The sequence below is a fragment of the Pantoea sp. CFCC18177 genome (genome assembly GCF_059412425.1).
This window is the reverse complement of record NZ_JBNBPL010000007.1, coordinates 1-114,219: the sequence shown is the minus strand read 5'-3', so window position 1 is coordinate 114,219 and position 114,219 is coordinate 1. Positions and strand designations below refer to the sequence as shown.

The following is a 114,219-nucleotide window of genomic DNA, read 5'->3' as shown; positions in this document are numbered from 1 at the left end:
CGTTCAGCTCTTCGCGCAGCTTCTCAGCGCCTTTCAACGTCATCGGAATCTGATTCATTTTGGCTCCTCGTCATCTGTCCTGGTTAACGGCGTCATCCTGACCGGTGACAGCAGAAAACAGCTTCTGCGGCGCGTTACCTCTTTTCACAAGCAAAAGAAGCCTGACCCGGAAAGCTTTCCGGGTCAGGTTCGGTTTTGCATTTTGATACGTATTTTACCCCAGAGTTCCCTGTGGGTCATCGTTTACTTTGCACCGCCTCGGGACGTAGTATTGACGCCTTCACCCGCTAGTTACCGCGAGATTATGCGATTTTCACGACTTGTTACCGGATTAACCTGTGCGTTTATGCTGCAGGCACAAGCAGCCCCCGTTGAAGAATACATGCAGTATTTGCCAGACGGCGCAAACCTGGCGCTGATGGTACAAAAAGTGGGCGCATCAACCCCGATAATCGACTATCACGGCAAACAGATGGCACTGCCAGCCAGTACCATGAAGGTGATTACCGCGCTGGCCGCATTGCTGGAACTGGGACCGGACTTCCGTTTCCAGACCACCATGGAAACCAAAGGCGCGGTCAGTGATGGCACGCTTAATGGCGATTTAGTCGCGCGTTTTGGCGGCGATCCGACGCTCAGTCGACAGGATCTGCGCAACATGGTCGCTGCGCTGAAAAAACAGGGCATTAACCATATTAAAGGCAATCTGGTCATCGATACGTCGGTGTTTGCCAGCCACGATATGGCACCTGGTTGGCCGTGGAATGACCTGACGCAGTGCTTCAGTGCCCCGCCAGGCGCCGCGATTGTCGATAAAAACTGCTTCTCGGTCTCGCTCTACAGCGCCAATACGCCGGGCGAAAATGCCTTTGTACGTATCGCTTCTTATTACCCGGCACACATGTTTAGCCAGGTGCGCACCATCGGCCGTAACAGCGGTGATGGGCAGTACTGTGAGCTGGACGTGGTGCCTGGCGAGCTTAATCGCTATACCCTGACAGGTTGTATGCGTCAGCGTGCCGAGCCACTGCCGTTGGCCTTCGCCGTGCAGGATGGAGCCGCATGGGCAGGAGAAATCCTCAAGGCTGAGCTGCGTGCCGCGGATATCGATTACAGCGGCCATTTAGTTCGACAGCCGTTGGTCACCGCACCCGGTACCGTGCTGGCGTCAACGCAATCTGCACCGCTGCACAATCTGTTGCACACCATGCTGAAGAAATCAGACAACATGATTGCCGATACCGTGTTCCGCACTATTGGGCATCACTATTTCAACGTTCCTGGCACCTTCCGCGCCGGTTCTGATGCGGTACGCCGTATCCTGCGCGAAAAAGCCGGCGTTGATCTGGGCAACAGTATTCAGGTCGATGGTTCGGGTTTATCGCGTCACGATTTGATCGCGCCCGACACCATGATGCAGGTGTTGCAGTACATCGCGAAAAACGATTCGACGCTGAACTATATTTCGATGCTGCCACTGGCAGGCTACGACGGCACCCTGCAGTATCGCGGTGGTTTGCATGAAGCGGGGCTGGATGGCAAAGTCTCAGCCAAAACCGGTTCGCTACAGGGCGTCTATAATCTGGCTGGATTTATTACCACCTCCAGCGGTGCACGCGTGGCCTTTGTGCAGTATCTTTCTGGCTATGCCGTGCCGCCGGAAGATCAGAAAACGCGGCGCATTCCTCTGGTACGCTTTGAAAGCCGCCTCTACTCGGATATCAACAAAAACAACTAATGAAACTGCTGATTGTTGAAGATGACGCGCTGTTGCAATCGGGCCTGGCTCAGGCCCTTAGCGCACAAGGATACGCCGTTGACTGCGCCAGTACGGCGGCAGAAAGCAACGCGTTTCTCCGCAGTGGCCAGTACAGCCTGATCGTGTTGGATCTGGGTTTGCCGGATCGCGATGGTGCCACACTGCTGCGGCAATGGCGGCGCGAAGGCATCAATGTACCGGTGCTGATCCTCACCGCCCGCGACGCGCTAGAAGATCGGGTTGATGGCCTGGATGCCGGTGCCGATGATTACCTGGTGAAACCTTTTGCCCTGGTGGAGTTGCAGGCGCGCGTACGTGCGCTGATTCGTCGCTTCCAGGGGCACAGTGACAACCTGCTGCAACAGGGGGATCTCACTCTGAACCTCAGTTCACAACAAGTGCTGCTGGAAGAACGTCCTCTGGAGATCACGCCAAAAGAGTTCGCGCTGCTGACCCGTTTATTGATGCGCGTGGGTCAAAACGTGCATCGTGAAACACTGCAACAGGATCTTTACAGCTGGAATGACGATCCCGGATCCAACACTCTGGAAGTTCACATTCACAATTTACGTCGCAAACTCGGGAAAGATCGTATTAAAACCGTACGCGGCGTGGGTTACCGTCTGGAAGTGCGCGAATGAATAGCATGCGTCAGCGGTTACTGATTATGCTGGCGCTGATTCTCCTCACCTGCCAGGTGATGAGCGCCATCTGGTTGTGGCATGAGAGCCGTGAACAAATCAGCTTCCTGGTGAATGAAACCCTCTCAGCGCAGGCGCGTAACGACCGCGTCGAGAACGAAATCCGCGAAGCCATTGCCTCGCTGCTGTTGCCCTCGCTGGTGATGATTGCGCTGACGCTGCTGCTCTCGTTCTGGGCCATCAACTGGATTATTCGCCCGCTGCGTTTGCTGCAGGACAGTCTCGCCCATCGATCTGCCGATAATCTCACGCCGCTGCCCATCTATTCCGAGATGGATGAGATCGTTGCGGTGACCTCATCGATCAATCAGCTGTTCTCACGGCTGGATCACACGCTCCAGCAGGAGCGGCTGTTTACCGCCGATGCCGCACATGAACTGCGCACGCCCCTGGCGGGTTTACGCCTCCATCTGGAGTTGTTGCATCAGCAGAAGGTGCCACAAAGTGACATGCTGATTGAGCGCATCGACCAACTGATGCACACCGTTGAACAGTTGCTGATGCTGTCACGCGCCGGACAGGCGCTGGCCAGTGGCCACTATCAGCAGTTGCAGTGGCAAAAAGACATTATGCAGCCGCTGCAACCCGAAATGGCCGAGCTGTATGAGCAGCGTCAGCAAACTCTGCTCTGGCCGCAAGGCAAAGATATTCCGCAGCAGGGAGAAGCCGTGTTGCTGCGCCTGATGTTGCGTAATTTGCTGGAAAACGCTTCGCGCTACAGCCCGGAGGGCAGCGAGGTTAAGGTGAAAATGCAGCAAGACAAGCAGCAGGTGATTATCGAAGTCTGGGATCAGGGGCCGGGTATTGATGCCGATGCGGCGGAAGAGTTGACGCAGGCATTTCGTCGTCGCGACCAGCGCTATGGCGGCAGCGGCCTGGGCCTGAATATCGTGTTGCGTATCGTGCAGATGCACCGTGGCAGACTGGAGTTGGTGAATCGTCAAGACAGCAGCGGGCTGATTGCCCGCTGCTATTTACCGCATCAACTGCTTTAGAAGTGGGTATTCAGGCCGACGTAATAGGTACGGCCTGATTCGTTGTAGGTATTGGCACCCGCACCGTACAGGTAAGCGCCTGTGGTGGCGTTACCGGTGGTTTGCGCATTACCTTCGCGGAAGTGACGCTTATCAAACAGGTTGTCGATACCCAAGGTTACGCTGGCGTACTTGTTGATATCGTAAGTGCCGCTCAAGCCGATGATCGAGTAAGGCGCGACTTTATCGGTTGCACTGCCCGTCACCGGTTGACCTTTGTAGTCATACTGCTTCGGCGTCTGCGTACCGTACCAGGTCAGGGTGGTTTGCAGCGACAGATCCTGCGTGGCTTGCCAGCTCAGCGTCGAGTTCAGGGTGTATTCCGGGATCACCGACAGACGATCGCCGGTTTCCTTGTTTTTACTCTGTAGCATGTAGGTGAAGTTGTTATTCCACATCACGCTATCAGAGAACGGCACGTTAACGGTACCTTCCAGCCCTTCGACCACCGCTTTCGGCACGTTTTCCCATTTGTAGATATCCGTGGTGCCGTTCGAGGCTTTACCCACTGGCGCGTAACCCGCTTCAATCTTGTTGCGGTAATCGTTACGGAACCAGGTCAGACCGGCTTGATAACCTTCGTGTTTCCACTCCAGCCCAATTTCTTTGTTGAAACTGTTTTCGGCTTTCAGGTCTGGGTTACCCTGCAAATAACAGGCACCGGTACTGGCTGCACAACCCTGACCGTTGCTGTATAGCAGGTAGTTCGGGTTGGTCTGGTACAAGCTTGGCGCTTTGTACGCCAGGCCAGCACCCATCTTCAGCGTGAAGTCATCACCTAAACCTTGCGACAGGTTCAGAGACGGGCTCCAGTTATTGCCGACGATCGAGTGATGATCGAAGCGCAGGCTTGGCGTCAGCATAGTGCTGTCGGTCAGCTCCATGTTGTCTTCTGCAAACAGCGAGAAGATTTCCGCCTGCGAATATGGGCTACGGCCGGTATTCGACACGCCCGGCACGGAGCCATAGCTCGCCGCCTGGGTAGTGGAAGAAGGATCTTTCATGCTTTGCTGGTTCCATTCGGTACCCAGCGTGGCAGTCTGATTAATCAACCACTCGAATGGAATGCTGACTTCACTGTGCAGCAAGATGTCGTCTAACTGAATGGTATTGAAACCATCGTTAGAGAAGATGCCCTCGGTGCCGCCCGCCAGACCTTCGTTAATGCGGGTGTTACGGGTTTTCTCGTAACGCGCATAGGTATTGGTGCTGACACCGTTATCCCACGCACCCGTCCATTTCAACGAGATATTCTGACGATACAGGCGGTTGGTTTCATCGCCGTACAGGCTCTTCACCAGCGCGCTGGTGTTGGTGTTTTGGGTATCGCCCGCGTACAGGTTGCCCTGACGGCTATAACCCGCTTGCAGCTCCAGGGTTTGCATCGGAGCAAACGTCCAGCTCAGCAAGGCGTTGATATCTTTGTTCACCGACCCTTCACGGCCCGATGGATAGCTACCCGCATACGAACCGGTACGATCGGCAGCGTGGCCTTCGTTGATGTCGTAGGCATCGGCCTGAGTTTTGGCTAAGCCACCGTACAGACGGAAGTTAACATCGTCACCCAGCGGCCCTTCAAGGCTGAAGTTAGTGCGCTTGGTTGACCCTTCCGATTTATGTTCCGGCGCATTGAGGTAGGTATTCCAGGAACCGTGCCACTGCTGGTCGTTATTTTTTTTGGTGATGATATTCACCACGCCACCCGCAGCGCCGTTACCGTAGCGCACCGCAGCCGGACCGCGAATCACGTCAATGTGGTCGATCATCTCCGGTGGCACCCAGTTGGTGTCACCGCGCGTATCACGCTCGCCACGCCAGCCTAAACGCACCGAGTTGCGGCTGGTGATCGGCATGCCATCCACCATAATCAGGGTGTTTTCCGGGCCCATGCCGCGAATATCAATCTGACGATTGTTACCGCGCTGGCCGCTGGTGGAGTTACCGGTGAGGTTCACGCCTGGCATGGTACGAATGATTTCTGAAACATCACGCGCCGGGGGATGCTTTTTAATTTCATCGGCGGTGATGGTCGACACGCCGGGTGCCTGCAGGTTTTGCTGCTGGGCCGTCACCATTAAGGTGCCGCCGTTCATGGATTCGGCGTCGGCGGTAGATTGGCTGCTGGTCGTCTTGCTGGAAGTGTCTGCTGCCCAGGCGCTGCCGGAGAGCAGTGAGGCGCTGAGCCCCAGTTCAATCAAAATAGCTAATGATAGTTTTGAGTAACGCGTCATTTTTTTCATTCCTGGATGGCCAGTAGCAACATCGTTGGATGCTTGGCTGGCGAGCCGGTGAGAATATCCCTGTCCTAATCGCGCCGAGTTCCAGTCCTGGCAGTGCTATCCGTGGCATAACCTTCCAGGAAGGAAAGAGCCAGGCGGAACGCGCGTGCTCTTTTTGAGCGGAAACACCCTATTGCAAATGCAAATAGTTATCAATAGTATTAATTATTAATCTTATGTAAATCTTCCCCTACACAGTAACTGGCAGCCCCTATGACCTGGCGAAATGATGTAACCGGTAGCGAAGCCTGGTGGCAGGAGCAACAATCTCAAGGTATTCCACGTATCGAGCCACAACCGGATGGCACCTGTCTGGTGACCTTCTTCTGGCGCGACCCGCAAGGCAGTGAAAAAGCATCGGGGACCCAGCGCGTGTGGATCAACATCACCGGCGTGACCGATCATCACCAAAAGCGACCACCGCAATCACTGGTACGCGTGACAGACACGGATGTGTGGTACTGGCAAACCACCCTTCCAGCAAACTGGCGCGGCAGCTACTGCCTGATGCCCGATGAGCATGCCACGGATTTCTCCGGCGAAGCCGACATGTACAACCTGCGCAACTGGTGGCGGGAAAAATTCCCCACGGCGAAGGCCGATCCGCTGAATAAACTGCGTGGCTGGGCGGGTGGACGCGGAATGGGCGTTTCTCCGCTGCACTTGCCGCAGGCACCCAATCAGCAAATCTGGCAATCGGTGGACGATGGCAGCGCGCCTGAGATATCTCTGCAGCAATATCAGTGGGATAGCGCACTGTTAGGCAACAGCCGTAAGGTCTGGATTTACACAACCGGCGCGTCAGAGCCCGCACAACGCCCGCTGGCGATCCTGCTGGATGGGCAATTCTGGGCCAACCAAATGCCGATTGCTGGCCCGCTGCAGCAGCTCACAGACAGCGGCAAATTGCCCGCCGCGGTCTATCTGTTTATCGACATCATTGACCGCGAACACCGCAGCCGGGAATTGCCCTGCAACCCGCAATTCTGGCAGGCCATGCAGCAGGAGTTACTGCCACAGGTCGCGGCATGGGCGCCGTATCGCCAGCAGGCAGACAGCACGCTGGTGGCCGGACAAAGCTTCGGTGGGCTGGCATCGGTTTTCGCCGCCCTGCATTTCCCGGAGACTTTCGGCAACGCGCTGAGCCTCTCCGGGTCGTTCTGGTGGCCGGAACGTGGCAATCCGCACGGCTGGCTGTTACAGGCATTAGATGGCGGCTTAGCGCCTCAATACCCGCTGCGTTTCTGGCTGGAAGCCGGCAAACGAGAAGGCCTGATTCTGCAAGCCAATCAACAATTAGAACAACAACTTACTGCTGCCGGTTACCAGGTGAATTACCAACCGGTTGAGGGTGGTCACGACGCGCTATGTTGGCGCGGTGGGCTGCTCGACGGTCTGCAAGCTCTGTGGCGCAATCCGACTTAAATTTCCTCACTTAGGACGCAAACCGGAGCAACGATGTCTGAATCTCTGATGAACAAAACCATGACTGACCAACACACTCTGCCGCTGGTGGCGGCACAGCCCGGCATCTGGATTGCCGATCAGCTGACCCAACACCACAACGCCTATGCCGTGGCGCACTTTGTTGAATTACAGGGTGCGATTAACAGCGCCTTGTTAGCACAAGCCATCGTGGCAGGCATGCAGGAAGCCGATACGCTCAACATGGCGTTTGGTGAAGTCGAGGGGGAAGCACTGCAATGGGCACAGCCGCAAACGTTCAGCGCACCGCAGATTGTGGATTTGCGCGATGAAGCCGATGCTGCCGCCAAAGCCCGCGCATTAATGCGTGAAGATATGAACGGTGATTTACGCGTGTTGAGCGGGGCTAAACTGTGGCATCACTGCCTTTATCGCATTGGCGATCAGCACTGGTTCTGGTATCAGCGCTACCATCATTTGGTGGTGGATGGTTTCAGCTTTACCGCCATCACGCGCCGCATTGCCAACCTCTACAGCGCCGCCGTTCAGCAACAGGATGCCGAACCCACCCCGTTTATTCCGTTTAGCGAAGTGGTGGAAGAGTATCAGCGCTATCAGGAATCCTCATCCTTCACGCGTGACCGCGATTTCTGGCGGGAAAAAGGGGCCGCACTGCCCTCACCCGCTTCCCTGTCGCCGTTACCACTGGCCGGGCAAAGCGCCACCACCGATATCCTGCGTCATAGCGTCACGCTCGATCGCGCCACGTTTCAGACCTTGATCAACCAGCATCCGCAATCCAGCGCCGCTGATTTAGCCTTTGCCCTGGTTGCGCTGTGGCTCGCGCGACTCAGTGGTCAGAACGACTTCGCCGCCGGCTTCATCTTTATGCGACGCATTGGTTCTGCCGCACTGTGCGCTACGGGCCCGGTGATCAATGTGCTGCCGATGGCGGTGCACTACGATCCCACTCAACCGATCTCTGCGCTGGCAGCGCAGCTGGCGGGTGAAGTGAAGAAAATGCGCCGCCACCAGCGCTATGATGCCGAACAGGTACAGCGTGACCTCGGCCGATTGGGCGATGGCGATCCGCTGTACGGCCCAGTGATCAACCTCAAGATGTTTGATTACCAACTCGATTTTGCCGGCGTTGAGGGGATAACGCATCAGTTGGCCTCTGGCCCGGTACGCGATCTGGAGATCGCTATCTATATCAGTGAACAGGGTGAACTGACGCTGGAGCTGCTGGCCAATGCGCAACGTTACAGCGAATCCACGCTGCACCGTCATACCAGCCGCTTTGACCTGCTGCTGAAGCAGCTTGCCGAGCAACCGCAGCGCCCGTTGGGTGAACTTGATCTGCTGACCGTCGAAGAACATGCGCAAATTGCTGGCATCAACCAGACGGCACATCCTGTCCCCGCAGAAACCCTGGCTTCGTTGCTGGCACAACAGGTTGAGCGCACGCCGGATGCACCGGCGTTGGCGGATGCCGTGCATCAACTTAGCTACCGCGAAATGCAGCAGCAACTGTTCGCGCTGGCAGACGATCTGCGTGCCGCCGGTGTACAGCGCGGCGATATCGTGGCGGTGGCACTGCCGCGTTCGGTGCAGCTTTCATTGGCGCTTCAGGCAATTGTTTCGCTGGGTGCGGCCTATCTGCCACTTGATACCGGCTATCCTGACGAACGTTTACAGCTGATGCTGGAAGACGCCGCACCGAAAACCTTGATCACCTCAGCGGAACTCAGCGCACGTTTCCAGGCCATCGCCACGGTTAACCAGCTGCATTTTGATGCGCTCTACGCCCACACGGATGCTCCGCAACCTGCCAGTGCGCCGACACCGCAGGATGGGGCTTACATCATCTACACCTCCGGTTCAACGGGCCGTCCAAAAGGCGTACTGGTGGGGCATGAGGCCATCGTCAATCGCCTGTTGTGGATGCAGGATTGCTACCCGCTGCAAGCCGACGACGTAGTGCTACAGAAAACGCCGAGTAGCTTTGATGTCTCCGTATGGGAGTTCTTCTGGCCGCTGCTGGTCGGCGCGCAGTTGGTGATGGCTCCGCCGGAGGCGCACCGCGATCCTGAAGCGCTGCAGCAACTGTTTGCCCGCTACAAAGTCACCACCACGCATTTCGTACCCTCGATGCTGACGGCCTTTGTCGCGGCCCTGGATACACCGGCCGCCATCGCCTGCTGCACCAGCTTGCGTAATGTTTTCTGCAGTGGTGAAGCCCTGCCGACCGATCTGTCACGCGAGTGGGAAAAGCTGACGCATGTACCGCTGCACAACCTGTATGGCCCAACCGAAGCAGCGGTGGATGTCAGCTGGTATCCGGCCTTTGGTGAGGCGCTGGCGGCAGTAGAAGGTGCCAGCGTGCCAATTGGTTTCCCGGTGTGGAATACCGGATTGCGTATTCTCGACGCACGCATGCAGCCAGTGCCACCGGGTGTCGCCGGTGATCTTTACCTCACTGGCGTGCAGTTAGCGCATGGCTATCTCGGCCGTCCAGACCTGACAGCCAGCCGCTTTATCGCCGATCCTTTTGCCACAGGTGAGCGTATGTACCTCACTGGCGATGTTGCTCGCTGGCTGGATAACGGCGCGGTGGAATACCTCGGCCGCAGCGATGATCAGCTGAAGATTCGCGGTCAGCGCATCGAACTTAATGAAATCGACTATGTGTTGAGTGCTCAGCCCGGCATTGAGCAGGCGGTGACGCATGCCGTGGTGTTGGGCGGCAGCGCGGCGCAAGGCGGTGATGCGCGTCAGTTGGTGGGGTATGTGATTGCGGCGCAGCCTGTTGATGGTGAAGCACTGCGTGAGGCGTTGGCGCAACGTCTGCCCGCCCATATGGTGCCGGTGGCGATTGTGCAGCTGGATGCCTTCCCGCTCAGCAGCAACGGAAAACTGGATCGCAAAGCGCTGCCGTTACCGCAAAATGCGGCAGAGAGCGTGGGACGCGAACCGCATGCCGGATTAGAAACCCAGTTGGCGCAAGCCTTCTGCCAGCTGCTGGCACGCGATAGCGTCAGCGCGCAGGATGATTTCTTTGCCCTGGGCGGACACTCATTGCTGGCCATGCGCCTGGCCGCACAGCTGCGCCGTGAACTGCAACAGCCGGTATCGGTGGGGCAGATTATGGTGGCCTCAACCGTAGAGAAACTGGCGCGTTTGCTCAGCGATGCGCATTCGCATCAGCAGGCGGGTTTTGAAGCCGTGCTGCCACTGCGTCAGAGCAACGGACCAACGCTGTTCTGTTTCCATCCGGCATCCGGCTTTGCCTGGCAGTTTAGTATTCTGCAACGCTATCTTGATCAGCGCTGGTCGCTGGTGGGGATTCAGTCACCGGATACCGAAAGCCCGTTGAACCAGAGCGCGCATCTCGACGACGTATGTGAAGCCCACCTGCGCACGCTTCGTGAGGTGCAACCGCACGGACCTTACTATTTCCTGGGCTATTCTCTGGGCGGAACCCTGGCACAAGGCATCGCTGCACGTCTTGAAGCAGCGGGCGAAGAGGTGGCCTTCCTCGGCCTGCTCGACACCTGGCCGCCGGAAACGCAGAACTGGGATGAAAAACGCGGCGAAAATGTGCTTGATCCGGCCGTGCTGGACGAGGTGAATCGCGAGCGTGAGCAGTTTATTGCGGCACAGCGCCATCAGGCTGGGGAAGAGATGCGCGCGATGTTCGATACCATCGAAGCCAACTACGCCAGTTCAGTTCGCCTGCTGGCGACTGCGCGCAGTGCCCGTTTCAACGGTCGTGCCACGCTGTTCCTGGCTGAAAAAACGCAGCAGCCAGGCCAGGATGCACGTCGCGCCTGGGCACCGTATGTGGGTGAACTCGACGTATGGCCAATGGATTGTGCGCATGTGGAGATTATTTCGCCGCAGATGTTTGAGCAGATCGGGCCATTGTTACAGCGGATTTTGGCGTAATTGGCACCAGGTGCGCATCAATGCGCACCCTACATCGTAGGGGCGGCATTGATGCCGCCCTGATTACCTGCCCCGCCCCAGCGGCACAATCATCGGCGTATGCGCCACCGGATCGTCCACAATCACGCAGCGCAAACCATACACCTGCTCAATCAATGCGGGTGTGACAATCTCCGCTGGCTTACCTTCGGCGATAATCTTGCCGTGGCGCATGGCGATCAAATGCGTGGCATAACGACAGGCGTGGTTCAGGTCGTGTAACACCACCACCAGCGTACGACCATGCTGCTGATTCAACTCCTGCATCAACTCCAGCAGCTCGATCTGATGGGTGATATCCAGCCAGGTGGTCGGCTCATCGAGCAGCAGCAGTGGCGTCTGCTGTGCCAGCACCATGGCAATCCACACACGCTGGCGCTGCCCACCGGATAAGGTATCCACCGGCTGCAGCGCCAGATCGGCGACGCCGGTGGCGCGCATCGCCTGCTGTACCGCCTCTTCATCTTCAGTCCGCCAGCGACCAAACAGCGGTTGGTGCGGATAGCGTCCACGCGCCACCAACTCCGTCACACTGATGCCCGCAGGCGCATTGGAACTCTGCGGCAGCAGCCCCAGCCGACGAGCCACCTCTTTGGTGGGGTAGCGCGCAATCGCCTCACCGTCTAAATACACTTCGCCTTTTAGCGGAGCATTGAGACGGCTTAACGTACGTAATAACGTCGATTTACCACAGGCATTGGGGCCGATAATCACCGTCAGCTCCCCTTCCGGGATCGCCACCGACAAATTTTCCGCCACCACTTTTTTGTCATAACCGAGCGTCAGGCCTTCGCCATACAGACGTGAAGGAATATCAATCATTGGCGTCGCGCCTCCCGCACCAGTAACGCAATCAGATAGAGTCCACCCAGGCTGACGGTGATCACGCCAACCGGTAATTGATAAGGCAGGAACAGATGCTGTGCGGCAAAATCTGCGGCAATCAGCAGCAATGCCCCACACAGTGATGCCAGCAGCAAAGCCCCTTTCTCACCGCCGCCCAGTCGGCGCGCAATCTGCGGAGCCAGTAACGCGACGAAGGAGATCGGCCCCACCAGCGCCGTTGACGCTGCCGTCAACACCACGCCAATCAGCATCAACCACATGCGGCTGCGCTCTACGGGCACGCCGAGGGCGCTGGCCGTGTCATCGCCCATTTCTAGCAGGCGCATCCGCCGCGTCAGCAACGCCATCAACAACAGAGACAACAACAGCACCGCAATCACCGGCGGGGTTTTTGCCCAGGTGATGCCGTTCAGCGATCCTGCGCTCCATAAACCGGCACTCAGCGCCGATTCCAGTGAGGCACTGATAATAAGCCAGGCATTGAGCGCCATCAGTAACGCGCGCACGCTAATGCCAACAATAATCAGGCGGAAGGTTTCAACACCGTTGCGCCAGGCAAACAGGTACACCAGCGCCGCGGTTCCAACCCCGCCCACCAGCGCGGCGCCGGTCATGGCCGCGATGCCCTGATTGAACAGCACCAATGCCACCAATACGCCGCTGTAGGCACCCGTGTTAAAGCCAAGAATATCCGGGCTACCAAGGGGATTGCGCAGTAAAGACTGGAAAATGGCGCCGCTCACGCCGAGGGCCGCGCCAATCAGCAACGCCATCATTACGCGCGGCAGACGCCACTCCAGCACAATCAGCTTAACGTTGCTGGCTCCCTCGCCCAGCAGCACCTGCCAGAACTGTTCTGCGCCAATCGGTAATGCGCCACGCGTCATCGCCAGATAAGCCAGCAGCAAGCAGGTCAACGTCAGCCACGTGGTGTGCAGCAGAACACGGCGTGTCATAAGCCACCTCGCCCGAGTTGACGACGCACCAGCACAATCAGGACGGGAGCGCCCAGCATCGCGGTGACAATTGAGACACGCAGTTCACCTGCAACCAGCAGGCGGCCCAGAATATCCGCCGCCAGCAGCAGAATCGGGGTGATGATCGCGGTGGCCGGCAGCATCCAGCGGTGATCGTTACCCACCAGCCAGCGTGCAAAATGCGGTGTCATCAGACCGATAAAAGCAATCGGGCCCACCGCTGCCGTTGCCGCTCCACACAGGAGGGCGATCGCCAGCAACCCCAGCAGCTGCGTACGTGCCACGCGCGTTCCGAGCGCCGTTGCCATATCGCCGCCCATGCTCAAACTGTTCAGCGCCTGCGACAGGCAAAACGCTATCACGCTTCCGATGAGCACCGCCGGAAACAAGGTGCGCAGCACCTCAAAGTTGCGAATATCCAGTGAGCCGCTGTGCCAGAAACGCAGATGGTCATAAATATCAGGATTGAGGAGCGACAGGCCCGATGTCAGGCCATCCAGCACCGCGCCCAGCGCCACGCCGGCTAACGTCAGGCGCACTGGGTTGACGCGGCCACCGCCAATCGCACCGGTCATCGCCACCAGCAGCGAGGCCAGTAACGCGCCGGCAAACGCAAATCCGAGCCAGTCGAGCGGCGAATCGGCGCCAAACAGCGCAATGCCAATCACCACGGCAAATCCGGCACCGGCATTCACCCCAAGAATGCCGGGATCGGCCAATGGATTACGCGTCAGACTTTGCATTAAAGCCCCCGCCAACCCCAGCGCTACCCCAGCGAGTAGCCCGGCCAGCGTTCGCGGCAAGCGCGCGTCGCGCACAATCACACACTCTGCGCTGTTACAGCTGGAGGTCAGCGAATGATAGACATCGGCAAGCGGTATTGATTTGGCACCCAGCATTAAGCTGAGCGCGATGAGGAGCATGAGCAGAATCCCTGAGCCTGCTAATGCATGGAACTGGCGCATCGTTCTAAACCTTCACTGTTCAACGTCGTCGCATGCGCAACGCAATTTGATAATGGTTATCGTTATTACTCGCGTTCGCCTATGTTACCATGACTCGCCTCGCGGACGATGAGGAAAATTGGTGCAAAAAGGCGAACATATGAACAAATCCTCCCACTTTATCGATCTCTCCTTGCTGAAAACCCATGCGGCATTTCGCGCGGTGTTTATCGCTCGATTTATCTCGATTGTTGCATTGGGGATGCTGGCCGTCGCAGTGCCGGTGCAAATTCAGCACATGACGCAATCACCGTTGCTGGTGGGATTAGCGGTGACGCTGGCCGCCTCGGGCATGTTTATCGGTCTGTTAACCGGTGGCGTGCTCGCCGATCGTTACGAACGTAAAAAGCTGATACTGATTGCCCGTTCAACCTGCGGTTTAGGTTTCATCGCACTGGCGATAAATGCCGCGCTGCCGCAGCCGTCGCTGATGGCGGTTTATCTGCTGGGATTCTGGGATGGCTTCTTCGGCGCCATTGGCGTCACCGCCCTGCTGGCAGCGACGCCCGCGCTGGTGGGTCGCGAAAACATTATGCAGGCTGGGGCGACCACCATGTTGACGGTCCGCTTTGGTTCGATTCTCTCGCCTGCGATTGCTGGACTGGTGATCGCGCACGGTGGCGTGGTGTGGAACTACGGCTTGGCCGCGTTCGGCACACTGTTAACCGTGCTGACGCTGCTAAAGCTGCCGCAGTTAGCGCCACCGCCACAGCCGCGTGAACATCCGTTGAAATCACTCGCCGCAGGCATACAGTTCCTGTTTGCCAGCCCGATAGTCGGCATGGTGGCATTGATTGGTGCGCTGGTGACCCTCGCCAGCGCAATACGCGTGCTCTATCCAGCATTGGCTCCACACTGGTCAGTAAGCGCCAACCAACTTGGTATGCTCTATGCCGCCGTGCCCCTCGGAGCCGCGATTGGCGCGTTGACCAGTGGCAAACTCAAGCATGCCGCCCGACCGGGACAGCTGGTGCTGGGGAGTGCAGTGGCGGCGTTTATTGCCCTGGGATTATTCAGCCTGATGCCCAACTTACTGCTGGCGCTGCTGTGTCTGGTGGCCTTTGGCTATTTCAGTGCCATCAATAGTCTGGTGCAGTACGCGATGATCCAGGTGCTGACGCCAGACCACTTACTGGGCCGTATTAACGGACTGTGGACGGCGCAAAACGTCACCGGTGATGCGATTGGCGCGGCAATGATTGGTGCGATGGGATCATGGTTACTGCCACCCCAGGCTGCCGCAGTGTTTGGTTTTGCGGCAGCACTGCTGGGCATCATGATGTGGTGGGTGATGGGGCGTCTGCGCCGTTACCACGCGCCAGCCCCGGAGCTGGCGCAACCCTCATCATGATTTAACGAACAGTTTTTCCAGACGCGCCAGCAGATTGCTGGCGCTGTAGTAATCCAGACGGAACGAATCGACACCCAGCGGGAAGACCTGTTTCTGCGTCACCGCTGAATTTTGCGCCAGGAACGGATTACTCAGCACTGACTGCGTGGTTTTCTCGTCAGCGGCGAACAGCAGGAACGTCTTGCCCGTCAGACCGCTGCCCACGTTTTCGCCCGACAACTGAATGATGTCTTTACGCTGGCCCATGCTGTGGCCCTGTTGAACGGAGGCAGGCGGTTCGGCGAGGGTGAAACCCAGCTGCTCTAACAACTTGCCCTGCGCCGATTCTGCGGTCCATACGTTGACGGCACGACCATCGCCGTTCCACACCATCGCAGAGACCGGTTGCGGCGGCAACGTGATGGCTTTCTTTAAGGCCGCTTCACGGTCGTCAAACGCCTTAACACGCTGTGCGGCCTGAGCTTCATGACCGGTCGCCTGGCCAAGCAGCGTCACCACATCCTGCCAACTTTTGTCGTCGTAATTGACCACCAGGGTTGGCGCGATAGCGGAAAGCTGGCTGGCAAGTTTGATCGCCGAGTCGTTGCCGGTCGCGCTGACCAGAATCAGATCCGGCGCTTCAGCCGCCACGGCTTCGGCACTGGGTTCACCAATATAGAGACGTTTAAGATGGCGCTGTTTCGCCACATCGCCCCACTGGCGGAAAAAGCCCTGATCGTCAGCAAGACGGCTGTTGGGAGCGGTCGCGCCGGAAGCAATAACCGGTGCATCAATCGCCAGCAATGAACCCGTCAAAGTGACGCTGGTGGACACAATGCGCTGCGGTGCTTTGCTGATGGTCACGGGACCATTCGCTCCCTGAAGGGTACGCGGCCAGCCCTGCTCGGCCTGTGCCAATCCGCTAAACGCCTGGAAAACAAAAATCAGGGCCGAGAGGCCCCATAAACCGCATTTATTCATAAGTTTTGGTCCACTTTTTAGCATATTGCCCTGGGTGACGTTAGCGTCCGATTACGCCGAAACACGCTGGAAATCCCGCGAATGGATTGACTCTTTTGCCCAATCGACGTAGGTTACAGGCCCATAATAAAAATGATAATCATTCTTAATAATCTTATCATTTATAGGTGAAAATTATGGTGGAATCATCCATGTTTGAAAATGCCTTATTGAAGGATTTTTCCGCGTTATGCCGTGGGTTCCTTTTTACCTCGCCCTGGCGCAGCCTCGCAACGCAGGGGTGTTATACCACCATCACTGCATCCGTTGCTGATGCGGCGCTGTTGCAGGGGGATTTTCAACAACAGTTGCGGCAGCATTTCGCGGCGGCTAAAAAACAGGGGATTAACAATCCGATTTTGGTCGGCGCGATCCCGTTTGATGTCAGCCAACCCGCTGCGCTGTTTATCCCTGAGTCTTACCAGACGTTTAACCGCGCCGATCTGCAAAATGCCTTACCCTCAGCCGTGAGTGAACTGCCACAGGTGCGTCGCCGTATGGCAGTACCCGACCACGATGTCTTCACCCAAATGGTGGCGGATGCCGTGTCGGCAACTCAGCGTGGTGACCTTGATAAAGTGGTGCTGTCGCGTTTGATGGATATCGTCACCGAACAACCGGTCGATACTGCCGCACTGATGCAGCGCGTGATTGCCCAGAACCCCAACAGCTATCACTTCCATCTGCCGCTGCCGCAAGGCGGAGCACTGGTGGGCGCCAGCCCAGAACTGATGCTGCGTAAACAGGGGCGTGATTTTAGCTCATGTCCACTGGCGGGTTCTGCTCGCCGTCATCATGACGATAGCCAGCAAGATCGTGCGGCGGGCAATACGCTGATGGACTCTGGCAAAGATCGTCACGAACACAAGCTGGTCACAGATGCGATGCGTGACACACTGCAGCCGCGTAGCCGACTGCTATCGGTGCCGACCGTGCCCTCCCTGATCACCACCGCGACCTTGTGGCACCTCGCAACGCAAATCGACGGCGAAGTGCAGGATGAGCATGAAAACGCCCTGTCGCTAGCCTGCTTGTTGCACCCAACACCAGCATTGAGCGGCTTCCCACACCAACGTGCCCAACAGCTGATTCAGCAGTTGGAACCTTTCGATCGCCAACTGTTTGGCGGCATCGTCGGCTGGTGTGACAGTGAAGGCAATGGCGAGTGGGTGGTGACAATTCGCTGCGGCACGGTGCACGGTGCGCGGGTACGCCTGTTTGCCGGAGCCGGCATCGTGGCCGACTCCCAACCTGAATCAGAATGGCGCGAAACCGGCGTGAAGCTGGACACCATGTTGCGCGCATTTGGACTGCAATAAAGGAAAGATGATGAGCATTCCCTATACCCGTTGGCCAGACGACTTAGCCGCACGCTACCGTGAAAAAGGCTATTGGCTCGATGTCCCCATGACCGACATTTTGGCGCGTCACAAAGACAACGATGCGATTGCGGTCATCGACGGTGACCGTCAGATCAGCTATCGCCAACTGGATGCGTTGAGCGACAACCTCGCGGCGGCCTTACAGCGCCGTGGTTTGCAACGGGGCGACACCGCATTAGTCCAGCTGGGCAACGTTGCGGAGTTCTATGTCACGGTCTTCGCCTTGTTTAAGCTCGGCGTGGCGTCTGTGTTCGCGCTGTATAGCCATCAGCGCACTGAACTGACTGCCTACGCATCACAGATTCAACCCAAGCTGCTGATTGCCGATCGCAGCCATGCACTGTTTGCCGACGATAATTTTATCGGCGCGCTCTGTGCTGCGCAGCCTTCACTGCAGCAGGTGATCCTGCGTAACGATAATCAGCCAGAAAATACCCTTGAAGCGTTGATGGCCGAAGCGGCGGGCGATTATCAGGCCACGCCAACCGCAGCCGATGAAGTGGCATTTTTCCAGCTCTCGGGCGGCAGCACTGGCACGCCGAAGTTGATTCCGCGCACGCATAACGATTACTACTACAGTATTCGTGCCAGCGACGATATCTGCGAAGTCACGGCTGATACGCGCTATTTGATTGCCCTGCCTGCACCACACAACTTTGCGATGAGTTCGCCGGGTTCACTCGGCGTGTTCTATGCGGGGGGTCAGGTGATCCTCGCCGCCGATCCCAGCGCGACACTCTGTTTCCCGCTGATTGAGCAGCACCAGGTGACCGATACCGGTTTAGTGCCGCCTGCCGTCAGCCTGTGGTTGCAAGCCATTCAGGAATGGGGAAGCAACAAGCAGCTGGCATCACTGCAACGTATTCAGGTGGGTGGGGCTAAATTAGGTGAGACTCTGGCGCGTCGCATTCAGACCGAAATTGGCTGCCGGTTACAGCAGGTGTTTGGCATGGCAGAGGGCCTGGTGAACTACACCCGCTTTGGCGATGACGAACAAACCATTCTGACCACGCAGGGCCGCCCTATTTCTGAAGACGATGAAGTCTGGGTAGCCGATGAACAGGGTAATCCACTGCCCACGGGCAGTATCGGCCGTCTGATGACGCGAGGCCCTTATACCTTCCGCGGCTACTACAACAGCCCGGAGCATAACGCCGCCAGCTTTGATGCCAACGGGTTTTACTGCTCCGGCGATCTCATCGAGATCAATGCTCAAGGCTACATCACCGTGCAGGGCCGCGAGAAAGATCAGATCAACCGTGGTGGCGAAAAGATCGCGGCTGAAGAGATCGAGAACCTGCTGCAACGTCATCCTGATGTGATCCACGCTGCGCTGGTGTCGATGAATGATGAACTGATGGGCGAAAAGAGCTGCGCCTTTATTGTCGCCAGCCAGCCGATCAAAGCGGTGGCACTACGCCGCCATTTGCGTGAACTTGGCGTGGCCGAGTTTAAGTTACCCGATCGTATTACTTGCGTAGATGCCCTGCCGCTGACCCCCGTCGGCAAGGTGGATAAAAAACGTTTACGCCAACAGCTTGCTGACCAACAAGCGCAAGCCTGACCTGTTCCGGAGATTGTAATGGCTATTCCAAAACTGAACTCTTACGCGCTGCCAGCGGCAGCTGAACTGCCAACCAACAAGGTGAAATGGACCGTTGAGCCGCAGCGTGCTGCTTTACTCATTCATGATATGCAGGCTTACTTCCTGAACTTTTGGGGTGAGAACAGCCCGCTGATCGATCAAGTAGTCGAGAATATCGCTCGCCTGCGCGCCTACTGCAAAGCGCAGGGCATTCCTGTGTTTTACACCGCACAGCCGAATGAACAGAGCGATGCCGATCGCGCGCTGCTCAACGACATGTGGGGACCGGGCCTGAATAAACACCCGGAGCAGCAAAAGATCGTGGATGCACTGGCACCGGATCAGGACGATCAGGTTCTGACAAAATGGCGCTACAGCGCCTTTGTGCGCTCACCGCTGGAGTCGATCCTGCAAGAGATGGGCCGCGATCAGCTGATCATTACCGGCGTCTATGCCCATATCGGCTGCCTGACGACCGCAACAGATGCCTTCATGCGTAACATCCAGCCGTTTATGGTGGCGGATGCGCTGGCCGACTTCAGCCGCGAAGAGCATATGATGGCGCTGACTTACACCGCAGGACGCAGCGGTAAAGTGGTGATGACCGCCGATCTGATGCCGCTTCCGTTGAGCAAAGATGACCTGCGCGCACTGATTCTGCCGCTGCTGGAGGATGACGATGTGCCGGAAGATGACGAGAACCTTATCGACTACGGTCTTGATTCCGTGCGTGTGATGGCGCTGGCGGCGCGCTGGCGCCAGGTCCATAACGATATCGATTTCGTCAGTCTGGCAAAAAATCCGAGCATCGATGGTTGGTGGGCGCTGCTGTCACGGGTGCCAAACAAATGAGTGCTTCCTTCGATTTCAGCGGAAAGATCGTCTGGGTAACCGGCGCGGGTAAAGGGATTGGCTACCACACTGCGCTGGCATTCCATCAGGCTGGTGCAAAGGTAATCGGCTTCGATCTGCGTTTCGATCAAGCGGAGTATCCGTTTACCACTCAAGTGATGGATGTCGCGAATGCAGCGGAAGTGAAAGCTGTGTGCCAGCGCCTGCTGGCCGATCAACCCCATCTTGACGTGTTAGTGAACGGTGCGGGGATTCTGCGCATCGGTAGCACCGAAGAGTTGGCGTTTGAAGACTGGCAAGCCTGCCTGGCCGTCAATGCCGGTGGTGCCTTCAATATGTTCCAGCAGACGCTGCCGGTATTCCGTCAGCAACGCGCGGGCGCCATCGTGACCATTGCCTCTAACGCGGCGCATGCGCCTCGCCTTGGCATGTCGGCGTATGGTGCTTCTAAAGCGGCGCTGCGCAGCCTGTGCCTCACTGTCGGCCTGGAAATGGCACCGCTGGGCGTCCGTTGCAACATTGTTTCGCCAGGTTCCACTGACACCGATATGCAGCGCAGCTTGTGGCATACGCCGGAAGCCGAGCAAGAGATGATCAATGGCTTCCAGGATCAGTACAAGCTAGGGATCCCACTGCGTAAGATCGCCAAACCCCAAGAGATCGTGAACAACATCCTGTTCCTGGCCTCGGATCTTGCCAGCCATGTGGTGCTGCAGGATATTGTGGTCGACGGTGGTGCAACGCTGGGATCCTGACATGGCAATCTGGAAAAAAACGATCGATCTGTCCACGCTAAATACCCTGGGCGATAACTCGCTGGTGGCGCACGTCGGTATTGTGTTCACGGTGATCGGCGACGATTACCTCGAAGCCACCATGCCGGTGGATGCCCGCACACAGCAGCCATTTGGCCTGCTACACGGCGGCGCTTCGGTGGTGCTGGCAGAGTCGATGGGATCGATTGCGGGTTATCTGAGCGTGGAAGAAGGTAAAAGCGTGGTGGGGATCGAGGTCAGTGCCAGTCATCATCGCGCGGTGAGCAGCGGTGAAGTGCGTGGCATTTGCCGCCCTCTGCATTTGGGCGCACGCAATCAGAGCTGGGAGATAGAGATCCGGAATGGTCGCGACCAGCTGTGCTGTACGTCACGCCTGACGGTGGCGGTGTTGGGGTAGTGCTGTGTGGTCGGATGCCCTCACCCTAAACCTCTCCCACAGGGAGAGGGGATAGATCGAGCGTAGTATCCGATGATTGCACACACAGCCCCCACCATAAAAAAAGCGGCCATCTGGCCGCTTTTTTACTGTGCGATTAACGCTGGTAAATGATTTCGACGCCTTCGTCGTCCTCTTCGTCCCAGTCGTCATCCCAGTCTTCGTCTTCTTCCACTTCCTGAGCGTTTTCCATGGCTTCGCGGTGATAGTCATCCCACATGAAGGCCACTTTCTCCGGCTCTTTCGCTTCTTCTTCGGCTTCTTTCGGGTTCTCAATGATGAAGGTCATCACGTCCCAGCAAAGATCTTTCACGCCATCATGGCTGGCCGCAGAAATCAGATAGTATTTATCTTCCCAGCCTAATGCTTCCACAACCGCTTTAGCGCGGGTTTCCGCTTCTTCAGGGCTCAGCAGGTCACATTTGTTAAACACCAGCCAGCGAGGCTTCTGGAACAGCTTAGCGCTGTATTTCTCCAGCTCACCCAGTATGATGCGAGCGTTTTCCACCGGATCGGACTCGTCGATTGGCGCGAGGTCGATCAGGTGCAGCAATACGCGGCAGCGCTCGAGGTGCTTCAGGAAGCGAATGCCGAGACCTGCACCATCCGCTGCGCCTTCAATCAGGCCTGGGATATCCGCAACAACGAAGCTCTTTTCGCTGTCCATACGCACAACGCCAAGGCTTGGGACCAGCGTGGTAAACGGATAATCAGCCACTTTAGGTTTAGCCGCCGATACCGAACGAATAAACGTTGATTTGCCGGCATTCGGCAGACCCAGCATACCTACGTCGGCCAGAAGCATCAGCTCCAGCTGCAGGTCACGCTTCTCACCCGGCGTACCCATGGTCTTCTGACGCGGGCTACGGTTAACCGAAGATTTGAAACGGGTATTACCCAGACCGTGCCAGCCGCCTTTGGCAACCATCAGCTTCTGCTCGTGGCGCGTCATATCGCCCAGCGTTTCGCCGGTACCTTGGTCAATGACACGTGTGCCGACCGGGACTTTAACGATGATATCTTTACCGCGTTTACCGGTGCAGTCACGGCTCTGGCCATTCTGGCCACGTTCGGCGCGGAAAGATTTCTCGAAGCGATAATCGATCAGGGTGTTAAGGTTTTCATCGGCGAGCAGATAAACGTCACCGCCGTCACCGCCGTCGCCGCCATCCGGGCCGCCACGAGGAATGTATTTTTCGCGGCGGAAGCTGACGCAACCATTACCGCCGTCACCTGCCACCGCAAGGATCGTCGCTTCATCAACAAACTTCATTTTCTTTCTCCGTCACGCTGTCGTTCGCAGCAGTTAAAGCGCTACAAACGGGTCCGCCAGGGTCTTCTGCGCTGACCGGCGGCGGATAATACAAGATAGGCAAAACCATGTGTACAGTAATTGTACAGCAAACTGCGCGGTAAGGTCAGAGGGAATCCCGCAACCTGCGGCAGAATGTAAAAAGCCCCGCAAAGCTGCGGGGCCTTCCATTCGTGTGTTCAGACGTTAACCGTCTGCGGCACAACAACCTTATTCAGCAACGATGCTGATGTACTTACGGTTGTTTGGACCTTTAACTTCGAATTGTACTTTGCCGTCTGCGGTAGCAAACAGGGTGTGGTCACGACCACAACCTACATTGGTACCAGCGTGGAATTTGGTGCCACGCTGACGAACGATGATGCTACCTGCCAGAACAGATTCACCACCGAAACGCTTAACACCCAGACGTTTTGCATTGGAGTCGCGACCGTTACGAGTCGAGCCACCAGCCTTTTTATGTGCCATTTGTCAGATCTCCTCTTACGCGCCGATCACAGTGATTTTCACATCAGTGAACCACTGACGGTGACCAGCTTGCTTACGGTAGTGTTTACGACGACGAAACTTAACGATCTTAATTTTCTCGCCACGACCGTGAGCAACAACTTCTGCCTTGATCACACCGCCTGATACCAGTGGCGCGCCGATTTTCACGTCTTCGCCATTTGCAATCATCAGAACCTGGTCGAACTCAATAGTTTCGCCGGTTGCGATGTCCAGCTTTTCCAAGCGAACGGTCTGACCTTCGCTTACTCGGTGTTGTTTACCACCACTTTGGAAAACCGCGTACATATAAAACTCCGCTTCTGCGCATGCCTTTCTATTCATCAGGCGGCGCGATAAATATTCACAATAGGGCGCGAATTCTACGCAAATCTCCAGGAGAAGACAAGAGCACTTTGCACTCTCTTGCAGAAAAAAAGCGCAGAACGAATGCAAATGTTTCTAAGCCCGATTTTTCAAGTACAATCAGTAACAGATTACCTGAACTCACGCTGTGTAAAAGCGCTTACCATGCAAAAAACGAGTCAAAGCTGAACAGACGAATGAACTTAGAACAGATTAATGAATTAACCGCCCAGGACATGGCGGCCGTCAACCAGACCATCCTCGACCAGCTGAATTCGGAAGTCTCACTGATCAATCAGTTGGGCTATTACATCATCAGCGGGGGTGGCAAACGCATCCGTCCGATGATCGCTGTGCTATCTGCACGCGCGCTGAATTATCAAGGATCGCTGCATATCACCAACGCGGCGCTGATCGAATTTATCCACACCGCCACGTTGCTACATGACGATGTGGTGGATGAATCCGATATGCGCCGTGGCAAAGCCACCGCTAACGCCGCGTTCGGTAACGCTGCCAGCGTGCTGGTCGGCGATTTTATTTACACCCGCGCTTTCCAGATGATGACCAGCATGGGATCGTTAAAGATCCTCGCGCTGATGTCTGAAGCGGTTAACGTGATCGCGGAAGGCGAAGTGCTGCAGTTAATGAACTGCAACGATCCTGATATCACCGAAGAGAGCTATATGCGTGTGATATACAGTAAAACCGCGCGCCTGTTTGAAGCGGCATCACAAGCCTCAGCGATTCTGGCAGAAGCCACGCCACAGCAAGAAAAAGCGCTTCAGGATTATGGACGCTATCTGGGCACCGCTTTCCAGTTAATCGACGATTTACTCGATTACAGTGCCGACGGTGAAACCTTGGGTAAAAACACAGGTGATGACCTGAGCGAAGGCAAACCCACGCTGCCGCTGTTACATGCAATGCATAACGGCACGCCTGAGCAGGCACAGATGATCCGTAAGGCGATTGAAGAAGGCAATGGCCGTCACTTGCTGGAGCCCGTACTGGTTGCCATGCAGCAGACCGGTTCGCTGGAATGGACGCGCAGACGTGCAGAAGAGGAAGCGGACAAAGCTATCGCTGCCCTGCAAGCGCTGCCAGAAACACCTTGGCGCAGCGCGCTTGAGGCATTAGCGCACATGTCGGTACAGCGCGATTTCTGATGATCCAGGCGGGGTGTCATCGCCCCGTTTATCTTCTCCCCCTTCCCTGTTATTTCCTCCCTATCCCTTACATTTGTTGCAGTGCATTTGCGAAACAATGCGCAGTTTCATGTTATTCCATGACAATTACTGGAAACTTACGGAAATTATTTGCTATAAACACTCTGTTTTTTCCAAATATCTCTGAAATGGAAGCGTAAATGCGGCAGAGATAAGTCATAACATGGACAAGGAGCAGAGGTTATGAAAGCAAGGAAACAGGACTGGCACCCGGCAGATATCATTGCGGCATTGCGTAAGAAAGGCACCTCAATGGCCGAATTGTCGCGCAATTCAGGGCTTAACTCTTCGACGCTGTCGAACGCGTTATCACGGCCCTGGCCCAAGGGAGAATGGCTGATCGCCAATGAGATCGGCGTTCATCCTGCAGAGATCTGGCCCAGCCGCTACTATGATCCCGTGACGTCACGCCTGTTGGATCGCAAGAAGCGCATACGATCCAACAAGGATCCTCACGATATTTGAGATCCCTAAAACAAAAAAACCAGCCACGTGACCGTGACTGGTTTCTACTCAAGCCGTTGGCTTACATCATTCGCCGCTGACGCGCTCGATATTTGCACCCATGGCTTTCAGCTTATCTTCGATATGCTCATAACCACGGTCGATGTGATAAATACGATCAACCAGCGTAGAACCCTCGGCGATACAACCTGCCAGCACCAGACTTGCTGAAGCGCGCAAATCGGTCGCCATAACCTGTGCGCCCGACAGGGTTTCAACCCCATGGCAAATCGCGGTATTGCTCTCGATTTCTGCGTGCCCGCCCATGCGAATCAGCTCAGGAATATGCATGAAACGGTTTTCAAAGATGGTTTCCGTGATCACACCGGTTCCTTCCGCCAACATATTCAGCAAGGTGAACTGGGCCTGCATATCCGTTGGGAAGCCCGGATGTGGCGCAGTGCGAATGTTAACCGCTTTCGGGCGCTTGCCGTGCATGTCGAGGCTGATCCAGTCTTCACCGGTTTCGATTTCCGCACCGGCATCACGCAGTTTAGCCAGCACCGCATCCAGGGTGTCAGGTTGTGCTTTATGGCACACCACCTTGCCACGTGAAATCGCCGCTGCCACCAGGAAAGTACCGGTTTCGATACGGTCTGGCAGTACGCGGTACACACCGCCACCCAAGCGCTCAACGCCCTCGATGGTGATTTTATCGGTGCCCGCACCACTGATTTTTGCGCCCAGCGTGTTGAGGAAGTTTGCCGTATCGACAATCTCTGGCTCGCGCGCGGCATTCTCAATGATGGTGATGCCCGTTGCCAACGTGGCTGCACTCATAATGGTCACAGTCGCGCCTACGCTGACTTTATCCATCACAATGTGCGCGCCCTTCAGACGGCCATTAACGGAAGCTTTGACGTAACCTTCTTCCAGTTTAATTTCCGCACCCAGTTGCTCAAGGCCAGTAATATGCAGATCAACTGGACGTGCGCCAATCGCACAGCCGCCAGGCAGTGAAACCTGCCCCTGACCAAAACGCGCAACCAGTGGACCCAGCGCCCAAATCGACGCGCGCATGGTTTTCACCAGGTCATAAGGCGCGCTGAAGACATTAACTTCGCGAGCATCAACATGAACCGAACCATTACGTTCCACGCGTGCGCCCAGCAGGCTCAGCAGCTTCATGGTGGTATCGATATCACGCAGCTTCGGCACGTTCTGAATCTCTACCGGCTCTTCTGCCAGCAGCGCAGCAAACAGAATCGGCAGCGCAGCATTCTTCGCCCCGGAAATGGTCACTTCACCACTTAAACGGGTGGGGCCTTGCACACGAAATTTGTCCATTAACGGCTCTCAATTATCTATCAACAAAACAGCCCGTGCGACGCTTAGAAACCGTTGAGTTTACGGTCACGCGCCCACTCAGCTGGGGTATAAGTTTTAATGGAAACCGCATGAATACGGTTATCCGCAATGTATTCCATCAGCGGCGCATACACAGCCTGCTGTTTCTTCACACGGCTCAATTCACCGAACATCTCACCGACCGCGATCACCTGAAAATGGCTGCCATCGTTGCTGAGTACGTGTACTTCATCTAATGCTAATGCCTGCATCAGCACGGCCTGAACTTCACTATTTTCCATCGCTCATTGCTTCACTTAATAATAATAAGGCGGATATCTTAGAGGAAAGCGCCAGACTCTTAAATACGCAAAAGCCCCCGAAAATACCAGGGGCTTTAACGTTTTAAGTCAATATCAGGCGATTTTTTCCGCAGAAACAATAATCTGCTGCAGGTTATACAGCGTGATTAAAGACTGGAGTTTGTCGTTGATACCGGTGAAAACCGGTGCACTGCCTTGCGCTCGCGCAATTTCACGCAAATGAACCAACAGCGCTAAACCTGCTGAATCGACACGTTGCAACCCGGCAACATCAATGGTGGCGATATCGACCATCGCGGTGTCACGCGCCTGCCATAGTGCCAGTAACGTGTCACGATCCAGTTTGCCGCTTAAGGCCAGCGTGCTGGCAGAACGCTGCCAGCGTAACGGTTCGCTCATTATTGCTGTTTATCCAGAGTAATGGGTTGAGCAGCATAGGTTTTCAACTGCGCGGTCAAACCGTCGATGCCTTTGGTGCGCAGTAAATCACTCCACTCATTTTGCTTGGTGGTGATCATACTGATGCCTTCAGCCACCATGTCATAAGCCTGCCAGTTACCGGTTTGGCTATTTTTACGCCACTGGAAATCCAGGCGCACTGGTGGGCGTCCGTTAGGATCAAGGATGGTAACGCGAATCGCCACAATGTTGGCATCGCCAATCGGCTGCGGTTGCTGAATCTGGTAGGTCTGCCCATGATAGAGCGCCAGCGCCTGACCGTATGCCTGCGCCAGATAGTCACCGAAAGCGGTGAAATAGGCCTCACGTTGTGCTGGGGTCGCTTCACGGTAATAACGGCCCAGCACTAAAGCACCGGCATATTTGATTTGTACATACGGCAGTAACTCCTGACGCACCACTTCGCGCAGATAGTTCGGGTCCTGCTTGATCTTAGGCTGTTCGTTTTTCAGGCGGGTAAAGGTTTTCGCCGCCGCGTCATTCATTTGCTTGTAAGGATCGCTCTGATCCGCCGCATTCGCCGCCAAGGGCACAATGGCCAGCATGGCAATCATCAGAAATCGTTTAAACATCGTGTTTACCCTCTCTTATTCCGTGGTAGCAGGTGCTGCTGAAGCAGGGGCACTCTCCGTGTCCTGCTTTTGGTTATCGTTTTTATTGTCGCCGCTCTTATAGAGGAACTGACCTATCAGATCTTCCAGCACCAGTGCAGATTTGGTATCGCGCAGGGTACCGCCATCTTTGAGCATGGATGAACCGAGTTCAGGATCGTCAAAACCTAAATTTAGCGCAAGGAACTGCTCACCGAGCAAGCCTTGTGTGCGGATCGCCAGCGAACTGGTATCAGGAATTTTATCGGCATAGGCATCGCTGATATCCATAGTGACACGCGGCGATAAGGTTTTATCATCCAGCGAAATATCCGTGACGCGGCCAATCACCACGCCGCCTATTTTCACCGGCGAGCTGACTTTCAGGCCGCCGATATTGTCGAAGGTCGCGTAGAGCTTCCAGGTCGGTTCGGTGCCGAGTGACTTAAGATCGGCTACGCGCAGACTCAGGAACAGCAGCGCAATCAGTGCCGCCAGTATAAAGACGCCTACCCAGATTTCGTTTTTCTTGCTTTGCATTGCATCAATTCCCAAACATCAGTGCTGTCAGCACAAAATCCAAACCGAGTACCGCTAATGAAGCATGCACTACGGTGCGCGTTGTCGCCCGACTGATCCCTTCCGAGGTCGGGATGGCGTCATAGCCATTGAACAGCGCAATCCAGGTTACCGTAACGGCAAAGACCGCGCTTTTGATAATGCAGTTGATGACATCGCTGCGGAAATCTACCGCATTCTGCATCGCGGACCAGAAGAAGCCCGGATCGATTCCCTTCCAGCTCACGCCCACCAGCGCCCCGCCAGCGATGCCCACCGCCGTGAAAATGAGCGTGAGCAGCGGCATGCTGATAAAGCCGGCCCAGAAACGCGGTGACACCACACGGCGCAGCGGATCAACCGCCATCATTTCCATACTGGAGAGCTGTTCAGTGGCTTTCATCAGACCAATTTCAGCCGTTAACGCTGAACCCGCCCGTCCGGCAAACAGCAAGGCCGTCACCACCGGGCCAAGTTCACGTAACAACGAAAGCGAAACCAGCATGCCCAGACTGGTCTCGGCACTGTAGGTGGTGAGTACCAGGTAGCCTTGCAAACCTAGCACCATGCCAATAAACAAGCCGGAAACCACAATGATCAGCAGTGAGAGCACGCCGACGCTGTACAATTGTTTCACCAGTAATGGCGCGTGCCGACGAAAAGCCGGTTTCCCCACTAGCGCATGAAACAGCATCAAGCCTGCACGGCCAAACGCCGCACAAGTGTTAATTCCCTGTCGTCCGAGTGACGCCAGCGCCTTTAGCAACATCAGTTTAGGTTCTCCCTGCGCGGGTCAGATCGCTGAGGTAATCCCCGGCAGCGAAGCGGAATGGCACGGGACCATCCGCATGACCCTCAATAAACTGGCGCACGCGCGGATCGGCATTTTCCCGAAGTTCCGGCGCACTGCCCTGGGCAATAATTTTTTGCCCGGCAACAATATAGGCATGATCGGCAATGCTCAAGACCTCTGGCACGTCGTGTGAAACCACAATGCAGGTCACGCCTAACGCATGATTCAACTCATCGATCAGTTTAACCAGTACGCCCATGGTGATCGGATCCTGACCCACAAAGGGCTCATCGAACATGATGAGATCCGGTTCCAGTGCGATGGATCGCGCTAACGCCGCACGCCGTGCCATACCGCCTGACAGCTCAGCGGGCATTAATTTGGCTGCGCCACGCAGGCCCACCGCCTCAAGCTTCATCATTACCGTACTGTGCAGTAATTCAGGAGGTAACTGCGTGTGCTCACGCAGCGGCCAGGCGACGTTATCAAAGACGTTGAGATCGGTGAAAAGTGCCCCCGACTGAAACAACATGCTCATCTTTTTACGCACTTCATACAATTTCGTGCGGGAAAGCGTCGGGATGTTCTGATCGCGGAACCAGATCTCACCTTTGTCCGGCTGCAACTGCCCGCCAATCAGACGCAACAGCGTGGTTTTACCAATGCCGGACGGACCCATAATCGCAGTCACTTTACCTGCGGGTACCGTGAGCGAGATGTCGTCGAAGATGACACGATCGCCGCGCGTAAAGCTGACGCCACGAACCTCAACCAGATTCGTTTGCTGCTGGACCATCATTACCTCTTTATGCGGATCGGGCGTTATCAAAGTCGTGGATGGTAGCCTGGTAGGCCACAATGCACGATAGTTTTACAGAAACTTACCCGTTAGGTGTGGCGAAAACGGCCTTAAAATTTACTTTTGCCTCTCAGACAGTCAAAATCAGCGCCTGTTTCCGCGCGCGCAATGTTTTTACCTGTCGGACAAGGTTTGCCGACACACATATCCATCAAGGATTTTTCATGTTCGTAGCCACTGCCCTGCTGTTTATTGGATTGATTTTACTGGCTTACGGCGCTGACCGTCTGGTATTCAGTGCCGCGATCCTGTGTCGATCCTTCGGCATCCCACCGTTAATCATCGGCATGACGGTAGTGAGCATTGGCACATCGTTACCCGAATTGATCGTCTCCTTCTCGGCGGCACAACACGGTCAGATGGACTTAGCGGTGGGCACTGCCCTCGGCTCGAATATCACCAATATCCTGTTAATACTCGGCGGTGCGGCGCTTTTGCATCCTTTGACAGTGCATTCCAATCTGATTCGCCGCGAACTCCCCTTGATGCTACTGGTCTCACTGCTAAGCGGCATTATGTTGTTTGATAATCATCTTAGTCGACTGGATGGGGCAGCACTGCTGCTGATCGCGCTGGGCTATTTGGTGATTGCGATTCGCATCGCCCGCCGCGCGGAGCGTGATAACAATGATACGTTAACGCGTGAGCAACTGGCCGAACTGCCGCGCGATGAAGTCGGCAACACCGTGGCCTTTCTGTGGTTGGCGGTGGCGCTGATAATTTTACCGATGTCGACCCGTATGGTGATCGACAATGCCACCGTGTTTGCCGACTACTTTGGTGTCAGTGAACTGGTGATGGGTCTGACGCTGATTGCGGTGGGCACCAGCTTGCCAGAGCTCGCCACCGTCGTGGCAGGCGCACTGAAAGGTGAAGACGATATCGCCATCGGTAACCTGATTGGCGCGAATATTTTTAATCTGGCGATCGTACTGGGCCTGCCTGCACTGATTCATCCCGGCAGCATTGATGCGCATGCCTTCGCGCGTGATTACTGGGTCATGCTGGGCGTGAGCGTATTGTTTGCCCTGCTCTGCCTGCTGCGCAAGCGCCGTATTGGTCGCGTAGCGGGCACATTACTGTTAGGTGGATTTATCGCGTGGGTACTGTGGCTGTGGCTCAGCCCTGCGCTTATCTCAAGTTATTAAGGACGGACTGACCATGTCACATCAGCAACCGGATTTTGATTACCAGCAGGCGGGCAAAGCGGTACTGCGCATCGAACGTGAAGGACTTGAGCAACTCGATCAGTATATTAACGCCGACTTCAGCCGCGCCTGCGAGATGATTATTGCCTGCCGCGGTAAAGTGGTGGTGATGGGAATGGGTAAATCCGGGCATATTGGTGCGAAAATGGCGGCAACCTTCGCCAGTACCGGCACCTCGTCGTTCTTTGTTCACCCAGGTGAGGCCAGCCATGGTGACCTCGGGATGGTCACACCAAATGATGTGGTGATTGCTATCTCGAATAGCGGCGAGTCGAATGAGATCCTCGCCCTGATTCCAGTGCTGAAGCGCCAGAAAGTGCCACTCATCTGCCTCACCAGCCGCCCAGAAAGCGCGATGGGGCGTGCCGCAGATGTGCATTTGTGCGTGAAAGTGCCACAGGAAGCCTGTCCGCTGGGATTAGCGCCGACTTCCAGCACGACCGCAACGCTGGTGATGGGGGATGCACTCGCCGTAGCACTGCTGGAAGCGCGCGGTTTTACTCAGGAAGATTTTGCATTGTCACATCCCGGCGGTGCCCTCGGCCGCAAGCTTCTGCTGCATGTCAGCGACATCATGCACAGCGGTGATGAGATCCCTCACGTGAGCCGTGATGCCTCGCTGCGTGATGCGTTGCTGGAGATCACGCGTAAAAATCTTGGCCTGACGGTGATCGTTGATGACCTGATGAAAATTGAAGGCATCTTCACCGATGGTGACTTGCGCCGCATCTTCGATATGGGCATCGATTTTCAGTCCGCCAGTATTCAGGATGTGATGACGCGCGGTGGGATTCGTGTGCGCCCCAATATGCTGGCGGTGGATGCGCTTAACTTAATGCAAAACAAAAACATCACTGCAGTGCTGGTCGCCGATGACGATCGTCTTCTTGGTGTGGTACATATGCATGACATGCTGCGCGCTGGCGTAGTTTGAACAGGAACAAATAATGAGTGTTGAATCCACAATGGTTGATACCTGCTACGGTCCGGTCAGTGCCGATGTTATGGCGCGCGCGGCTAAGATTCGCCTGCTAATTTGTGATGTTGATGGCGTGATGTCAGATGGTGTCATTTACATGGGCAACAGCGGTGAAGAGTTGAAGGCGTTTAACGTGCGCGATGGCTACGGCATCCGCTGCCTGCTGACCTCAGACGTCGAAGTGGCTATTATAACCGGCCGTAAAGCGAAACTGCTGGAAGACCGCTGCCAGACGTTGGGCATTACGCATCTTTACCAGGGACAATCTGATAAGCTTTTGGCGTGGCGCGAACTCCTGGATAAACTGTCTTTATCTGCCGATCAGGTTGCCTATATTGGCGACGATTTAATCGACTGGCCCGTGATGGCGCAAGCTGGCTTAAGTGTAGCCGTGGCCGATGCCCATCCGGTTTTACTGCCACGTGCAAACTACGTGACTCGTATCGCTGGCGGTCGGGGTGCGGTGCGTGAACTGTGCGATTTGATCTTGATGGCGCAGAACAAATTTGAGGATGCCAAAGGGCAATCAGTATGAGTAAGAGCAGGCGTTGGATAACGCTGATTCTGGCCTTGATCGCCGTGGTGCTGATCGGCTGGAATCTCACCAACCAGGATGACAGCAAAGCGCCGGTGGCAACCAATACCCAAGAGCCAACGTACACCAGCGAAAAATCTCACTCTGTGGTTTATAACCCCACGGGGGCGTTAGCCTATAAACTGATCTCGGATAAAGTCACCTACTTTGCGGCCGATGAAGTTAGCTGGTTCGAAAATCCTGTGGCGACCACTTATGATGAAAACAAAGTGCCGACCTGGACCATTCGCGCTGATAAGGCAAAGCTGACCAAAGATCGTATGCTTTACCTTTACGGCCACGTTGAAGTGAATACGCTGACCCAGGATTCACAGCTTGAGCGCATCATCACCGATACCGCTCAGGTTAATCTGGTCACCCAGGATGTGACATCTGACGATCAGGTCACCCTATTTGGCCGCAGTTTTAATTCCACTGGCATGAAGATGCGCGGCAATTTACGAACAAAAAATGCCCAGCTGCTTGAAAAGGTCAAAACTTCCTATGAAATCCAAAATGAAAAAAAATAGCCTCAAGTTGTTGCTGGTAAGTGCACTGCTGGCCACCAGCCTGCCTGCGCTGGCCTTGACGGGTGATTCAGACAAACCCGTCAATATCGATTCCGTTAACCAGTCGCTTGATCTACAAGGCAACGTGGCGACCTTCACCGGCAATGTCATCGTTACCCAGGGTTCAATCAAGATCACCGCAGACAAAGTGGTGGTCACGCGTCCAGGCGGCGACAGCAAAAAAACCATCGTCGATGCTTACGGAACTCCCGCGACCTTCTATCAGATGCAAGACAACGGCAAACCGGTTCAGGGGCACGCTTCAAAGCTGCACTATGAGCTGGCGAACGATTTTGTTGAGCTGACGGGCAACGCCTTCATTCAGCAGCTGGACAGCAATATCAAAGGCGATCGCATCACCTATCTGGTCAAAGAACAGAAAATGCAGGCTTTCAGCCAGGGTGACAGCAAACGCGTGACCACCGTGCTGGTGCCGTCGCAGCTGCAAGACAAAAACGGCTCAACTGCGAGCCCAAAAAAGAGTAACTGATCGCTATGGCCACATTAGTCGCTGAAAATTTGGCGAAAGCCTATAAAGGCCGCCGCGTGGTAGAAGACGTCAGCCTGCAGGTAAAATCAGGTGAAATTGTTGGCCTGCTCGGCCCGAACGGTGCTGGCAAAACCACCACGTTTTATATGGTCGTGGGCATTGTCCCGCGCGATGCTGGCCGTATTGTCATTGATGATGAAGATATCAGTATCCTGCCACTGCATGCACGCGCGCGTCGCGGTATCGGCTATCTGCCTCAGGAAGCTTCGATCTTCCGCCGCCTGAGCGTGTATGACAACTTAATGGCCGTACTGCAGATTCGCGATGATTTAACGGAAGAACAGCGTCAGGATCGTGCAAACGAGCTGATGGAAGAGTTCCATATCGAACACCTGCGCGACAGCATGGGTCAGGCGCTCTCCGGAGGCGAACGACGTCGTGTGGAAATCGCACGGGCGCTGGCGGCCAACCCGAAATTTATCCTGCTGGATGAACCTTTTGCCGGTGTTGACCCCATCTCCGTTATTGATATCAAGAAAATCATCGAACATCTGCGTGACAGCGGCCTTGGCGTGCTGATTACCGACCACAACGTGCGTGAAACCCTCGCCGTGTGTGAACGCGCTTACATCGTCAGCCAGGGGCATCTGATTGCACATGGTACCCCTGATGAAATTCTTGCAGATGAGCAGGTTAAGCGTGTTTATTTGGGCGAAGAGTTCAGACTCTGATAAGGTGTCGGAATACCCGACATTTGCTTAGGAAATTCTGGCCGGATTATGAAGCAAGGTTTGCAACTCAGGTTCAGCCAACAGCTGGCAATGACCCCACAGTTGCAGCAGGCCATTCGTCTGCTGCAACTCTCGACGCTTGAACTCCAGCAGGAACTGCAACTGGCGCTGGAAAGCAATCCGCTGCTTGAGCAAACTGAACTGCATGAAGAAGTCGATGCGCGTGAACATCAGGAAAGTGATGCGTTAGATACACGCGAAGCGCTCGAACAGAAAGAGATGCCGGAAGAGCTTCCGCTCGACGCCACCTGGGATGAGATCTACACCGCAGGCACGCCTTCTGGTACCGGTACGGATTATCAGGATGATGAGTTGCCGGTCTATCAGGGCGAAACCACCCAGTCACTGCAGGATTACCTGATGTGGCAAGTGGAGTTAACGCCGTTCACCGATACCGATCGCGCCATTGCCACCTCGATTGTTGATGCCATCGACGAAACCGGCTACCTCACAGTCAGCGTTCAGGACATTTGCGACAGTATTGGCGATGAAGAGCTGACGCTGGAAGAAGTCGAAGCCGTGCTCAAGCGCGTCCAGCGTTTCGATCCCGTAGGTGTTGGCGCACGTGACTTGCGTGATTGCCTGCTGGTGCAGCTCTCGCAGTATGCTGCAGACACGCCGATGCTGGCCGAAGCGCGCCTGATCGTCAGTGAACATCTTGATCTGCTGGCCAACCACGATTTCCGCAGCCTGATGCGCGTCACACGTCTGAAAGAAGAGGTGTTAAAAGACGCGATGTTGCTGATTCAGTCACTTGATCCACGCCCCGGGCAGTCAGTGAACACCAGCGAACCTGAATACGTCATCCCGGACGTTCTGGTACGCAAGAACGGTGCGCGCTGGACGGTAGATCTCAACGCTGACAGCCTGCCACGTCTGAAGATTAATCAGCACTATGCCGCGATGGGCGGTTCGACGCGCAATGACAGCGATAGCCAGTTCATCCGCAGTAATCTACAAGAAGCCAAGTGGCTGATTAAAAGCCTCGAGAGCCGCAACGATACCTTGCTCAAAGTCACTCGCTGTATCGTTGAGCAACAGCAGGCGTTCTTTGAACAGGGTGAAGAGTACATGCGCCCGATGGTGTTGGCGGATATCGCACAGGCCGTCGATATGCATGAATCCACGATTTCTCGCGTGACCACGCAAAAGTACTTACATAGCCCGCGTGGCATTTTCGAACTGAAATATTTTTTCTCCAGCCACGTCAACACCGAGGGCGGTGGCGAAGCCTCCTCCACGGCGATTCGTGCGCTGGTGAAAAAATTGATTGCCGCGGAAAATCCCGCAAAACCCTTGAGCGACAGCAAACTCACCTCCATGTTATCCGATCAGGGCATCATGGTGGCGCGACGTACGGTTGCTAAATATCGCGAGTCTTTGTCTATACCGCCATCAAACCAGCGTAAACAGCTGGTTTGACCGAATGAGGAAGGAAGACCTATGCAGCTAAACCTAACCGGACTGAATGTTGAGATAACCGAGCCACTGCGTGAATTTGTAAACAGCAAATTTGCCAAACTAGAACACTACTTTGATCGTATCAATCAGGTTTATATTGTTCTGAAAGTGGAGAAGGTGACGCAGATTGCGGATGCAACACTGCACGTCAACGGCGGGGAGCTGCACGCCACAGCGGAAGCGGAAGACATGTACGCGGCCATCGACGGGTTAATCGATAAGCTTTCCCGTCAGCTGACCAAACATAAAGACAAACTGAAAAAACACTAACCTTCATGCTTGCAGAGTGCCGATCGGTTTGGCACTCAGAGCACAAATGGGGCGGGATGACCGCCCCGTTTTGTCATCTGCGCAAGCGCCAACGGGGAACTCGCCATTGCGGTATGAATGGCGTTACCCTTATGGCTATGTGAACTCGCAAGTGAAACGATGATGAACAACGATCTGACACTGGAATTGAGCTCGGTCCTCACACTGGACTGTACCCGAAGCGGCGTACACTGCCAGAGTAAAAAACGCGCGCTGGAAATTATCAGCGAGTTGGCAGCAAAGCAGCTCAATCTGCCGCACCAGACGCTTTTTGAAGCCATTTTGACCCGTGAGCGCATGGGCAGTACCGGCATTGGTAACGGCATCGCTATTCCACATGGCAAGCTGGAGGAGGATACGCTGCGTGCTGTTGGCGTGTTTATCAGCCTCGATCAGCCGATTGCCTTCGATGCCGTCGATAACCAGCCGGTTGACCTGCTGTTTGCCCTGCTGGTGCCTGCAGACCAGTGTAAAACCCATCTGCATACGCTGTCGCTGGTCGCGAAACGCCTGGCGGACAAAACCGTCTGCCGCCGTTTACGCGCCGCACAGAGTGATGAAGAGCTCTATGCGATTATCACAGAAGCTCAGGAAGAACACTCTTAAGCGACAGACACTTTTACCGGCGTTATCGCCGGTTTAAAACGGGAGAATTGTGATGGTGCTGATGATCGTTAGCGGTCGGTCAGGCTCAGGAAAGTCGGTTGCACTACGCGCCCTTGAGGACATGGGGTTCTACTGTGTTGATAACCTGCCGGTGGTATTGCTGCCGGAGCTGGCGAACACCTTAACGGAGCGCAACATTTCGGCTGCAGTCAGCATTGATGTGCGCAACATGCCTGAATCACCCGAAGTATTCGAAACGGCTCTCAACAATCTGCCTGAGTCGTTCTCTCCGCAGCTGCTGTTCCTGGATGCCGATCGCAATACCTTAATCCGCCGTTACAGCGATACGCGCCGCCTGCATCCCCTCTCCAGCAAAAATCTGTCGCTGGAAAGTGCCATCGATGAAGAGAGCGATCTGCTGGAGCCATTGCGATCGCGTGCTGATTTGATCATCGACACTTCCGAGATGTCGGTACACGAGCTGGCAGAGATGCTGCGAACACGCCTGCTGGGCAAGCGCGAGCGTGAATTGACCATGGTGTTTGAATCCTTTGGATTTAAACACGGCATTCCGATTGATGCAGATTACGTGTTCGATGTGCGTTTCTTACCGAACCCGCACTGGGATCCTAAACTGCGTCCGATGACGGGTCTTGATCGCCCGGTCGCCGCCTTCCTGGATCGTCATACCGAAGTGCACAACTTCATCTACCAAACGCGCAGCTATCTGGAACTGTGGCTGCCGATGCTGGAAACCAACAACCGCAGCTACCTGACCGTAGCCATTGGCTGTACGGGTGGTAAACACCGTTCAGTGTATATCGCTGAGCAGCTGGCGGATTACTTCCGTTCACGCGGTAAAAATGTGCAGTCTCGTCATCGCACTCTGGAAAAACGCAAATCATGACCGTGAAGCAAACCGTTGAGATTCGAAATAAGCTGGGTATGCACGCTCGTCCGGCCATGAAGCTGTTCGAGTTGGTACAGAGTTTTGATGCTGAGGTGCTGCTGCGTAACGAGGCGGGAACGGAAGCCGAGGCCAGCAGTGTGATTGCATTGCTGATGCTGGACTCGGCAAAAGGCGGCCATATTGAGATTGAGGCCAGCGGCCCGGAGGAAGTCCAGGCGCTGGCAGCCGTCATTGAGCTGTTTGAAGCGGGCTTTGACGAGGACTAGAAGCGATTAATGCAGCTTGTAGCGTTCAAGGAAGCCTTCGCCCCCAAGCTGTCGCATCTGTCGCATGATCCACTGCTGACGCATACGGACATACCCTGAAGGCGCATCCGCGCGGAAGCGAATAGGATTAGGTAACACCGCCGCCAGCAGCGCGGCTTCAGAGATCGTCAGGCGACTGGCGGGTTTATGAAAGTAGCGCTGCGAAGCTTCTTCCACACCAAACACACCGTTGCCAAACTCTGCGATATTCAGGTACACCGTCAAAATTCGGCGTTTAGTCCAGACGGTTTCAATGCCCACCGTCAGCCCGGCTTCCAGGCCTTTACGCACCCAACTGCGACCATCCCATAAAAACAGGTTTTTAGCCGTCTGCTGAGACAAGGTTGAGGCACCGCGCATCCGCTCGCCACCTTCGTTATCCAATACTTGTTGAATCGCGTCGACATCAAATCCCCAGTGTTCCGGAAATTTCTGATCTTCAGAGGCAATCACCGCCAGTGCCATCCACGGGGAAATATCATCCATCCCCACCCAATCGGAATGGGCGACATAATCAAAGCGGCCACTCATCCAGGCCCCAAGCTGACGCTCTACCATCACCGCTGAAAACGGTACAGGCAGGAAGGCAAAGATCACAATTCCTGCGAGCCAAACCCCAAGCCAAGCCAGTAGCACTTTTACTACCAGCACTTTAATGCGTTGTCCCAGTTTCCCTTTACTCTTACTCATGCAATTTTCTCTTACCTGTTCCCTGAGTTAATCAATCACTCAAGTCACGATTTCATATATCTGCGATTCAAGCCTAACCTTTATCCCTCATTGCCAGTCACTTAGAAGGAAAGTTATTACCTGCGCAACCATCGTTCCTCTATTAGAGCCAATTACATCAAGCACTTCCGCCAACAAGGAATCGGTTCCATGGTGAAAAAACCATCAGAATCTTTACCGTCAAACACTTAAACCGATGTGATTAAGATCACAATTAAACTTTCACAATACTTAACATTAAACTTTCAAAGCATTTGAATATGTTCATTGATAAGCGAGACCATTCTGAAAAACGTGGCGAAAATAGCATCGCCGACTCAGCCAACTCCCTGTTTTGAGGTAAAGCACCTCCCCCTCATTTTGGTTTACATTACGGCGTTAAACCCTAAACTGGAACTTTCTAAAGAGGGTTTCCAAAACGTTTTGGATAACCCGCCAAAAACCTCATATTTCTTGTCTAATATCAGTATGTTAAGCTTATTTAACTGCGATTTTTTAGCGGAATAAGATTTTCAACGCTGCCGACAGGCTTTTCCTGCTTCTGGCTGAAGGAAATCCAGGCAAAAAGCAGAACATTTGGTCAAAAATAGTGCAATACGGCAAAGAAATTAATTCCTTACTTGACTGTGTCAGCAAATTAATGTTTTCTGTATTTAAACGCTGCTCAACATCACACAATTTAATGAATCTTGTCACAAGCGTTGGCGAATTTGTTAAGGTGATTTTGAAGCGTCATCCAATACCAAACTGTTGCTGATTCAATCGACCACTAACGATAGCAGCAGTACCCATTTCCCTGGTGTTGGCGCAGTATTCGCGCACCCCAGTTTCGACTGGGGTCATTTTTTTCTGGCGTACTACGATTTTTCCCGCTCTGCTACCCATTCGCGTAACACGTTAACTTCATGTTGCCACTCATGTTTTAATTCGTCGATCCACTCCTGCACGTTATCCCACCAAGCTGGCAATTCCGGGGACTGAATCTGCTTCGCGAGCTTTTGCAAGTGCAACAGACCCACCGAACCTGCCGCACCTTTGATCTTATGCCCCTCTTCCGCAATCCCTTTCTGGTCACGCGCCATCATGTTGGAATCCAGCACTTCAAGATAACCCGGCATCATTTGCTCAAACATCGTCAGGCTTTGCTTAATCAAACCCGGGCCGACCAGTTCAATGTATTGCTCCAGCATCTCGACATCGAGTAGCGTGCGGGAATGCTCGTCTGATGAGCTCATAACAGCCTCTGACGCGTCTCCCTGGTAATCCCAGAACTTTTTGATTATCGCGGTCAGAGCTGGCACGGCCAGCGGCTTACTCAACACATCATCCATACCCGCATCGAGGTACTCTTTTTTATCTTTGAGGACATTGGCAGTGAGCGCCACTAACGGCGGTAACGAGATGCCGGCGTGCTGCTGATGTATGGCACGCGAGACATCCAGCCCGGTCATATCGGGCAGCTGGATATCGAGCAACACCAGATCAAACTCCTGCGGATCGAACATCGCCAGCGCGTCACTGCCGGTCATCGCCACTTCCACGCTGCATCCCAGTTTTTCCAATACCGAACGGGCGACAATCACGTTCAATTCGATATCTTCCACCAGCAGCACGTGCAGCGCCGGCAACGGCATGCTGTCGTCTACGTTCTCATCTTCTACTTCATCCGCCACGCGCGGTGCTTTGATATCGACCCTGAAGCATGAACCCTGACCCGGCGCGCTGCGGACGCTGATATCGCCGCCCATGGCCTGTGCCAGGCGGCGTGAAACGGCCAGGCCAATCCCGGTTCCCGTTGCGGGCTTACCGCCCTGCTGATCTTTCACCTGGTAATACATGGCGAAGATTTTATCCTGCTCGTCCTGCGGAATCCCCATGCCGGAATCCTGTACTTCGAAGTGCAGCGTTTCGTCCGGGTGATAAGCCACACGCACCACGATTTCACCCTGCTGGGTGAATTTCACCGCATTGCCAATCAGGTTCCACAAAATCTGACGCAGGCGCGTCCCATCCGCCGAAATTTTATGCGGCAGCGGGAGTTCCGGGGCCATGACAAACTTCAGCCCTTTCGGCTGCGCCAGCAAGCCAGAGAGGTTTTCAAGATCCGCCAGGAAGCCAGTGAAATCGAGCGGCTGATTATCCAGTTGCACTTTGCGGCGCTCAATTTTGTCCACTTCAATCACATCATTGAAGATGTTGCCGAGGGTGATGGCGGAGACATGGATGGTTTTCAGGTACTTAAGCTGTTCCTGATTGAGATCGGTATCCAACAGAATGCGGCTCAGCCCCACAATGCCATTCAACGGCGTACGCAGCTCGTGGCTGATGGTGGATATAAAGGTGGTTTTCTCACGGCTGGCGTTCTCCAGCGCGTCCTGATAGCGCTTGCGCTCAGTAATATCGCGTCCGAAGCCCATCAAGCCACTGCGTTTCCCCACGCGGTCATAGTAGGGCACTTTACGAATTTCAAAGCAGGCCTTGCGCCCGTCAGGATATTGCAGCCACTGTTCGTAAGTCAGAGAGACATTATGACGGAACACTTTCTCATCAGTTTCCAGTACCTTGGAGGCGGCATCTTCGTCGTAGATATCGCGCGGTGTCAGCCCAATTAACTGTTTCTCGCTCATCCCCGTCAGCAGCTCCATCGCGCGGTTACAGCCAGAGAACTGTTTGTCGATGTTGCGATAGAACACCAAATCCGGTGAGGCATCGAGGAAAGAGCGTAAGAAGGAAGATTGCTGCTCCAGCTCAATCTGCGCCTGTTCGCGACGTGCCATCTCTTCGCGCAACTTATCCATCACCTGTTCGCGCGCTTGCTCAGCTTTGATACGGTCATTAATTTCCTGATTAAGCTGAGCAATGGTTTCTTTCATCTGCTGATTGAGTTCGAGGTCGCGCGTGCGCATCTCCTCCAGCTTGTCCACCAGCCTGGTGAGCCGCTGGCGTGACTCTTCCAGTTGATCGACCACCACCGACAGGAAATAAACCGCCCAGGGGGTAATTAACAGACCGAAGAATATCGAACGTACCACGTCAATGCTTTCTACATGGCCACGCAGCACCATGGTGACCGCCATCTGCACCACCATGGCCAGCACCACCAGCGCCGAAGCCAGCAGCAGTGAGAAGCGCACTAGCCCCAGCTTGACCATCAAATCAACGTAGTACTGCGCTAAAAGACGAATCTGTTTCATGTCGAACTCCCTGAACGAAATCTGGCCCATAATAGCGTAATTATCGCCGCACTGCGCCGCTTCCCCTTACCTGACGACACAGACTTCGCCCCATTCTGGTGCATCGCAATGCCATTTCGCCGACGTTCGGCTCTTTATGCGCAAATCGCTTGACTAATTCTGCCAACTGAATAATCTGGAGGGCCGCACTTTTGCGGCCCTTTCATTACATCCCGTGCTATTCAGCATGTCAGCAGCCATTGCGCCTGGTGGTTGCGTTTCTTTATTGCATATCCATTCAACTTAAGTGCTGTTTTAATCACGTCACGCATGATTAATTTTACTAATGGCAGCCCGATTTTGATTCAAATATGACGCCATAAGAAAAACAGATACATGAAGTGTCCGAAACCGCACCAACAGAATTTTATGCTGACAGGTGCGGGTTATTCAGCATTGTTTGGATATCTGAGGCGTTCATCACAGTGAGACGGCTCACACTTCATAGGGGAATCAGAATCCTCAGATTGACATATATTTACGTAATAAATCCTTCATAATCATTAAGTTAAATCACAAAAAAGCCAATTAACCGCAATAAAGCTGGCTATTTGACCTGAGTTCGCTTTCCCGATAAGTTGGAATTCCGCTGGATGCTTTCCAGTCGGGACTGTGTCTCGGCATATCTATGCAGCAAGAAACTCCCTCTGGATGCAAGTTATCTCCTGTAAGAGACCGGAAGTAAGAGCAGCTCATCAAGGACGTGAAACTCTTCTCTTGAGAGCCTTTGCTCAGTATTGCGACGTCCGCGTTTAAGCGCGGCGAAAACGAATTGATACAGCACGCAGCGGTGCTCTGTGCTCGAAATAATGCAGGTAATGTCAAAAGCAGTTTAAGGAGACCCTCAATGTCCACTCAAAAACCTCATCCATATGGTTTGTATGATCCCTCAGCAGGCAGTGATAGCTGTGGTGTCGGGTTTATTACCCGTAAGGACGGCGAGCAGACCCATGAGATCCTGCAGATGGCGCATAGCGCACTGTGCACGGTGCCACACCGTGGCGGTATGTCTGCTGAAGGCGTGGGCGATGGCGCGGGTGTCAACGTCGATCTTTCTCTGAATTTCTTCCGTAAAGTGACGGGCCAGCCGCTGGAAGCCGGTCGCTTTGGTGTGGGTAACTTCTTCGTCCCTAAAGATGCCGAACTGCGTGCAAACGCCGAGCGTCTGGTTGAAGAAACTCTGGCCGCACATAACTTTGCCGTGCTGGTGAAACGCGATATGCCGCTGGACGGCAGCGTGACGCGCCCTGCTGCGCTGCAATTCCAGTTACCGATTGTGCAGTGGGTCTTCGCCGCGCCACAAGAAGTGACTGAACAGATTGAATTTGAGCGCCATATCTATCGCGCGCTGCTGGATATTGAAGCGCGTGCCTTTACGGAAAGCGAATTCGGCGGACTCTATCCGCTGTCGCTCTCTTCGCGCACCCAGGTGTTTAAAGCACGCCTGAACTCCAACGAAGTGATTCCTTACTTCAAAGATTTGACCGATGCGGATCACCAGGTGCGCGGGCTGTTCTTCCATACCCGCTTCTCAACCAACACCGATCCGCACACCACTATGGCTCAGCCATTCCGTTTGATGGCGCACAACGGTGAGCTGAACACCGACCGTAAAAACCGCATCGCAGAAGCGGCGCTGATGTTAGCGCGCGGCAAAAAAATCGTGCGTCCGAAAGGCCAGTCTGACAGCTCACGCCTCGATCAGAGCATCCACAGCCGTTTGATGGAAGATAACCTCGACCTGATCAACGCCGTGGTCTCCATGATGCCGCCTGCGTGGGAAAACGACACCTCACTGTCAAATGAAGTACGCGCCATGCTTGAATACTTCTCTCTTTATGAAGAGAAGAACGATGGTCCGGCAGCCCTGATCTTCGGCAACGGTGAAGTGATCGGTGCGCGTCTTGACCGCCTGGGTCTGCGTCCGCTGCGTTCGGTAGAAACGGCAGAATATATCGGTGCGATGTCCGAAGCAGGCCAGATTGCCTTCCCACCGGAAAGCGTCCTGCGTCGTGGCCGTATCGAAGCGGGCGGCATGCTCTATTACGATCACAAAGAAAAACGCTCTTACACCACCGTGGAAGCGCTGGAAAAACTGGCAGCAGAGAAAGATTACCTTTCACTGCTGAGCGCCGCGCGTGTTGACCTGCACGACCTGCCAGAAATTCAGGCGGAGAAGCTCGGTTCGCCGCTGCGTTATCGTGGTGACCTCAAAACCTATCAGCGTTTTGTGGCCTACTACTACAACCAGGAAAGCTTCAAATTCATGATGGACCCGATGCTGCAAACCGGCGCTGAGAAGATCTCAGCAATGGGTTACGGCAACGCCATCAATGGCCTGTCCGACCATGAAGGCGGCATGGCGCACTACTTCTCGCAACGTTTTGCTCAGGTCACCAACCCGCCACTGGATTCCATCCGTGAAGCGGACGGCATGACGCTGCGCGTCGCGCTGGGCGCAAAACCGCATCTGGGCCGCAGCAAAGGCCAGCAGGTTATCGTGCCGACGCCGATCCTGACTCACCTCGACATGCTGCGCCTGCGTGAGCAAGACGTCGCGCCTTACGCGCGCTTTGAGATGCTCTACGAGCCGGTGATCGGCAAAGATATCGTTAGCCGTGCAGCCAACGCCAAAGCGCTGGAAAACGCTATTGATAACCTGGCACAGCAGGTAGTGGATTTCGCACGCCAGCAAGGCGGCATCGCGGTCATCACTGACCGCCATATCTCTTCGACTCATGCGGCGATTCCGATGCTGCTGATGGTTTCTGCCATCAACCAGCGCCTGGTGCAGGAAGGTTTGCGCCTGGACGTTTCTCTGGTGGTCGAGAGTGGCCAGAGCATCTCTTCACACCATATTGCTGCCACCCTGGGCTTCGGTGCGTCAGCGGTCTATCCGCTGGGCGTGCAGATGCGTGCAGAAGAGAAGTTTGGTGAGGGCGAAGAAGGCAATAAAGCCTTTAAGCGCTATGCCAAAGCGGCTGAAAAAGCCTTGATGAAAACCATGGGTAAAGTGGGTCTCTGTACCGTGGAGAGCTATAGCTGTGGTGAGTTCTTTGAGCCAAACTTCCTCGATACCGAAGATCCGGTACTGAAGAAGTACTTCCCGAATATCAAAACGCCGGTGGGTGGCGCGGGCTTCCCGGCTATCGCCCAGATGGCGGTTGACTGGCATCAAAGCGCGCTGAAAATTCAGGGCGAGGCAGAAGTGCCGTTGCTGGGTCTGTTTAAAGAGCGCGCAGAGGGTGCGGGTCACTCCTACGGCACCATTGCCGTGCGTACCTTTATCGATATGACTGAGCAGCCGATTCGCTTCGCGGACAAAGCGCGCGAGGAAGACAACTTTATCCGTCTGATGACGCTGGCCAAGCTGGACAACGCCTTCAACATCAAAGCGGACGCCTTTAAAGACAGCAGCTTCGAACGCATCCCGAACGAGGTGATTGATTCACTGGCGATCACGCCGGATTACCGTCAGTTCTCCAGCCTGATGCACGCAGAACGTAAGCGTCGTCCTGCGGCCCTGCGTGACATTCTCGCGCTGCCATGTGATTTGACTCACGTTGACAGTGAAGCCGAATTTGGTCGCAAGCTGGGGCGCTACTCGCTGGTCAACAACGGTTTTGCGACCCGCGGGCTGAAGTGCGAAGCCGTCAGCGGCAGCCTGAACCAGTTCGAACTGCGTTTGATTGATTCTATCGCTGGCCTGAAGCCAGAAAACGAGCGTCTGGAAGCACTGTCGCGCGCGCTGAAAACCCGTTTCAGCGACGATATCGAAAGCAGCAACGTGGCAAACGGTGTACTGACAATTACCGCTTACGGTAAAGCGGCAGAGTATCTGTCCCTGATCTTTACCGCTCTGCCTTCGCTGCCGCTGGATGAGATTCAGCCGGCACACGAAATTACCCGCACTTTCGCCTCTGGCGCGATGAGCCACGGTGCGCTGGTCGCCCCTGCGCATGAAGCCGTAGCACACGGCACCAACATGGTGGGCGGTATGAGTAACTGTGGTGAAGGTGGCGAGCACTATTCACGTCACGGCACCATCCGCGCCTCACGTATTAAACAGCTGGCTTCAGGTCGTTTTGGCGTCTGGGCTGCCTATCTGGCCGATCCGATGCTGGAAGAGCTGGAGATCAAAATTGGTCAGGGTGCGAAACCGGGTGAAGGCGGTCAGTTGCCGGCACCGAAAGTGACGGTAGAAATCGCTGCAGCACGTGGCGGTACGCCGGGTGTTGAGCTGGTTTCACCGCCACCGCATCACGACACCTACTCGATCGAAGATTTGGCTCAGCTGATCCACGACTGTAAAGCGGCACGTGTGCGCGTTATCGTCAAACTGGTGTCTTCTGAGGGCATCGGCACCATCGCTGTCGGCGTGGCCAAAGCCGGCGCTGACGTGATTAACGTGGCAGGTAACACCGGCGGTACCGGTGCGGCTTCGGTCACCAGCCTGAAGTACACCGGACGCGTTGCCGAAATCGGTATCGCTGAAGTGCACCAGGCGCTGTGTGCTAACGGCCTGCGTGACAAAGTGCAGCTGCGCTGCTCCGGTGCACAACAAACCGGTAGCGATGTGATCAAATCCGCCCTGCTCGGCGGCGACAGCTTCGAGTTTGGTACCACCGCGCTGATGATGCTGAAATGCGTGATGGCGAAAAACTGTAACGTTAAATGCCCGGCCGGTTTGACCACCAACGCCGAAGCTTTTGATGGTGATCCGCGTCAGCTGGCGCAGTACTTCGTCAACGTCGCACAAGAAGTCCGTGAGTTCCTGGCACGCCTCGGCTTGCGTTCACTGCGTGAAGCGCGTGGACGTTCTGATCTGCTGCACCTGATGGATCACCCGCTGGAAGTGGGCAAACTGGACCTGCGTGCCATGTTGACCGTGGTGCCAGAGCAGAAAATCGCTAAGCCGGTTTATCTGGAAAAAGATTTTGAACTGGACAACGGCTGGGTCGAAGAGCTGAAAACGCAGCTTATCGGCCAGGCGAGCCGCGATATCTCGCTCGGTGCCGGCATCACCCTGAACAACCGTAATAAGAGCGTGGGCGGCCAGCTGGCCATCGACATCGAGCGTATGCTCAACCACGAATTATCAGCTGAACAACGTGCTGCTCTGCCAGCGGTGTTCAAAGACGATCGTGGCCGCCATTATCTGGCACCGCGCACCGTGAACATCCACACCAGTGGCTCTGCGGGCCAGTCATTCGGTGCCTTCTGCAACGATGGTATGCAGATGAAGCATTACGGCACCTGTAACGATGGCGTAGGCAAAGGCCAGTGTGGTGGCGAGTTGGTGGTGATGTCACCAGGCGGCGGCGCACAAGACAGCGATGGCAACGTGCTGATCGGTAACTTCGCGCTGTTCGGCGCAACCGGTGGTCGTCTATACGTACAAGGCCAGGCGGGCGACCGTTTCGCCGTGCGTAACTCTGGCGCAACGGCGGTTGTTGAAGGCGTGGGTGACTTCTGCTGCGAATACATGACCAATGGCGCGATTCTGAACCTGGGCACCTTCGGTAAAGGTTTCGGTAACGGCATGAGCGGCGGTTTCGCTTACCAGTATGACCCGTATGGTGCACTGGCAGGCCACGCAGCGGGAGATTCCGTGCTGTTCGGTTCTATCGCCGACGAAGATGAAATGGCGCAGGTGCACAAGCAAGCGGTGCTGACCATGCTGAACTGGCATCTGGAAGCCACTCAGTCTCCTCGTGCAGCCTGGCTGTTGGATAACTGGGAAACCGAGTGCCATCACTTTGTCTACGTGATGCCACGTTCGCTGCTGCTGTATCAAGACGGTGGCGAGATCCTGAAGGCGAAGTCACGTAAGGATCTGCTCGAAGAGCTGTCAACGTCACTGGCTGCGCATCAGGTTGCGAAATTCAAAGCGGCCTGGCGTACCGGCAAAACCATCGCTGATGGTGCAGTACCGGCTTACGGTGCCACAGATACGCTGGAGATGTTTGTCCTGCTGAACAACTACACCGTGCTGAGCTTCGCGCAGCAACTGGCGCTGGGCAAGCTGCCGAAAGGCACTTCAGTGGAAGATCCTGCGGTGGAAAAAGCCGTGCGTAATCTGCTGATGACCGAAGACTTTGCCCTGATCAGTAAGCTGCAACGCCATGCGCGTTCAGCGATTGAGAGCTACAGCGATGATGAACTGGCTAGCCTGATCGCGGCAAAACGTATGTCGGATTATAAAGCGGCACTGACGCAACGTAACATTCGCTCGATGGACAGCCTGGCAACCTATGGCTGGATCATTTATCAGGATGCCCGTAACCGCGAGGTGCTTGGCCATCTGCCTGATTTCGAAGAGCTGTTTGCGCGTGCTGCACTGCCAGAAATCGCCGCTGCCGTCGGGAAACTTTCCTGATAGCAGCACCAATGAATGTGTGTATATTGACTGAACATCACGAGACGGGTTTGAGTACAGATATCCATGAAGATTCCTTACATTCCTGAAGATGCGCCCTTTAACGGCGAACAGAAATATTGGCTGGCGGGTTTTCTCGCCGGCCTCCACTCGCGCCTGTTGGTATTAGAAGATAAGCAGACTGCCCCTGCGGCCGGTGGCGCCACCAATACGCAGTTGCACATTCTGTTCGGTTCGCAAACCGGCAACGCAGAAGCGCTGGCACAGACCGCTGCCAAAGCCGCGCGTGCCAAAGGTTTGGTTCCTGTGGTTCAGGCCTTGGGCGAAGTCGATTTGGATGTGTTTGCGACCATGCGCCATGTGCTGATCGTGACCTCAACCTACGGCGAAGGCGAAATGCCGGACAATGCACAGCTGTTCTGGCAGGCGCTTTCTGCCAGCACCGCGCCCCGTCTGGAGCAGATGCACTTTGCCATCCTGGCAATTGGCGATACCGGCTACGACGGCTTCTGCCAGGCAGGTAAGTTCTTCGACATGCGTCTGGAACAGTTGGGCGCGAAACGCGTCTTTGACCGCATCGATTGCGATATCGACTACGAAGAGCCATCCAGTGCATGGATTGGCGATGCGATGCCACAGTTTGCGGCCAGTGCAGGCAGCAGCGGCACGGTGTTAGAAAGCGCGCCTGAAGCCCCTGTGATCCCAGGTAGCAACAAACAGAACCCTTATGCCGCCGCACTGGCGACCAATAAGCGTCTGTCTGGCGAGTCTTCAGCGAAAGATATTCGTCACTTCGAATTCGACCTGACCGACAGTGGCCTGAAGTACGAAGCCGGTGATGCGCTGGGCGTGATCCCCGTCAACGACGCTGAGCTGGTGACTCTGCTGCTGAGTGAGCTGAAAGCCGATTACGAAACGCCGGTACCGGGCTTTGACCGCAACCTCGGCGATCTGCTGACTTATCAGTTCGAGATATCTGAGCCGTCACGCAAGCTGATCGAGTGGGTTGGACAGCACACCGCGAACCAGGAACTACTGCACGTGTTGCAGCACGATGATAAAGACACCCTGGCGAACTGGCTGTGGGGCAAAGACACCCTGGACCTGCTGCAGCTGGAGCTGAAGCGTAATCTGTCCGTGCCGGAGTTGGTTGCGATGCTGCGTCCGCTGCAACACCGCGCGTACTCCATCTCTTCCAGCTCGAAGACTCATCCAAATCAGGTGCATCTGACCATTGCTTCTGTGCGCTATCACAGCGGCGGCCGTGAGCGTAAGGGTGTGTGCTCCACTTACCTGGCTGAGCGTGTGCGTCGTGGCGAGAAGCCAGCGATCTTCATTTCGCCGAACAAAGCGTTCCGCGTCCCAGCGAATGGCAATGCGCCACTGATCATGGTTGGCCCAGGTACCGGTATCGCTCCGTTCCGCGCCTTCCTGCAAGAGCGTCAGTCAACTGGTGCAGACGGTAAAAACTGGTTGTTCTTTGGCGACCAGCATCAGGAACACGATTACATCTACGAAGATGAATTGAGTGGCTGGCAGCAGAGTGGCCTGTTGACGCACCTCGACCTGGCGTTCTCACGCGATCAGGAAGAGAAGATTTACGTGCAGAACCGTATGTTGGAAAAAGGCGCCGAGCTGTATGCCTGGCTGCAAGAAGGGGCTTACTTCTATGTGTGTGGCGATGCCTCACGCATGGCGAAAGATGTCGACGCTGCGCTGTATGAAGTGGTACGCCAGTTTGGTGGCCTCTCCAGTGAACGTGCTGCGGCTTACATCGACCAGTTGAAGAAAGATAAGCGTTATCTGCGCGACGTCTACTAAGACCCGCCGTAGCGATTTGTAGGGTGCGGCCTTCAGGCCGCCCGATGTGAGCAACGGTTGCGCCAGAACGCGCCCACACAAATGTGCAGATATAAAAAAACGGGCCAAACGGCCCGTTTTTTAATGCATGCGATTTACTTCACCACGCGTAATGAAGGACGTCCACCACGCGGTGGCGGCTCATCATCCGGCGAGTGATCATCATCAGCCGCATCGTCTGGACGATCGCCATCAATCACAGACATCATCGTCTCTTCCTGGCCGCCCTCTTGCTCGTCCGTTGCCAGCTCGTAAGCCGGTTCAGGTTCGAACATGGTACCTGCACCATTCTCTCGCGCATATATGGCGAGAACGGCTGCCATCGGGACAGAAACCTGGCGTGGAACGCCGCCGAAGCGCGCATTGAAACGCACTTCATCATTAGCGAGGTCCAGATTACCCACCGCGCGTGGCGCGATGTTCAGAACGATCTGACCATCCCGCGCATACTCCAGCGGCACCTGCACACCAGGCAGATTGATGTCGACCACCAGATGCGGCGTCAGCTGGTTGTCGAGCAACCAGTCATAAAACGCGCGCAGCAGATAGGGACGACGAGCCGTTAGTTGCGACATTTCCATACATTAGCCCCGGGCTTGCAGGCGCATTTCACGTTCCGCTTCCGTTAATGAAGCGAGGAATGAGTCACGTTCAAATACGCGCGTCATGTAGCCTTTCAGCTCCTTAGAACCCGCGCCAAGCAGATCTACGCCCATCTGCGGCAAACGCCACAGCAGCGGTGCCAGGTAGCAATCCACCAGGCTGAACTCTTCGCTCATGAAGAATGGCGTACGTGAGAACAGCGGTGCAATCGCCAGTAACTCTTCACGCAGTTGCTTACGTGCAGCGTCTGCTTCTGCATTGTTACCGGTTTCGATGGTACGCATCAGGGTATACCAGTCCTGCTCAATGCGATGCATCATCAGACGGCTTTCGCCACGTGCAACCGGATAGACCGGCATCAGCGGTGGATGCGGGAAACGCTCATCAAGGTATTCCATGATGATGCGTGATTCATACAGCGTCAGTTCACGGTCGACCAGCGTAGGTACGGTGCGATACGGGTTGAGGTCAATCAGATCCTGTGGCAGGTTATCCGTTTCAACCTGCTCGATCTCCACGCTGACGCCCTTTTCGGCCAGTACGATACGTACTTGATGGCTAAAAATGTCAGTCGGACCCGAAAACAGCGTCATTACCGAACGTTTGTTGGCAGCGACAGCCATGAAAACCTCCAAGTTTGTTCACAAAAAGTTACTGCGAATAGCCAACCACACGGCGACTCACCGATTCATCAGATCGCACACAGCCAGCGTGCATCACATTATTCTGCCATCCCGACAGGAATAACGCGCACAACGCTCCAGCTTGCGGGCGCAAAGTGTCAGTGAGTTTACCAGATTTTAAGCAGCTTGTGGGGCAGGGATAATCATTTGCGGGCAAAATGCGGGTAAAGCTCGCGTTTTTAGCGTGAGAAAGCATAAATGAAGGCAATAAAAAACCCGCCGAAGCGGGTTTTTTGAGCAAATCGTGTCTGCCGAAGCAGCAACAATTAACGCTTAGAGAACTGCGGACGACGACGTGCTTTACGCAGGCCGACTTTCTTACGTTCAACTTCACGTGCGTCACGGGTAACGAAGCCCGCTTTACGCAGTTCAGGACGCAGAGACTCGTCGTATTCCATCAGAGCGCGTGTGATACCGTGACGGATCGCACCAGCCTGACCAGAAATACCACCACCTTTAACAGTGATGTACAGGTCAAATTTACCAACCATATCAACCAGCTCCAGCGGCTGACGCACGACCATGCGTGCAGTCTCACGACCGAAGTATTGCTCCAGTGAGCGCTGGTTAATGACGATGTTACCGCTACCCGGCTTGATGAATACGCGAGCAGCAGAGCTTTTGCGGCGACCAGTGCCGTAGTTTTGAGTTTCAGCCATTGCCTATAATCCCGATTAAATGTCAAGAACTTGCGGTTGCTGCGCCGCGTGGTTGTGCTCGTTACCTGCGTAAACTTTCAGTTTACGGTACATAGCACGACCCAGTGGGCCTTTCGGCAGCATGCCTTTAACCGCGATTTCAATCACACGCTCAGGACGGCGCTCGATCATCTCTGCAAAGGTCGCTTGCTTGATACCACCGATGTGGCCAGTGTGGTGATAGTAAATCTTGTCAGTACGCTTGTTGCCGGTTACAGCAACTTTGTCAGCGTTCAGAACGATGATGTAATCACCGGTATCAACGTGCGGAGTGTATTCCGCTTTATGCTTACCACGCAGACGGCGCGCCAGTTCAGTCGCCAGGCGACCCAAGGTTTTGCCCGTTGCGTCAACAACATACCAGTCACGCTGTACGGTTTCTGGTTTAGCTGTAAAAGTTTTCATTGAAAAGCTTACCCAAATAAAAAGTTACACGTTGGTGAAATCCCAAACGCTAAGTAAACGAATGAGGCTCACACGACCATTTTGCCCAGCAAGCCACCCCTTCAAGTGAGTTACCGGATCACATCGGATTCTGGGAAAGAAAATCGATGCTGTAACGTGGGGTCGCAAGATTATAGAGAAGTCGAACTCAAAGATCGAACCTTTTTGCATCTAAATCCTGCGATTTCTGCCCCGCTATCAAGGCAGATGCGGCAGACGCAAATACTCTTCGCTCTGCATCTCCTGCAAACGCGATAAGCAGCGTTGATACTCAAACTTTAAGCGTGTGCCCTGATAAATTTCGAACAGTGACGTTTCCGCTGCCACAACCAATTTGACGTGGCGTTCATAGAATTCATCGACCAGCGCCAGGAAGCGCCGAGCCTGATCTTCCGTCTTGTAAATCATCACCGGCACATCATACAGCAATACGCTGTGGAAGCGGCGCGATAGCTCAATATAGTCATGCTGACTGCGCCCTTCTCCGCATAATGCGAGGAAATCAATCGCCAGCACGCCTTCATTGACGCCCAGCGTCGGCATCTGGCGGTGGTTAATCTCCAGAACGAGCGCATCCTCACGCGCTTTTCCTGACAGCGCGCGGAACATACGCTCCATTTCTGCGTGCGTGGCCTCGTTGAGTGGGAAATTCCACAGATGTGCCGAGGTCAGGGTGCGCAGGCGATAATCGATGCCAGCATCGACATTCATCACGTCACAATGGCGCTTAATCTGCTCAATCGCGGGCAGGAAGCGAGGACGTTGCAAGCCATTGCGGTACAGGTCATCCGGTGGAATGTTTGAGGTAGCCACCAGCGAGATACCCCGTGCAAACAGCGCCTCCATCAGCGTTCCCAATAACATCGCATCGGTAATGTCGGACACAAAAAATTCGTCGAAACAGAGAATATCGGTTTCAGCTTTAAAACGGTCAGCCACAATCAACAGCGGATCGCTGTGCCCTTGCAGCTGCGTTAACTCTTCATGGACGCGCAGCATAAAACGGTGAAAATGCAGACGCATCTTGCGATCGCCAGGAATAGACTGAAAAAATAAATCCATCACCCAGGTTTTACCCCGCCCAACGCCGCCCCACATGTAAAGACCACGCACCGGCGTTTCGTTGCTGCTTTTCTCTTTGGTCATCAGCTTAGATAAACGGCCAAACAGCCCTTTCGCTGCCGGCTCTGGCGCGGGTTTACGCGCTATCAATCCTTGCTGAATAGCATCTAAGCGGGTTATCGCTTCGCGTTGTACGTCGTCCGGGCGAAACTCGCCCTGTGACAGCGCCTGCTCATAACGGGCAAGCGGAGATAAGGTTTGCATGGTTCTCTCAGAATCCCTGAAAAAGTCCGATTCACGGGTCGGTTGGCGAAAATTAGGCCGCACTACACTAAGCGATGCAGCCCGAGAGTTCCACTTCCAATAGATTATTGGGTATAGTGGCTGCTAATGAAGTTGAAACAGAAGCAATGCCCTACGAAGCAACGGAAATTACACGGGAGTCATTATGACCTGGGAATATGGGCTGATTGGTTTAGTGATTGGCATTATTGTCGGCGCGGTAGTCATGCGTTTTGGCAACAAAAAGCTGCGTGAGCAGCGTAGCATGCAGTATGAACTGGAAAAATCGAAGGCGGAGCTGGCAGATTATCGCGAAGAGCTCACCAACCACTTTGCTCGCAGCGCAGAGCTGCTGGACAACATGGCACATGATTATCGCCAGCTGTACCAGCATATGGCAAAAGGCTCTAACGACCTGCTGCCAAACCTGCCGGGCGAAAAGAATCCGTTTGCTTACCAACTGACGGAAGCCGAAGCGGATAACGATCAGGCACCGGTGCAAATCCCGCGTGATTATTCAGACGGCGCATCCGGTCTGCTGCGCGGTAGCGATCGCACTCCACGCAAATAATCCTTTTGGGGCACAGCTTAGCTGTGCCCTTTTTGTTTCCGAACACTTGCCCCAAACTACGGTCACACTTTTTATCCTCTTTTCGCAGTGAGAGCGTTTGCAATGAAAAAACAAGCACGACTGTTAAGCGCATTAGCCTTGAGCATTGGTATGAGTCTGGCCGCAACGCCCGGCGCAATGGCCACGCTGCCCGCACAGGTTCAGGGACAAGCACTGCCGAGTCTGGCTCCGATGCTGGAAAAAGTTCTGCCGGCGGTGGTCAGTGTGCATGTAGAAGGCACCGACAGCGGCCAGCAAGCACAGGATATTCCTGAACCTCTGAAACGCTTCTTTGGTCAGGCGCCGGGACAATCCCAACCGCAGCCGTTTGAAGGATTAGGTTCAGGCGTGATCATTGATGCCGCTAAAGGTTATGTCCTCACCAACAATCACGTGGTTAACGGTGCGGATAAAATCAGTGTGCAACTGAGCGATGGCAACGAGTATGACGCCAAGCTGATTGGTCACGATGAGCAGACCGATATCGCCCTGATCCAGATTGAAGGGGCTAAGAATCTGACACAGGTAAAAATCGCCGATTCCGATTCCCTGAAAGTCGGTGATTTTGCCGTGGCGATTGGTAACCCGTTTGGCCTGGGGCAGACAGCCACGTCCGGCATTATTTCCGCGCTGGGCCGCAGTGGTTTGAACCTCGAAGGGCTGGAAAACTTCATCCAGACCGATGCGGCGATCAACCGCGGTAACTCCGGTGGTGCGCTGGTGAACCTGAATGGTGAGCTGATTGGCATCAACACCGCCATCCTGGCCTCCAGCGGCGGCAACATTGGTATCGGCTTCGCCATCCCGAGCAATATGGCAATGAATCTTGCACAGCAGTTGATTCAGTCAGGTGAAGTGAAACGCGGGCAACTCGGTATCAAAGGCACGGAAATGACGGCGGATATCGCCAAAGCCTTTAATGTCGATGCACAGCGTGGTGCCTTTGTTTCCGAAGTGCTGCCAAACTCTGCCGCGCAAAAAGCCGGTATCAAGGCGGGTGATATCATCACCTCGATTAACGACAAAGCCATCACCAGCTTTGCCGAACTGCGTGTCAAAGTGGGTACCACACCGCCAGGCCAGCAGGTGAAGATTGGTCTATTACGCCAGGGCAAACCGGTTACAGTGACCGTGACGCTGGAGCAGAGCGCGCAAACCACCGCCAGCGCCCAGCTCATGTCGCCAGCATTACAAGGTGCCACCTTGAGTGATGGAACGGCAAAAAGCGGCGATAAAGGCGTGAAAGTCGATGCCATCGAAAAAGGCACTCCGGCTGAGCAGGCTGGCCTGCAGAAAGACGATGTGATTGTCGGAGTGAACCGCGATCGCGTGACGTCGCTGGCTGAAATGCGCAAAGCGCTGGAAGGTAAACCGCCGGTGCTGGCACTGAATGTGGTGCGCGGTGACGAGAGCATTTACCTACTTATGCGTTAAACCTCGCAAACGGCGGACAAGCAGGTGTTTGTCCGCCTTTCTCATGCTATTCTGCCCTGCGATCAAACCTTTCCTGAAATAACACCATGATTCTTAAACTTTTGCGTTCTGTGGTGATGGGCCTGATCGTAGCGGGCTTACTGCTTGTTGCGATTCCTGCGCTGCGTATGGGCAGCAACGTCACCTTTGATCATGATAACAGCGATGATGAATCCCCCGTGAGCTTCAATCAAGGGGTGCGTCGTGCTGTGCCTGCGGTGGTCAATGTGTATAACCGCAGTGCTCACGGCAACAACAATCGTGGCATTACCACGCTGGGTTCCGGCGTGATCATGAACGTGAAAGGCTACATCCTGACCAATAAGCATGTGATTAATAACGCCGATCAGATTATCGTCGCGCTGCAGGATGGCCGTTTCTTTGAAGCCACTTTGGTCGGCTCAGATGCCATGACCGATCTTGCCGTGCTAAAAATCAGCGCCACAAATCTGCCGACCATTCCCATCAATGCCAAGCGTATCGCTCACATTGGTGATGTCGTGATGGCCATCGGTAACCCTTACAACCTCGGTCAGACGGTCACCCAAGGCATCATCAGCGCCACCGGGCGCGTAGGTTTGAGTTCTTCTGGCCGTCAAAACTTCCTGCAGACCGATGCGTCCATCAATCAGGGGAATTCCGGCGGTGCGCTGATCAACTCGTTGGGTGAGTTAATGGGCATCAACACGCTCACCTTTGATAAAAGTAATGACGGTGAAACGCCGGAGGGCATTGGTTTTGCCATTCCTACCGCGTTGGCGACCAAAATTATGGACAAGCTGATTCGCGACGGTCGCGTGATTCGCGGCTATATCGGGATAACCGGACGTGAACTTCCCCCGCTGCACGGCCAGGGCAGCAGCCTCGATCGCGCGCAAGGCATTATCGTCAGTGAAGTGACACCGGGAGGGCCAGCCGATCGTGCGGGCATTCAGGCTAATGATGTGCTGTTGCAGGTAAACGGCAAACCGGCGTTGTCGGCGCAGGAAACCATGGACCAGGTGGCGGAGATTCGCCCCGGGTCGGTGATTCAGGTGCAGGTGTTACGCAACGAACAGAAGATGATGTTGCCCGTGACCATTCAGGAGTTCCCGGAAGCACCGGCAACCACCACGCCACAGCAATAAGGGCGCTGATGCGCCCTTCTGATTTAACTGCGATCGACCGGGAAAGCGATCACGTCGCTCAGCGCATTCGCTTTCAACGCCAGCATAATCAAACGATCGACACCCAGCGCCACGCCTGAGCACGCAGGCATGCCGTGCGACAGCGCATCCAGTAGGTAAGTATCAATCGGATGCTGCGGCAAACCCCGCGCGGCACGGCGGCGGTTATCTTGCTCAAAACGCTGACGCTGTTCACGGCTATCGGTTAACTCACGGAATCCGTTTGCCAACTCCACACCTTTGTAATAGACCTCGAAGCGCTCTGCGACGCGATGATCTTCGGTGCTGATTTCAGCCAGCGCCGCCTGGCTTGCCGGGAAGTGATACACGAAGCATGGCTTGTCATTGCCAATCTTCGGTTCAACCCCCAGCATAAACAGCAGCTGCAGCAGCGTATCGCGGTCATCTTCGCGGTTCGCCAGTTCACCTTCGCCCAGTTTGGTTGCCGCTTCACGCAGTTGCGCTTTATCTGCCGATAACGGGTCGAGCTCCAGGTGACGAATAAACGCTTGCTGATATGACAGTGACTCGGCGCTATCGCACTCCAGCACTTGCTGCATTAAATCGTCCACTTCGTTCATCAGACGATACATGTCGTAGTGTGGGCGATACCACTCCAGCATGGTGAATTCTGGATTGTGATGACGTCCTGCCTCCTCATTACGGAAGCAACGTCCCATCTGGTAGATCGGGCCACTGCCCGCCGCCAGCAGACGCTTCATGTGATATTCCGGACTGGTCATCAGCCAGAGATCGCGCCCTTCTGCTGCGCCAGGCCCAACAAAACGCGTCTGGAAGGGTACCAGATGGATATCGGTAATGGTCGCCTGGCTCATCGCCGGGGTATCAACCTCCAGCACGCCGCGATCGGCAAAGAAACGACGAATCTCCGCCAAAATGGCGGCGCGTTTCAACAAATTGGCAATGGGTGCGCTCGGCTGCCAGCTTGCCGTTTCGCTCATGTTGGTGACTCCGTATACAGATAAGGGGGAGAAGTCTACCCGTATTGATTAAGGCAAACAACGGCGTAACGGGGTGACAGGCGTTAACAGTGCTTTTTCAGATAAGGAAGCGTAAGAGAAAAAGCCGGTACGAAATCAGGTTTCGCACCGGTCTTCATCACTGCGTGCTGCGTTGAATGGCTTTGCCACCTGCTTCGACATCTTCCCCTACACCACGGGTGGTGTTGCAGGCAGAAAGCAGAGTTGAAAGCACCAAGACTGAGAAAATCGCGACAATACTTTTCTTTAACATAGCCATATCCTTGTTGGTTGCAGTAGAAAGTACAGCCCTTCAAGCATAGACCTGATAAGACACTTCGGCGGCTAAGCCACGGAGAAAAGGTGATGTCGTCGCAATTTATTTGTCAGCTGCGTGTGAGATCGCGCCACCCAAATGGGAGACATCTTCACCAAAGCCGTGGAAAGTGTTGCAGGCACTCAAAGCGGAGGAGAGCAGCAACGCAAAAACAGCCAACTTCGCTATCTTTTTCATTTTTCTGAACTCATAGAATGAAAAAAGGCGCATCGATGATGCGCCTGATTTGACGATTATTTTACGCGGGAAACGTATTCGCCAGAGCGGGTATCCACTTTAACGACTTCGCCAATCTGCACGAACAGTGGAACTTTGATCACTGCGCCAGTCGACAGAGTAGCGGGTTTGCCGCCGGTACCTGCGGTGTCACCTTTCAGGCCAGGGTCAGTTTCAGTCACTTCAGCTTCGATGAAGTTCGGTGGCTGAACCGCGATCGCTTTATCGTTCCACAGGGTAACGATACAATCAGCGTTGTCCTGCAACCATTTGGTCACGTCATCCAGCACTTTAGCTTCGATCTGATACTGCTCGAAAGACTCTGGGTGCATGAAGTAGTAGAAGTCGCCGTCATTGTAAGAGTACTGCAGCGTCATATCACGAACGTCTGCGCCTTCGGCAGAGTCAGTAGATTTGAAGGTCTTCTCAACGCGAGAACCGGTCAGCAGACGACGCATTTTCACGCGTGCAAATGCCTGGCCTTTACCCGGCTTGACGAACTCACTGGCTTCGATGGCATATGGCTCGCCTTCGAACATGATTTTAAGACCGGGACGGAAATCGTTGCTAAGATAAGTCGCCATAAAGGCCCTCTGTAAATATTGAACTGGTAATAGCCAAAAAAATGGCACACATTGTAACCCTAAATCCCCCCATCAGAGAAGATTGGTTGCAGCAACTTGCTGATGTTGTCACCGATCCTGCTGAATTACTGCAACTTTTAGCTCTCGATCATCATGCAGATTTGGCCGCAGGCCACGATGCGCGCAAGCTTTTTGCCCTGCGCGTGCCTCGCGCCTTCATTCAGCGTATGGCGATCGGTGATCCACAAGACCCTCTGTTGCTGCAAGTTTTGACCAGCCGTCAGGAATTTAATGATGCGCCAGGTTACAGCACCGACCCGCTCGACGAACAGAGCAGCGTGGTGCCGGGTTTACTGCATAAGTATAGAAACCGTGCGCTGCTGCTGGTGAAAGGCGGTTGTGCCGTCAACTGCCGCTACTGTTTCCGCCGCCATTTCCCCTATCAGGATAACCAGGGCAATAAACGCAACTGGCAGGCTGCGATTGATTACATTGCGGAACATCCAGAACTGGATGAGATCATCTTCTCCGGTGGCGATCCGCTGATGGCGAAAGATCATGAGCTGGCGTGGCTGGTTGGCGCGCTGGAAAAAATTCCGCATCTGAAACGTTTGCGTATCCACAGCCGCTTGCCGGTGGTGATCCCTGCTCGCATCACTGAAGGATTGTGTCAGATTCTGGCTGAGACGCGCCTGCAAGTGTTAATGGTCAGTCATATCAACCACGCGCAGGAGATTGATGACGAGCTGCGCTATGGCATGCAGATGTTGAAGCGTGCGGGTGTGACGTTGCTCAATCAGAGTGTGCTGCTACGTGGCATCAACGATGATGCGCAAGCACTGGCCAACCTGAGTAATGCGTTATTTGATGCGGGCATTCTGCCTTACTACCTGCACGTGCTGGATAAAGTGCAGGGTGCCGCCCATTTCTTTGTTTCCGACGATGAAGCCCGTGCGCTTGTGCGTCAATTGTTGACGATGGTGTCAGGCTACATGGTGCCGAAGCTGGCGCGTGAGATTGGTGGTGAACCCAGCAAAACGCCGCTGGATTTACAGCTCCGTCAGGAATAAAAAAAGCCGCATCAGCGGCTTTTTTCATATTCATTCCGTGCCATTAAGGGCACTTATACACCTGACCAGACATTTTGCTGTCAAGCGGTGCAAAAGCAGACAGCAGGTTCTGCGTTGGGCTGGTTGCACCGTAAATCACGTTGCCGCCCATTTCTGCCGCACGGTTACGCAGGTCATTGGCTGCGCCACGCAGAGAACTGCCTTCACCGCCTGAACCGCTCAACCAGTTGCTCTGTGAGCCGGTGACGTTACCCAGAAGCTGACATTGGCTGCCAGGCTGTTGGTCGACGAAGGTCACACGTTCGCCGCCTGAACTCAGTTGATTGGAGCTGCTGCAGCCCGCCAGCAGTAAAGTCCCTACCGCCAGTCCGAGCAAGAGGTTAATCCGCATTGTAATCCCCATTTATTATCATCAGTGTCGGGCGGCAGCGTAGCAGAAAAACGCACATTTTTTCTGAACATTCATTGCCACCTACCCTAAATAGTTCCAGGTGCAGAAAGGCGGCAAGGGCATGAATCCCCAAGAGCTTACTCCAGTAAGTGACTGGGGTGAATGAACGCAGCCAACGCATCTGCAGCCAGAAATATGACGGGTAAAACCCGCAATATTGCGCTCCTACTTATACCTTGTTCGCCGCCAAAAGAAAAACCCCCGACCGTTTCCAATCGAGGGTTTTTCACATGACTTAAGCAGTCAGGGGCAAATTACATCATGCCGCCCATTCCGCCCATGCCACCCATGCCGCCAGCTGCGCCTAAATCAGGTGCATCGCCTTTAGGCAGGTCGGTCACCATCGCTTCGGTGGTGATCATCAGACCGGCAACAGAAGAGGCGTACTGCAGCGCAGAACGGGTCACTTTAGTTGGGTCCAGGATACCGAAGTCGATCATGTTGCCGTACTCTTCAGTCTGCGCGTTGTAACCGTAGTTGCCGTCGCCCGCTTTCACGTTGTTAGCAACCACAGATGGCTCTTCACCGGCGTTAGACACGATCTGACGCAGTGGAGCTTCCATTGCGCGCAGCGCAACTTTGATACCCACGTTCTGATCTTCGTTCTGACCTTTCAGGCCAGATGCTGCGATTTTCGCCGCAACACGCACCAGTGCAACACCACCACCAGCAACCACGCCTTCTTCTACCGCAGCACGGGTTGCGTGCAGGGCATCTTCAACGCGCGCTTTCTTCTCTTTCATTTCAACTTCAGTGGCTGCGCCCACTTTCAGAACGGCCACGCCGCCTGCCAGTTTCGCTACGCGCTCCTGCAGTTTTTCTTTGTCGTAATCAGAGGTCGCTTCTTCGATCTGCTGACGAATCTGCGTTACGCGGCCCTGAATTGCGCCTTGATCGCCTACACCATCGATGATGGTAGAGGTATCTTTGTTGATCACAACACGCTTAGCCTGACCCAGATCTTCCAGGGTGGCTTTTTCCAGGTCCAGACCGATCTCTTCAGAAATCACGGTACCACCGGTCAGGATAGCGATATCCTGCAGCATGGCTTTACGACGGTCGCCGAAACCAGGTGCTTTAACAGCAGCCACTTTCACGATACCGCGCATGGTGTTCACCACCAGAGTCGCCAGTGCTTCGCCTTCAACATCTTCAGCGATGATCAGCAGTGGTTTACCGGCTTTCGCAACCGCTTCCAGTACTGGCAGCAGTTCACGGATGTTAGAGATTTTCTTATCAGCAAGCAGGATGTACGGTGCATCCAGTTCGATAGCGCCGGTTTCTGGCTTGTTGATGAAGTATGGAGACAGGTAGCCACGGTCAAACTGCATACCTTCAACCACGTCCAGCTCGTCTTGCAGGCCGGTGCCTTCTTCAACGGTGATAACGCCTTCTTTACCCACTTTTTCCATCGCATCAGCGATCAGGGTACCGACGGTTTCATCAGAGTTAGCAGAGATGGTACCAACCTGTGCAATCGCTTTGGTGTCCTGGCAAGGTACAGACAGGGTTTTCAGCTCTTCAACGGCTGCAGCAACGGCTTTATCGATACCGCGCTTCAGGTCCATTGGGTTCATGCCAGCCGCAACAGCTTTCAGACCTTCGTTGACGATAGCCTGCGCCAGTACGGTTGCAGTGGTCGTACCGTCACCTGCAGCGTCGTTCGCTTTAGAGGCAACTTCTTTCACCATCTGTGCACCCATGTTTTCGAACTTGTCTTCCAGTTCGATTTCACGCGCAACAGAAACACCATCTTTGGTGATGGTCGGTGCACCAAAAGATTTATCCAGAACCACGTTACGGCCTTTCGGGCCCAGGGTAACTTTTACTGCATCTGCCAGTACATTCACGCCACGCAGCATTTTTACGCGTGCGTCATTACCGAATTTTACGTCTTTAGCTGCCATTTCAAATATCCCTTAAATTCGTTTCGTTCAGTGAATTACGCGTAATTACGCTTCGACAATCGCCAGGATGTCGCTTTCAGAAATGATCAGAACTTCTTCGTTGTCGATCTTTTCAGTTTTAGCACCGTAGCCTTCGCTGAAGATAACCAGATCGCCAACTTTCACGTCCAGTGGCTTAACATCGCCGTTTTCCAGGATGCGGCCATTGCCAACAGCCAGGACTTCACCGCGAGTGGATTTACCAGCTGCTGAGCCGGTCAGAACGATACCGCCAGCAGATTTAGCTTCAACTTCTTTACGCTTGACGATAACGCGATCGTGCAACGGACGAATTTTCATTTGGTAGCTCTCCTTTGAGAAGTCCAATCATTCATTTTGGGGTTGAACCGGACTGCATGGCTTCCGGCCTCGTGGAGAGAGAGATAGGGTCAGGAAAAACGGCTTTCAAGGGGCAAAAAATAAAAAATTTTCGTTTTTGTAACCGTTGACGAAAAAGACAGCAAAAAGGCGGCTTGCGCCGCCTTCGATAACTCAGTGATCTTTGTCGTGCCCGATACGATCCTGATCTTTACGCTCATATTCACCATCCATGGTGAAACCACTGTCTGGCCCCGCGCCCGGCCCCCGCCACACACGTAAATGTGGCATCAATTTCAGCGTCAGATGCTTCTGCACCGGCGGCAACAGCAGCAGTAAACCGAGGAAGTCGGTAAAGAATCCCGGCAGCAGCAATAAGAAACCAGAGATGATGAGTGAAACGCTTTTGGTCATCTCCGCTGCTGGGCTTTCGTTACGCGCCAGCTTCTCCTGCATCAGGCGGAAGTTCTTCATGCCTTGGTTTTTCACCAGCGAAACACCAATGCAGGAGGTGAAAATCACCAGCAGCATGGTGAGCAGCACGCCCAGCGCATGCGCGACCTGAATGAAAATTGAGATCTCAATCCAGGCCAGAACAAAAAAAATCACGAACGGTATCCAGCGCACCGATATCTCCTGTGAGTAGAGCTGCCTCGCTATTTGCCAGGCAGCAGAATGGGATGGTCTGTAAGACCGTATTGATAGAGATGGGCATCTGAACCCATGATTTCAACCGATCCTGCCAAATTTTTCCCACTGACTTAAAATTGCGAACTACATCACATATCGTTATTACCGCTGGGCCAGCAAATGCCCGTAAAGTGATCTGTGCACAAACAATTCTGTAACAACAGAATATGATCGTGCCCGCCAGCCCGAAGATGGATAAAATGTCGGTGCGGGTATTCCACGACAATATAATTGCTTCACCTGCACAGTGATTGCCGCCGACCATCCCGGTCGCCTGGCAGCCACACCGCAGAAATAATAAGAAGGTAATCATGGCGAACAACATTCGTATCGAAGAAGACCTGTTAGGCATGCGCGAAGTTCCGGCAGACGCTTACTACGGTGTTCATACTCTGCGTGCGATTGAGAACTTCTACATTAGTAATAATAAAATCAGCGACATACCGGAATTTGTTCGCGGTATGGTGATGGTGAAAAAAGCAGCCGCGCTCGCCAACAAAGAGCTGCAAACAATCCCTCGCAACATTGCTAACACTATTATTCAGGCCTGTGATGAAGTGCTGAATAACGGTAAATGCATGGATCAGTTCCCGGTTGACGTCTATCAAGGCGGCGCGGGGACTTCGGTTAACATGAACACTAACGAAGTGCTGGCGAACATCGGCCTTGAGCTGATGGGCCACCAGAAAGGTGAATACCAGTACCTCAACCCCAACGATCACGTGAATAAGTGTCAGTCAACTAACGATGCTTATCCCACCGGTTTTCGTATCGCGGTTTACGCCTCCATCCTGAAACTGCTGGACGGCATTAGCCAGCTGAGCGAAGGCTTCCAGCGTAAAGCGGTCGAGTTCGAAAACATTCTGAAGATGGGCCGTACGCAGCTTCAGGATGCGGTGCCGATGACGCTGGGTCAGGAGTTCCACGCCTTCAACGTACTGTTGAATGAAGAAACACGCAGTATTCTGCGCACCGCAGAACTGCTGCTGGAAGTGAACCTTGGCGCGACCGCAATCGGTACCCGTCTCAACACCCCTGATGGCTATCAGCAACTGGCGGTACAGCGCCTTGCTGAAGTCAGCAACCTGCCGGTGGTGCCTGCAGAAGATCTGATCGAAGCCACCTCGGACTGTGGTGCCTACGTCATGGTGCACTCAGCGCTGAAACGTCTGGCGGTGAAACTGTCGAAGATTTGTAATGACCTGCGCCTGCTCTCCTCCGGGCCACGTGCGGGCCTGAACGAAATCAACTTGCCTGAACTGCAGGCAGGTTCATCGATCATGCCAGCCAAAGTGAACCCGGTCGTGCCAGAAGTGGTGAATCAGGTCTGCTTCAAAGTCATCGGTAACGATATTACCGTCACCATGGCCTCAGAAGCGGGTCAGTTGCAGCTGAACGTCATGGAGCCGGTCATTGGCCAGGCGCTGTTCGAGTCGATCAGCATTCTGACCAACGCCTGCTTCAACCTGCTGGAAAAATGCGTTAACGGCATTACCGCCAACAAAGCGGTGTGTGAAGCTTACGTATTCAACTCGATTGGTATCGTCACCTATCTGAACCCCTATATCGGCCACCACAATGGCGATATCGTCGGCAAGATTTGTGCAGAAACCGGTAAGAGCGTACGTGAAGTGGTGCTGGAGCGCGGCCTACTGACCGAAGCAGAGCTGGATGATATTTTCTCTATCCAGAACCTGATGCATCCGACTTATAAAGCCAAACGCTACACCGACGAAAACGAACAGTAATCCGTTCCGGATCAAATCGCCAAAAGCACGCTTGTATACAATACGGCGTGCTTTTTTTCTTATGGCGACCATACCCAAAATAATTCGAGACCCCTCATGGGGCCTACTCTTGGTTCAGAAAGGCGGCAAGTGCATGAATCCTCAGGAGCTTACTGAAGTCAGTGACTGAGGTGAATGCACGTAGCCAACGCACCTGCACCTTGAAGTAGGAAGGGTATACAATTTTAAGAGTCTGGATCTCCCCCCATGGCTCAGGAGCGGAATGAATGGTAGGTGTGGAGTTATTGATTGTTCTGCTGGCAATCTGGCTCGGTGCGCGTTTAGGCGGCATTGGAATTGGGTTTGCTGGCGGTTTTGGCGTACTGGTGCTGACACTCTGCTTCGGCATGAAACCCGGTGCCATTCCCTTCGATGTGATCGAAATTATTATGGCGGTAATCGCCTCGATTGCCGCGATGCAAATTGCCGGCGGGCTGGACTATATGGTGGGTCTGGCCGAACGCTTGCTGCGCCGACATCCGCGTTACGTCACCTTCCTTGCACCACTGGTCACTTATGTGATGACGCTGCTGGCTGGCACAGGGCACACCGCGTTCTCCACGCTGCCGGTGATTGCTGAAGTCGCTAAAGAACAAGGTGTTCGCCCCTCGCGCCCGCTGTCTATTGCCGTCGTCGCCTCGCAGATCGCCATTACCGCTTCCCCGCTTTCCGCCGCCGTGGTGTTCTTTGCATCGATTCTTGAACCGCGCGGCATCAGCTATCTGGCACTGCTTGCCGTGTCAATCCCCGCCACCATGGCCGCCATTTTCTGTGCAGCGGTGATCACCAGCTTCCTCGGCAAAGAGTTGCAAGAGGACGAGGTTTACCAGGCGCGTCTGGCCAAGGGGGAAGTCACACTACGCGGCGAACGTGTTTATGACATCAAACCGGGCGCCAAACGTTCTGTGCTGCTGTTCCTGTTGGGGATTGCAGCCGTAGTGCTGTACGCCACAGCAATCAGTGACAGCGTCGGACTGATCAGCAACCCAGTGTTGCCGCGTAACGAAGCGATTGTGGTCTTTATGCTGACCGTCGCGACCCTGACCTGCCTGACGTGCAAAGTGGATACCGGTGAGATCCTCAGTGCCAGCACCTTTAAATCTGGCATGAGCGCCTGTATCTGTGTGATGGGCGTCGCCTGGCTCGGTGATACCTTCGTTAAAGCGCATCTGACCGATATCCAGACCGTCGCGGGCGATATGCTGCAAAGTTATCCCTGGATGCTGGCGCTGGTGCTGTTTTTCGCTGCTACCCTTCTTTATTCACAGGCCGCCACCACCAAAGCGCTAATGCCCGCCGCCCTGATGTTAGGCGTATCACCGCTGGCGGCCGTCGCTTCTTTTGCCGCCGTCTCCGCGCTGTTTGTTTTGCCGACCTATCCCACGTTGTTAGCGGCAGTAGAGATGGATGACACCGGCTCCACCCGAATCGGCAAGTTTGTTTTTAACCACTCCTTTATTATCCCCGGCGTGTTGGCAATCGCCTTCTCGGTGGCGTTTGGCTTCCTGTTTGGTAGCCTGATTCTTTAGCGCCGTTACATCCTGAAAACCTCGAGGCGAGGCGGCCGTGTTATCATCGCGGCCTATTTGCCAACGGAGCTGATTACATCGTCATGGCTGCACGACTCTCCCGCCTGATGGGCCTTTGCTATGCGCTGCTGTTTTGCCTTTCCGCGCACGCGAATATTTTCTCACCCAATAACAACAGCCGCTTTGTGCCGGTCGACCAGGCCTTTGGCTTTGATTTCAGCCAGCAAGGTAACCAGCTGACGCTGAGCTGGAAGGTGAAGGATGGCTATTACCTCTATCGCCAGCAAATTCACGTCACCCCGCAACAGGCGCAGATAGCACCGCTAAACCTGCCAGCGGGCAAGCCGCATGAAGATGAGTTTTACGGCAAAAGCGAAATCTATCCGCAGGATCTGCAACTGCCGGTCACGCTACGTCAGGCCGATGCAGGTTCAACGCTTACAGTGACGTATCAAGGCTGTGCTGCTGCCGGGTTCTGCTATCCACCTGAAACCCGCTCTGTGCCGCTGAATCCTGTCGCGCTGAATTCCGCTGCGCCAGCGGTCACGGCTCAACCTGGCCCCTCTTCAACGCCTCTGCCCTTTTCACCGCTGTGGGCGCTGCTGATTGGTATCGGTGTCGCCTTCACGCCTTGCGTATTGCCGATGTATCCGCTGATCTCCAGCATCATTCTGGGTGGGCCACGTCGCTATTCGATGGGTCGCCTGTTTGCGCTGGCAATGGTATATGTGCAAGGGATGGCGCTGACCTATACCCTGCTTGGCATGGTCGTTGCGGCGGCTGGCTTACGCTTCCAGGCTGCGCTACAACATCCGTATGTGTTAATTGGCTTGTCGGTGCTGTTTATCGTCCTGGCCCTGTCAATGTTTGGCCTGTTCACTTTGCAACTGCCCTCCAGCCTGCAAACCCGCTTGACGCTCTGGAGTAACCGCCAACAAGGTGGCTCGCTGCCTGGCGTGTTTATGATGGGTGCGCTGGCAGGATTGATCTGCTCGCCCTGCACCACCGCGCCGCTTAGCGCCATCCTGCTGTATATCGCCCAGAGCGGCAATCTGTGGGCCGGTGCCGGCACGCTATGGTTATACGCGTTCGGTATGGGCCTGCCGCTGATTGCCGTCACGATGTTTGGTAACAAGCTGCTGCCAAAAAGTGGCCCCTGGATGCAGAGCGTAAAAGAGGGTTTTGGCTTTGTGATTCTGGCATTGCCGGTGTTCTTGCTGGAGCGCGTCATCGGCGATACCTGGGGGTTGCGTCTCTGGAGCCTGCTTGGCTTGGCCTTCTTTGCCTGGGCGTTCAGCCTCAGCCTGCGTGCGCAGGGCAAATGGCGCATCCTGCAAATCGTGATGCTGGCGGCGGCACTGGTGGCCGCGCGTCCGCTGCAAGACTGGGCCTTTGGCAGCAGCAGCAGTGTGCAATCCGCTGCCCATCTGCCCTTCAAAACCATTGCCAGCAGCGAACAACTGGATAGCGCCTTGCAGCAGGCACAGGGCCGCATCACCATGGTTGATCTCTACGCCGACTGGTGCGTGGCCTGCAAAGAGTTTGAAAAATACACCTTTAGCGACCAAGGCGTGCAAAACGATTTGAGCCAGATACAGCTGCTGCAAGCCAACGTCACCGCCAACAGTGCGCAAGACAATGCACTGCTACAGCATTTACAGGTGCTTGGATTACCGACCATCCTGTTTTTTGATGCGCAGGGTAAAGAGATCCCTGATTCGCGTGTGACCGGTTTCCTGAGTGCCGCAGACTTCAGCGCGCATTTGCACAATCTGCCGCGTTAAACGACACTGGTTGCAGGACACTGCCCGTTCGCCCGCGAGCGGGCCCGCACTCCAGAGGAGAGTCACTTGCAACGTGAACAGATTCTTGAGCATGCGCTGAATGTGCTTGAGCAGAGCGGATTAGCCGCCACCACTTCCCTGCAACAGTTGGCCGGCGAGACCGGGCTAACAAAGGAACAGCTTGAGCGTTACTGGCCCGACCGTGATGCCCTGCTGTATGACGCCCTGCGTTATCACGGCCAGCAAATCGATAGCTGGCGCCGTCAGGTGCAGCTCAATGAACATCTCACTCCCGCTCAAAAACTACTGGCGCGCTATGAAGTGTTGAGTGAACACGTCAATAAAGGGCGCTTCCCCGGCTGCCTGTTTATCGCCGCCTGTAGTTTCTATCCGCAACCCGATCAACCGGTGCATCAGCTTGCCGAGCAGCAAAAACGCAGTTCATGGCAGTTTACTCATGAGATCCTGGTGGATTTGGCGCTGGATAACCCCAGCATGGTGGCCGATCAGATGGAGCTGATCCTTGAGGGCTGCCTCAGCAAACTGCTGGTGAAGCGTAACGTACAGGACGTAGCGACCGCTCGCCGCTTGGCCGAGGATGTGCTGAGCATAGCGTTGTGTCGTCAAAACGGCGCACTGAGCTGATCCACGGGCGTGGTAAAGCGCAGGGTGATATTTTGGTCAGCCTGCCTGAAAAGCAAGCAATCAGTCACGATTGCACCGTTTTTTTGACGAAAGCCGTTGACGGTTGTGAGCCATTAAGGTTTAATGCGCCCCGTTGCCCGGATAGCTCAGTCGGTAGAGCAGGGGATTGAAAATCCCCGTGTCCGTGGTTCGATTCCGCGTCCGGGCACCAACATTCTGAAAACCCAGCTTATGGCTGGGTTTTTGCTTTTCTGCGTTTGTCATTCTGTTCCCCCCTCCCTGCCATCAACTCAAAGCGCTGCTTATGTTCCAAATTTGGCACTTAACTCGTCCTATACCGATTAAAGTGCCAGAAAAGGAACGTTATTAAACTTCATATCTTGATAGCTAATACAAACAACAGCTGGTTTTGAGACTTTGAATTACGGGATGCCTTGCAGCATCCCTTAATAGACTACAACCGATAATCCTCGTCACTCACCTGCTCCATCCAGGTCACCGGGCTGCCGTCCACCGATTCAGCAATGGCGATATGCGACATCGCGTTATCCGGGGTTGCGCCATGCCAGTGCTTCACACCCTCTGGGATCCAGATAATGTCACCTTGATTCATCACCTGAATCGCCTCACCTTCACACTGAATCCAGCCTTGCCCATGCACAATAATCAAAGTTTGTCCGAGCGGATGCGTATGCCATGCAGTCCGCGCGCCCGGCTCGAATGTCACCGTTGCGCCACCTACGCGTGCAGGGGCATCAGCCTGGAAAGGGGCATCCAAACGCACCGTACCGGTGAAATACTCTGCTGGACCTTTACGTGAGGGTACGGAGCCGTTTTTGATGAATCGCAACATGGTTTTTGTCCTCTGTTTTATCAATGACTCTACTGTAGCAAAGGGGACTGGATGCGATTAAGACAACAATCACGCAAGCGCCTATGAGCAGGACTCATAAGATCATACCGATTACCGTTACAGGGTCTGTCAGGGAAGAATAGGATGTTTTAAAACTATTCTTTTAAGGGGAAACAATAAAACAACCTCAGGTCATAATATTAATTTATTCCCCCATAAAAAATTTCAATAAAATTATTTATCAGATAGTTAACGCATCCCTAAATAATATTTCGTGATCGTGACTTCGTAAGCCGTAACACACACTCCGTAACACGCCATTTATCCCGTATTCTTGCTCAAACAGAAAAATAACCTCTGATACCCGGCTGTTGATAACAGCCGGGATCCCCCTACTCTGTCATTGCATCGGGAGTGAATTATGCCTGAAGAGATGATCGCGTTGCCGTGGTATAAAAGGCTTAACCGCCAGCAATGGAAGGCATTCTGGGCTGCATGGATGGGATATTTGCTGGACGGATTTGACTTCGTCATTATTACCCTGGTGCTTACCGAAATAATGGCTGAATTTCATGTTTCGACAGCAGAAGCCGCGGCCTTAATTTCCGCTGCTTTTATCTTACGCTGGTTTGGTGGATTAGCGCTGGGTGCAATGGGTGATAAATATGGCCGAAAAAGCGCCATGATCACCAGCATCATATTATTTGCTGGCGGAACATTCGCCTGCGGTATTGCGCCGAATTATACATGGATGTTTATTGCCCGTGTTCTGGTCGGGATTGGCATGGCGGGTGAATATGGCACCAGTTCCGCTTATGCCATCGAAACCTGGCCAAAAGACATGCGTAACAAAGCCAGTGCCTTTCTTAATTCAGGGTTCTCCGCTGGCGCTATTTTATCGGTGCTGGCTTACAGTTGGGTGGTGCCGCTATGGGGCTGGCGAGCGCTGTTTTACCTCGGCATCATCCCGGTGTTTTATGCCTTATGGCTACGACGTGCCATCCCAGAAGCTGAAGAGTGGGCCGCCGCGAAGGCGAAAGCCTCACAACCCGCCGTCACCATGATTGATGCGCTGTTTCGCAGCCCCAATCGCTTACGGAATAACCTCAACATACTGCTCGGGATTGTTGCTGCCGTTGCGCTCTACTTCTGTTTCGATCATCAAAGCTCCGGTTGGGCAACCGCGCTGTTAGCCATCACCACGGCCGCTATTTTTATTCGCTTCCTGGTGCAGAGTGGCGGCGATCGCTGGCCCACCAGCCTGATGCTAACGGTGACGATTATTTGCGTCTTCCTTTACGGGTGGCCGATCCATGCGCTGTTACCGACTTACCTGAAAACCGATCTGCACTATTCACCTGAGGTGGTGGCGTTAGTGTTCTCCTTCAGCCGCTTTGGCATGGGGCTGGGCTGTTGCGTGGCGGGCATTGCTGCCGATCGGATAGGCACACGCAAAACCTATGTTCTCAGCCTGTTAGTCGCCCAGTTGCTGATCATCCCGGTGTTTATGCTGAACGGCTCGAATGTGTGGTTGCTGTGCCTGCTCATCTTCTTGCAGCAGCTATTCAGCCAGGGTGTCGGCGGGCTACTGGCGAAAATGATCAGCGGCTATTTCGATACCGAACAGCGTGCCGCCAATCTCAGCTTTATCTACAACATCGGCTCGCTGGGTGGTGCATTAGCACCGGTGTTGGGTGCACTGATCGCGCAGCATGCGTCGCTGGGCGGTGCACTGGGTGGACTCTCCTTTGGCTTGACCTTCGTGGTGATGCTGCTGATTGGTTTTGATATGCCTTCCCGCGTGCAGCGCTGGCTGAAACCGCAGGCACTTCGCCATTACGACACCGTCGATGGCACGCCACTCTCCGGCGCATTCACCCGTGAAGAGCGAGCCAATCCCTCTCTTACCCCTATAAACCCAAGTAAATCCTGACAGGAGAATAAAATGACCGCAGGAAACCGTATTTATCTTCGTCGCCCAGCTGATGCCGAACCCTTACTGGAAGCCTTTCGCTGTTTACCCGCCGCGGTGGTCGCGGACTGCATGAGCCGCCTACCCGCGCTGTCAGCGGAGATCAGCCTGAAAACCGCGCCACAAAAACCGATCATGTGCGGTCTGGCAGTCACGGTGAAAGCACGTTCCGGCGATAACCTGATGTTGCACAAAGCGCTGGATATGGCCGGGCCAAACGATGTGATTATTCTGTCGAATGAGGGCGACCGCAGCCAGTCATTGATGGGTGAAGTGATGGCCACTTACGCCAGACAGCGTGGCATGGAAGGGATTGTACTGGATGGCCCGGTACGTGACATCGACGGCTTATCACGCATGGACTTCCCGATTTATGCCGCTGGGCATACCCCCGGCGGTCCGTTCAAAGATGGCCCAGGCGAAATTAACGTGCCGATTGCCTGCGGCAAAATCCATGTCTCGCCTGGCGACATTGTGCTGGGTGATGCCGACGGTGTGATTATCATTCCACGTCAGGATGCGGCACGCATTCTTGAAGCGGCACAGGCCTATTTAATCGTGGATGAGCGTAACTTCGAGCTGGCAAAAACCGGTTCGCTGGAGCGCGGCTGGCTGGCAGAGACGCTGCACAATAAGCAGGTCGAGATTATTGATGATATTTACCGTTAAGGGTTAAGAGGCGCGATTAATCGCGCCCCTACATTAGACGTGCAAGACGGTAGCTAAGAATGGACAGATATATTCCTTGCGGCGCGAGGTACATATCACGGCGTGGTGCTCACCATCGCCAACTTGCGCTGCCGGTTTTCGCGCCACACCGCAAAAATCCCAGCCAGCGCCACAATCGATGCGCCAAAGATGGTGGTGCTACCAGGCAAGCTGTTGAGGAACAGATAACCAATCAGCATCGACCATACCAGCGTGGTGTAATCAAAGGGGGCGAGTAATGAGGCATCGGCATAACGCAGGCTCAGCGTGACCAGAATTTGCGCCAGCCCACCAAACAAGCCACACCCCACCAGCAACAACAGCTGCAAGCCGGTAGGTTTCGCCCAACCAAAGAACGCGGTCGCCAGGCCAATCAGCGTGGTCATCAATGAAAAATAGAACACAATCGCGCCGGGCTTTTCGATGCCATTAAGGAAGCGGATCTGCACATTGGAGGTCGCCGTAAAGAGTGCCGCAATCAGCGCAAACGCCACGCCAAGGCTGGCCGTCGCACTGCTGGCACCGCCTGCCAGCACACCACCGCTGGCCGCGAGGCTGGACGAGAGCATGATCAGAATGCCGGATAATCCCACCACGACCGCCACCCAGCGGGACACTCGCACTCGCTCTTTCAGCAGCATCGCCGCCATCATCACCGTAAACAAAGGCGCGGCATAGCTGAGCGCTGTGGCATCGGCTAACGAGATATACACCAGCGCCAGATAGTTAAAATACATGCCGCCAGTGCCGGAAAAACCACGAATGAAATGGCCAAACAGGTTGCGCGTCTTGAGGTTTTCCAGCACGTTTCCCTGGAATTTCAGCCAGATCAGCAAGGGGAACAGCGCGATAAAACTGCGGAAAAAGATCACTTCGCCAGTGGGCATTGCGCCATTGAGGCCTTTCACACAGGCCAACATCAAAGTGGCGCAGAGCGCGGCAAATATCTTCAGTAACACGCCTAAACGGGGATTCATGCGCTTTCTCTTCTCTCTACTGCGTGCAATCGGCAGGATTGCCGAGAGGACAACGCGCTTCACACTAAGGAGAAAACTGTGCGCTGGATAACACTTTTTCGCTCTACCTGAATAGAAATAACTTATCGCCTTGGGTCATATCATTTCCCTATTGCATGCAACGCTTTCCCTCTTTTTCGACGTAAAACAAAGCCGATATAGTCCAGAAAAGCGAACTTTTGCGCTGCGAGGCAGCATCCACTATTGAGGGAATGCACATGACCATGAAAAGACGTACTACCATCGGGTTGGCACTGCTGCCACTGCTGGCGATTTCGGCGGCGCAGGCAGACATGATGGCGAACATTAAATCCAGCGGCGAACTGAAGTGTGCCGTTTACTCTGACGTGCCTCCGTTCTCTTCACCGGATCCACAAACGCGCCAGCTGGCTGGGATGGATATCGATCTCTGTACCGCGTTAGCCAAACATATGGATGTCAAACTCACGCTGGTGCCGACATCCGTTGAAGCACGTATTGCCGTTATTGCCACCGGCCGCGCCGATGTGTTGATTGCTAACCTCGCTTACACCAAGACCCGTGGTAATCAGATCCAGTTCAGCGATCCCTACTACGTCGCGAAGGAGATGTTGCTGGTCAAAGCTCCGCTGGCGGATAAGCCTTTAAGCTACTTCCAGGGCAAACGCATCAGCGCCACCAAAGGCACCACTTCTGAGCAGTCGATCCATATCAAGGGCGGCAAAGCTGTGACCTTCCAGGATTCCGCTTCTGCGTTCCTGGCGCTGGAACAGAACAAGTCTGTCGGCTTCGTCACCAACACCATGACCGGTATCAAAACCATTGCTCAGGCGAAAAAAGACGGCATCGATCTGGCGATGATCAAAGAGCCGATGGCGCTGGAGCCGATTGGTGTCGGCATGAAGAAAGATGAACCGGCGCTGCTCGCCAGCGTCAACAGTGGCCTGAAAGCCATGGACGATGACGGCACCATCGATAAAATCTGGAACACCTGGATTGGGCCAAACACCGAATACAAGATGGTGCGTGAAGAGCGCGTACAGCCGCTCTCCAGTCTGAAATTTGAACCGCTGGAATAACCATGCCCGTGATGTCGCCATCTGATATCCAGCCCGCCAGTGCCCCCGCGCTGGCTTGCTCCTCCGCGATTACCCTTTCCACCATCGGCGCGCGTGCGTGGCTGGTGGAAGCCCCGGGTGGGTTTGATCTCTCCGCCCAACGCCGCATCTGGTCACTGGCACGTCTGCTGCAAGCGGATGAAGCCGTTGAAGCCTTGATTCCTGGCGTCACCAATTTGCTGGTGCTGTTCCGCCACATCCCTGTTGATGAAGCCGCCGTTCGTCTTAGCCTGCAAGTGGCGTGGGATCAGGCTCAGGCGACCAGTCCGCAAGGCAAACTGATTGAAATCCCGGTGCATTATGGCGGCGAACACGCGATCGATATCGATGCGGTCTGCCGCCACACCGGCTTTAGCGCGCGCGAAGTGGTGCGTCGCCACCATCAGAGCGAATACACGGTGTTCGCCCTGGGCAGTGCGCCAGGCTTTGGTTATTTGCACGGGCTGGATCCGCAGCTGGCTACGCCAAGGAAGAAAGTACCGTCGCTAAGTATGTTGAAAGGCACGGTGACCATTGGTGGCGCGCAGGCGGGTGTGTCAGCGCTGACCGGCCCCAACGGCTGGAACGCTATCGGCTTTGCCGAACTGGATGTGTTTGATCCCTTGGCAGCCTCGCCAGCCTTGATGGCACCGGGCGATCGTATTCGTTTCCTGCCGCAGAGGATTGAACTGTGATTGAGATTGAACAAAGCGGTGCGCTTAACACAGTGCAGGATCTGGGACGCTTCAATTTTCGCCATATGGGCGTCTCGGTCAGTGGTGTGATGGATCCCCTGGCATTGCGCGCGGGCAATCTGTTGCTGGGGAATGAAGAGAATGCCGCGGCGATCGAAGTTCAACTGTTCCCGTTTCGCGTACGCTTTCTGCAAGACACCAGTATCGTCGTGACGGGCGCAGACTGCCGTACCACGCTGGATGGCGTCCCCCTGCCGCCTTGGTGGGGTTGTGGCGTGCGGGCGGGCCAGGTACTGGAAATGCGTTACCCTCGTAGTGGCGCGCGCGGTTATCTTTGCATCGCGGGCGGCATTGACGTGCCCGTGGTGCTGGGTTCACGAAGCACCGCACTGCGCGGCAGCTTTGGTGGACTGGAAGGCCGTCCATTACAACGCGGCGATCGGCTGCCGCTGGGTGAATCGCACGCCTCAGCCCTTCCCGCCAGTGGGATTGGCATCGAACCGCCGGACAGCGCCCTGAGCGCGCATTTCCCGCGTAACAGTGCCGGTGAGATTCAGCTGCGCGCGATTCCATCGGGTGAATATCCGCTGTTTGCTGCTGATGCACCGCGCTTCTGGCAACAATCCTGGCAGGTTTCCAACCAAAGCAACCGTACCGGTTATCGGCTGGCGGGCGATCCGATTTTCCCCTCTGAAACCATCGAAATGCGCTCCTATGGCCTGATACCGGGCATTGTGCAGGTGCCACCTGGCGGCGAACCCATTATTCAGTTGAGCGATGCTAACACCGCAGGCGGTTACCCGAAGATTGCCGGGGTGATCGAGCAGGATCTGTGGCGTTTGGGACAAGTGCTTCCCGGCCAGTCGATCCAGCTGATCCAGAGCGATGCGCGTGAAGCGATAGCGATCGATCAGGAAGTCACACGCTGGCTCAGCCGTCTGCGTCTCAGTTGCCCGCCGCTGCGCAAAGCGTTGACGGCATAACTTTCGTAAGGAACCCAAACCATGAAGATTGATGTGAATTCCGATATGGGCGAAGGCTTTGGCGTTTATCAACTGTGCGATGACGCTGCGTTAATGAAGGTGGTTTCATCAGCCAATATCGCCTGCGGATTCCACGCGGGCGATCCGGCGATCATGACCAGGATGGTACGGCTGGCCAAAGAGAACGGTGTTGGAATTGGCGCCCATCCCGGCCTGCCCGATCGTCAGGGTTTTGGCCGCCGTGAATTACCGTTCAGCGCCGAAGAGATTTGCCAGCAGGTGGCGTATCAACTGGGTGCGCTGACGGCGATTTCCCAGGCGGAAGGCACCAAAGTGTCACACTTCAGCTTCCATGCAGCGATGGGCAATATCGTCAATCGCGATGAGGCACTGGCACAGCAGGTGATGGCGCTGATCGCCCGCATCAATCCAGATCTGATTGTGTTTGCCCAACCCGATACCATTATTGAGCGTGCGGCACAGCAGGTGGGACTGAAAACCCTGACGCTGTTCCTGGCGGATCGCGCCTATGATGCGCAAGGGCGTTTAGTGCCGCGCGGCATTGCCGGTTCAGTGATTAAAGAAGAGACCGCGCTGCGCGCCCGCGTGCGCCAGTTCCTGCAGCATGGCACCGTGACCACGTTCGAAGGGGAAGAGATTAGCGTGCGTGCGCGCTCGATTCTGGTACACAGCGACACGCCGGGTTCACTGGCACTCGCAACTATTGTGCGCAGCGAAATTGAAGCCAGCGGCCATCAGGTCGCCCCCGCAGCAGAAGTCGTCGCGCAGTAATCACGAACCAAAAAATGGCCGCTTTACGCGGCCATTTATCTCTCTCGTCTATATCCCTTAACGGCAACCGGCGCAGAACGCTGCGATGCGATCACAACCGGTTTGCAAACGCTCCATGCTGGTGGCGTAAGAAATACGGAAGAAAGGACTCATCCCGTAAGCGGCGCCCTGCACCGTCACCACGTGCTGCTCTTCGATCAGCGCCAGCACAAAATCAGCATCATTGGTGATCAATCGTCCACCCGCGCTGGTTTTGCCAATCAATCCTTCAATATTTACAAACAGATAAAACGCGCCCTCTGGCTTATGGCAGCGTAAACCGTCAATCGAGGTCAGGCGCTCCAGCACGTAATCACGGCGCTCACGGTAAATACCTGCACGCTCCTGCAGCAGATCCTGTGGGCCTTCCAGTACCGCCACCGCTGCGGCTTGCGTCAAAGTGCACACACCACCACTGTTCTGCGTATTGACGTTACTCATGGCTTTAATCAGGGGGGCTGGACCACCACAGAAGCCGAGGCGCCAGCCCGTCATTGAATAGGCTTTCGACACGCCGTTCACCGTCAGCACGCGGTCATACAGGCGTGGCTCAACCTGCGCCAGGGTGTAAAAACGCACGTCGTCATAAATCAGGTGCTCATAGATATCATCGGTCATGATCCACACCTGCGGATGGCGCAGCAGCACCTCGCCCAGCGCCAGTAGCTCAGCTTTGCTGGCAACCGAACCGGTAGGGTTACTCGGATAGTTCAGCAGCAGCCACTTGGTCTTATCAGTGATGGCAGCATCAAGATCGGCGGGCAACGGCTTAAATCCGTTCTCCTGCGCGCACGGTAGCGGCACGGGCACGCCGCCAGCAAATTTCACGATATCGGCATAGCTGATCCAAGACGGCGTAGGGATAACCACTTCGTCACCCGGATTGATGGTGGCCATGATGGCGTTAAAGATGATCTGCTTCGCGCCACCCGCGGTCAGAATCTGGCTAACGTCATAATCCAGCTGATTGTCACGCTTGAACTTCAGTTGAATCGCTTTGCGCAGTGCAGGCGTACCGTCGGTTGGCGGATAACGCGTATCACCCGCGCGCGCGGCGGCGTAAGCGGCTTCAATAGCATGAGGCGGTGTGGGGAAATCAGGTTCACCGGTGGAGAGCGCCACCACATCCACGCCCTGCGCCGCGAGGTCGCGCGCTTTCTGGGTCATGGCTACGGAGGCGGAAACGGTGACATTCTTTAATCGATCGGCTATCTCGGGCATGGTCCATCCTGGGTTCGGTGTCAGTTTCCCTGAGCATAGGATTAGGGCCGAGGCCACGATAATAGAGCTTTGTTGTGGTGATATAACACAAAGCGATGACTGGACCGACTCCACACTTTTGTCATAAAGGTTTGGGATTGGCATAAAATTGCGCGGCAGGTCACGCCCATGCGCCTGACGCAATGTTAATAAAGTGTTACTTTTATCCGCGAGCCACATCTCGAACCCACGATTTTCCTTGCCCGCCATTGGCAATGCTGATGGGTCAAATGCACCCTTTCGGTGCATCGCTGCTTTTTTCAACACCCGCCAGATCGGCGGATCGCAAACTCAGCACCAGCCTCAGGAGGCCCGGTAGCCGTACCCTCCTGTCTGAGTTCAATCACGAAAGCTTATATTGGCATCAACTTTGCTTGATATCGATATGCGTTCTGTTGGAGGGAAGTGCCCATGAATCTTCGTCGCCTGAAGTATTTTGTTAAAATTGTTGATGTCGGTAGCCTGACTCAAGCCGCAGATATTCTGCATATCGCTCAGCCTGCGCTCAGTCAGCAGCTGGCCACGCTGGAGGGGGAAGTCAATCAACAGTTATTGATCCGTACCAAGCGCGGGGTCACGCCAACCGAAGCAGGCAAAACACTCTATTCTCATGCCCAGTCCATTTTGCGCCAGTGCGAACAGGCGCAAAGTGCGATTGATTTGGTGGGTGCATCTCTCAGCGGCAGCGTCTCGGTGGGTCTGGCACCTGGCACCGCCGCGCAAAACCTCGCGTTGCCGCTGATGATGGAAGTGCAGCAACAGCATCCTGGCATCGTGCTGTATTTCAATGAAAACTTCGGCACCACGCTCAGCGAATTGATCATGAATGGACGCATGGATATGGCAGTGATCTACGATCATCGCAGCATCCATGGCCTGCGCTTCATGCCGTTGATGAAAGAAGATTTATGCTTCGTCTGCCCGTTCAGCCTGGCGAAACCGGTTAAAGAAATTCCGCTGGCACAGGTTGCACAATACGACCTGTTCCTGCCGCGCATTTATAACATCATGCGCAAAGTACTGGATGATGCCTTCACGCAAAACAACCTGCAGTACCGCGTGAAATGCGAGATCGAATCACAAACCACGTTGAATGCCGCCCTCAGCGCAGGTTTAGGCACCACCATCATGCCGGAGTCTGCCGCACGTGCGCTGCTGAAAAACGGTGATACCTGGATGGCGAAGATAGTTGAGCCAGATGTACAGGCCTCACTGTCGTTCTGTATGTCCGACCACCTGCCGCTCTCCCAGCCAGCTGAAGCAGTGAAATCGATTCTGCTGTCGTTGATGTCTCGTCGCAATGTCGAGAACCATCCGCTGACCCTGGTGGGATAAGACCCGCTTATTACCGCAAAGCGAAACCCTCTTACAGCCCGCCTGACGAACGCGCTAGATTGATTTGGTCTGTTGCCCGCGAAGGCGGGCGTGTTTCGCTTTGACGGGAACCCCATGGAAAAAAACGCGATACCGCTGCCGACGCTGCGTGCGTTGGCGCGCAAGATGCAAAGCTCCGGCCTCAACAGTCTGGCACTTGAGGGCAAACAGTGGTCAGTGCGTCTGACCTTCGCCCCAGCACATCCCTCCCCCGTTATCCTGGCAGAGGAAATCCCACCGGCGACACAGGTGATTGGCGCACCCATGCCCGGTACGCTGCTGCGCCGCCATCCTCTTAGCCAACAGGATTTTGTTCAGCCCGGTCAGCAGGTAGAAGCTCAGGATCTGCTCGCCATGGTGCAGGTTGGCCCCTTGTATGTTCCGGTGCTCAGCCCGCTAAAAGGGCGTGTACACCAACTGACTCACCCCTCAAACAGCCCGGTTGAATATGCAGAAGAAATCATGACTATTCAGTCAGATAGTGAGTAAATAATCGGGTTATAAGGGGCACTTATCGCCTCAAAGTTTTTATGTCTTATGCCCTTGCGGCATAACTGCATAAAGTCAAAAAAGACCAATTACGCCGACAACACCTTCGGCGAGACGAGGAGAGGCAAATGCCATTTTCAGATTATAAAACCGCGCTGGTCACTGGCGCATCCGCCGGTATGGGCGAAGCGATTGTTGAGCGTCTGTGCAAAGAAGGGATTACCGTGCACGCCGTCGCGCGTCGCAAGGAACAACTGGCCGCACTGGCCGATCGCACTGGCTGCATTCCCCATGCGGTAGACGTCAGTGACGTTAATGCGCTGACGGCACTGTGCAAAGATCTCGAGATCGACATTCTGGTGAATAACGCTGGCTTGTCGCACCCTGGCTCAATCCTCGACGCAGATGAGAATGTGGTGGAGACGCAAGTTGACGTCAACCTGCGTGCGGTTTTACACCTGTGCCGTTTGCTGGTCCCTGGCATGGTGGCTCGTGACCGTGGCCATGTGTTCAACATCACGTCGATTGCCGCGATTTACAACTTCAACGGCAACTCGGTGTACCACGCCACCAAAGCCGGTGTGCATGCCCTGTCACGCCAGCTACGCGTTGACTGTTATGGCAAACGCGTGCGTATCACCGAAATCTGCCCTGGCCGTGTCGCCACCGATATCTTCGGCAACGTCTCTGGCGACCACGATGACGCTCGCCGCCGCTTCATTGATGGCTTCGAACTGCCGCAGGCCAAAGACATCGCCGACTGCGTAGCCTTTGCGCTCTCTGCCCCGGTGGCGGTGAATATCGGCAACATCGAAATCACCCCGACGCTGCAGGTGCCGGGCGGTCTTTCCACTATGCGACCGGGCGACCGCACCGCGTAATACCGTACTAAGAGGTCACTGTATGGCACTTGATTTCAGCAGTGTGATAACCGGCCATTACGGCCAGATGATCGTTGACGGAACGGTGGTCACCCTTGAACTGGCGTTAGGTGCCTGGCTGCTGGCAATGGTTCTTGCCCTGCTGCTGGTGGTGATCCGCCTGACGGAAAATCGTATTGCCGTTGGGCTGGTCAAAGCGTATGTCTCCTATCACCGTAATGTGCCCACCTTAATTCAGTTAATGATGTGGTACTTCGCGATCCCTACGCTGCTGCCGGAATCCGTGCAGATGCTGATAGTCGATTACAACGCTGAGTTTCTGTTCTCACTGGTTGCGCTCGGACTGTGTCAGGCCGCCTATTTCTCCGAAGACATTCGCAGCGGCCTGCGCGCCATTCCAGATGGACAAAACGAAGCGGCTCGCGCACTGGGCATGAGCTATGTGCGCGCCATGCGATCCGTGATCCTGCCACAGGGCATTCGCAACGCGCTGCCATCCGTCATTAACCACACCGTGCTGCTGTTTAAAAACACCAGTCTGGCGATGGTCATCGGTGTGGCGGAGCTGACCTATGTCACCCGTGATATTGAGAACCAGACTTTCCGTACCTTCGAGTCCTACTTAGTGGCAACCGTGGGTTACCTGTTCTTCTCCCTGCTGCTGATGGGCCTTGGCGCGCTGCTGGCCCGCCGCTTCCAACGCGTCTACGCGAGGTAATGGCGATGTTTGAGATTTTCACCATTTTGCATGACAACGGCATGCTGCTGTTAATGGGCCAGTACCCTAATGGCCCGCTGGGCGGCGTGCTCTGTACCCTGCTGATTTCAGTGCTGGCCGTGCTCTTTGCTTTCCCCATCGGGGTGCTGCTGGGTCTGGCGCGACTGTCTCCGTGGCGCTGGCTGAGCTGGCCTGCCACCTGCTGGGTCTATTTGCTGCGCGGCATTCCCCTGATGATGGTGGTGTTCTGGACCTACTTCTGCGTACCGCTACTGATTGGCCACAACATCAGCGGCTTCGCCACCATGCTGTGTACGCTGGTGATTTACGAAAGTGCCTACATCGCCGAAATCGTACGTGGCGGCATTCAGGCCTTGCCACACGGACAGTATGAGGCCTCACGTGCGCTGGGTATGAGCCACCTCAAAACCTTGCGTTTGGTGATTCTGCCGCAGGCGCTGTTCAACACCTTGCCAAGCCTGGTGAGCCAGTTGGTGTCGATCATCAAAGACTCGACGCTCGGCTACGTGATTAACGTACCGGAGCTGACCTTTGCCGCGAATCAGGTGAGCAACCAGTTACTGACGAAACCGTTCCAGGTATTTGCGATTGTGGCGCTGAGCTATTACGTCATCTGCTTCAGCCTCACCTGGCTTGCCAATAAACTCGAAGCGCATATTGCGCAGAAACGTCGCCAACCGCCGCAGGCCAATGCCAATGTGGCACCCGCGGTGATGCTGACTAAAACCTCTTCGCAATAAGGAAGCTCTATGAGCCCAATGATCATGTTTAATCAGGTCAATAAATGGTACGGCGCTTATCAGGCGCTGACTGACCTGAGTGCCGAAATCAACACCGGTGAAGTGGTGGTGGTGTGTGGTCCGTCCGGTTCGGGTAAATCGACGCTGATCCGCACCGTCAATCGCCTCGAACCGATTGATAACGGCCAAATTGTGTTTAATGGCATTGATATTCACGGCAGCAGCACGCGGTTGAACCATCTGCGCACCCGGATTGGCTTTGTGTTTCAGAGCTTCAACCTGTTCCCACACGTCTCGGTGGCTGAAAACATCATGATGTCGCCGATGAAAGTGTTGGGTGTGAAACGTGCCGAGGCGCGCCAGCAGGCGGGGGAGTTGCTGGAGCGAGTGGGGTTATCCCATAAAGCGGATGCCTACCCGGCACAGCTCTCCGGCGGCCAGCAGCAACGCGTGGCGATTGCCCGTGCGCTGGCGATGAAACCGCCGGTGATGCTGTTTGATGAACCGACCTCCGCGCTCGATCCCGAGATGGTCGGCGAAGTCTTGTCGGTGATGCGCAGTCTGGCGCAGGAAGGCATGACCATGATGTGTGTGACGCACGAAATGAATTTTGCCCGCGAAGTGGCGGACACCATCTGGTTTATGGATCAGGGGCAAATTCTGGAGAAAGCGACGCCTGAGAACTTCTTCAATCAGCCACAGCACCCGCGTGCGCAGCGCTTTTTGAGTGATTTGCGATCGCATTGATGTAACGTCGCGGCGCAATTCATTGCGCGTATTTCAACCTCGCGCGATACATCGCGCCCGAACGAAATGCGGCACGAAAACAGTGTAAGGTCGGCAGTTATGCCGACCGTTTTCATCACCGAGCTATCTTTAGCAATCCACCCACACCGCACCGGCATCCGCTGACTGCACACACTGCTCAACCCAGCGCACGCCCATCAAACCGGCATGCACATCCGGATACCAGAAATCAGCAAGGAATGCCTCATCGCCCCGGTCGGTGGCATCCATCGCCAGCGCAAAACGACGATAGAGGTTTGACCAGGCTTCAAACAGCCCTTCTGGGTGGCCACCGCCAATACGATCGTCCGCCAGTGCCGTGCGATGCAGGTAACCCATCCCTCGCTCCAGTATCTGCACCGGTTCACCCTGCACTTCATAACGCAGCTGGTTTGGCTGCTCATCCCACCACTCCAGGCTGGCCTTCTCGCCAATCACGCGCACCTTCTGCCCGTGCATCGAACCACAGTTGACGGCGGAAGCCCACATGGTGCCCACCGCACCGTTGTCATACTCCATCATGACAAAGGCATTATCTTCCAGCGGTGCGCGGGTTTTGACAAAGCTCTGGCGACTGCACAACAGGCGTTTCACCTGCAGTTTTGGCACCATGGTTTCGGCGATAAACAATGGATGCGTTGCCAGATCGCCCAGCACATAGCTCGGTCCGACAAACCGCGGATCGACGCGCCATTTGGTGCTTTCGTTTTGCAACTCGACGGCTTCATTATGAAAACCGTGCGCGAACTGCATATTGATAATGCGAATTTCACCCAGTAGCCCTTCAGCGATCATCTCGCGTGCCTGATGAATCAGCTGATGTCCGGCATAACCGTAAGTGACACCAATGATCTTTTTCTTCTCGGCACAGAGTTTTTCCAGCTCGTCCGCTTCTGCAGTGGTGAAACAGAGCGGTTTCTCACACACCACATGCAGGCCCGCATTGAGTGCGGCACGGCAGATGGTGAAATGGGTATTGTTGGGGGTCGCGATGGATACCGCTTCAATACCGTCTGCACGTGCGGCTTCAGCGGCGAACATCGTTTCGTAGTCGGGATAACAGCGCTCGGCATCGACCCCCAGAGAGGCACCAAAGGCGCGACCACGCTCAGCATTAAGATCAAACGCGCCAGCCTGGAGGACAAAGTTGCCATCGCGCAGGGCTGCGGAGCGATGAATATAACCAATCTGGCTGGTGCCACCGCCGCCGACCATGCCCCAGCGCAGGGAACGATTCAGTGCTTTAATACCGTTAATCATGCTGTTCTCCTTAGAATCCGACCGATTGCAGATAGTGCAGGCTGGCAGTGACGTCACGCAGACTGGTGTCCGCGTTGCGCGGATCGCGCTCTTGCTCAATGGTGATCCAGCCCTGATAGTTGCGCTCAGCGAGGAAAGCACGCACCGCTGGATAATCAATCGCCCCTTTGCCAATTGGGCACATCACGCCTTCGGCGCAAGCGGCAAAGAAGTCCACCCCACGCGCAATCACATCGCGCCAGACGGCGTCGTTCACGTCTTTGAAATGCAGATAATCGATACGATCCCAATAGCGGCTTAGGTACGGAATCGGGTCCATGCCGGAGTAATACAGGTGTCCGGTGTCGAGGCATAAGCCAGCCACCTCGTGTGGGATATCCTGCACCAACTGCGCCAGTTCGTCGGCAAACTCAATGCAGCCGCCTGCATGCGGATGGATCACTGCACGTACGCCATACTCGTTCCAGGCGATCTGGCTCAGGGTGGCGATGTGCTGCATCATGCGCTGCCAGTCATCACGGGAAAGGCGAGGCGCTTTATCTGACTGCCCGGCGTATTTCGCGCGCTCGGGATTACCAAAATCGATAATCACCAGGTAGGGCGCGGGAAGGTTATCCGCGTGCGTTTTTTCAGCAGTCGGCACTTGTGACAGGTTGCGGCAGATGTTGTGGGTCAACTCGACCATGGCGGGGAAGTTCGCCTCGCTGACCAGATCATCAAAGATCGTGCCTGCCACCAGCGAAAGCTGATGCGCCTCTAACTGCTGACGCAGTTCACTGGCATCGGTGGGCAGATAACTCCACGGGCCGAGTTCAATGCTTTTGTAACCCGCCTGCGCTGCCTCGGTGAGGACTTTCTGCCACGGCGGCAGAAAAGGATTTTTCGGATCGTCGACACCCCAGCTGCAGGGTGCGTTAGCAATATGAATAGTCATGATCGTTCCTTGCGGTAGTGGATAGCGCAAGTATCAAATAAAAATTTCACCTTCAGCAATCATGAAACTTTCATTTTTTGATAGCGATCAAGTTATTTTTCATCATTAATTTGATAGATTATCTATCAAATGCAGCCAGAGTGCGCATAAATGCGCACCCTACGAGATCGGTGCACAATCGTCGTAGGGTTGCCATTCATGGCGACCGGGAAACGAATAACTGTGTAGCAGTCCGCCATTTGTGGCGACAGGCTCACAAATTCTCCCGCGTGATGATCGCAAACGGCAGCGTCACCAGCGAGAAGTGATCGCCTGATTCCGTGGCCTGCTGCTGCACCGTACGCGCCAACTGCCTTGCCATATCATCGATATCATGGCGGATCATCACCGTGATGCTGCCGTCAATCAGCGCCAGATCCCCCTCTTTCACCGGACCATGACAAACCAGTGCTACCTTCCGCTGTGGCTGTTGGCGTAGCGCATGGATCACTCCCTCAATTCCGCCACAGGGGGCGTAAATCAATGCGAGATCGGCATGCTCATCCAGTAACTGGCGCGTGGCATGATAGCCACCATCAATTGACTCATGGGTTTTCAATGGCTCCAGCACCCGGCGGGCACTGTCTTGTTCCCGCAGATAGGAACGGAAGCTGATCTCACAGCTCTCCTGACAGGTAAAACGATGGTCACCGACCAACACGCCCACCGATCCCGGCTGATGCAGCAGATGCGAGGCCACCCAACCGGCGGTGCGCCCGGCTTTCTGATTATCCAGCCCAAAATAACCGGCGTGGCCGCAGGGAGAAAAATTCGAAAACAGCGCATAAACCCGCACGCCCTGCCGCGAGATATGCTCAATCGCATGGCGAATCAGCGGATGGTCCAGCGCCACCAATCCAATAGCATCCACTTGCTCAGCCAGCTTATGCAGGGATGCCACCACCGCAGCAACATCATCAATATCGTGCCAGTAAAATAACGGCTCACTGCCGGCAGGATGGAGCGGCTGGGTATGCTGCCGCAGTGCGTCAGTGAACGCATGATAGAAAGAGTAAGATTTGGAGAGCAGGATGAAACCCATACGTAACGTCACGCCTGCCGTTTGCTGTGTTTCGTGGAACGCCGCGACGGGGCCAACGCGATACCCCAGGCGATTCGCGGCTTCAAGTACCTTTTGCTCGGTGGCTGCGCGAACCGGTGCGCGACGGTTCAGCACGCGATCTACGGTCGCAACACCCACACCCGCCGCATCGGCAATGGCATTCATGGTGATTTTACTCATCAATAGCTTCCAGTAAATTGATAGTTAATTATCAAAAATAATGCCCGAATTCTTTTTAGAGTGCGAATCTGTTGTTGGATAAGTCGTCATCAAATCTCACTATTTGATAGAAAGCCTCTCAGTATTTTGATCCCCCTCGCAAAAATGAAATGATTCATTTCATTCAGATACCATCCAGAATAAATGTTTGATATTTATTCTCCCGACACCTGTGCTTCAGGCTGATGGATTTACATCAGGAAAGGATTAGAGGGTGCGGTTGCAGCTTCCTATATTTGATGGCTGGCTCCCGGTTCATTAGGTATCAAATAAAACGGAGATGATATGTTCCCTGCAACCCTACCTGCACCTCGTCGTCACCCTGAAAACCAGATTCCTGCATTACGCTGGGGTATTGTTGGTCCTGGCTGGATAGCCGACCACTTTGCCAACGCGTTGCGCCAACACACTCAGCAGCAGCTGATCGCTGTATCGTCACGCAGCCTTGAGAAAGCCCAGGCCTTTGCCAGTAAGTGGGATATCCCGCATGCCGTGGAAGGGATAGATGCACTGCTCAGCCGCTCTGACATTGATGTGGTGTATATCGCCACGCCGCACAATCACCACTTCCCGGATGGTCTGCGCACGTTACAGGCAGGCAAACACGTATTAATCGAAAAGCCGCTGGCGTTGAATGCGCAGCAAGCCTGGCAGTTACAGCAAGAAGCGCAAAAGCAGCAACGCTTGTGTGTCGAAGCGATGTGGTGCGACTTCGCGCCAAAATATGATGTGATCCGTCAACTGCTGGCCGATGGCGCTTTAGGTGATGTTCATACGCTGATCGCCGATCATGGCGAATATTTCACCCAGGATCACCGCATCTTTAATCTCGATCTGGCTGGCGGCCCGATGCTCGATCTCGGCAGTTATTTGATCGGCTTCAGCGTGTTTGTTGCCGGCGCGCCCAACAGCATTGTCGCCAAGGGACAGCCCGCACCGGGTGGGGTTAACGGCCAGACCTCGATGCTGCTGACGCACAGCAATGGTATGCATTCGGTACTCAACACCACCCTATTCAGCAACACGCCTGGCACTGCAGTCATCGCTGGCCGCGATGCCACGCTCTACCTTGACGGCCAGTTCTACGCGCCGGGCAATTTCCGTCTCACCTCCAGTGATGGCCGACACACGCTGCGCTGGGAGGAGCCGACCAACCGCTATATTCAGCTCAGTCATGAAATCGAACATACCGCCTGGTGTATTCATCAGGGCTTGCTCGACTCGCCTGTTCGTCCGCTTGCCACTTCTCTGGCGACGCTGCGGGCAATGGATGACGTCAGGCAGCAAATTGGTGTGGTGTTTAATGAAGAGCGCACCGCTTAACGCTCAGGAGAACAAAATGAAAATCGCTTTTGATGTGGATGTCATCAGAGACCTTGGTATCACTCGCATGGTGCATCAGGTGGCTGAGTGGGGCTATAAGTACATTGAGCAATCCCCGCATCCGCAGATCAACCCGTTCTATAAACATCCCAAAGCCAGCCGTGAAATCATGCGCGAATACAAAAATGCGCTGAATGCCACCGGCGTGGAGATCTCTTCGTTCATTACCGTATACCGTTGGTCCGGCCCAGACGAATTGCGCCGTCAGGCTGCGGTGAAGAACTGGAAACGCATGATTGAAATCGCCGTTGAGATGGGCGTACAGGTGATCAACACCGAGCTGTCGGGCAACCCGAATGAGCCGGAAATCTGTGAAGAGATGTTCTATCGCTCAATGGATGAGTTACTGCCCATTTTTGAACGTGAGGGCATCCGCGTCGAAATTCAGGCCCATCCATGGGATTTCTGCGAACAAAGTAATGAAACGGCGGATATCGTGAAATCCTTCCGTAGCGACAACGTCAAATACATCTACAGTGCGCCGCACACCTTCTATTACGACAAGGGCGTAGGTGATGTGAAAAGCATGCTGCATTACGCAGGCGACGATCTGTCACATATGCTGATTGCCGATACCATGAACCACACCAAGCACTGCCGCTATATCGTTAACCCACCGGGTGTCGATGCGACGATTCATCAGCACGTGGCTGTAGGTGAAGGCGAAGTGAACTTTGATGGGCTGTTTGAGGCACTGCGCGAGATGGATTTTGCCAACCGCACTTACAAGGTGGGCGGCGAGTCGATCATCTCGGCGGCGCTGTTCGGCTATCCGGAGAAGATGAAGTACCAGGCAGTAGAAACACGTGAATTGATTGAGCGTGAACTGCTGAAATAAGTGCGGCTTGATGCCCTCACCCTAACCCTCTCCCACAGGGAGAGGGGACTGGATAGTGTGGACGACATGCTCTCTCGATCGGCCCCCTCGCCCGCTTGCGGGAGAGGGTTGGGGTGAGGGCATCAGATAGACACCCGCTCCACATCCACAAACTCACCGCGTATCAGCGAAAGCTGCGCCGCTTCCGCAATCGCCTGCGCACGCAGACCATCAATCAATCCCGGCAGCCCTTCCACCTTCTCCCCGCCGATGTAACGCACAAACGCATCCAGATGCGTGTAATACGTCTCTTGCACACGGCTAAACCAGTCGGCATAAAGTCCAGGCTGAGTAATCCCTTTACCCTGATACAAGGTGGCACCGCGCGCCGATTGACTCTCTGACGCCAGCATCCCTTCGCTGCCCATCACGCTAATGCGTTCGTCGTAGCCATAAGCCGTGCGGCGTGTATTATCCAGCTGAGCCAAGGCGCCTTGCTGCATACGCATGATAAGCACCGAAGTATCGACATCGAAATCACGTATCTCGGGCATGGCCAGCGCGGCCCCCATTGCACCCACCGTGCTGACTTCATCCTCGGTGAGCCAGCGCAGCAGATCGAAAAAGTGAATCGCCTGATCGCGCATCTGCCCGCCCGAAGCCTGAAGATAACTCAGCGGTGGCAGCTCAGAAGCCCGGCACACCATCTGGGTCAGCTCGGTGCGGCCAATCAGCCCCTGCTTTAACTGCGCTTTCAGCTGCTGATGGCTGAGATCAAAGCGACGATTAAAGCCCACGGTAACGGGCACCTGCAGCGGTGAAATCTTTTCCACCACTTCGCGCGCACGTTGCAGCGACAGATCAATCGGTTTCTCACAGTACACCGCCTTGCCCGCGCGCACCGCCTGCTCCAGCAATTCGGCATGGGTCGGCGTGGCACTGGCGATCAGCACCGCGTCAATCGCATCGCGGTTGAGCGCCTGCTGTACGCTTGCCGCTCGCGCACCAAACCGCTGCGCCACCGCTTCCGCTCGTGAGACATCGATATCGCACACCAGCGCAAGCTCTACGCCGGGATGAGTCGCCAGGTTTGCGGCATGTACCTGGCCTATAAATCCACTGCCAATCAGGGCAAAACGTTGCGGCGTCCGCATCTTAACGCTCCTTTTGTTCACATTTTGGAATAGCCAATGTTGTCAAAATAGCGCTTTGTGGCAGGCTAGCTGAACGCGGTTTTTGATGGAATTACCTCAGATGAAAGCACTGACGCTGGCGGAGCTGGCGAAGCAGGTTGGCGTAGGCGTGGCCACGGTTGATCGCGTCCTGAACGATCGCGGCGGCGTCTCGCCTGCGATGACCAAAAAAATTCTACAGGCAGCGCGCGAGGCGGGTTTAAAGCGTATTTTGCCGGAGGAGCATCGCCACACCTGGCAGGTTGAAGTGCTGCTGAGCGGCAACGGCTCGTTCTTCTTCCAGCAACTGGCACAGGATTTCGCCCATCTCGCTGATGAGCTTGGCTATCGCCGTTTGCGGTTGCATCGCACCCTGATCCCAGAAAACGCGCCCGAGAAGCTGGCAGCACATATTGCAGCCAGCAGCAAAAAACGGGACGCGCTGATTGTCTTTGCCCACGAAAACCCTCTGATTTATGAGGCGTTAGCCGCTTGCAAAGCGCACGGTGTGCCGGTAATCACCCTGGTCACCGACCTGCCCGATGCGGCGCGCTTGTGCCATGTGGGTATTGATCAATACAAAGCGGGTCGCACTGCCGGGCTGATGCTCGGCAGTATGACCGCCACCGCGGGTGATGTGGTGCTGGTGAGTGGCCGCGCCGACTACTCTGCGCATCGCCAGCGTATCGAAGGCTTTCAATCGGTACTGGCCGAACGCTTCCCGCAACTGCGCTTGCGCGAGATTCTGGCTGGACAGGATGAGCGTGAGCGCATTAGCCGTCTGCTGGAGAAAACCCTTGCCGGCTCGCAGCACATCGTTGGGCTGTACAACACGGGCATGGGCAATACGCAGATCCACGAAGCCCTGGCGCGTCATCGTCTGAACGGCAAACTGGTGTACGTCACCCATGAGCTCTACAGCACCACGCGCCAGCTGTTAGAAAAACGCGTGTTGACGCTGACCCTCGATCAAAACACCCTGCGCCACGCGCAGCTGGCGCTCACCCTGCTGCTCAAACATCTGGAAGAGGGTGAACAGCCCGACACCTACGCGCCCGGTAAAGTGGACTTTATGCTTTTTACGCAAGAGAACTTCGCTTAATCACACTTGGCTTCGCACCGCCAGCGCGGTTAAATCGCCTTCATCTCTCGCTGCTACACTCAGTAGCAGCAAAAAACGCAATCACAACAAGGCGAAATCACTATGTCGGAAAATCAGTATCAGCCCGCGAAAGTCTGGACCTGGGACCCGGAAGCCAAAGGTAACGGCGCGAAAACCAACCGTCCGTTCGCCGGGCCGACGCATGAGAAAACCCTGCCAGTAGGCAAACATCCGCTGCAGCTCTATTCTCTTGGCACGCCGAACGGTCAGAAAGTCACTATTCTGCTGGAAGAGTTGCTGGCCGTGGGGGCTAAAGAAGCCGAGTACGATGCCTGGCTTATCCGCATCGGGGATGGTGATCAGTTCTCAAGCGGTTTTGTTGAGGTTAACCCGAACTCTAAAATCCCGGCCTTGAGTGACCACTCTGTCACCCCGCCGCTGCGCGTATTTGAGTCAGGCAATATTCTGCTCTATCTGGCCGAGAAATTTGGTCACTTCATTCCTGCCGATATCGCGGGCCGTACCGAAACCCTCAACTGGCTGTTCTGGTTGCAAGGTTCAGCGCCCTACCTCGGCGGCGGCTATGGCCACTTCTATTTCTACGCGCCAGAAAAAATCGAATACGCCATCAACCGCTTCTCGCTGGAAGCCAAACGCCAGCTTGACGTGCTGGATCGTCGATTGGCCGATAATCGCTTCCTCGCCGGTGATGAATACACCATTGCGGACATCGCCACCTGGCCTTGGTACGGCAATCTGGTACTGAATAACATCTATGGCGGCGGCGAGTTCCTCGACGTGCAGTCGTATAAAAATGTGGTGCGTTGGGCTAAAGAGATTGCCGAACGCCCAGCGGTAATCCGTGGTCGTAAGGTGAATAAAGCGTTCGGTGCAGAGCCGCAAGACCAACTGCTGGAACGCCACGATGCCGCTGATTTCGATAACAACACCGAAGATAAACGCCAGGCTCGAGGAGAGAAGTAATGGCTGCCTATGTGGTGATGATTAAGGACGAAACGCTGGATAAGGATGAGCTGGCGACCTATGCGCAGAAAGCGGGCGAGGCGCGCGGCGATCATCAGATCAACCCGCTGGCCTTTTACGGCGATCTACAGGTGCTGGAAGGCCGTGATGCGGAAGGCGTGGTGGTACTGGAATTTGCCGATGCTGACGCCGCAAAAGCCTGGTACTTCAGCCCGGCATATCAGGAAGCCAAAGCGCACCGCCTTAAAGGTGCCAATTACCGCGTGCTGTTGGTGAACGGCGTAGCTTAATGTGTTGGCGGTCTTCAGGCCGCCCACTCAACCCAGCCTGAACAACGAGATCGACTGCTGTAACTGATTCGCTTGCCGTTGCTGCTGCTCGACCACCTGCATGGTTTCAGCTACGTGCTGCACATTGTGATGCACGCTGTGATCGATGCTATTGATGCTCTGCTGTATCTGCTCGATGCTGAGATTCTGTTGCTCACTCATCTCCGATAACTCCGTCACCAGCTGCGATAAACCGCTAATGCTGCTGTGAATCGAGCGCATCGTTTGGGCCGCATGCTCAACTTGCACGGCCCCATGCTGGGTGCTGGCAGAACTGGCATCGATTAACTGCCGGATTTCACGCGCCGCATTTTCACTGCGCATCGCCAGATTGCGCACTTCGCTGGCCACCACCGCGAAACCACGCCCTTGGTTCCCCGCGCGGGCGGCTTCCACCGACGCATTGAGTGACAAAATATTGGTCTGGAATGCAATGCCGTCAATCAGCTCCAAAATCACCTTCACCCGCTGTGACTCTTCGCTGATCTTCGCCATCGATCCCATCGCCGACTGGATATTCTCTTCACCGCGCGTTGCCACCGTGCGCGTTTCACTGGCCAGTTCGCGGGCACTTTGGGCTTTATCACGGGTTAAGCTGGCGGCGATACTGATCTCCGTCATCGCGCTGGCAGCCACCTCCAGCGCCTGCGCCTGCTCATCGGTTCGACTTGACAGCGCGGCGTTGCGTTGCAGAAGCGTGTCCGACTCCACTAACAACGCCCCCACACGCTGACTGACCTGCGAGAGCGTGCCATGCAAGGTGCCTAGCGTGGTGCTAAAGGTACGCGCAAAGGGCGTCTCACTCTGCTGTGTATCGGCGGTGAGCGTCAGATAACCGCTTTGCTGATTGATCTGGGCGGCCAGTACTGCCACCTCGCTGGCGGAACGCGCATCAGCGGCCATCTGGCGAGCAATCACCAAAAGTATGATGGTTTGCGCGACAACAAACAGCGCATGGAAAAACACCATGTCCCAGCCTGGGTGATGGAAGACCACCACGCCAAACAGATCGTTATCCTGTAGATAGTTGAACAAAATATGATGCGTCGCCGCTGCAACCGCTCCCATGAGCAGAGGACGTATATCGCGCCACGCCAAGAGTACGGACATCAGCACAAATACCGAGAAGTGATATTCGGTTTCCCCTTCACCGAGCTGAATCAATAAGCCAGCCCAGCCAATCAGCAAAGTGGAAAGAAGTAACCTGGAAGTCAGTGAGCCGCGTATCACCGTTGCGCAAAAGGTGGCCAGCAACACCAGAATCAGCCCCACGATGAGCGCCACCATCACGCTGTGGTTCATCCACCCTATGCCAAGCGCAATCGGCCACAGCGTCCAACAGAGCAGCATGGCAAGCGTGTCTGCGCGCTGTGCAATACGTTTAAGCGAAACCATCTCTACCGGCGCGGCGTCCGGGCCTATCAAGGGCGTTGCGATCATGACACTTTCCACACCAGAAGTTGATCAGGCTGCCCCAAGGATGCAGGGCAAGGCGCACAGACTGAGTGGAGAAATTATCGACAAGCGCGGGAAATAATTTAGCGCCGTCTGAAGCTAAGGTGATGAGATGTGATCTTTTTCACTGTTACAGCTCGCAGCGAGCTGCCGTTAGGCTTATAGCGGGGGTTTTCTTAGTACTAATCTGACTTTACCAGAAGATGTGCACCACTTCATGAATTCGCTCACCCCCGATGATGTACCTATAGTAATATTAATCGTGATGTCTCTTATAAAAGATAGCGGATAATTATGGCTTCTCCTTATGTTATTAGTGTCTTACTCACTGCACACAACTGTGAAAATTTTCTTGAAGACACCTTAGAGAGCTTGAAAAATGCCTGCATTGGGGTGCAGGAATTAGTTGAGATCATCCTTGTTAATGACGCCTCTGCGGATAACACCAGTAAAATGCTGCACGCGTTCGCAGCCGAAAATGCCCATGCCAGCGTATTTGATATTTCATTACGAAATATCGGCAAGGTAAGAAACTTTGCAGTCAGTCAATGCCGCGGTCAGTACGTTATGATGCTGGATGGTGATGACCAACTGTTGAAAAATTCATTAGCGGATATTGTTAACTGCTTAGAAAAAGAGAGTCCAGATGCCTTGTTTGCACCACTCAATGAGGTTTATGAGAATAAGCAGCGGGTTGCAAAATGGCATGGATTAATCACAACGCCATTGAGTCAGCATCAGGCTATTGAAAAATTCCTGATTCATCGTGAATTACAGGCACATTTTATCGGTCAATTCATTAAGCGAGAAATCCTGGAAAAATTTCAATTCCCTGATTTAACCTGCTATGAAGATGCATGGCTCTTCCCTACTGTATTAGAAGTCAGCCACCATATCCTTTATGCTCAACATAGCCCGTATCTTTATTTTAAAAGGGCGCAAAGTTTGTCGAACGACCTGGATGCTGAAAAGATCGCCATGCTAATTCTTGCCACACAGAAAATGGATGATGTTTTTCAGGAAAAATATCGCAATCTCCTGTCATGCCATTGGATTAATATTGCCCATAAGTATTATCCGATGATCAAAAACGAAAATGACCTGGTAACAGTGAAAAATGCCATCAGTAAAATACCCGTCATTTCGTTTCTCGCTGACACCAAAGTGCGAACCAGTTTCAAGAAAAAATACTTCAAAATGAAGCTTAAAGGTCTCTTTTAACACGCTGAAAAAAGCTCCCGTTAAGGAGCTTTTTTATTACCCTCTGCGTTCTCAATCAGCGACAGCAACACCACTAATACACCGAACATGGCGATAAACTCGACTGAGGTTAGCAATACATCGGTCATACCATATAACAGCATGGCAACGCTGGCTATGGCCAATGGCGTGATGGTTTGATGAGATCTTATTTCAACCACGATAAGAGTGAAAAAGAAATACAACAACATCAAGACACCCACCACACCAAATAATGAAGCGAATTGAATAAACTCATTATGCAGATGAACATTAATATAAATTAACGCCCAGGAATCCGATTGATGATGTTCATCAAGGTAGGTGGTAATGAATTTATTACGCTGATCCTGCGTCTGACCTAATGGTGCATGTTCAAAGGCCAGAATGCCGGTTTTCCACATGGTAAAGCGCGATCCCAGCGATGTTTTGTCATTGCCCTGCTGATAATCCGTGTACTCCGTCACGGTCGTATCAACACGGGTTTCAATCAGTTTATAGCTAAGGCCTACCGCTAACAGCAGCAATAGCGCTACACACCCTATGAATTTCACATTACGTGTCACCGCAAAGAGTCTCACTGTCATGTAAGCAAGGAATAAAGTATGGATGGCCATAGCCGAGCGCGTTTGCGTCAGCATAATCACGTACAGTGAAATGATCGAAACGAACAGGAAAAAGGCTTTCTTTAGCTTGCTGTCAGGCATTCTCAATATCAGTGATATTAACGCCAGCATCACGATAGAGTAGGCATAGGCCGTCATTGTTGCGCGGTTAATGCCGAGCACAATGCGCTCATCGGTGGTTATCGATTGGAAGATCGCAAAGCAACTTGAGGTGATAAATGCCAGGGATAAAGAGAGAAAAGCATAGCGCACAGCCAATTTTTTGTTCAGCGACCCAGTGCGGAAGCAGTGCATCATGTACACCATAATAAGCCAGGCAAGGATAAATCGCTTCCCAGCGGTATAATACAAGCCATCTACGGTATGCATGACATATTGGAAGTATATTGACCACCCAACGTAAATCACACCCAGCAATAATATCGCCAGAGCTTTTTTATCCGTTAGCTTAACCTTCTTTCTTTGCCATAATTCAATAACTACACCAGCCAATGAAAAATAAGCACAATAATAAAATAATACCCGCCCCCCTTTCTCATACAGAAACGCAACGGGAAGCATACAAAAAAGTGCGGCAAAAGCCAGCCAAGGCAGCGCCATGCCAAGATTTTTTCTCTTCATTACTGGTGATAATATACTCAAAATTCGCTTAGCCTCAGTAACCTTTACTCTCAAAATGACCGATGGAACATTAAGTATAATCCTAAATACTTTATTTATGATTTTTACTTACTGTCACTCATCCTCACGTTTTGATGCCTCTCAAAGTAGGAATAACCCCTGTCTCTGATTCATTCAACGATAATATCGCCAATGCGCTGCTGATAATGCCGCACTGATTGTTCAACGTCCAGCAGTCAACGGCTTATTTACTTCGCCTCATCAACGTTAAATTGGATCCGTTAATGGATTATGGGGCGGTACATAGAGGGGAGTTGGCTTACAGGGAGTGAGGATGAGGTGGAGAAGAAATTCCCCTCTTGCATGATGAAGAGGGGATAAGCGCATTAATTCGCAGCAAACTGCGCGTAGTTATCCTGAGTAATGGTTTTGTACGGTACCCAGTTGTACTCCTGCACTTTCTGCTTATCCAGCAGCGCCTTGGTGACCTGAACCGCGCCGGTTGCCTGGCCTTTGGCATCCTGGAAGATGGTCAGGGTCATTTTGCCGTTTTTCACAAACTGCTGACCATCAGGCGTGCCATCGATACCCGCTACCAGAATTTTTTCATTCTTCGCCTGGCTGAGTGCCATGATGGCACCGATCGCCATTTCATCGTTGTTGGCGGCGATAGCATCAATCGGACGCTGGTTCAGCAACCAGCTCGACACCACATCCACCGCTTCATTGCGCTGCCATTTGGCGCTCTGCTTCTCAATCACTTTCATATCTTTGTATTTGGCGATGACCGCTTCGACCGCTTTGGTGCGTTCACGCGCTTCCTCGTTCGACAACGCACCCATTAAAATCGCCACGTTACCCTTGTAGTTCATCTTCTTCGCCAGTGCTTCCATCTGCATCTCGCCGCCCAGCGCCGAATCGGAACCGACATAAGCCATGTCACCTGGCAACTTCACTTCCGGCTTACGATTGACAAAAATCAGAGGGATATTGGCGTTTTTCGCTGCGGTAATCATCGGCAACACGCCCTGGGTGTCCACGGGGTTGAGGATAATGGCGTCAACGCCCTGGTTGATAAAGTCATCAACCTGCTGCACCTGCAACGCCACATCGCCTTTGGCATCGACAAACTGGCCGTTAAGTTGGTTAGCCTTCAGCTCTTCCTGCATCTGGGTACGCAGGATGGAGACGAAGTTAAGATCGAAATTAGCCAGGGCGACGCCAACGGTGAAGGTTTTCGCACTGACGCTCAGACTCAGTAACAACGAGCACAGGCACAGCATGATGTTTCTGATATTCATGGGTTCATTCCTGTAGGGTTGAGGTTTTATTGTTATGACGCCGGGCAACAGGCAAATACCCGGCGGTAGAACGCTTAAATCGTGAAGTGATCGCGGAACTGTTGCAGTGCGAGCGTGCTATCACCGCTGGCCCAGCCCTCCATCGCGACAGTGCCGGTATAGCCCACCTCGTGCAGCGCACGGGCGATGGCGCGGTAGTTGATTTCACCGGTACCGGGCTGTTGACGCCCCGGCACATCCGCCACCTGAATTTCACCGATGGCCGTACCGCAGCGGCGAATCAGCTCGATGAGATTTCCTTCACCAATCTGCGCGTGGTAGAGATCGAGGTTCATTTTTAGCGCCGGACTGTTGACGGCTTCCACCAGCGCACGCGTGTCGGCGGCCAGCGCAAACGGCGTGCCGGGATGATCAACAGGCAGATTCAGGTTTTCCAGCGTGAATACGCGTCCGGCGCGCTCGCCCAGCTGTGCCACTTTGCGCAGCGTCTCGACGGCTTTGAGCCACATCTCCCCCGTGACAATCTCCACGGGTTTCACCGGTAAACCTTTGTCATCCAGACCGGTGCCGTGCAGGTTCAGCCCTGGACAATTAAGCCGCTCAGCCACAGCCAGCGAGGTTTCCGCGCTCTGCAGCAACTGCTGAATCTCGCTGTCATCGGTCAGGTTACCGGTGAGGTAGCCGGTCATAGAGGTGAAGCGCGCCCCGGTCGCCACCAGCGCATCAATGTCTTTATTGGCCCAGCCCCAAATTTCGACGCCAAATCCAAGCTCATGAATGCGTTTTACACGCTCGATAAATGGCAGATCGAGAAACACCATTTCGGCACAGACAGAGAGTTGATAGGTCGCCATTAGCGCGCTCCTAAGGTAACAGGCAGGTTCTGTTTGACGGACTCGATACAGGCCAGCGCAATCGCCAGCGCATTGCGCGCATCTGCGCCGGTGGCGCGTGGTATTTCTCCGGTGCGAATACAGCGTGCGAACTCGGCCATCTCCGCCACATAGGCTTCACGCAGCAGATCGGAATCCATTCTCGAGGTATCGATGGCAATACCGTCGGCGTGGTAGCGCACGCAGTGGTTGGCGTTGATATGGCCGGCCTGCAACATGCCTTTGCTGCCAAATACTTCACCGCGCACATCGTAGCCGTACACCGCCTGGAAATTGGCTTCGGCAATGGCAATCGCACCGTTGTCGAAACGAATCGTTACCACGGAGGTATCTAACAGCCCTTTGTCTTTGAAGTCTGGGCGCACCAGCGCATCAGCGATTGCGTACACTTCGACCGGCTTCGCGCCGTGGTTAAAGTGCAGCAGCGTATCGAAATCGTGGATCAGGGTTTCCAGGAAAATAGTCCACTGCGGGATCGGGGCCGGATCGTGCAGCTTCGGATCGCGCGTGACCGAACGGCTCAACTGCGTGGTGCCGTTTTCGCCGGCTTTCACTGCCGCGATGGCGGCCGCAAAGCCGGAATCAAAGCGGCGGTTGAAACCTACCTGCAGCACGACGCCCGCGCTTTTGGCCGCCGCAATCGCGCGATCCGCTTCATCCAGCGTCACCGCCATCGGTTTTTCACAGAACACATGCTTGCCCGCATTGGCCGCGGCGATCACACACTCGGCGTGTGTCCGCGCCGGTGCCGCGATAGCAATGGCATCTATCTCAGGATCCTGCAGCAGCGCATGCAAATCGCTGTACGCTTTGGTCACACCTAATTTGCTGGCCAGTTTCTCTGCGGCACCCGGCAGCGGATCGGCTACGGCAGCCAGGATAGCGCCCGGTACACGATACGCGAGGTTTTCGGCATGGAAGCTGCCCATGCGGCCCGCACCAATCAGGCCAACGCGTACAGGGTCAAGATGATATGTCATGGTTCATTCCTTAGGTTTCTGGATATACCCAATCGGGCCTTGCGATGTCATCAAGACATTGCAAAGCCAATGCCAACCCATATCGCGGTGATTTTGTGAGACAGAACACAGCGTTGGCTCACAAACTGGCAATAAAATTTACATGTCAACTTTGCATGTCAATAAAATGGACATTCCACCGCCAGCAGGAGTGTCCGATGCGTACCATTGAGCGTTTACCCTTTAAAGATGAAAGCGACCCCATATTCAGCCTGCCCAACAGTGCAGAAGTGGGCGAATGGGATACGCTGCTGTGGCAGGGTTGGCACAGTTTTGAACGAGGTGAGCAGCCGCACTGGATGCGGCGAAGCATTTTGCACTCCTGGCAGCGCTCGCAGCAGCGTGCCATCGACCCCACGACCTTTGTTTATACCTCTCCGCCCGGCGAGGAGCTGGCGGCGATCCTGGAACACAATGCCGAGCTGATCCTGGTGGCACGCAACGTGATGGAGAACCTGCTGGCCTACAACCCGGACGGCCATATCAATCTCACTGATGCGCAGGGTGTCACACTGCATTTCTGCGGTTCCGATCTGACACCTGTTGGCAGCATCCTCAGTGAAGAGGTGCTCGGCACCAATTGCACGGCACGCTGCCTAATCGAGCAACGCCTGGTGTATGTGCTGAGCGGGGAGAACTGGAAGATCGATTTACGCAATCGCCACTTTCAATGCGCCGCCGCACCGGTACGTGACGCAAGCGGTCAAATGCTAGGCGTGCTGACACTGACCGCTACGCCGGATAACTTCAATACCCACACGCTGGGTACCGTACAAGCCGCTGCGGAAGCAGTGGGACAGCAACTGACGCTGCGCCGTTTACTGGCCGAGCAGCAGTCGATTCTCGAAACCTTGAATGAAGGCGTGATCGTCTGCGATCGCCACGGTCGCATTAAAACCCTGAACCGCTATGCACGGCAGATTTTCAGCGGCCTCGATCCCGATGCCGGGCCGATCGATGTCCTACTGCAGCCGCAAGGTGGATCGTTACTTACCATGCCGTTTTGCAACGACCGCGAGATGCAGTTCATCCCGGATGGCATCCAGCCCCTCTCCTGCCTGATTTCCCTTATGCCCGCGCCCGATGGCGGTCGCGTGCTCTCTCTGCGTGAGAACCAGCGTATCCGCGCGATCACACGCCGCGTGATGGGGGCCAGCGCCAGCTACACCTTCGAGATGATTCGCGGCCACGCCCCGCTTGTGCAGCAGGCGATTCAGAAAGCGCGCGCCAGCAGCCGCACAGACAGCACAGTGTTGTTAAGCGGTGAAAGCGGTACCGGTAAAGAGTTGTTTGCCCAGGCGATTCACAATGCCAGCCCGCGTCATCAGGAACCGTTTATCGCGCTCAACTGCGGCGCACTGCCACGCGATCTGGTCCAGAGTGAACTGTTTGGCTATGTCGATGGCGCATTTACCGGCTCACGGCGTGGTGGCTCAGCCGGTAAATTCGAACTGGCAGAGGGCGGCACGCTGTTTCTCGATGAGATTGCCGAGATGCCGTTAGAGGCGCAAACCAGTTTGCTGCGCGTCTTACAGGAAGGTGAAGTGGTGCGCATCGGCGCGGCGCATCCGCTGAAAGTGAACGTACGCATCATCGCCGCCACGCACTGCAATCTGCTTGATGCCGTGGAGAAAGGCGCCTTTCGTCGCGATCTCTACTACCGCCTTAACGTTATTTCGCTGGAGATACCGCCACTGCGCCAGCGTCAGGAGGATATTCCAGGATTGGTGAATACCTTTATTGTCGCGCTCTGTACCCGGCTGAAACGCATTGCCCCCCAAATGTCGCCTGAAGCGATGAGCTGTTTGCAGGCGTGGCACTGGCCGGGCAACGTGCGTGAATTGGAGAATCTGGTCGAGCGTATGGTGAACCTGTGTGAAGGGCTGGAGATCGGCAGGCAGGATTTGCCCGAGGAGATGACGCGACGGGCTTCAGTGACCGACACCAGTACATTGACGTCATTGCAGGATAAAGAGCGCCAGCATGTGTTGCAGGTAGTGAGTGAACACAAAGGCAATCTGCGCCAGTCCGCGCAGCTGCTGGGGATTTCCCGCACGGCGCTGTATAACAAATTGAAGTTGTGGCAGGTGGACGTGGCCGCAATAAGAAGTGGATTAGCTTTGTAAATGCGGCCCCAGGCAGCGTTATTGTCAGGCCTGGAGGCCGCCCCTACGAACACCCGCATCTATGAACAATAGTTACAACGACGCCCCACCGCATATCACCAATTCCTGCCCGGTGATGGCGTCAGCAGCCGGCGACAGCACAAAGCCTGCCAGTGCAGCGACCTCTTCTGGTTTGATATAGCGCCCCATCGGCGGCAGCTTGGGCGGTGAGCTGGCACGCCCCGGTTGCAGCAGCATCGGCGTTTCGGTGGCGCCCGGCGCAATCACATTCACTGTAATACCTTGCGGCGCTAGCTCTGCCGCCCAGCTGCGTGCCATTCCCACCATCGCCGCTTTGGTACTGACATACTGACTGCGATTGGCTGCACCGCGTGACGTTCGACTGCCGATCAGCACAATACGATCGCCCTGTGTCATCTGTGGCTGCAAGGCATTCGCCATGATTTGCGCCACCTGCACATGCAGATACCACAAGCGAGCACTCTGCTCTTCATCCAGATCGCCAAGCGGTGCCGCCGCCATCATCCCCGCCGCATGCACCAGTGCGTTGACCTTCGGCAGTGCGGCCAACGCCTGTTTCAGCAGGTTGGCATCAAACAGATCGACGCTCACCGAGGTAAAGGCGGGGTGATCTTTTTTCACCGGCGTGCGGCTGAAACCCGTCACCTGCCAGCCTTGCGCCAGCAAGTGATCGGCAATCGCCGCGCCGATGCCGGAACTGACACCGGTAACCAGCGCGTGTCGACTCATGCTTATCCCCTCACCCATGCTTCGTTGACGCGCACATATTTAATCGCCTGACGGAAATAGGTATAGGCGATGTGCAGCGCACCGTCTTCGCTCTGTTTGATACTGGGGTAGGAGAACTCGCGGTTCAGCTTCTGCTGTGAGTTATTGGTCATGCAGTAGCCATCCCCCTCGTCGAGGTTGCGCTGCCACGGCCAGCTTTTACCGCCATCGGTAGAGATCGCCAGCGTCATCGGCGCGCGCGGCGCCCCCCAAAATGCCGTGCGCCCGGTGTGCACCACCGGTTCCGCCGCCACCGCCACATCGTCATCCTCGTCTTCAATTTCATCGTACAACGACAGACGGCGCTCGCTGGCATCTTTGGCGCTCATCGCATTGAACACCAGTGCCAGATGACCGTTGTTCAGCGTGGTGACCTGAATCGAAGAGTTGTTATTAGGCAGTTCGGTCGCCAGCGGCGCACTCCAGCTCTCTCCGCCGTCAACGGAGCGGCTTTGGTAGATAAAATCTGCCCAACGGCTGCGATACAGCGCTAACAGGCTGCCATCCTGCAACAATGTGATATTCATGTGTACACAGCCCAGACTCTCCGGCACCGCGACATCACGCCAGCTTTTCCCTTTATCACTGGAGATCTTCACCGCGCTGATATCGTCATTCCCTACCCACTTCACGCCCGGCTGGGTGCGGCAATAAAACACCGGCAGCAACCAGTTGCCATTCGGCAGCACCACAATCGGCTGGCGAATAAAGGTGCCAGGCTGATCGAGCAGCGTTTCAATGGCACTCCAGCTGCGGCCAAAATCGCGAGACTGACGATAACGCACAATGGCGGTGTCCTGATTACCCGACTTCTGGGCAGTCCAAAGCAGCCACAGCACCTGATCGGGATCGAGGAACAGCACCGGATTTTGCTCCGAACGGGTGGAATCATCAGAGAGTTTTTCTGCTTCGCTCCACTGCGTACTGCCCTTCTCCAGACGCGAGCACCACACCGAAATATCCGCGATCCCCTCCTGAGTGCCACCAAACCAGACGCACAGCAGATCGCCGTTCGGCAGGGGCAGCAAATTCGCAGCATGGTTCTGCGGACAGACCGAAGGCAGCATGGCCGTCAGCTGCTGTGCATCCTGGGCGTGTGGATGAAGGTTACCGTTACGTTCTACGGTAATCGTTGAATCGGTCATATCAGGCTCCACTGTTTTGCATTGACGATTTTGGGGCTTTTTTCTCAAGCGCCTGGCGCGAGGGGATCAAACGGTCAATCACCATGATCACCGCAGGCGTAATCAGCGCAACGTACATGTTATTGATGCCGAACGGATCACCCAGCAGGTACCAGACCGAAGTCACCACGCAGGCACCAATCAGGCCCGCATTGGCACCGCGCGTGCTTTTATAGAACGGCAGGTAGAAAGCGATAATGGCGACAACCGAGATCGACAGGCGAATCGCGCGAGTAAAGAAGGATAACTTCAATACTTCCGGCACAAACAGCACAAAGATCAGCGGTAAGAAACCAATCAGCAGCGATAACCAGCGTGTCATACGGAACTCACGTTCTGGCGTAGGGTTGCGGTAAGGCACGTAGAAATCTTTCACCACCAGCGAGGCAATCGCCAACGCCACGGTGCTCACGCTGACAAAGATTGATGCCACCAGCGAGGTCGTCACAATCCCTGCCAGCCATGGGCTCATATCCTGCAGGAACACCGGCAGCGCATAGAGGCTCTTAATATCCGGATGCAGGTACTTAGCCGCCACGCCAATCAGTGCAATGGCGATGGCAATCGGCATACAGAAGAAGAAGGCGACCCAAGTGGCGCGTTTGGCAGACTCCGCGCTTTTGGTGGAGGCAATCGCCTGAATCACGAACTGGGTGCAGAAGATCGAGCCGATAGTGCCAATCATCCACGCGAAGATAGTGCTGGCACCGACATTGCCATCCCAGGTCCAGTAGAAGTGCGGCATATCCTTGATCATCGGCTTAACACCGCCGGTCATGTGCAGCGCCACACCGAGAATGATCAGAATGCCGATATATTTCAGTCCGCTGTGCAACAACGTAACCCAGGCAATGCCCTTCATGCCGCCAAACATAAAATAGAAAGTACTGACGATCGCGGTGATCACCGCCGCCGTGGTGAGATCCAGGTTTAACACCGTGGAGATCGCCGCCGCGCCGCTCACATAGTTACCGACGTTCACCAGCAGCAGCGCGTAGATCATAATGATCGAGATAATATTTTTGGTCGAGGTACCGTAGCGCTCGGCAATCGCGCCTGAAATGGTGATTTTTCCGGTGTTGTAAATGCGCTTCACCAGCAGGAAACCAAACAACGGGAAGCCAATAGCGGCACCAATCACGGACCAGGACGCGGCAAAACCGTCTTCAAAAGCGGCTTGCGCCGTACCGATCGTGGATTTCGCGCCGATATATTCTGACATCAGCATTACGCCCACCACAAAAGCCGGCATCACGTTGGATCCCGCCATAAAGTCGCCGCTGTTTTTACTGCGCAGACGCCAGGTCAGCCAGGTGGTAAACAGAATGTACGCGATGACAATCCCGACAATAATCATCATCCCTTCTGCAGAGAATTGTTTCATTTTAGCCTCATCGATAACGTAGGGTCGTGGCAGGCGCTGGGCTTAACGCATGCCGTTAATGAGGTCGCCAACTTTGTTATTTTATACCTTTCATACTTCAAGCTGCAGGTGCGTTGGCTACGTGCATTCACCTCAGTCACTTACTTCAGTAAGCTCCTGAGGATTCATGCACTTGCCGCCTTCCTGAAGCTCGAATTATTTTGGGTATAGTGTCTTTGCACTCTGGCCACCCCCTGCTTTATTTTGTGATTCATTTCACTCACCGCAGAATGAATTCACGCACAAGCAGGGCAATTTATAGGCTAAATGAAGTAATATTTGTTTGATCATGCTCACAAACAGTCAATGATGATTATAAATAATCAAAATCAACTTAACTATTTCAGCGCGGACTGCAAAAAGTCGACAAAGGCGCTAATGCGAGCGGGCAACTGGCGCTGTGGCTGCCACACGGCAAAAATATCACCGTCCACCGCGCTCCATTCAGGCAGCACATGCAGCAGTTCCCCGCGCTCAATGCTGTGCTGAGCGTCCCACCAGGAACGCAGCAGAATACCGTGTCCATCCATCGCCAATTGCACCGCCACCTCACCATCGTTGGTGATCAGACTGCCGTGCACCTTTTGCGTCAACTGCTGCTCGCCGTTGCTCAAACGCCACAGGGCAAAATCACTCTCATACTGACGCAGTAAAATACAGTTGTGTTGTGACAGAGCAGCAATATTCTCAGGCAGCCCATAGCGTTCGGCATAGATGGGCGCGCAGCATAACACGCGCGGATTGGTGCGCAACTTACGCGCCATCAGCCGTGCATCGGGCGGCTCGCCAATGCGGATATCGATATCAATGTGCGCATCAAGGAAATTGAGTGGCTGGCTGCTGAGTTGCAGGGATAAGGAGACTTCAGGATGCAGCGCGGCAAAACGTGAGACGCAAGGCGCCACGTGGCGTCGGCCAAAGCCGAACGAGGCGTTGATGTTGAGCGAACCGCGCAGCACCGCAGTCTGACTGCTGACCGCTTCTTCCAGCTCTGCCAGCTGATCCAGCAACGGTCGCGCCCCTTCCAGATAGCGCTTGCCCTCGGCGGTCAGTTCCAGCCGTCGCGTAGTGCGCCGCAGCAGTTGAACGCCCAGCCGCTGTTCCAGTTGGCTCAGGCGTTTACTGACCGCAGGCAGCGACAGGCCCAGTTCCCGCGCCGCAGCGGTTAAGCTCTCCAGCGTTGCCACCCGGACAAAGAAGGCCAGATCGTCGGTTGAAGTGCGCGATTCTCTACTTTTATTCAACATTGGCTTGCCGCTCAGGCTAATTATTTCCCAGTGATGCATGGTTATACTGCGTTCAGAACATCAACAGCAACCTGCGAGAGACCCTATGAGCGGCAAAACCTATAAAATCGCCGTCATCCCTGGCGATGGCATTGGCAAAGAAGTGATGCCTGAAGGCATCCGTGTAATGGATGCAGCGGCGAAGAAATTCAATATTTCACTGGAGTGGCAGTGGTTTGACTTTGCCAGCGCGGAATACTGGCAGCAGCACGGTAAAATGCTGCCGGATGATTGGTTCGCCACCTTGAGCCAGTTCGATGCCATCTATTTTGGTGCCGTGGGTTGGCCGGATGTCGTGCCCGATCATGTGTCACTGTGGGGCTCGCTGTTGCAGTTCCGCCGCGAGTTCGATCAGTACGTCAATCTACGCCCGGTGCGTTTGATGCCTGGCGTGAAAGCACCGCTGGCGAACCGCCAGCCGGGCGATATCGATTTCTACGTCGTACGCGAAAACACCGAGGGCGAGTACTCGTCCGTGGGCGGCACCATGTTCCCCGGCACCGAGCGTGAAGTGGTGATCCAGGAGACGGTCATGACGCGCACTGGCGTCGATCGTATTCTGAAATTTGCCTACGAGTTAGCGCAAAAGCGTCCGAAAAAACACCTGACATCGGCCACCAAATCCAACGGTATTGCCATCACCATGCCCTATTGGGACAGCCGTGTTGAAGCGATGGCACCGAGCTATCCTGAAGTGAAAGTCGATAAATATCATATCGATATTCTGACCGCGAACTTCGTGCTGCACCCTGACTGGTTTGATGTGGTGGTCGCCAGCAACCTGTTTGGCGATATCCTGTCGGACCTCGGCCCCGCCTGTACGGGTACCATCGGGATTGCACCCTCGGCCAATATCAACCCGGAGGGCAAGTTCCCCAGCCTGTTTGAACCTGTGCACGGTTCTGCGCCCGATATCGCGGGTAAAGGCGTGGCCAACCCGATTGGACAGATTTGGTGTGGCGCGATGATGCTGGAACATCTGGGTTACGCTGAAGCGGGTGCCGCAGTGCTTGATGCGATTGAGCGCACGCTGGCTGCGGGCAATAACCTGACACGCGATCTCGGCGGCAGCGCCTCAACGGAAGCGCTGGGCGTGGCCATAGCGGCTGCGTTGTAACGTTAAAATGCGCGATGAGTCGCGCCGCTACGGTAATGTCGGTTACGGGCGACCTGAAGGCCGCCCCTGACAATGATGGATATTCTGAACGCCCAACTACTTCACTGCCCCTTCTGTCACACCACTAATAAACTTGCGCTGGAACACCAGGAACACCGCCACCAGCGGCATAATCACGATCATCGCGCCTGCCATCAGCACCGGAATGTCGATGGTGTTTTTGTTCTGGAAGAACATCATGCCGATGGGCAAGGTGCGTAGCTCATCTTTGTTGACCAGAATCAGCGGGATAAGAAATTCGTTCCACGTCCAGATAAACAGCAGCAGCGCGAGCGTAGAGAGCGTGGGCCAGATAGCGGGTACCAGAATGCCCCATAGAATTTTGCGGCGTGATGCCCCATCCATCACCGAAGCTTCCACCAGTTCACGCGGCACTTGCTGCAGTGCGGTGGCAATCATCAAGGTGGTAAACGGCAGCGACAGCGCAATTTGCGGCAGGATCAGCGCCAGATAGGTGTTGGTCAGCCCCATCCAGCGCAATTCGTGATACAGCGGAATAATAAAGGCTTCACTCGGCAGCACCATGCCCAGCCCCAGCATCGCTGCGACCACTTTCTTGCCGGGGATCTTCAACCAGGCAAAACCGAATCCCGCCAGAATACCGAGCAGAATACTGCTGATCACCACCGGAATCACCACCAGCACCGAGTTCATGAAGTAGACGTTGAAGTGACCCTGCTGCCAGGCAGTGACATAGTTTTTGAAGTTCAGCGACGAGGGCAGCGTAAACACGCCCTGAAACAAGTCAATCTGGGTTTTGAATGAGGTCATCAGCGCCATCAAAAACGGCAGAATGGTCATCAGCGCGACAATCCAGATCAGCGCGCGAGAGGCTATTGGCGTGCCACGCATCAGTGTCTCTCCCGAATGGCAAAGTGAATTAATGCGTTGATCATCAATACAATCAACATGCTGAACACCGCCACCGCGGAGGCATAGCCAAAGTAGTGCAGGTCGAAGCCCTGCTTATACATAAAGATGTTGGTCACCATGGTTGAGGTGCCAGGCCCGCCTTGCGTCATCACGTAGACCAGGTCGAAAGCCTTGAGGCTGGCAATCACCGTCAACAGCAGCGCAATACGCAGCTCCGGACGCAGCGAGGGCAGCGTAATCCGGATAAATTTCTGACGACGTGAGGAGCCATCTAAATCGGCTGCCTCAAGCAGCGACGGATCCATGCGCTGCAAACCGGCCATAAACAGCACCAGGCAGAAGCCGAAGAAGTACCAGGTCGCCACTAGCCCGACCGCTGGCAGCGCCCAGGTAAAATCGCCCAGCCAGGAGAGTGCCAACTGCGGTAAACCGATAGCGCGCAGAAACTGATCGATGGGGCCAAACGCCGGGTTGTACAACCAGCGCCACACCACGCCCAGCACCGCCATGGGCATGATATACGGCAGGAAAAAGAGGATGCGCAATACGCTACGCTCTTTGGCATTGCGCGTGTCATACAGGAAGCTGCACAGCAGCAGGCCTACGCCAATCGGTAGCAGGGTGTAAAACAGCATCAGCAGCGCATTGTTGCCCAGCGCCACCCAGAACACCGGATCCTGGAACATGCGCATATAGTTGCTAATGCCCGTGAAAATCGGCCAGGAGGTGCCATCCCACTCGGTGAAACTGATGCCAAGCGATGCCAGCAGCGGCAGAAGTAAAAACACCGCGTACACCAGCACGGCGGGCAGAAGATAGAGCGCATTGCGCCAGGCAGATTTGTTCAGCATAACCTTACTCGCTTGCGGGCCTGTTCACGGCCCGGCGTGGTGGCCGGGCCGGACGTCATCAGTGCTTCAGGGTTTTCAGGTAACGTTGGTAGTTGTTATCGAAATTAATGACCATTTGATCCGGCGTCTGCCGTCCTGCCAGCAACAGCTGAACATTCTGATTCAACTCCGCGTTCATGGTCGGCGTGGCCCAGTCAAGATAATGGCCAAGACCATCATGATCGTTGAGGGTCACCCAAACTTGATAGGCTTCAGCCAGCAGTGGGTTGTCCGCTGGGATCTGCGCGTTTTTGCTGGTGCCCGCAGGCAGGAAGCCGACTTTCAACCAGCGGTTAGCCATCTCATCCGAGACGATGTAATCGATGAATTTGGCAGCCGCATCTTGCTGCTCTTTGGTTTTCGCGGTGTTGGTAATCGAGAACGCCAGGTCTGTCCCGCCGACCATCAACGCATGCTGCACTCCCTCGCCCATCGGCATCGCCGCAAAGTGCAGATCTTTGTTGTCTTTAAACTGGCCGAGATACCAGGTACCGCTCACCAGGAAAGCTGACTGACCATTCTGGAACAGCGTGGCGGCATCATCATGCCCAATACCTTCGAAACCCGGGAAGAGGTAGCCTTTGTCTTTCCAGCTCTTCATCATGGTTGCCGCTTTCACCAGCTTATCGTCTTTGAAAGTCCCCCCGACGTCGTAAATCAGATCGTCCAGCGCCTTGCGGTCTTTACTCTCTATTTGCGCTTCCCACAGGGTACTCAGCAACTGCTGCCCCATGTTGCCATCCAGCAGACCAAGCATCATCGGCGGCGTACCCGCTGCTTTCAGCTTCGCCATTGCTGCTTCCAGTTCCGGCAAGGTTTTAGGGACGGCCACACCCGCTTTATCCAACAACGCTTTGTTGTAGTAGAGCCCGACCATTTCACCCAGGCTCGCCACGCCATACAGGTTACCGCTGCCAAAATCCTGCTTATCAGACCAGCGGTTGCGTTTGAGAATCGAGTCCGGGAAGCGTGTGGTCCAGCCGTAGGTCTTGGCGTAATCATCCATCGGCCACAGCAACTTATCTTTCACCAGCGATCCCATATCGCCACCGCCCTGATTGACCTGAGCGATTTGCGGGCCATCACCGGCGGTCAGCGCCAGCTTGAGTGGGATGCGCGTATCTTCAAACGAGTGCACCGAGCGCTGGATCGTGATGCCCGGATTTTTTTGCTGGAACGCCTTAACCGCTTCATCCACCGCTTCGGTCTGCTGCGGATAGTTGTAAATATCCCATTCATTCAGCGTCACCGCCTGGGCCGCCGCCATGGTTGCGCCGAGCACGATCCCGGCTGAAACCAGACGCGACAGGCCGCGCAGTGAGCTTTTCATACGGGACGAACGCTGGGTTGAATCACACATCATGCTCGGTTTCTCCAACAGATGACTGGCATCCCTTCATCTCGACACCTGCCTGTCCTGACAGGTTGATTCAGCTGCAATAACACCGTTAATTCATACTTACTTTATGAACAAAAGAAAGTCAAACATCGCCAATGTGGAATTTTTGCTCTGTGATGCAGTGCAAAAAGTGAGAAGAAAAGCGGCTTAAACAGCAGAGAACCCTGTGTTTTCGTGCAGATATCGCACATTAAACGAGCATCACCCTTGTGCATCAGCATAAACCACCAATACAATTAAACCACTGACATATCATATGAAAATTCTATAGTTATCGAGTCAATCACTGGGCCCTACAGGGACAGGCAGCACGGATTACCGCATAGCGTGGGCGGATGCGGCTATCAAAGCTTCAAAGGTCATAACCGTAAATTAGGGTTGATGTCTGCTTTGTGCGCCAGGTCAATTATTACACCTTGAAAACTAAGTCAGCTTTCTTTACCGTGAAATCTGTTCATCTCCTGACCACAGAGGCACCCCATGACGGCCGAAGGTGTTATTCGTCGCGCGAACGAGGCTGATTTTCCCGCCCTGTCGCGTATTTGCTTAGAAACCGCCAACGCCGGAACCGACGCTACGGCGCTCTACTCGGATCCGGCGCTGCCCGGCCTGCGTTTTGTTATTCCGTACGCGCGCTTTGCACCTGAGTTTGCTTACGTACTGGAACAACAAAGTGAGGTGGTGGGCTATGCCGTCGCTGCACCCGATACGCGCGCATTTGAGGCTGAGCTAAACACATCGTGGTGGCCTCGCCTGCAACAGCAGTACCGCGATTACACGCCTCGCGCCCCGCTGGATAGCAAAGTGCTGGATGCGATTCACCAACCCGATGAAGCCGCAGAACAGCTGGTGAGCCAGTGGCCCGCACATCTGCACATCAACCTGTTGCCCGCGGCACAACAAGGTGGCTGGGGACGTAAATTGATTGAACAGTTGCTGCACGAGCTGCGGGCAGCAGGCGTACCCGGGGTTTACCTTGGTGTCAGCCTGCAAAATGAGAAAGTCTGTGGCTTTTATCAGCGCCTCGGCTTCACGCCGATTCTGCGCAGCAACGCCATCTACATGGGCCAACTACTCTGATTGAGGCACCGCATGACTAGACTGCACCTGCAAAACGTGAAGAAGTCCTATGACCATGTCAACGTCATCCACGGCATCGATCTCACCATTAACAGCGGTGAGTTCGTGGTGTTTGTGGGCCCATCCGGCTGTGGTAAATCAACCCTGTTGCGCATGATTGCCGGGCTGGAAGAGATCAGTGACGGTAAGTTGCTGATTGAAGGTGCAGATATGACTCAGCAACCCGCCACTGAACGCGGGATTGCCATGGTATTTCAGTCTTATGCCCTTTATCCCAACATGACGGTGCGCGGCAATCTGGCTTATCCGCTGGAGGTGATGAAGAAATCCAAAGCTGAGATTGAGCAGGCGATTAACAAGACGGCAGCGAGCCTGCACCTGACTGAACTGCTGGACCGTCTGCCGCGCGCCCTCTCTGGCGGCCAACGCCAGCGTGTCGCCATTGGTCGCGCCATTATTCGTCATCCGCGTATTTTCCTGTTCGATGAACCGCTGTCGAATCTGGATGCGGAGCTGCGTTTACAGATGCGCATTGAAATCGCGCGCCTGCATAGCTCGCTGGGTAATACCATGATTTACGTTACACACGATCAGTTGGAAGCGATGACCTTAGCCGATCGCATCGTGGTGCTGCGCCAGGGCCGCATCGAGCAAGTAGGTGCGCCGATGGCGCTGTATCACGATCCTGATAACCTGTTCGTCGCCGGATTTATCGGTTCACCAAAGATGAACTTCCTGCAGGCAGAAGTCGCGGCAGTTGCGCCTGGTGCGGTGCAGTTGCGCGTGCCCGCCTTGGGCATTCACTCGCTGACCATGAAGATTGATGCCGCTTGCCGCGAGGGGCAAAAGGTCACGCTTGGCGTGCGTCCGGAGCATTTTGCACCGGCCAGCCACAACGCTGAGGCCCTGAGCTTTAGCGCCGATTTGTCCTTTAGCGAGATGCTAGGGCACACCAATTACCTCTATCTTGATATTGGCGAAGAGAAGTTATTGGTCATTGAGGAGCGTAACGCGGCGGAGCATGAGATTGGCGAACGTGTGAGTTATCAGATTTGCGCTGAGCGCGGCATGCTGTTTGATGAGCAGGGATTGCGGTTGCGTTGATGTTCTCCGGTGCGCATGAAGGTACAACCGGGCACATGGGTAACAGATCAGACCGGGCACATAGGTAACACTTTTGTGCTCAGTCGATTCGAATAATACTTTTTTCTGC

The 114,219-nt window shown here is 54.7% G+C and carries 106 protein-coding genes and 1 tRNA gene (1 of these 107 only partly in view); 57 read left to right on the top strand and 50 right to left on the bottom strand.

Annotation, left to right across the window (positions count from 1 at the left end; all coding sequences use genetic code 11):
* Positions 1-58, bottom strand: the start of a protein-coding gene (gene greA, locus ACPUC8_RS09455) for a transcription elongation factor GreA (protein WP_039327550.1). Its footprint begins 419 nt before the window's first position; only the first 58 of its 477 coding nucleotides appear in the window; the start codon lies at positions 56-58; the stop codon falls past the left edge of the window.
* 246 nt (positions 59-304) lie between these two features.
* Here greA and dacB point away from each other — a divergent pair, with 246 nt between their 5' ends.
* Genes dacB through pmrB form a run of 3 tightly spaced genes read left to right on the top strand, consistent with a single transcriptional unit; the run spans position 305 to position 3,455 of the window.
* Positions 305-1,738 carry a serine-type D-Ala-D-Ala carboxypeptidase gene (dacB, locus tag ACPUC8_RS09450; protein WP_039327547.1) on the top strand — a complete coding sequence of 478 codons (1,434 nt, stop codon included), beginning with the start codon at positions 305-307 and terminating at the stop codon, positions 1,736-1,738.
* Positions 1,738-2,400, top strand: coding sequence for a two-component system response regulator PmrA (pmrA, locus tag ACPUC8_RS09445; protein WP_039327545.1), 663 nt, complete (start codon positions 1,738-1,740; stop codon positions 2,398-2,400). The genes dacB and pmrA overlap by 1 nt, the downstream gene beginning before the upstream one ends.
* Positions 2,397-3,455: a two-component system sensor histidine kinase PmrB gene (gene pmrB, locus ACPUC8_RS09440; protein WP_494926092.1), complete on the top strand. Its 1,059-nt coding sequence runs from the start codon at positions 2,397-2,399 to the stop codon at positions 3,453-3,455. Before pmrA ends, pmrB begins: the two co-directional genes overlap by 4 nt.
* Here pmrB and ACPUC8_RS09435 read toward each other — a convergent pair.
* Complete coding sequence (locus ACPUC8_RS09435) at positions 3,452-5,725, bottom strand: TonB-dependent siderophore receptor (RefSeq protein WP_494926091.1); 2,274 nt, start codon at positions 5,723-5,725, stop codon at positions 3,452-3,454. The two genes, pmrB and ACPUC8_RS09435, sit on opposite strands and share 4 nt — an antisense overlap.
* Positions 5,726-5,986: 261 nt before the next feature.
* On the opposite strand from ACPUC8_RS09435, the gene fes reads away from it, so the two are divergent.
* Together fes and ACPUC8_RS09425 are read left to right on the top strand one after the other, a co-directional pair.
* Positions 5,987-7,198, top strand: coding sequence for an enterochelin esterase (fes, locus tag ACPUC8_RS09430; RefSeq protein WP_494926090.1), 1,212 nt, complete (start codon positions 5,987-5,989; stop codon positions 7,196-7,198).
* A gap of 33 nt (positions 7,199-7,231) precedes the next feature.
* Positions 7,232-11,146, top strand: a complete 3,915-nt coding sequence (locus tag ACPUC8_RS09425) for an enterobactin synthase subunit F (protein WP_494926089.1) — start codon at positions 7,232-7,234, stop codon at positions 11,144-11,146.
* A 63-nt stretch (positions 11,147-11,209) separates the two neighbouring features.
* On the opposite strand, the gene ACPUC8_RS09420 is transcribed toward ACPUC8_RS09425, so the two are convergent.
* The 3 genes from ACPUC8_RS09420 to fepD are packed head-to-tail and all read right to left on the bottom strand — an operon-like array spanning position 11,210 to position 13,973.
* Entirely contained in the window at positions 11,210-12,007 is a 798-nt protein-coding gene (locus tag ACPUC8_RS09420) for an ATP-binding cassette domain-containing protein (RefSeq protein ID WP_058972705.1), read from the bottom strand.
* Positions 12,004-12,987 (bottom strand): iron-enterobactin ABC transporter permease, encoded by a 984-nt coding sequence (gene fepG, locus ACPUC8_RS09415; protein WP_494926088.1) that lies wholly within the window; start codon positions 12,985-12,987, stop codon positions 12,004-12,006. The genes ACPUC8_RS09420 and fepG overlap by 4 nt, the downstream gene beginning before the upstream one ends.
* On the bottom strand, positions 12,984-13,973 hold the full coding sequence (gene fepD, locus ACPUC8_RS09410) for a Fe(3+)-siderophore ABC transporter permease (protein WP_058972707.1): 990 nt from the start codon (positions 13,971-13,973) through the stop codon (positions 12,984-12,986). The genes fepG and fepD overlap by 4 nt, the downstream gene beginning before the upstream one ends.
* 139 nt (positions 13,974-14,112) lie before the next feature.
* Between fepD and entS the strand changes: the two genes are divergently transcribed.
* The gene (gene entS / locus ACPUC8_RS09405; RefSeq protein ID WP_494926087.1) at positions 14,113-15,363 is read left to right on the top strand and encodes an enterobactin transporter EntS; all 1,251 of its coding nucleotides are present in this window, start codon (positions 14,113-14,115) and stop codon (positions 15,361-15,363) included.
* On the opposite strand, the gene fepB is transcribed toward entS, so the two are convergent.
* Positions 15,358-16,323, bottom strand: coding sequence for a Fe2+-enterobactin ABC transporter substrate-binding protein (gene fepB, locus ACPUC8_RS09400; RefSeq protein WP_039327531.1), 966 nt, complete (start codon positions 16,321-16,323; stop codon positions 15,358-15,360). The genes entS and fepB overlap by 6 nt on opposite strands.
* Before the next feature lie 176 nt (positions 16,324-16,499).
* Here fepB and ACPUC8_RS09395 point away from each other — a divergent pair, with 176 nt between their 5' ends.
* Genes ACPUC8_RS09395 through ACPUC8_RS09375 form a run of 5 tightly spaced genes read left to right on the top strand, consistent with a single transcriptional unit; the run spans position 16,500 to position 21,354 of the window.
* A complete protein-coding gene (locus tag ACPUC8_RS09395) occupies positions 16,500-17,681 on the top strand; it encodes an isochorismate synthase (protein WP_039327529.1) in 1,182 nt (393 codons plus the stop codon).
* Positions 17,682-17,691: 10 nt separating this feature from the next.
* Entirely contained in the window at positions 17,692-19,308 is a 1,617-nt protein-coding gene (locus ACPUC8_RS09390; RefSeq protein ID WP_494926086.1) for a (2,3-dihydroxybenzoyl)adenylate synthase, read from the top strand.
* Between the two features lie 18 nt (positions 19,309-19,326).
* Complete coding sequence (locus ACPUC8_RS09385; protein ID WP_039327525.1) at positions 19,327-20,181, top strand: isochorismatase family protein; 855 nt, start codon at positions 19,327-19,329, stop codon at positions 20,179-20,181.
* Positions 20,178-20,936, top strand: coding sequence for a 2,3-dihydro-2,3-dihydroxybenzoate dehydrogenase (gene dhbA, locus ACPUC8_RS09380; RefSeq protein ID WP_039327523.1), 759 nt, complete (start codon positions 20,178-20,180; stop codon positions 20,934-20,936). Before ACPUC8_RS09385 ends, dhbA begins: the two co-directional genes overlap by 4 nt.
* Before the next feature lies 1 nt (position 20,937).
* Positions 20,938-21,354, top strand: a complete 417-nt coding sequence (locus ACPUC8_RS09375; RefSeq protein WP_039327521.1) for a hotdog fold thioesterase — start codon at positions 20,938-20,940, stop codon at positions 21,352-21,354.
* Between the two features lie 136 nt (positions 21,355-21,490).
* Here the strand turns inward: ACPUC8_RS09375 and cgtA are convergent, their stop codons facing one another.
* From cgtA to rplU, 3 genes are all read right to left on the bottom strand, one after another.
* Positions 21,491-22,666: an Obg family GTPase CgtA gene (gene cgtA, locus ACPUC8_RS09370; RefSeq protein WP_039327519.1), complete on the bottom strand. Its 1,176-nt coding sequence runs from the start codon at positions 22,664-22,666 to the stop codon at positions 21,491-21,493.
* Between the two features lie 249 nt (positions 22,667-22,915).
* Positions 22,916-23,173, bottom strand: coding sequence for a 50S ribosomal protein L27 (gene rpmA, locus ACPUC8_RS09365; RefSeq protein ID WP_003851093.1), 258 nt, complete (start codon positions 23,171-23,173; stop codon positions 22,916-22,918).
* Between the two features lie 15 nt (positions 23,174-23,188).
* A complete protein-coding gene (gene rplU / locus ACPUC8_RS09360) occupies positions 23,189-23,500 on the bottom strand; it encodes a 50S ribosomal protein L21 (RefSeq protein ID WP_007886644.1) in 312 nt (103 codons plus the stop codon).
* Positions 23,501-23,754: 254 nt separating this feature from the next.
* Here rplU and ispB point away from each other — a divergent pair, with 254 nt between their 5' ends.
* Both ispB and ACPUC8_RS09350 read left to right on the top strand, forming a co-directional pair.
* Positions 23,755-24,726, top strand: coding sequence for an octaprenyl diphosphate synthase (gene ispB / locus ACPUC8_RS09355; RefSeq protein WP_039327506.1), 972 nt, complete (start codon positions 23,755-23,757; stop codon positions 24,724-24,726).
* 243 nt (positions 24,727-24,969) lie between these two features.
* Positions 24,970-25,251: a helix-turn-helix domain-containing protein gene (locus ACPUC8_RS09350; protein ID WP_058973833.1), complete on the top strand. Its 282-nt coding sequence runs from the start codon at positions 24,970-24,972 to the stop codon at positions 25,249-25,251.
* A gap of 66 nt (positions 25,252-25,317) precedes the next feature.
* On the opposite strand, the gene murA is transcribed toward ACPUC8_RS09350, so the two are convergent.
* From murA to mlaF, 7 genes are all read right to left on the bottom strand, one after another.
* Positions 25,318-26,577: a UDP-N-acetylglucosamine 1-carboxyvinyltransferase gene (gene murA, locus ACPUC8_RS09345; protein ID WP_494926085.1), complete on the bottom strand. Its 1,260-nt coding sequence runs from the start codon at positions 26,575-26,577 to the stop codon at positions 25,318-25,320.
* Positions 26,578-26,621: 44 nt separating this feature from the next.
* A complete protein-coding gene (gene ibaG, locus ACPUC8_RS09340; RefSeq protein WP_017349599.1) occupies positions 26,622-26,879 on the bottom strand; it encodes a BolA family iron metabolism protein IbaG in 258 nt (85 codons plus the stop codon).
* Between the two features lie 114 nt (positions 26,880-26,993).
* The gene (gene mlaB / locus ACPUC8_RS09335; protein WP_494926084.1) at positions 26,994-27,299 is read right to left on the bottom strand and encodes a lipid asymmetry maintenance protein MlaB; all 306 of its coding nucleotides are present in this window, start codon (positions 27,297-27,299) and stop codon (positions 26,994-26,996) included.
* Positions 27,299-27,931, bottom strand: coding sequence for a phospholipid-binding protein MlaC (gene mlaC, locus ACPUC8_RS09330; protein ID WP_039327491.1), 633 nt, complete (start codon positions 27,929-27,931; stop codon positions 27,299-27,301). The genes mlaB and mlaC overlap by 1 nt, the downstream gene beginning before the upstream one ends.
* A 15-nt stretch (positions 27,932-27,946) precedes the next feature.
* Positions 27,947-28,489, bottom strand: coding sequence for an outer membrane lipid asymmetry maintenance protein MlaD (mlaD, locus tag ACPUC8_RS09325; protein ID WP_494926083.1), 543 nt, complete (start codon positions 28,487-28,489; stop codon positions 27,947-27,949).
* Positions 28,490-28,493: 4 nt separating this feature from the next.
* Positions 28,494-29,276: a lipid asymmetry maintenance ABC transporter permease subunit MlaE gene (gene mlaE / locus ACPUC8_RS09320; RefSeq protein ID WP_283226834.1), complete on the bottom strand. Its 783-nt coding sequence runs from the start codon at positions 29,274-29,276 to the stop codon at positions 28,494-28,496.
* 4 nt (positions 29,277-29,280) lie between these two features.
* Positions 29,281-30,096 carry a phospholipid ABC transporter ATP-binding protein MlaF gene (gene mlaF, locus ACPUC8_RS09315; RefSeq protein ID WP_058973829.1) on the bottom strand — a complete coding sequence of 272 codons (816 nt, stop codon included), beginning with the start codon at positions 30,094-30,096 and terminating at the stop codon, positions 29,281-29,283.
* Between the two features lie 227 nt (positions 30,097-30,323).
* Between mlaF and ACPUC8_RS09310 the strand changes: the two genes are divergently transcribed.
* From ACPUC8_RS09310 to npr, 11 genes are all read left to right on the top strand, one after another.
* Positions 30,324-31,307: a calcium/sodium antiporter gene (locus ACPUC8_RS09310; RefSeq protein WP_039327481.1), complete on the top strand. Its 984-nt coding sequence runs from the start codon at positions 30,324-30,326 to the stop codon at positions 31,305-31,307.
* Between the two features lie 13 nt (positions 31,308-31,320).
* Positions 31,321-32,301 (top strand): arabinose-5-phosphate isomerase KdsD, encoded by a 981-nt coding sequence (gene kdsD / locus ACPUC8_RS09305; RefSeq protein WP_039327479.1) that lies wholly within the window; start codon positions 31,321-31,323, stop codon positions 32,299-32,301.
* A gap of 13 nt (positions 32,302-32,314) precedes the next feature.
* A complete protein-coding gene (gene kdsC, locus ACPUC8_RS09300; RefSeq protein ID WP_039327477.1) occupies positions 32,315-32,881 on the top strand; it encodes a 3-deoxy-manno-octulosonate-8-phosphatase KdsC in 567 nt (188 codons plus the stop codon).
* Entirely contained in the window at positions 32,878-33,450 is a 573-nt protein-coding gene (gene lptC, locus ACPUC8_RS09295) for an LPS export ABC transporter periplasmic protein LptC (protein WP_039327475.1), read from the top strand. Before kdsC ends, lptC begins: the two co-directional genes overlap by 4 nt.
* Positions 33,425-33,979, top strand: coding sequence for a lipopolysaccharide ABC transporter substrate-binding protein LptA (lptA, locus tag ACPUC8_RS09290; protein ID WP_039327473.1), 555 nt, complete (start codon positions 33,425-33,427; stop codon positions 33,977-33,979). Before lptC ends, lptA begins: the two co-directional genes overlap by 26 nt.
* Positions 33,980-33,984: 5 nt before the next feature.
* Positions 33,985-34,710 carry an LPS export ABC transporter ATP-binding protein gene (gene lptB, locus ACPUC8_RS09285; protein WP_039327471.1) on the top strand — a complete coding sequence of 242 codons (726 nt, stop codon included), beginning with the start codon at positions 33,985-33,987 and terminating at the stop codon, positions 34,708-34,710.
* A gap of 48 nt (positions 34,711-34,758) precedes the next feature.
* Positions 34,759-36,192, top strand: a complete 1,434-nt coding sequence (rpoN, locus tag ACPUC8_RS09280) for an RNA polymerase factor sigma-54 (protein WP_039327468.1) — start codon at positions 34,759-34,761, stop codon at positions 36,190-36,192.
* A 21-nt stretch (positions 36,193-36,213) separates the two neighbouring features.
* A complete protein-coding gene (gene hpf, locus ACPUC8_RS09275; protein WP_039327466.1) occupies positions 36,214-36,501 on the top strand; it encodes a ribosome hibernation promoting factor in 288 nt (95 codons plus the stop codon).
* A gap of 162 nt (positions 36,502-36,663) precedes the next feature.
* Positions 36,664-37,146, top strand: a complete 483-nt coding sequence (ptsN, locus tag ACPUC8_RS09270) for a PTS IIA-like nitrogen regulatory protein PtsN (protein WP_197063293.1) — start codon at positions 36,664-36,666, stop codon at positions 37,144-37,146.
* Between the two features lie 52 nt (positions 37,147-37,198).
* A complete protein-coding gene (gene rapZ, locus ACPUC8_RS09265; RefSeq protein WP_039327464.1) occupies positions 37,199-38,053 on the top strand; it encodes an RNase adapter RapZ in 855 nt (284 codons plus the stop codon).
* The gene (gene npr / locus ACPUC8_RS09260) at positions 38,050-38,322 is read left to right on the top strand and encodes a PTS phosphocarrier protein NPr (protein ID WP_039327462.1); all 273 of its coding nucleotides are present in this window, start codon (positions 38,050-38,052) and stop codon (positions 38,320-38,322) included. Before rapZ ends, npr begins: the two co-directional genes overlap by 4 nt.
* Positions 38,323-38,328: 6 nt before the next feature.
* On the opposite strand, the gene mtgA is transcribed toward npr, so the two are convergent.
* Complete coding sequence (gene mtgA / locus ACPUC8_RS09255; protein WP_283226838.1) at positions 38,329-39,051, bottom strand: monofunctional biosynthetic peptidoglycan transglycosylase; 723 nt, start codon at positions 39,049-39,051, stop codon at positions 38,329-38,331.
* Between the two features lie 896 nt (positions 39,052-39,947).
* A complete protein-coding gene (gene arcB, locus ACPUC8_RS09250) occupies positions 39,948-42,284 on the bottom strand; it encodes an aerobic respiration two-component sensor histidine kinase ArcB (protein WP_494926082.1) in 2,337 nt (778 codons plus the stop codon).
* An 886-nt stretch (positions 42,285-43,170) separates the two neighbouring features.
* Between arcB and ACPUC8_RS09245 the strand changes: the two genes are divergently transcribed.
* A complete protein-coding gene (locus ACPUC8_RS09245; RefSeq protein WP_039327455.1) occupies positions 43,171-48,702 on the top strand; it encodes a glutamate synthase-related protein in 5,532 nt (1,843 codons plus the stop codon).
* 66 nt (positions 48,703-48,768) lie between these two features.
* Complete coding sequence (locus ACPUC8_RS09240) at positions 48,769-50,523, top strand: sulfite reductase subunit alpha (RefSeq protein WP_039327453.1); 1,755 nt, start codon at positions 48,769-48,771, stop codon at positions 50,521-50,523.
* 134 nt (positions 50,524-50,657) lie between these two features.
* On the opposite strand, the gene sspB is transcribed toward ACPUC8_RS09240, so the two are convergent.
* The 5 genes from sspB to zapE form a co-directional block, all read right to left on the bottom strand.
* Positions 50,658-51,143, bottom strand: coding sequence for a ClpXP protease specificity-enhancing factor (gene sspB, locus ACPUC8_RS09235; RefSeq protein ID WP_039327451.1), 486 nt, complete (start codon positions 51,141-51,143; stop codon positions 50,658-50,660).
* Between the two features lie 3 nt (positions 51,144-51,146).
* Positions 51,147-51,788, bottom strand: coding sequence for a stringent starvation protein SspA (gene sspA, locus ACPUC8_RS09230; protein ID WP_039327450.1), 642 nt, complete (start codon positions 51,786-51,788; stop codon positions 51,147-51,149).
* Between the two features lie 326 nt (positions 51,789-52,114).
* Positions 52,115-52,507, bottom strand: a complete 393-nt coding sequence (rpsI, locus tag ACPUC8_RS09225; RefSeq protein WP_034826648.1) for a 30S ribosomal protein S9 — start codon at positions 52,505-52,507, stop codon at positions 52,115-52,117.
* Between the two features lie 15 nt (positions 52,508-52,522).
* Complete coding sequence (gene rplM, locus ACPUC8_RS09220; RefSeq protein WP_039327446.1) at positions 52,523-52,951, bottom strand: 50S ribosomal protein L13; 429 nt, start codon at positions 52,949-52,951, stop codon at positions 52,523-52,525.
* 237 nt (positions 52,952-53,188) lie between these two features.
* Positions 53,189-54,316 carry a cell division protein ZapE gene (zapE, locus tag ACPUC8_RS09215; RefSeq protein WP_039327444.1) on the bottom strand — a complete coding sequence of 376 codons (1,128 nt, stop codon included), beginning with the start codon at positions 54,314-54,316 and terminating at the stop codon, positions 53,189-53,191.
* A gap of 184 nt (positions 54,317-54,500) precedes the next feature.
* Here zapE and zapG point away from each other — a divergent pair, with 184 nt between their 5' ends.
* From zapG to degS, 3 genes are all read left to right on the top strand, one after another.
* On the top strand, positions 54,501-54,905 hold the full coding sequence (gene zapG, locus ACPUC8_RS09210; protein WP_039327442.1) for a Z-ring associated protein ZapG: 405 nt from the start codon (positions 54,501-54,503) through the stop codon (positions 54,903-54,905).
* Positions 54,906-55,007: 102 nt separating this feature from the next.
* Positions 55,008-56,378 carry a serine endoprotease DegQ gene (gene degQ / locus ACPUC8_RS09205; RefSeq protein ID WP_039327440.1) on the top strand — a complete coding sequence of 457 codons (1,371 nt, stop codon included), beginning with the start codon at positions 55,008-55,010 and terminating at the stop codon, positions 56,376-56,378.
* A gap of 86 nt (positions 56,379-56,464) precedes the next feature.
* Complete coding sequence (gene degS / locus ACPUC8_RS09200) at positions 56,465-57,544, top strand: outer membrane-stress sensor serine endopeptidase DegS (RefSeq protein WP_039327438.1); 1,080 nt, start codon at positions 56,465-56,467, stop codon at positions 57,542-57,544.
* 23 nt (positions 57,545-57,567) lie between these two features.
* Here degS and epmA read toward each other — a convergent pair whose 3' ends face one another.
* From epmA to efp, 4 genes are all read right to left on the bottom strand, one after another.
* On the bottom strand, positions 57,568-58,545 hold the full coding sequence (epmA, locus tag ACPUC8_RS09195) for an elongation factor P--(R)-beta-lysine ligase (protein WP_283226842.1): 978 nt from the start codon (positions 58,543-58,545) through the stop codon (positions 57,568-57,570).
* 157 nt (positions 58,546-58,702) lie between these two features.
* Positions 58,703-58,837 (bottom strand): entericidin A/B family lipoprotein, encoded by a 135-nt coding sequence (locus tag ACPUC8_RS09190; protein ID WP_058972404.1) that lies wholly within the window; start codon positions 58,835-58,837, stop codon positions 58,703-58,705.
* A 105-nt stretch (positions 58,838-58,942) separates the two neighbouring features.
* On the bottom strand, positions 58,943-59,077 hold the full coding sequence (locus tag ACPUC8_RS09185) for an entericidin A/B family lipoprotein (protein ID WP_494926081.1): 135 nt from the start codon (positions 59,075-59,077) through the stop codon (positions 58,943-58,945).
* A gap of 56 nt (positions 59,078-59,133) precedes the next feature.
* A complete protein-coding gene (gene efp, locus ACPUC8_RS09180) occupies positions 59,134-59,700 on the bottom strand; it encodes an elongation factor P (protein ID WP_039327432.1) in 567 nt (188 codons plus the stop codon).
* A gap of 41 nt (positions 59,701-59,741) precedes the next feature.
* On the opposite strand from efp, the gene epmB reads away from it, so the two are divergent.
* Positions 59,742-60,770 carry an EF-P beta-lysylation protein EpmB gene (gene epmB / locus ACPUC8_RS09175; protein WP_494926080.1) on the top strand — a complete coding sequence of 343 codons (1,029 nt, stop codon included), beginning with the start codon at positions 59,742-59,744 and terminating at the stop codon, positions 60,768-60,770.
* A 43-nt stretch (positions 60,771-60,813) separates the two neighbouring features.
* On the opposite strand, the gene ACPUC8_RS09170 is transcribed toward epmB, so the two are convergent.
* The 4 genes from ACPUC8_RS09170 to ACPUC8_RS09155 form a co-directional block, all read right to left on the bottom strand.
* A complete protein-coding gene (locus ACPUC8_RS09170) occupies positions 60,814-61,161 on the bottom strand; it encodes a DUF4156 domain-containing protein (protein ID WP_039327428.1) in 348 nt (115 codons plus the stop codon).
* 314 nt (positions 61,162-61,475) lie between these two features.
* Positions 61,476-63,128 carry a chaperonin GroEL gene (groL, locus tag ACPUC8_RS09165; RefSeq protein ID WP_039327426.1) on the bottom strand — a complete coding sequence of 551 codons (1,653 nt, stop codon included), beginning with the start codon at positions 63,126-63,128 and terminating at the stop codon, positions 61,476-61,478.
* A gap of 45 nt (positions 63,129-63,173) precedes the next feature.
* Positions 63,174-63,467, bottom strand: a complete 294-nt coding sequence (locus tag ACPUC8_RS09160) for a co-chaperone GroES (protein WP_021507766.1) — start codon at positions 63,465-63,467, stop codon at positions 63,174-63,176.
* A gap of 192 nt (positions 63,468-63,659) precedes the next feature.
* Positions 63,660-64,112, bottom strand: a complete 453-nt coding sequence (locus tag ACPUC8_RS09155; protein WP_039327422.1) for an FxsA family protein — start codon at positions 64,110-64,112, stop codon at positions 63,660-63,662.
* Positions 64,113-64,486: 374 nt separating this feature from the next.
* On the opposite strand from ACPUC8_RS09155, the gene aspA reads away from it, so the two are divergent.
* From aspA to ACPUC8_RS09130, 5 genes are all read left to right on the top strand, one after another.
* The gene (gene aspA / locus ACPUC8_RS09150; protein WP_007886584.1) at positions 64,487-65,923 is read left to right on the top strand and encodes an aspartate ammonia-lyase; all 1,437 of its coding nucleotides are present in this window, start codon (positions 64,487-64,489) and stop codon (positions 65,921-65,923) included.
* Positions 65,924-66,189: 266 nt separating this feature from the next.
* Positions 66,190-67,491 carry an anaerobic C4-dicarboxylate transporter gene (locus ACPUC8_RS09145; RefSeq protein WP_494926079.1) on the top strand — a complete coding sequence of 434 codons (1,302 nt, stop codon included), beginning with the start codon at positions 66,190-66,192 and terminating at the stop codon, positions 67,489-67,491.
* Between the two features lie 83 nt (positions 67,492-67,574).
* The gene (locus tag ACPUC8_RS09140; RefSeq protein ID WP_494926078.1) at positions 67,575-69,275 is read left to right on the top strand and encodes a protein-disulfide reductase DsbD; all 1,701 of its coding nucleotides are present in this window, start codon (positions 67,575-67,577) and stop codon (positions 69,273-69,275) included.
* Between the two features lie 66 nt (positions 69,276-69,341).
* Positions 69,342-69,920 (top strand): division control transcriptional repressor DicD, encoded by a 579-nt coding sequence (dicD, locus tag ACPUC8_RS09135; RefSeq protein ID WP_494926077.1) that lies wholly within the window; start codon positions 69,342-69,344, stop codon positions 69,918-69,920.
* Between the two features lie 135 nt (positions 69,921-70,055).
* Positions 70,056-70,131 (top strand) — tRNA-Phe (locus ACPUC8_RS09130).
* Positions 70,132-70,374: 243 nt separating this feature from the next.
* Here ACPUC8_RS09130 and ACPUC8_RS09125 read toward each other — a convergent pair.
* Complete coding sequence (locus tag ACPUC8_RS09125) at positions 70,375-70,773, bottom strand: (R)-mandelonitrile lyase (protein ID WP_039336699.1); 399 nt, start codon at positions 70,771-70,773, stop codon at positions 70,375-70,377.
* A 421-nt stretch (positions 70,774-71,194) separates the two neighbouring features.
* Here ACPUC8_RS09125 and ACPUC8_RS09120 point away from each other — a divergent pair, with 421 nt between their 5' ends.
* Positions 71,195-72,706 carry an MFS transporter gene (locus ACPUC8_RS09120; protein ID WP_494926076.1) on the top strand — a complete coding sequence of 504 codons (1,512 nt, stop codon included), beginning with the start codon at positions 71,195-71,197 and terminating at the stop codon, positions 72,704-72,706.
* A 12-nt stretch (positions 72,707-72,718) separates the two neighbouring features.
* Positions 72,719-73,414 carry an RraA family protein gene (locus ACPUC8_RS09115; RefSeq protein WP_058970650.1) on the top strand — a complete coding sequence of 232 codons (696 nt, stop codon included), beginning with the start codon at positions 72,719-72,721 and terminating at the stop codon, positions 73,412-73,414.
* 95 nt (positions 73,415-73,509) lie between these two features.
* Here the strand turns inward: ACPUC8_RS09115 and ACPUC8_RS09110 are convergent, their stop codons facing one another.
* Positions 73,510-74,430: a DMT family transporter gene (locus ACPUC8_RS09110; protein ID WP_494926075.1), complete on the bottom strand. Its 921-nt coding sequence runs from the start codon at positions 74,428-74,430 to the stop codon at positions 73,510-73,512.
* 257 nt (positions 74,431-74,687) lie between these two features.
* Here ACPUC8_RS09110 and ACPUC8_RS09105 point away from each other — a divergent pair, with 257 nt between their 5' ends.
* The 4 genes from ACPUC8_RS09105 to ACPUC8_RS09090 are packed head-to-tail and all read left to right on the top strand — an operon-like array spanning position 74,688 to position 78,015.
* Entirely contained in the window at positions 74,688-75,527 is an 840-nt protein-coding gene (locus tag ACPUC8_RS09105; protein WP_039337325.1) for a transporter substrate-binding domain-containing protein, read from the top strand.
* 2 nt (positions 75,528-75,529) lie between these two features.
* The gene (pxpB, locus tag ACPUC8_RS09100) at positions 75,530-76,240 is read left to right on the top strand and encodes a 5-oxoprolinase subunit PxpB (protein WP_494926074.1); all 711 of its coding nucleotides are present in this window, start codon (positions 75,530-75,532) and stop codon (positions 76,238-76,240) included.
* On the top strand, positions 76,237-77,223 hold the full coding sequence (locus ACPUC8_RS09095) for a 5-oxoprolinase subunit C family protein (protein WP_494926073.1): 987 nt from the start codon (positions 76,237-76,239) through the stop codon (positions 77,221-77,223). The genes pxpB and ACPUC8_RS09095 overlap by 4 nt, the downstream gene beginning before the upstream one ends.
* A 21-nt stretch (positions 77,224-77,244) precedes the next feature.
* Positions 77,245-78,015 carry a 5-oxoprolinase subunit PxpA gene (locus ACPUC8_RS09090; RefSeq protein WP_494926072.1) on the top strand — a complete coding sequence of 257 codons (771 nt, stop codon included), beginning with the start codon at positions 77,245-77,247 and terminating at the stop codon, positions 78,013-78,015.
* 57 nt (positions 78,016-78,072) lie between these two features.
* Here the strand turns inward: ACPUC8_RS09090 and ACPUC8_RS09085 are convergent, their stop codons facing one another.
* Positions 78,073-79,275, bottom strand: coding sequence for a pyridoxal phosphate-dependent aminotransferase (locus ACPUC8_RS09085; RefSeq protein WP_494926071.1), 1,203 nt, complete (start codon positions 79,273-79,275; stop codon positions 78,073-78,075).
* A gap of 450 nt (positions 79,276-79,725) precedes the next feature.
* Between ACPUC8_RS09085 and nac the strand changes: the two genes are divergently transcribed.
* From nac to ACPUC8_RS09055, 6 genes are all read left to right on the top strand, one after another.
* The gene (nac, locus tag ACPUC8_RS09080; protein ID WP_039334112.1) at positions 79,726-80,649 is read left to right on the top strand and encodes a nitrogen assimilation transcriptional regulator NAC; all 924 of its coding nucleotides are present in this window, start codon (positions 79,726-79,728) and stop codon (positions 80,647-80,649) included.
* Between the two features lie 114 nt (positions 80,650-80,763).
* Complete coding sequence (locus ACPUC8_RS09075) at positions 80,764-81,177, top strand: acetyl-CoA carboxylase biotin carboxyl carrier protein (RefSeq protein WP_494926070.1); 414 nt, start codon at positions 80,764-80,766, stop codon at positions 81,175-81,177.
* Between the two features lie 128 nt (positions 81,178-81,305).
* Complete coding sequence (locus ACPUC8_RS09070) at positions 81,306-82,058, top strand: SDR family oxidoreductase (protein WP_039334110.1); 753 nt, start codon at positions 81,306-81,308, stop codon at positions 82,056-82,058.
* A gap of 22 nt (positions 82,059-82,080) precedes the next feature.
* Positions 82,081-82,776 (top strand): amino acid ABC transporter permease, encoded by a 696-nt coding sequence (locus ACPUC8_RS09065; protein ID WP_039334109.1) that lies wholly within the window; start codon positions 82,081-82,083, stop codon positions 82,774-82,776.
* A gap of 5 nt (positions 82,777-82,781) precedes the next feature.
* Positions 82,782-83,537 (top strand): amino acid ABC transporter permease, encoded by a 756-nt coding sequence (locus ACPUC8_RS09060; protein ID WP_058970639.1) that lies wholly within the window; start codon positions 82,782-82,784, stop codon positions 83,535-83,537.
* 9 nt (positions 83,538-83,546) lie between these two features.
* Positions 83,547-84,284, top strand: a complete 738-nt coding sequence (locus ACPUC8_RS09055; protein ID WP_039334103.1) for an amino acid ABC transporter ATP-binding protein — start codon at positions 83,547-83,549, stop codon at positions 84,282-84,284.
* 129 nt (positions 84,285-84,413) lie between these two features.
* Here the strand turns inward: ACPUC8_RS09055 and ACPUC8_RS09050 are convergent, their stop codons facing one another.
* From ACPUC8_RS09050 to ACPUC8_RS09040, 3 genes are all read right to left on the bottom strand, one after another.
* A complete protein-coding gene (locus ACPUC8_RS09050) occupies positions 84,414-85,583 on the bottom strand; it encodes a Gfo/Idh/MocA family protein (RefSeq protein WP_283229094.1) in 1,170 nt (389 codons plus the stop codon).
* Between the two features lie 10 nt (positions 85,584-85,593).
* Positions 85,594-86,517, bottom strand: a complete 924-nt coding sequence (locus ACPUC8_RS09045) for a TIM barrel protein (RefSeq protein WP_494926069.1) — start codon at positions 86,515-86,517, stop codon at positions 85,594-85,596.
* Positions 86,518-86,770: 253 nt separating this feature from the next.
* Entirely contained in the window at positions 86,771-87,799 is a 1,029-nt protein-coding gene (locus ACPUC8_RS09040) for a LacI family DNA-binding transcriptional regulator (protein ID WP_039334096.1), read from the bottom strand.
* 324 nt (positions 87,800-88,123) lie between these two features.
* Here ACPUC8_RS09040 and ACPUC8_RS09035 point away from each other — a divergent pair, with 324 nt between their 5' ends.
* On the top strand, positions 88,124-89,161 hold the full coding sequence (locus tag ACPUC8_RS09035) for a Gfo/Idh/MocA family protein (protein WP_494926068.1): 1,038 nt from the start codon (positions 88,124-88,126) through the stop codon (positions 89,159-89,161).
* A 16-nt stretch (positions 89,162-89,177) separates the two neighbouring features.
* On the top strand, positions 89,178-90,059 hold the full coding sequence (locus tag ACPUC8_RS09030; protein ID WP_039334092.1) for a sugar phosphate isomerase/epimerase family protein: 882 nt from the start codon (positions 89,178-89,180) through the stop codon (positions 90,057-90,059).
* A 122-nt stretch (positions 90,060-90,181) separates the two neighbouring features.
* Here ACPUC8_RS09030 and ACPUC8_RS09025 read toward each other — a convergent pair whose 3' ends face one another.
* Entirely contained in the window at positions 90,182-91,192 is a 1,011-nt protein-coding gene (locus tag ACPUC8_RS09025) for a Gfo/Idh/MocA family oxidoreductase (RefSeq protein ID WP_494926067.1), read from the bottom strand.
* A gap of 100 nt (positions 91,193-91,292) precedes the next feature.
* On the opposite strand from ACPUC8_RS09025, the gene ACPUC8_RS09020 reads away from it, so the two are divergent.
* The 3 genes from ACPUC8_RS09020 (at position 91,293) to ACPUC8_RS09010 (ending at position 93,586) form a co-directional block, all read left to right on the top strand.
* Entirely contained in the window at positions 91,293-92,312 is a 1,020-nt protein-coding gene (locus ACPUC8_RS09020; RefSeq protein WP_039334085.1) for a LacI family DNA-binding transcriptional regulator, read from the top strand.
* Between the two features lie 102 nt (positions 92,313-92,414).
* A complete protein-coding gene (gene yghU, locus ACPUC8_RS09015; protein WP_039334082.1) occupies positions 92,415-93,296 on the top strand; it encodes a glutathione-dependent disulfide-bond oxidoreductase in 882 nt (293 codons plus the stop codon).
* Complete coding sequence (locus ACPUC8_RS09010) at positions 93,296-93,586, top strand: DUF1330 domain-containing protein (RefSeq protein WP_039334080.1); 291 nt, start codon at positions 93,296-93,298, stop codon at positions 93,584-93,586. The genes yghU and ACPUC8_RS09010 overlap by 1 nt, the downstream gene beginning before the upstream one ends.
* Positions 93,587-93,613: 27 nt before the next feature.
* Here the strand turns inward: ACPUC8_RS09010 and ACPUC8_RS09005 are convergent, their stop codons facing one another.
* Positions 93,614-95,065 carry a methyl-accepting chemotaxis protein gene (locus tag ACPUC8_RS09005; protein WP_494926066.1) on the bottom strand — a complete coding sequence of 484 codons (1,452 nt, stop codon included), beginning with the start codon at positions 95,063-95,065 and terminating at the stop codon, positions 93,614-93,616.
* A gap of 309 nt (positions 95,066-95,374) precedes the next feature.
* Here ACPUC8_RS09005 and ACPUC8_RS09000 point away from each other — a divergent pair, with 309 nt between their 5' ends.
* Positions 95,375-96,301 carry a glycosyltransferase family 2 protein gene (locus tag ACPUC8_RS09000; protein ID WP_058970618.1) on the top strand — a complete coding sequence of 309 codons (927 nt, stop codon included), beginning with the start codon at positions 95,375-95,377 and terminating at the stop codon, positions 96,299-96,301.
* Between the two features lie 20 nt (positions 96,302-96,321).
* Here ACPUC8_RS09000 and ACPUC8_RS08995 read toward each other — a convergent pair whose 3' ends face one another.
* The 4 genes from ACPUC8_RS08995 to ACPUC8_RS08980 all read right to left on the bottom strand — a co-directional run bounded on the left by ACPUC8_RS08995 (position 96,322) and on the right by ACPUC8_RS08980 (position 100,740).
* Positions 96,322-97,545, bottom strand: a complete 1,224-nt coding sequence (locus ACPUC8_RS08995) for an O-antigen ligase family protein (RefSeq protein ID WP_158649445.1) — start codon at positions 97,543-97,545, stop codon at positions 96,322-96,324.
* A gap of 407 nt (positions 97,546-97,952) precedes the next feature.
* Positions 97,953-98,867, bottom strand: coding sequence for a substrate-binding domain-containing protein (locus ACPUC8_RS08990; RefSeq protein WP_494926065.1), 915 nt, complete (start codon positions 98,865-98,867; stop codon positions 97,953-97,955).
* A gap of 74 nt (positions 98,868-98,941) precedes the next feature.
* Positions 98,942-99,721, bottom strand: a complete 780-nt coding sequence (locus ACPUC8_RS08985; RefSeq protein ID WP_283229102.1) for a TIM barrel protein — start codon at positions 99,719-99,721, stop codon at positions 98,942-98,944.
* Positions 99,721-100,740: a Gfo/Idh/MocA family oxidoreductase gene (locus ACPUC8_RS08980; RefSeq protein WP_494926064.1), complete on the bottom strand. Its 1,020-nt coding sequence runs from the start codon at positions 100,738-100,740 to the stop codon at positions 99,721-99,723. Before ACPUC8_RS08980 ends, ACPUC8_RS08985 begins: the two co-directional genes overlap by 1 nt.
* Positions 100,741-100,937: 197 nt before the next feature.
* On the opposite strand from ACPUC8_RS08980, the gene ACPUC8_RS08975 reads away from it, so the two are divergent.
* Complete coding sequence (locus ACPUC8_RS08975) at positions 100,938-102,905, top strand: sigma-54-dependent Fis family transcriptional regulator (protein WP_494926063.1); 1,968 nt, start codon at positions 100,938-100,940, stop codon at positions 102,903-102,905.
* A 72-nt stretch (positions 102,906-102,977) separates the two neighbouring features.
* Here ACPUC8_RS08975 and ACPUC8_RS08970 read toward each other — a convergent pair whose 3' ends face one another.
* From ACPUC8_RS08970 to ACPUC8_RS08955, 4 genes are all read right to left on the bottom strand, one after another.
* Positions 102,978-103,655: an SDR family NAD(P)-dependent oxidoreductase gene (locus ACPUC8_RS08970; RefSeq protein WP_494926062.1), complete on the bottom strand. Its 678-nt coding sequence runs from the start codon at positions 103,653-103,655 to the stop codon at positions 102,978-102,980.
* Positions 103,656-103,657: 2 nt separating this feature from the next.
* Entirely contained in the window at positions 103,658-104,839 is a 1,182-nt protein-coding gene (locus tag ACPUC8_RS08965) for a sialidase family protein (RefSeq protein ID WP_494926061.1), read from the bottom strand.
* A 1-nt stretch (position 104,840) separates the two neighbouring features.
* Positions 104,841-106,262, bottom strand: coding sequence for a sodium:solute symporter family protein (locus ACPUC8_RS08960; protein WP_494926060.1), 1,422 nt, complete (start codon positions 106,260-106,262; stop codon positions 104,841-104,843).
* Between the two features lie 377 nt (positions 106,263-106,639).
* Positions 106,640-107,548, bottom strand: coding sequence for a LysR family transcriptional regulator (locus ACPUC8_RS08955; protein WP_058970591.1), 909 nt, complete (start codon positions 107,546-107,548; stop codon positions 106,640-106,642).
* Positions 107,549-107,633: 85 nt separating this feature from the next.
* Here ACPUC8_RS08955 and ACPUC8_RS08950 point away from each other — a divergent pair, with 85 nt between their 5' ends.
* Positions 107,634-108,704: a tartrate dehydrogenase gene (locus ACPUC8_RS08950; protein WP_039335944.1), complete on the top strand. Its 1,071-nt coding sequence runs from the start codon at positions 107,634-107,636 to the stop codon at positions 108,702-108,704.
* Positions 108,705-108,800: 96 nt separating this feature from the next.
* Here the strand turns inward: ACPUC8_RS08950 and ACPUC8_RS08945 are convergent, their stop codons facing one another.
* Genes ACPUC8_RS08945 through ACPUC8_RS08935 form a run of 3 tightly spaced genes read right to left on the bottom strand, consistent with a single transcriptional unit; the run spans position 108,801 to position 111,887 of the window.
* A complete protein-coding gene (locus tag ACPUC8_RS08945) occupies positions 108,801-109,616 on the bottom strand; it encodes a carbohydrate ABC transporter permease (protein WP_494926059.1) in 816 nt (271 codons plus the stop codon).
* The gene (locus ACPUC8_RS08940; RefSeq protein WP_039335940.1) at positions 109,616-110,488 is read right to left on the bottom strand and encodes a carbohydrate ABC transporter permease; all 873 of its coding nucleotides are present in this window, start codon (positions 110,486-110,488) and stop codon (positions 109,616-109,618) included. Before ACPUC8_RS08940 ends, ACPUC8_RS08945 begins: the two co-directional genes overlap by 1 nt.
* A 58-nt stretch (positions 110,489-110,546) precedes the next feature.
* Positions 110,547-111,887: an ABC transporter substrate-binding protein gene (locus tag ACPUC8_RS08935; RefSeq protein ID WP_039335946.1), complete on the bottom strand. Its 1,341-nt coding sequence runs from the start codon at positions 111,885-111,887 to the stop codon at positions 110,547-110,549.
* Positions 111,888-112,406: 519 nt separating this feature from the next.
* On the opposite strand from ACPUC8_RS08935, the gene ACPUC8_RS08930 reads away from it, so the two are divergent.
* Both ACPUC8_RS08930 and ACPUC8_RS08925 read left to right on the top strand, forming a co-directional pair.
* Positions 112,407-113,006, top strand: coding sequence for a GNAT family N-acetyltransferase (locus ACPUC8_RS08930; protein WP_039335938.1), 600 nt, complete (start codon positions 112,407-112,409; stop codon positions 113,004-113,006).
* A gap of 12 nt (positions 113,007-113,018) precedes the next feature.
* Positions 113,019-114,110, top strand: coding sequence for an ABC transporter ATP-binding protein (locus tag ACPUC8_RS08925; RefSeq protein WP_039335936.1), 1,092 nt, complete (start codon positions 113,019-113,021; stop codon positions 114,108-114,110).
* Positions 114,111-114,219 lie beyond the last annotated feature (109 nt).

Excerpts from the sequence above, each read along its gene's own strand:
- ACPUC8_RS09035 (WP_494926068.1), top strand. The coding sequence starts at position 88,124 with ATGTTCCCTGCAACCCTACCTGCACCTCGTCGTCACCCTGAAAACCAG.
- degS (WP_039327438.1), top strand. The coding sequence starts at position 56,465 with ATGATTCTTAAACTTTTGCGTTCTGTGGTGATGGGCCTGATCGTAGCG.
- ACPUC8_RS08995 (WP_158649445.1), bottom strand. The coding sequence starts at position 97,545 with ATGGCGCTGCCTTGGCTGGCTTTTGCCGCACTTTTTTGTATGCTTCCC.
- ACPUC8_RS09105 (WP_039337325.1), top strand. The coding sequence starts at position 74,688 with ATGACCATGAAAAGACGTACTACCATCGGGTTGGCACTGCTGCCACTG.
- entS (WP_494926087.1), top strand. The coding sequence starts at position 14,113 with ATGAACAAATCCTCCCACTTTATCGATCTCTCCTTGCTGAAAACCCAT.
- pxpB (WP_494926074.1), top strand. The coding sequence starts at position 75,530 with ATGCCCGTGATGTCGCCATCTGATATCCAGCCCGCCAGTGCCCCCGCG.
- ACPUC8_RS08985 (WP_283229102.1), bottom strand. The coding sequence starts at position 99,721 with ATGGCGACCTATCAACTCTCTGTCTGTGCCGAAATGGTGTTTCTCGAT.
- ACPUC8_RS09060 (WP_058970639.1), top strand. The coding sequence starts at position 82,782 with ATGTTTGAGATTTTCACCATTTTGCATGACAACGGCATGCTGCTGTTA.
- ACPUC8_RS08955 (WP_058970591.1), bottom strand. The coding sequence starts at position 107,548 with ATGTTGAATAAAAGTAGAGAATCGCGCACTTCAACCGACGATCTGGCC.
- ACPUC8_RS09000 (WP_058970618.1), top strand. The coding sequence starts at position 95,375 with ATGGCTTCTCCTTATGTTATTAGTGTCTTACTCACTGCACACAACTGT.
- kdsC (WP_039327477.1), top strand. The coding sequence starts at position 32,315 with ATGAGTGTTGAATCCACAATGGTTGATACCTGCTACGGTCCGGTCAGT.
- ACPUC8_RS09140 (WP_494926078.1), top strand. The coding sequence starts at position 67,575 with ATGGCTGCACGACTCTCCCGCCTGATGGGCCTTTGCTATGCGCTGCTG.
- ACPUC8_RS09075 (WP_494926070.1), top strand. The coding sequence starts at position 80,764 with ATGGAAAAAAACGCGATACCGCTGCCGACGCTGCGTGCGTTGGCGCGC.
- ACPUC8_RS09420 (WP_058972705.1), bottom strand. The coding sequence starts at position 12,007 with ATGATTGATATTCCTTCACGTCTGTATGGCGAAGGCCTGACGCTCGGT.
- ACPUC8_RS09050 (WP_283229094.1), bottom strand. The coding sequence starts at position 85,583 with ATGATTAACGGTATTAAAGCACTGAATCGTTCCCTGCGCTGGGGCATG.
- ACPUC8_RS08950 (WP_039335944.1), top strand. The coding sequence starts at position 107,634 with ATGAGCGGCAAAACCTATAAAATCGCCGTCATCCCTGGCGATGGCATT.
- ACPUC8_RS09185 (WP_494926081.1), bottom strand. The coding sequence starts at position 59,077 with ATGAAAAAGATAGCGAAGTTGGCTGTTTTTGCGTTGCTGCTCTCCTCC.
- ACPUC8_RS09160 (WP_021507766.1), bottom strand. The coding sequence starts at position 63,467 with ATGAAAATTCGTCCGTTGCACGATCGCGTTATCGTCAAGCGTAAAGAA.
- ACPUC8_RS08975 (WP_494926063.1), top strand. The coding sequence starts at position 100,938 with ATGCGTACCATTGAGCGTTTACCCTTTAAAGATGAAAGCGACCCCATA.
- ACPUC8_RS09310 (WP_039327481.1), top strand. The coding sequence starts at position 30,324 with ATGTTCGTAGCCACTGCCCTGCTGTTTATTGGATTGATTTTACTGGCT.
- dhbA (WP_039327523.1), top strand. The coding sequence starts at position 20,178 with ATGAGTGCTTCCTTCGATTTCAGCGGAAAGATCGTCTGGGTAACCGGC.
- arcB (WP_494926082.1), bottom strand. The coding sequence starts at position 42,284 with ATGAAACAGATTCGTCTTTTAGCGCAGTACTACGTTGATTTGATGGTC.
- ACPUC8_RS09435 (WP_494926091.1), bottom strand. The coding sequence starts at position 5,725 with ATGACGCGTTACTCAAAACTATCATTAGCTATTTTGATTGAACTGGGG.
- rpmA (WP_003851093.1), bottom strand. The coding sequence starts at position 23,173 with ATGGCACATAAAAAGGCTGGTGGCTCGACTCGTAACGGTCGCGACTCC.
- ACPUC8_RS08930 (WP_039335938.1), top strand. The coding sequence starts at position 112,407 with ATGACGGCCGAAGGTGTTATTCGTCGCGCGAACGAGGCTGATTTTCCC.
- ACPUC8_RS09390 (WP_494926086.1), top strand. The coding sequence starts at position 17,692 with ATGAGCATTCCCTATACCCGTTGGCCAGACGACTTAGCCGCACGCTAC.
- ACPUC8_RS09055 (WP_039334103.1), top strand. The coding sequence starts at position 83,547 with ATGAGCCCAATGATCATGTTTAATCAGGTCAATAAATGGTACGGCGCT.
- ACPUC8_RS09070 (WP_039334110.1), top strand. The coding sequence starts at position 81,306 with ATGCCATTTTCAGATTATAAAACCGCGCTGGTCACTGGCGCATCCGCC.
- epmB (WP_494926080.1), top strand. The coding sequence starts at position 59,742 with ATGGCACACATTGTAACCCTAAATCCCCCCATCAGAGAAGATTGGTTG.
- ACPUC8_RS09170 (WP_039327428.1), bottom strand. The coding sequence starts at position 61,161 with ATGCGGATTAACCTCTTGCTCGGACTGGCGGTAGGGACTTTACTGCTG.
- rpsI (WP_034826648.1), bottom strand. The coding sequence starts at position 52,507 with ATGGCTGAAACTCAAAACTACGGCACTGGTCGCCGCAAAAGCTCTGCT.
- murA (WP_494926085.1), bottom strand. The coding sequence starts at position 26,577 with ATGGACAAATTTCGTGTGCAAGGCCCCACCCGTTTAAGTGGTGAAGTG.
- ACPUC8_RS09375 (WP_039327521.1), top strand. The coding sequence starts at position 20,938 with ATGGCAATCTGGAAAAAAACGATCGATCTGTCCACGCTAAATACCCTG.
- ibaG (WP_017349599.1), bottom strand. The coding sequence starts at position 26,879 with ATGGAAAATAGTGAAGTTCAGGCCGTGCTGATGCAGGCATTAGCATTA.
- ACPUC8_RS09350 (WP_058973833.1), top strand. The coding sequence starts at position 24,970 with ATGAAAGCAAGGAAACAGGACTGGCACCCGGCAGATATCATTGCGGCA.
- dacB (WP_039327547.1), top strand. The coding sequence starts at position 305 with ATGCGATTTTCACGACTTGTTACCGGATTAACCTGTGCGTTTATGCTG.
- ACPUC8_RS08940 (WP_039335940.1), bottom strand. The coding sequence starts at position 110,488 with ATGCTGAACAAATCTGCCTGGCGCAATGCGCTCTATCTTCTGCCCGCC.
- ACPUC8_RS09045 (WP_494926069.1), bottom strand. The coding sequence starts at position 86,517 with ATGACTATTCATATTGCTAACGCACCCTGCAGCTGGGGTGTCGACGAT.
- ACPUC8_RS09110 (WP_494926075.1), bottom strand. The coding sequence starts at position 74,430 with ATGAATCCCCGTTTAGGCGTGTTACTGAAGATATTTGCCGCGCTCTGC.
- rapZ (WP_039327464.1), top strand. The coding sequence starts at position 37,199 with ATGGTGCTGATGATCGTTAGCGGTCGGTCAGGCTCAGGAAAGTCGGTT.
- cgtA (WP_039327519.1), bottom strand. The coding sequence starts at position 22,666 with ATGAAGTTTGTTGATGAAGCGACGATCCTTGCGGTGGCAGGTGACGGC.
- ACPUC8_RS09145 (WP_494926079.1), top strand. The coding sequence starts at position 66,190 with ATGGTAGGTGTGGAGTTATTGATTGTTCTGCTGGCAATCTGGCTCGGT.
- ACPUC8_RS08990 (WP_494926065.1), bottom strand. The coding sequence starts at position 98,867 with ATGAATATCAGAAACATCATGCTGTGCCTGTGCTCGTTGTTACTGAGT.
- ACPUC8_RS08970 (WP_494926062.1), bottom strand. The coding sequence starts at position 103,655 with ATGAGTCGACACGCGCTGGTTACCGGTGTCAGTTCCGGCATCGGCGCG.
- ACPUC8_RS08980 (WP_494926064.1), bottom strand. The coding sequence starts at position 100,740 with ATGACATATCATCTTGACCCTGTACGCGTTGGCCTGATTGGTGCGGGC.
- ACPUC8_RS09040 (WP_039334096.1), bottom strand. The coding sequence starts at position 87,799 with ATGAGTAAAATCACCATGAATGCCATTGCCGATGCGGCGGGTGTGGGT.
- aspA (WP_007886584.1), top strand. The coding sequence starts at position 64,487 with ATGGCGAACAACATTCGTATCGAAGAAGACCTGTTAGGCATGCGCGAA.
- zapG (WP_039327442.1), top strand. The coding sequence starts at position 54,501 with ATGACCTGGGAATATGGGCTGATTGGTTTAGTGATTGGCATTATTGTC.
- ACPUC8_RS08925 (WP_039335936.1), top strand. The coding sequence starts at position 113,019 with ATGACTAGACTGCACCTGCAAAACGTGAAGAAGTCCTATGACCATGTC.
- ACPUC8_RS08960 (WP_494926060.1), bottom strand. The coding sequence starts at position 106,262 with ATGAAACAATTCTCTGCAGAAGGGATGATGATTATTGTCGGGATTGTC.
- hpf (WP_039327466.1), top strand. The coding sequence starts at position 36,214 with ATGCAGCTAAACCTAACCGGACTGAATGTTGAGATAACCGAGCCACTG.
- ACPUC8_RS09085 (WP_494926071.1), bottom strand. The coding sequence starts at position 79,275 with ATGCCCGAGATAGCCGATCGATTAAAGAATGTCACCGTTTCCGCCTCC.
- ACPUC8_RS09245 (WP_039327455.1), top strand. The coding sequence starts at position 43,171 with ATGTCCACTCAAAAACCTCATCCATATGGTTTGTATGATCCCTCAGCA.
- lptA (WP_039327473.1), top strand. The coding sequence starts at position 33,425 with ATGAAATCCAAAATGAAAAAAAATAGCCTCAAGTTGTTGCTGGTAAGT.
- rpoN (WP_039327468.1), top strand. The coding sequence starts at position 34,759 with ATGAAGCAAGGTTTGCAACTCAGGTTCAGCCAACAGCTGGCAATGACC.
- yghU (WP_039334082.1), top strand. The coding sequence starts at position 92,415 with ATGTCGGAAAATCAGTATCAGCCCGCGAAAGTCTGGACCTGGGACCCG.
- ACPUC8_RS08945 (WP_494926059.1), bottom strand. The coding sequence starts at position 109,616 with ATGCGTGGCACGCCAATAGCCTCTCGCGCGCTGATCTGGATTGTCGCG.
- ACPUC8_RS09385 (WP_039327525.1), top strand. The coding sequence starts at position 19,327 with ATGGCTATTCCAAAACTGAACTCTTACGCGCTGCCAGCGGCAGCTGAA.
- ACPUC8_RS08935 (WP_039335946.1), bottom strand. The coding sequence starts at position 111,887 with ATGTGTGATTCAACCCAGCGTTCGTCCCGTATGAAAAGCTCACTGCGC.
- ACPUC8_RS09065 (WP_039334109.1), top strand. The coding sequence starts at position 82,081 with ATGGCACTTGATTTCAGCAGTGTGATAACCGGCCATTACGGCCAGATG.
- ACPUC8_RS09425 (WP_494926089.1), top strand. The coding sequence starts at position 7,232 with ATGTCTGAATCTCTGATGAACAAAACCATGACTGACCAACACACTCTG.
- fepD (WP_058972707.1), bottom strand. The coding sequence starts at position 13,973 with ATGCGCCAGTTCCATGCATTAGCAGGCTCAGGGATTCTGCTCATGCTC.
- ACPUC8_RS09190 (WP_058972404.1), bottom strand. The coding sequence starts at position 58,837 with ATGTTAAAGAAAAGTATTGTCGCGATTTTCTCAGTCTTGGTGCTTTCA.
- mlaE (WP_283226834.1), bottom strand. The coding sequence starts at position 29,276 with ATGTTGCTAAAGGCGCTGGCGTCACTCGGACGACAGGGAATTAACACT.
- rplM (WP_039327446.1), bottom strand. The coding sequence starts at position 52,951 with ATGAAAACTTTTACAGCTAAACCAGAAACCGTACAGCGTGACTGGTAT.
- pmrA (WP_039327545.1), top strand. The coding sequence starts at position 1,738 with ATGAAACTGCTGATTGTTGAAGATGACGCGCTGTTGCAATCGGGCCTG.
- epmA (WP_283226842.1), bottom strand. The coding sequence starts at position 58,545 with ATGAGCGAAACGGCAAGCTGGCAGCCGAGCGCACCCATTGCCAATTTG.
- fes (WP_494926090.1), top strand. The coding sequence starts at position 5,987 with ATGACCTGGCGAAATGATGTAACCGGTAGCGAAGCCTGGTGGCAGGAG.
- mlaD (WP_494926083.1), bottom strand. The coding sequence starts at position 28,489 with ATGCAAAGCAAGAAAAACGAAATCTGGGTAGGCGTCTTTATACTGGCG.
- lptC (WP_039327475.1), top strand. The coding sequence starts at position 32,878 with ATGAGTAAGAGCAGGCGTTGGATAACGCTGATTCTGGCCTTGATCGCC.
- fepG (WP_494926088.1), bottom strand. The coding sequence starts at position 12,987 with ATGACACGCCGTGTTCTGCTGCACACCACGTGGCTGACGTTGACCTGC.
- ACPUC8_RS09125 (WP_039336699.1), bottom strand. The coding sequence starts at position 70,773 with ATGTTGCGATTCATCAAAAACGGCTCCGTACCCTCACGTAAAGGTCCA.
- ptsN (WP_197063293.1), top strand. The coding sequence starts at position 36,664 with ATGAACAACGATCTGACACTGGAATTGAGCTCGGTCCTCACACTGGAC.
- groL (WP_039327426.1), bottom strand. The coding sequence starts at position 63,128 with ATGGCAGCTAAAGACGTAAAATTCGGTAATGACGCACGCGTAAAAATG.
- sspA (WP_039327450.1), bottom strand. The coding sequence starts at position 51,788 with ATGGCTGTCGCTGCCAACAAACGTTCGGTAATGACGCTGTTTTCGGGT.
- ACPUC8_RS09115 (WP_058970650.1), top strand. The coding sequence starts at position 72,719 with ATGACCGCAGGAAACCGTATTTATCTTCGTCGCCCAGCTGATGCCGAA.
- ACPUC8_RS09120 (WP_494926076.1), top strand. The coding sequence starts at position 71,195 with ATGCCTGAAGAGATGATCGCGTTGCCGTGGTATAAAAGGCTTAACCGC.
- ACPUC8_RS09010 (WP_039334080.1), top strand. The coding sequence starts at position 93,296 with ATGGCTGCCTATGTGGTGATGATTAAGGACGAAACGCTGGATAAGGAT.
- pmrB (WP_494926092.1), top strand. The coding sequence starts at position 2,397 with ATGAATAGCATGCGTCAGCGGTTACTGATTATGCTGGCGCTGATTCTC.
- ACPUC8_RS09005 (WP_494926066.1), bottom strand. The coding sequence starts at position 95,065 with ATGATCGCAACGCCCTTGATAGGCCCGGACGCCGCGCCGGTAGAGATG.
- npr (WP_039327462.1), top strand. The coding sequence starts at position 38,050 with ATGACCGTGAAGCAAACCGTTGAGATTCGAAATAAGCTGGGTATGCAC.
- ACPUC8_RS09025 (WP_494926067.1), bottom strand. The coding sequence starts at position 91,192 with ATGCGGACGCCGCAACGTTTTGCCCTGATTGGCAGTGGATTTATAGGC.
- rplU (WP_007886644.1), bottom strand. The coding sequence starts at position 23,500 with ATGTACGCGGTTTTCCAAAGTGGTGGTAAACAACACCGAGTAAGCGAA.
- sspB (WP_039327451.1), bottom strand. The coding sequence starts at position 51,143 with ATGGAAATGTCGCAACTAACGGCTCGTCGTCCCTATCTGCTGCGCGCG.
- mtgA (WP_283226838.1), bottom strand. The coding sequence starts at position 39,051 with ATGAGTAAGAGTAAAGGGAAACTGGGACAACGCATTAAAGTGCTGGTA.
- ACPUC8_RS09090 (WP_494926072.1), top strand. The coding sequence starts at position 77,245 with ATGAAGATTGATGTGAATTCCGATATGGGCGAAGGCTTTGGCGTTTAT.
- nac (WP_039334112.1), top strand. The coding sequence starts at position 79,726 with ATGAATCTTCGTCGCCTGAAGTATTTTGTTAAAATTGTTGATGTCGGT.
- ACPUC8_RS08965 (WP_494926061.1), bottom strand. The coding sequence starts at position 104,839 with ATGACCGATTCAACGATTACCGTAGAACGTAACGGTAACCTTCATCCA.
- ACPUC8_RS09020 (WP_039334085.1), top strand. The coding sequence starts at position 91,293 with ATGAAAGCACTGACGCTGGCGGAGCTGGCGAAGCAGGTTGGCGTAGGC.
- mlaC (WP_039327491.1), bottom strand. The coding sequence starts at position 27,931 with ATGTTTAAACGATTTCTGATGATTGCCATGCTGGCCATTGTGCCCTTG.
- kdsD (WP_039327479.1), top strand. The coding sequence starts at position 31,321 with ATGTCACATCAGCAACCGGATTTTGATTACCAGCAGGCGGGCAAAGCG.
- zapE (WP_039327444.1), bottom strand. The coding sequence starts at position 54,316 with ATGCAAACCTTATCTCCGCTTGCCCGTTATGAGCAGGCGCTGTCACAG.
- mlaB (WP_494926084.1), bottom strand. The coding sequence starts at position 27,299 with ATGAGCGAACCGTTACGCTGGCAGCGTTCTGCCAGCACGCTGGCCTTA.
- ispB (WP_039327506.1), top strand. The coding sequence starts at position 23,755 with ATGAACTTAGAACAGATTAATGAATTAACCGCCCAGGACATGGCGGCC.
- ACPUC8_RS09030 (WP_039334092.1), top strand. The coding sequence starts at position 89,178 with ATGAAAATCGCTTTTGATGTGGATGTCATCAGAGACCTTGGTATCACT.
- lptB (WP_039327471.1), top strand. The coding sequence starts at position 33,985 with ATGGCCACATTAGTCGCTGAAAATTTGGCGAAAGCCTATAAAGGCCGC.
- efp (WP_039327432.1), bottom strand. The coding sequence starts at position 59,700 with ATGGCGACTTATCTTAGCAACGATTTCCGTCCCGGTCTTAAAATCATG.
- ACPUC8_RS09395 (WP_039327529.1), top strand. The coding sequence starts at position 16,500 with ATGGTGGAATCATCCATGTTTGAAAATGCCTTATTGAAGGATTTTTCC.
- degQ (WP_039327440.1), top strand. The coding sequence starts at position 55,008 with ATGAAAAAACAAGCACGACTGTTAAGCGCATTAGCCTTGAGCATTGGT.
- mlaF (WP_058973829.1), bottom strand. The coding sequence starts at position 30,096 with ATGGTCCAGCAGCAAACGAATCTGGTTGAGGTTCGTGGCGTCAGCTTT.
- fepB (WP_039327531.1), bottom strand. The coding sequence starts at position 16,323 with ATGAATAAATGCGGTTTATGGGGCCTCTCGGCCCTGATTTTTGTTTTC.
- ACPUC8_RS09240 (WP_039327453.1), top strand. The coding sequence starts at position 48,769 with ATGAAGATTCCTTACATTCCTGAAGATGCGCCCTTTAACGGCGAACAG.